The sequence below is a fragment of the Natrinema sp. CBA1119 genome, from assembly GCF_002572525.1.
Lineage (GTDB): Archaea > Halobacteriota > Halobacteria > Halobacteriales > Natrialbaceae > Natrinema.
Genome location: NZ_PDBS01000001.1, coordinates 2,257,649 through 2,367,962, shown reverse-complemented (window position 1 = coordinate 2,367,962; position 110,314 = coordinate 2,257,649). Strand labels below are relative to the sequence as shown.

Here is a 110,314-nt window from a genome sequence, read left to right as displayed (position 1 = left end):
GATCGCCTCGAACGCGCGCGGATCGGGCTTCCCGGCTTCGAGTTCGCCCGTCACGAGCGCGGCGTCGAAGGCGTCCTCCCAGCCCAGCGTCTCGAGTTTGTCCCGCTGGGCGCGGACGGGGCCGTTGGTGAGCAGGCCGACGCGGTACTCGCCGCGCAGGTCCGCGAGCATGGCTTCGACCCCGGGGAGCGCCTCGAGGTCGTCGGCGATCGTCTCGCGGTAGGCCGTCGCGACCGCGGCCGGGTCGGCGTCGCTCTCGCTGTCCGCGAGCAGGTCGGCGAAGATGGGCTCGCGCGTCTCGGTGGTGAGGTTCCGGCGGTGGGCCGCGAGATACGCGTCACGAGTGAGTGACGGCGCACCGGTTGCGGTCGTGGCATCCTCGAGAATCGTCGCTCGGTCCCGCTGGGGAACGGCGAGCGTGTAATCGAGATCGAAGACGACCGCCTGTGGCATAGGAGTGACAGGGGGCTCGAGCGGGTTGAAGCTATCCCTTCGGAGACGGCACCCCGCTCTCACTCCTGGACCGGCTCGGCAGCGCCGGAACGTCGCCGCTCGAGCGCCGAGACCACGACGGGTTCGATCCGGCTCGAGTACTGCATGAGCGACGTGCCGAGGATGCTCATGACGAGGACGTAGCCGACGGTGAAGGCGTAGATCGTCTGTGCCGTCTCAGCGGCGAGGCCGCTGCCGGCCCCCGAGAGCGCGAGGCTCGCGATGATCAGGGAGAACTCGCCGCGGGTGGCCATCCCGAAGCCCACTCGGAGCGAGCGACGGTCGTCGAGACCGTAGATCCGACCGCCTAGATAGCCGCTGACGAGTTTCGTCGGCGTCGTCACGACGACGGCGGCGACGATCATCCCCAGAATCGAGAGCGTGAACAGTCCCGGATCGGTGACGAGGCCGATCCAGAAGAAGAAGATCGCCGCGAAGGCGTCCCGGAGCGGCTCAAGCAGTCGCTCGAGGTCGTGGACGTGGTCAGTCGACGAGAAAGTCATGCCGACGAAGAACGCGGCAACGGCCTCGCTAACGCCCAGCGCCAGCGCGATGCCGGCGACGAGGATCGTGACGCCGAGCGCTCGGACGACGATGAACTCGTTGGTATCGGCGTCCAGAAAGCGCTGGAAGAAGCCGGTTCCGAAGGTGACGAGTGCGAGCAGGGCAAGGATGACGCCGATCGCGATGCCGATCTGGCCGGCGGCCGCTCCGACATCGCCGCCACCCAAGACCAGCGCGGACGCGATCGTCAGGTAGACGGCGATGAACAGGTCCTCGTAGACGAGCGTCCCGAGCAGCGGTTCGGCCTCGTCGTTCGCGATCCAGCCCAGATCGATCAGCGACTTCGTGATGATCGCGCTGGAGGAGATGTAGACGATCCCGGCGGTGAGAAAGGCCGCGAGGAAACTCCCGAAGACGAGGTAGCCGAAGACCAGTCCGATCCCGAAGTTGATCACGAGATCGACGCTCCCCGCCTTGCCGATCCGGTCCCTGCTCGCGAGCAGCCGGTCCACATTGAACTCGAGGCCCAGAAAGAACAACAGGAGGACGATCCCGATCTCGGCCCCGATGACGATGAAATCCGTCTCGCCGAGGGCGAGTCCGCCCAGCGTTGCCAGAAGGTCCATCCCACCGACCGTCACCTCGGGAACGGTGACAGTGACGCCGCCGACGCCGACATCGGTCCCGGCGAGCGCGGGGAGTTCACCCAGCACGTTCGATCCCAGCACCATCCCGATGATGATATAGAACGGGATCACCGACTGATCGATCCGACTCGAGAGAATGCCGGCGAACGCGACCGCGGTAAAGAGGATGCCGACATCGACGAGCGCCGTTTCAGTCGCCACTACCGATCACCCCCTGCGGCGGTGCTCGTCCCGTTCACTCCTCGAACCCTGCTCCGAGCAGTTTCTCGAACTGGGCGCAGTCCTCGCGGTCGCCGATGACGACCAGGGTGTCGCCGACCTCGAGGATCGTCTCCGGCGTCGGCGGCGAGATCAACGTCTCACCGCGCTGGATGGCGACGATCGAGACGCCCGTCCGCTCGCGGATGTTCGCCTCGGCGAGACTCTGGCCGGCGACTTCGGCTTCCTCGGCGACACCGTACCACTCGAGGTAGGTGTCATCGGAAAGCATCGTCTCCACCTGTTCGGCTTGCACCGGCTGGAAGTACGCCCCTTCCAGGATCGTCCCGATCTTCCGAGCGAGCCGATCGGACGCCTCGAACACCTTCTCGCTGTCTGCATCCGTGTCCGGTTTCAGGTACACTTCTCGTTTCCCCGTGTTGTGCGTCACGATGACGAGTCGCTCCCCGTTCTCGAGTTCGACCTCGAACTTCTTCCCGACACCGGGGAGGTCGCTTTCGTAGACAGTCATACCGGTACGTTCGAAGCCGACAATTAAATAGCGTGTCCTCGCGGAGATGAGCGATCGGTGCTCCCCAGCAGAGATCTCCTCGGAGCCGACGACGAACTACTCCGCGAGCACCAGATGAAACTACTCCGCGAGCCCTTCGATGAGGAACTCCGCGGAGGCGAGGTTCGTCGCGAGCGCCGTGTCGCGAACGTCACAGATCCGCAACAGCGCCGAGATATCGGGCTCGTGGGGCTGGGCTCGCAGCGGATCCCGGAGGAAGACGATCCCGTCGAGTTTCCCCGCCGCGACCTCCGCACCGATCATCAGGTCCCCGCCGAGCGGTCCTGACTCCGTGCGTTCGACCTCGAGGTCGGTCTCGTCTATGAGCCGCTGCCCCGTGGTTCCGGTCGCGATCAGTTCGTAGGTCCGCAGTTGTTTCTCGTGGGTCCGCGCGAATTCGATGAGGGCCGGCTTCTTCTCGTCGTGGGCGATCAGCGCGACGCGAGTCATAGCCGCCCCGTCTACCCCGCGGCAAATAAGCGCTCGCTCGCGGGGACGATTCTATCGCTCCAACGAGCGGACTCGAGACGGCTATCGACTTTTGACGCTGGCGACCGACCACCGACTATGGACGACCCGACCGAACCCGGCGATCGATCGGCGAGACACGTCTGGTCGGCCGGTCGGTACCCCGCGATGGCACCGAACATGCTGCCCGCCATCGCGCGACTGGTCAACACTGCGGGGATCGATCCGGGCAACCGCGTCCTCGACGTCGGCTGCGGGACCGGCAACGCAGCGCTGACGGCCCGTCGAGCGGGTGCGAACGTCGTCGGCCTCGATCTCGCTCACGGAATGCTCGAGTTGGCCCGTGACAACGCCTCGCTCGCTGCCGAAGCCGATATCGGCTGGCTCACTGGCGACGCCGAGGCGCTTCCCGTCCCGGACAACGCGTTCGACGTGGTCCTCTCGAACTTCGGTCACGTCTTCGCGCCGGATTCGACCCGCGCCGGCGCGGAACTCCGACGCGTGACGAAACCCGGCGGTCGAGTCTGTTTCACCGCGTGGTCGCCCAACGGCGTCGTCGGGGACCTCACGGAAGTCTTGACCGACCACGTCGACGAACCGCCGAGCGATCCGTGGTCGCACCTGCAGTGGGGCGAGCCTGATTTCGTCCGCGACCAGTTTGCCGACGTCACCGACTGCTCGTTCCAGCGCCGACTGCTCGAGTTCCGATATGCCACGCCACACCACTTCTGGCGGGAGTTCGCCGAGGAGTCCGGCCCGCTTTCGCCCGTCCTCCGGCGCATGAACGACGACGACGCGCGGGCCGCGCTCCGCCGGGACGCGGTCGCCGCGCTCGAGGACTGGTTCGGAGACAACGCGATCCGCGTCGAGTACCTTCAGGTACGAGCCGTGATCGAGTAACACCGTCAGCGCGATCGCTCGCCGTCGGCGAGCGCCGAGACTCGCATAAAGTTCCTCGAGATGACGGTCACGCATCGAGTACCGTTTCACTTTCCGAAACGGGCGTTTTTGGCGCTCACTCCTGTGGCAGTGACCATGGGCGTGTTCGACAGTTGGGACGGCAAGCGCGTCGCCTGGGTCATGCTCGGAGCAGTCCTCGCGGCGCTGATCGGCCTCGCTCTCTTCAGGTACATCGGTCCGTTCCTCTTCGCGATCTTCCTGTACTACGCGACGCGGCCGCTCTACCGACAACTCGATCGAGTCATCGGCCATCCGAACGTGACCACGACGGCCACGATCCTGTTCGTTATCCTGCCGATGATCGCCGTCGTCGTCTACGCGGCCGTCGTCGGGCTCAGGGAACTCGATCAGCTCCTCGCCGCGAGCGACCTCGAGGCCTACCGGTCGACCCTCGAGCCGTACCTGCAGCCGATTCGTCGGGGAAACGTCGGCGAGCTTCGAGACGCGGTCGGGAGCGGAGGCGGTGGCTCGTTCGCGGGCGCGCTTCGACAGGGTGTGCCGGGAGCCGTCGGTCGGCTGCTGTCGGTCGCCGGCGAGGTGTTCTCGGTCCTCGCCCGGTTCTTTCTCATGCTCACGATTCTCTTCTACCTCCTGCGGGACGACGAGAAACTGCGTCGGTGGTTCTACGAGAGTATCGACCACGACGACGACATCGTCTCGTACACCCAGGCGGTCGACGACGACCTCGAGACGGTCTTCCTCAGCAATCTAGCGGTTATCCTGGTGGCAGCCACCGCCGCCGCCGTCACGTACTACGGGCTCAATTTCGTCGCCTCGGGCGGGACCGTCGTCGGGACGCCGGTGTTGCTCTCCCTGCTCATCGGGATCGGGACGCTGATCCCGGCCGTCGGGATGAAAATCGTCTACGTCCCCTACGGGTTGGTTCTCCTCGGCGTCGCGCTGACGACCCCGAAGCCGCTCTGGCATCCGATCGCGTTCTTCGCGCTCACGTTCGTCGTCGTCGACACCATCCCCGACTTCTTCGCGCGGTCGTTCCTCTCCGCGCGCAGCGGCGTCCACATGGGTCTCGTCCTCCTCGGCTACTTCCTCGGCACGCTCGCGTTCGGCTGGTGGGGGCTGTTCCTCGGTCCGATCGTCGTCGTCCTCGCGGTCCACTTCGGGGAGACAGTCTTCCCCGGACTCGCGAGCGATTTCCTCCGGGAGTGACGCTGCCGATGACACAGCGAGGGCTCCGATACGACCGCTGGTTCAACGATCCGGAGTGCAAGACATCATTAAAGACGGTTCGCGGCGAGAGGGACAATACATGAGTGACCAGGTCGTTCTCACCGCGGAAACCGCCCCGGACGCCGTCGACGAGACCCCGCCGAGTGCCAAACTCGTGCTGACGGTCCTCGCACACGAGGGAAGCCTCACCCAGTCTCGACTCGCCGAGGAGACGATGCTCCCCGCTCGAACGGTCCGCTACGCGTTACAGCAACTCGAGGAACACAACCTCGTCGACTCGCAGATATCGTTCGCGGACGCCAGACAGCACGTGTATTCTCTCAATGACGATCTGTTCCCGAAGGCGGACGCCCGAGACTAGCGTTCGTGACGTCCCGAGGGCAGCCTCGACGAGCGCCCCGTTCGTTCCCGGATTTATTGACATTGACTCGCGATCGAGGCCGGCCTCCCGGAACGCCAGCCGGAGGAGTAACGCGGCTCGATTCCGTTCTTACGGCCGCTCAAGCGACCGAACTATCCTCATCAGACGCTGCCACGAGGTGTTCGCTCCCCCAGTCTCGCATCTCCACGATGACCGGCTCGAGCGATGCGCCGAGTTCGGTCAACGAGTACTCGACGCGGACGGGCTTTTCGCTGACGATCTCGCGGTTCACGAGCCGCTTCTCCTCGAGGTCGTCCAGCGCGTCCGAGAGGACCTTGCTCGAGATGCCGTCGACCTCCTCTTCGAGCGCGTTGAACCCGAGCGGTCCGTTCTCGAGCAGTCGGTGGATGATGACGGTGTGCCACTTTTTCCCGATCAGCGTCGCCGTGGAGGTGATCGGACACCAGTCCTCGCCCGAACACCAGATTTCGACTCCCCGTGTCGACTCGTCCATAGTCGGCAGTGAGGGCCCGCCGCACCATATAGTTACATCTTGTAACCTACTTACATTCAGTTACCCCTGAGTGAACAGTCGAATGGCGCTCTCGCTACCGAACCGCGGTCACCGGTAGGCGCTTACCATCTCGTAACCGAGTAACGTTATCGTTAGCTGACGTTTATGAATGAGGGAGCGTTACCGGGTTACTATGAGTAACTCCAAAGGAACGACTCCCGAGTCGAGTACGGACGATGACCGGTACGCCGTCGCCGTCGTCGGTGGCGGCCCGGCGGGGCTGACGACCGCACTGTACGCCGCGCGTCTCGGCCACGAGACCGCCGTCTTCGACCGTGGCGGCGGCCGCGCCGCGATGATGCAGGACACGCACAACGTCATCGGGACCCCCGAATCGGTGTCGGGGGCCGACTTCCTCTCCACGGCCGTCGACCAGCTCCGGTCGTACGGCGCCGACTACCGACGAGAGTTCGTGACGGGGATCGAACGAGTCGACGACTCGTTCGCGCTCGAGACGACCGACGGCTCGGCCGTCGCGGAGCGAGTCGTCCTCGCGACTGGCTTTACCGACGAGCGACCCGAGCCACCGCTGCCCCGAACCGGGCGCGGGCTCCACTACTGTCTCCACTGTGACGCGTACATGTTCGTCGGCGAGTCGGTTTACGTGATGGGGCACAGCGAGAGCGCGGCTCACGTCGCGATGATCATGCTCAACTTCACCGACGATGTCGATCTGCTGCTCCGCGGTGACGAGCCGACCTGGGGCGACGAGACGGCGACGCTGCTCGAGGGACACCCCGTCGATATCGTCCACGAGGACGTTACCGGTGTCCGAAACGGCGACGACGGCTGGCTCGAGGCACTGGAATTCGCCGACGGAACGGTACGGGAGTACAGAGGTGGCTTCGCGATGTACGGCAGCGAGTACAACAACGGCCTCGCAGCGTCGCTCGGTGCGGATCTGAACGACGACGGCACGGTCGCGGTCGACGACCACGGCCGAACCTCTGTCGACGGCCTCTCTGCCGTCGGCGACCTGACACCCGGCCACAACCAGATCCCCGTCGCGATGGGACAGGGGGCGAAGGCGGGGCTCGCGATTCACAAGGGGCTCCGCACGTTCCCGAAGTCCCTCGCCGAACTCGAGGCGGAGGGCCCCGTCTCGACGAGCGACGCGCCGACGATGGCCGCCGGTCCGGGAACGGAGACGAGCGAGCAGGCCTCGACCGTGGACGATTGACGAAGTCGCGTCGGCGATGCGGTTCGCGTCTCGAATCCGACATCGGCTGCGTTCGACCGGTAGACATCATTGGACAGTCGGTCGGGAGAAACGTTGTCCTCGGAGATGTCTCGGAAACTATAGTAGTCACTGAAAGTCAATGCGTACCTGATCGCACGACCGCGTCGCGATCAGTGTATAAATCGTTTCAGTGACTACGATACCTGTGAGCGGTAGTCACCTCAAGATCGCCAACAGCGCCCGCTATTCGGGCACGTTCGGGGCGCGAGACGACCGAGCCACTGCCGATTGGGATTCGGCTCGGCGACCCGGTCGGAACTCCCACGAATTGATTCGCATCCACCGCACGGTCCCGGCAGACCGCCGGACGTGACCGACCGCACAGACGGAAGCGTTTTTCTCTCGCGCTCACACGCCCTACACATGACAGCGCTCAGCGCACATCACGTCGGGATCACCGTCGCCAACCTCGAGGAGACGCTCGCGTTCTACCGCGACGTGCTCGATCTGCCAGTCGCCGACCGATTCAGCGTCGGCGGCGAGGCGTTCTCCGACGCCGTCGGCGTCGAGGATGCGAGCGCGGAGTTCGCACATCTCGAGGCGGACGGAGCCCGAATCGAACTCGTCGAGTACGAGCCAGAAGCGAGGGGGTCCCCGACGGCGGGGCTCAATCAACCGGGCGCGTCCCACGTCGGTCTCTCGGTCGACGACCTCGAGTCCTTCGCCGAAGCGCTCCCCGAGGACGTGCCGACGCTCAGCGAGCCCCGAACGACCGAGAGCGGTACCACGATCATGTTTCTGCGAGATCCCGAGGGGAACCTGATCGAAGTGCTCGAGGCGTAACGAAAACGAAGCGCGAATCCGAGCGATCGAGAGCGGAGTCCGGGGCCGTCAGCGGCCGTTGCAGGCCAGCGTCGAGCTGACCTGTTCGACCTCCACGTCACAGCCCGAGCAGACGCGTTTCTCGGTCGCGATATAGACGTCGCCACACCGCGAGCAGTGGAAGAGATTGCCGAATCTGCTCGAGACGCTGTCCTCTCCCCCGTGATCGCTCTCGTCGGCCGCGATCTCCGTCTCGTTCGTCAGCGTCGATCGGACCCGTTCGCGAAGTCGCTGCGAGAACGACGTCGCGTTCTGTCGTATTCCCATACAGTGGTCAACTGCTATAGGAAGCAAGTAGCTGATGTCTAAAGTATTTGGAACGGTTCGGTGTGGCGTGGCACGCCGCGGACCGGTCGGCGTCGGCGTATCGGCACCGCGAACGATCCGCTACCGGTCGTTGACCAGCGGATAGCAACCTTTTCGACTGTCGCGTGACCACTCTCGATATGAACTTCTTCGACCGCTTGCACGACCGCATCCGAACGGTCGACAGCGTCGTCTCCGTCGGCCTCGATCCCGACCAATCGCGCATTCCCGACCACCTGCACGAACACGACCTCCCCAGGTGGGCGTTCAACCGGCGCATCATCGACGCGACCCACGAGCACGCCGCGGTCTTCAAGCCGAACGCGGCCTTCTACGAGGACCCCGACGGCTGGCGCGCCCTCGAGGAGACCGTCGCCTACGCCCACGGGAAGGGCGTTCCCGTCCTGCTCGACGCCAAGCGCGCCGATATCGGGAACACGACGCGGCAGTACGCACGGCTGCTCGAGACCGTCGACGCGATCACCGTCAACCCCTACATGGGCCGCGATTCGTTGCAGCCGTTCCTGGCGAACGAGGAGGCCGGCGTCTTCGTTCTCTGTCGGACCTCGAACCCGGGCGGCGCGGATCTACAGGACCTCGAACTCGAGACCGGCGAGTCCGTCTACGAGCGAGTGGCCGCGCTGGCGGATCTCTGGAACGAGAACGACAACGTCGGGCTCGTCGTCGGCGCGACCCAGCCCGAGGAACTCGAGGACCTCCGCGAGCAGGTGCCGGATCTCCCCTTCCTCGTCCCCGGAATCGGGGCACAGGGCGGCGACGCCGAAGCGGCGATCGAGTACGGGCTGACCGACGGCGTCGGACTGGTCAACTCCTCGCGCGGAATCATTTTCGCCGGCGAGGATCGTGGTGAAGAGTTCGCTACTGCCAGCGGGCAAGCCGCGAAGCGACTCAAAAAGCGGCTCAATCAGTACCGAGAATAACGCGCTGTTAGCTGCTTCGCGCTCGAGAATCAGTTCGTCAGCGTCGGTCAGGTCATCTCGTCCATCTCGTCGAGGAACGCTTGGAAGTCGTCGGCCCCGGCCTGGTCCGCGATACTTCGGAGCGTTCCGACCGCGAGTTCGTCGTGCAGCGGAACGGTGACGTATCGTGTTTCACCCGTCTCGGGATGGACGTATTTCAGCTTGACGTGGCTCCCCGTCTGATCGACGCGGCGGAACCCCCAGTTCCCGAGAGCGCGAACGATCTCGCGTCCGGAATACGTCCCGCGTGTCACTGCGCTGTCGTACTCGTGACCGCCACAAAAAGCCACCCGTTACGTGCGGGCGATCGGTTAGAACCAGGGTGCCGTCGATGGCTCCGTCGGTTCGTCGTCGCTATCCGGTTCCGGTCGCTCGTGAAGCGCGAGCGCTTCGGCGAGATTCTCGAGGGCTTCGGACTTTGTTTCGCCCTGACTGGCGATCCCGCTGGCTTCGTCCGTCGCGACGTACCACTGTCCCTCCTTGGTGACGGTAACGGTATCGTCGGTCGACTCGCCACGGGATTGCACGCCCATATCTATTCACAGGACTAGCTGCGTGAAATGCTTTCCGACAAGACTACCGTTGCCGCGGCGCAATCTATCGATCCTCTCATAGAGGGGGAACCCGTTCTCCGCTATCGGAGCCACTGAAACGAATCACACACTGACCGCAACGCTGTCATGCGATCAGGTATGGATAACTGTCAGTGACTCCTCTCCGCCGTTCGACGACCGGGCTCGACCACCCGACCCGCGATCCGCCCATCGACGACCCGGCCGACAATCTCGACTGTCACCGGCTCCGCCGGCGGCCGCTCCTCGAGTCCGTCCAACCCCTCGACGACGGCGATGTCCATCGGACTCGAGTCGTTCGGGTGGTCGGCGACGAGGGTTCCGTCGTGCTCCTCGAGTCGGAGCCGATACGTCTCGCCGACGCCGAGTGACTCGCCGAGCAGGTCGCGTATCGAAGTCACGAGATTGCTGTCCTCGGTTTCGTCGGTCGGGTCAGAGCTGGTTGATCTCCACGTCGTCGTTCCCGGGGCCCGGCTGTGCCTGCGAGGCGCAGTCGGCACACAACCCCATGCTGTCCTCGTAGTGAACCGCACACACGAGCGTCCCGCAGTTGGAACACCGCTCCTGGGCCGGACGCGATTCACAGATCTGACAGAGACCACTGACGCTCATGACTCGAGGGACGGACTCGAGGGGCTTGAAAGCGGCCCCGGCACGTTCGGCCCGGACGCGCGGCCACGCGACGATATCGGACACTGCAGGGCGTTTTCGCGACGCTCGAGTCCCTTTCGGCGTAGTTTTCTTCGACTCAGGAGTTGTACCATGTCAAACATTGTCAATACACGGGAAGGCTTTTGCCATGTGCCCCGCTACCAGGGGGTATGAGCCGTGACCGGGCTCTCCTCGAGCGAGCCCTGGACCGTGGCGAACAGGACGGTGGCAACGTCGAGTTCAAGGAACGGCTGTCACGAGACGTCCACCTCGAGGGTGGACGACGGGAGAGTCTGGCCGCGCAACTCCGACACCGACTCCTTTCGGGCGACGGCGAGGCGACGTACGTCGTCGGCGTTACCGACGACGGCGGCCTCGCCGGGATCGATCCCGACACCTTCTCCGAGACGATGGACGTCCTCTCCCTGCTGGCCGAGGAGGCCGACGCACACATCGAAGACGTGCAGACCTGGGGGATTAACGAGGGTATCGTCGGCGTCGCTCAGGTTCAGGAGGGTGGCGTCCTCGAGACGGACGACGAACACGTCGTCGTCGGGACGGCGGGCCACGTCGATCACGGAAAGAGTACCCTGGTAGGGTCGCTCGTAACGGGCAAACCCGACGACGGGGACGGTGCGACGCGCGCATTCCTCGACGTGCAGCCCCACGAGGTCGAGCGCGGCCTTTCGGCCGATCTCTCCTACGCCGTCTACGGCTTCGACGACGACGGCCCCGTTCGCGTGCGGAATCCGAACCGAAAGGCCGACCGCGCCGAAGTCGTCCAGGAGGCCGATCGGCTCGTCTCCTTCGTCGACACCGTCGGCCACGAGCCGTGGCTTCGGACGACGATCCGCGGCCTCGTCGGGCAGAAACTCGACTACGGCCTGCTGGTCGTCGACGCCGACGACGGGCCGACCCGGACGACCCGCGAACATCTCGGCGTCCTGCTCGCCACGGACCTCCCGACGATCGTCGCGATCACGAAGACCGACACCGTCGACGAGGAGCGCATCGAGGAAGTCGAACGCGAGGTCGAGCGACTCCTCCGGGAGGTCGACAAATCGCCGCTGCGGGTCGCCCGTCACGGCATCGACGCCGCCGTCGAGGAAGTCAGCGAGCGCGTCGTTCCGATCGTCGAGACCAGCGCGATCACGATGGACGGCCTCGAGACGCTGGACGAACTGTTCGATCGGCTCCCGAAAACGTCCCAGGACACCGGCGAGTTCCGGATGTACGTCGACCGAAGCTACTCGGTCACGGGGGTCGGCGCGGTCGCCTCCGGCACGGTCATGGCCGGCGAGGTCGAGGCCGGCGACGAACTCCTGCTCGGCCCGATGGCCGACGGCCGCTTCCAGGAGGTCGAGGTTCGCTCAATCGAGATGCACTATCACCGGGTCGACAAGGCCCAGGCCGGCCGGATCGTCGGGATCGCACTCAAGGGAATCAAGGAGAGCGCGATCGAACGCGGCATGGTCCTGTTACCGCGAGATGCCGATCCGGACCCCGTCCGGGAGTTCGAGGCCGAAGTCATGGTGCTCAATCACCCCACCCGAATCGGCGAGGGGTACGAACCGGTCGTCCACCTCGAGACGATCGGCGAGGCCGCGGCCTTCTACCCCGAAAACGGCCGACTCCTGCCGGGTGATACGGGCGAGACCACCGTCCGGTTCAAGTTCCGCCCGTACCTCGTCGAGGAGGGCCAGAAGTTCGTCTTCCGCGAGGGCCGCAGCAAGGGCGTGGGGACGGTAACCGATGTCCATCCCGCTGACTGACAGTCACTGCACACCCGGTCACACGATAGGAGCGCGGTTCGAAGCGATTGTTCCGAATTACAGCGCGTCGAGTCCGAGCAGGTCGTCCTGTACCCGCTCTCCGACCCGGATCTCGCTGTCCGCTCGCGGGTACGAACAGCACAGTAACACGTAGCCGTCGTCCGCCTGTTCGGGGGTGAGCGCCGTCCCCTCGCGCCCGTCGAGTTCGCCCTCGAGCAACTCGCCCGCACAGGAGGTACACATCCCGTTTCGACAGGAGTGGGGGAGCTCGAGGCCGGCGCGCTCGGCGGCGTCGAGGACGTACTCGTCCGAGCCGACCGCGACGGTCTCCGTCCCGTCCTCGAGGTGGAACGTGATCTCGTACATCTATATCCGCTGGCGGAGCTTGTACAGTTCCAGCGCTTCCAGACGCGGATCGCCGGTGCCGACCTCGTCGTGCTCGAGGCTGGCACCGCTAATGCTCTCGTTGAACGAGGTGCTGACGCCCTCCTCCTCGAACGTCGAGTCCATGATGTAGGCGACGTTATCGCGCACCGTCTCGAAGCGCTGGCCGAGTTCGTCGGCGGCGTCCTCGATCGCGTCGATCACCTCGTCCTCCGAGGCGGTGAACTCCGCACCGCGGGACAGTTCCCGCAGTTCGGTCTCGGTCGATGCACCGGAATCGGTCGTCGTCTCAGTGTCGTCCGTCATCCTATCGCCCTCCGTCCGCCGCGACGCCGCGTTTTCGCTGGTAGACCTTCTGATACTCCCGGACCTCCTCGTCGATGTCTTTCTCGAGACACTCCTGATGGCGGTCGGCGACGAGGCCGATGATCTTCCGGTGGTCGATGTCGAGGGCCAGCGTCTCGTTGAACTGGCCGTCGATGAGGTGGCCCACCCGCATCAGGAGGTCGTCGAAATCGATCTCGAGGGGGTCGCCGACGGCGTCCGTGAACATGTAGCCGAAGTCCGCGACCGACGCAACGTTCTCGTAGAGGACGTCCTCGATGGCCCGACCGACGCCCTGAAACTCGGGCTCGCCGGCGCGTTCCTTCGCGAGCAGTTCGCCCAGCGCCTCGACGCCGTGGGTCATGTGCCGCCCTTCGTCGGTGCTGATGAACTTGAATCCGTGGTTCAACAGCGGTAACGGGGCGTTCTGCGAGAGTTTGTTGATCGCGTAGAAGCCGCCGCGGGCGAGCAGCCCCTCCACGATCATGTGGTAGACGGTCAGCGCCTTCGCGATGTCGACGGGGTCCTGCGAGTGGGCCGCTCTAGCGGTTAGCTGGCCCTGCCGATCGAATATTTCGCCGAGCCCGGTCGCCTGCACGATCGGAATCCGAGCGCCGCCGCGTTTCGGATTCAGGTCGGCGAACACGTCCTGTTCGCCCATCACCTCGTGCATGTAGACGTCGAGGAACTGCGTGTGCTTGTGTTCGGTCAGCGTAAACATCGTCATATACATCTCCATCTCCTCGTTGTCGTCGAAACACGGCGCACCCATGATGCGCTGGAGGTGGTGACTCGCGTCCTCGCCGACCGCGAACTCCCCGTCGAGAAAGCCCGATACCAGATACCGGATCTGCTTTTGCTCGACGGGCTCGAGCGAGCGCCAGATCTCGCGGTCCTCCTCGAACCCGACCTCCTCGAAGAGCTTCTCGACGTTCCACGTCCCGAGTTCGACCCCTTTCTGGAAGAGGTCGTACCACTTGCTCTCGGTGTCGATCCGTTCCGCTCGGAACCCGTCCGTTGTGGTAACTTGTGACACAAGCATAGATCGCCGGTGTCAACAATGAGCGTACTCGTTCGAATAACCGGCAGTTGAAGTCACGCCGAGAATCCGCGCTCGATCGATCCACTCATACGGTTTGCTGTAACGATTTACCGGCGCGACGGCAGGCCGGATCGCGGTCGCGCCGGAAATGACTGACAGCAGACCGTATCAGAACAGGTATCGCGCGTCGGTCTCGCCGGCGACGTCACCCATCGCCGCCGCGGCGTCGCCGTAGTGGATGACCCGCGTCACGCTTCCCTCGAGGGCCATCTCGTTGGACATCACCGACTCGATGACGTCCGCGCCCTCGAGGAGGTCCGTCCAGGTCTCGTAGGGGGCCTCGAGTTCGAATCCCACGTCCCGCGCCGACGGATCTTCCACGAGTTGTGCCCGTCGACAGACGCCGTCTTCCAGTTCGAGGTGCGCGTGGACCCGCGAGTCGTCGACGACGTACGTCTCCAGTTGCGCGAGCAGCGAGTCGAGGTCGCCCCGGATCTGGTCCTCGAGCGCCGGCCAAGCCACGTCGGGAACGTCGGCGAGCGCGACGCCCGAGAGGGCGCGCCGGAACCGCTCTCGGTCGCCGTCGTCACCATCGCACTCAGCAGACTCGAGTCGCGCTTCGAAGGCCGGCGTCGCCGTCTCCCGCAGCCGGTCGAACTCGTCGTCCCCGAGCGCGTCGATCCGGTCGGAGAGGTCAGCGGTCAGGTCGTCGGGGAGGTCCCCGAGCGCGGTCTCCTCGAGGGGGAGTCGCGTCAGGACGAACCGGAAGTCGCCGTCGAAATCGACGCCCCAGCCGTCGCTCTCGGCCGCGTACGCGTCGTCCTCGTTGAGATTGGCGCGGTAACTCTCCAACCACTCTCTGGACGGAAACCAGTCTGTCATGGGTTCACGGACGGGATTCGGCGGCTTCAGCGTTCGTCCGCGAATCCGAGGCGATATATGTGAGATGGGTTCGCACGGGAACCGATCAACGGACGCGGAAGTCCGCGAGTGATGGAGACCGAAACCCGCCGAACGGGGACAGCCGGCAGTGAGCGGCTCGTCTCGAGTGTCTCCGATCCTCGAGTGACCCCCGATGGCTGATAAACTCCCTCGGATACCCGGAGCAATTACAACAGGCGTTCACACTGAGCACAGTTCTATATCGGGTCCGTCGCGGCCCGGTGGCCACACATGAGCACGCAACGACTCCGACCGATCGAACAGTATTTCCCGACCGCACCGTGGCTCGAGGCGTATCGAGACGCGATCAACGAGAGCGACGAGTACGCGGAGCACTCGGCGGGCTGGGGCGTCGACTTCGACGGCTCGTTCATCTTCCAGATCGAGGACGTCCCTCTCGAGAGCAACGCGATCGCCGACCTGCCCCCGGAGATCGTCGACGCCGTCGAGGACGAACTCTCGGGCCTCTCGGAGGGCGAACTCGAGGCGATTCTCGAGGAAGCGCCCGCCGATGTACGTGACCGCATCGAGTCCCGTACCGGGTCGCTCGAGGAACGCGTCACCGAGGAGGTCCTAGAGACGACGATGGCGGAGATTCCCGACCGCACCTGGCCGGAGCTGCGGGCGGAACTCCCCGACCTCCTCGCCGAACTGACCACGCAACTCGAGGAAAACATCGCCGACGACGGCACCGTGTACTCGTATCTCGACCTCTGCGACGGCGAGTGCCGGGAGGTGGACACGATCACCGACCTCGACGAGCGGGAGTACGGCTTCCGCCTCGTCGGCGACTACGAGCAGTGGACGACGCTCGTCCGCGGCGAGGGCGGCGTCATCGACATGCTGATGTCCGGCGATTTCGAGATCGACGGCGACATGCAGAAGATCCTGCAGTACTCCGACGCGGCGGTCGATCTCGCCGAAATTGCGGCCGACGTGGACTCCCGATTCATCTTCTGAGTCCGCTCGACGGCGGGCGGTCTGCCAGCCACCGGTCGGCGGCGACGCGGTGGCAAACTTGTTCGCGATCGCTCGAGTACGGTGACTCGGTTCCGCTCCGCCCTCGGCCGCCCCCTCTTTCGCTCCGTTCTCGGCCCGCCCCGTTTCGTTCCGCCCTCGAGCGTCCCCTGGCGAGCGATTCAGAGCCAGTCCTGTCGGCGGAAGTGAACGAGCAGCAGCCCGGCGAGGAGGCCCATTCCCAGCATCGTCGCCGGATAGCCGTACGTCCAGTACAGTTCGGGCATGGCCAGGGGCGTCTCGGCGAAGTTCATGCCGTAGACGCCGGCGATGAACGTCAGCGGGATGAAGATCGTCGCGACGACCGTCAGCGTCTTCATCACGTCGTTGGTCGACTGCGAGACGGTGTTGAGGTAGATATCCCGCGATCCGCCGGTGAGGTCGCGGTACGTCTCGATGAGGTCGACGACCTGGACGAGGTGGTCATAGACGTCTCGGAAGTACTTCTCGTTGTGATCGGCGATCTGGGGAACGTCGCCGCGGGAGAGAAACGAGATCGCCTCTCGAGCGGGCCAAGCGACTTTTCGGAACGCGAGGAGGTCCCGCCGGACGTCGTTCAGCGTCGCCAACAGCTGTGGGTCCGGCTCGTCGAGGACGCGCTCTTCGACCGCTTCGATATCGTCTTCGATCTCGTCGAGGAGAACGAAGTAGTCGTCGACGATGGCGTCCATAATCCGGTAGACGAGGAAGTCGGCCCCGCGGTCGGCGAATCGGCGGCCGTTCTTCGCCCACCGGGACGCCGAGGGGTCGACGAGTTCGACGTCGGTCGTCGACATCGTCACCACCCAGTCGGTGCCGATGAAGAACCCGACGGGGTTCGTCTGTACCTCCTTGTGGAACGCGACATCGTCGCGCTGACTGAGCCGGACAGTCTTTAGCAACACGAACGTGTGCGTCTCGTACTCCTCGGTCTTCGGTCGCGTCCCTCCCTCGAGCACGTCTTCGATGGCCAACTGGTGAATGTCGAAGCGCTCTACGATCGCTTCCATCTCGCTCGGAACGGGGTCGGCAGCGTGTATCCACGTCTCTCCCGGCGTCTCGATCGCGGTCGCCAGATCGTCGTACTGCTCCGCGCCGTCGGCCGTGTACACCATCGCGTCGAGACTCATACGCTCTCTCCCGGCTCAGACCGTCCCGCGATCGCGACGAGAGCGACGCCGACGATGATCGCCGTGATCGAAAACGCCCGTCCGGGGTACTCGACGGAGATCCCGACGACGTACCCGATAAATCCGACGGCAAACAAACCGGCTCCCGCGAGTCTGGCCCGATTCATGGACGATCCATTCGAGGCTATCGAGAAGAAAGTACGGTGCCGGAGCGAACTCGGTGCCGCGATCCCGTTTCCCGTCGAGCGGCCGGTGTCCCGTGTGACCGGTATCCCGTCAGTACTCGAGGATCAGTCCATAGACCAACCCGAGCGTCCCGCCGTAGAGGGCCCACGCGACGACGCCGACGAGGCCGCCGACAGTGACGTCGGGAATCGCCATCGGCACCCCCATTGCGACCGTCAACCAGACGGGTATCAGGAACAGGGAGAGGACCACGCCCACGGCGACCCCGTAGCCGTTGCCGAGCGCGAGCGTCGTCGTCGTGAGCGCGGATCGCTCGAGCAGCGGGACGAGGAGTTTCCGGAGGTGCTCGTTGCGACTCGAGAGCAGCATGACCCTCGAGACGAACGCGTCGATCGAACGCGAGACGAAGACGCTGAACGGCAGCGCGAACAGGACGCCGAGCGCGAACATCGCGAGCCAGCCGCCGTTCAGGGTCGGGGCGCCGAAAACCGCACCGACCCGCTTGATCGCGTCGGTATCGTACAACTGGATCACCAGCGCGGCCTGAAAGCCGCCGGCGAGCCCGCCCGCGACGGCGGCTTCGACCTCTCGAGCGTCGACCTCGAGGGACTCGATCGTCTCGACGAGCGAGGCCGGCGCGAGGCAGGACGCAGGCTCGTCGGGGTTGCGATCGGCGTTCGAACCGGCGTCGGATCCGGTGCTGGCGTTGGAATCTGCCATCGTCGATGCCTATCCATCGGTCATCGGTAACGCGCCTCAGCCTTGTTCCGCGTATCCGCGGTGATTTATACCGTCACACGCGGTTGCCGGACATACCATTTGGAACTAGTTTCCCGAACGAGTGACCAAAATCATTTACTACGGGATGTGGGCCGAATCCATATGAGCGAATTATTCGCGCGACGTCTCAGCGGCAAACCGATCGTCGGAATCGACGGCACCGACTACGGGACGCTCGCTACCATCACGATGGATCCCGAATCCGGCTCCCTCCGCGATCTCGTCGTCGACTCCGACAGCGGCCCGTCGTCCGTGCTCACCAGCCTCACTGACGATGACGGTCGACTGCGGATCCCCGTCAGCAACGTCGAAACGGTGAACGATCGGATCGTCGTTCGATCCGACGGCTGACACGGGCTGTTGGAACGATGTCCCGGAGCAATCCTAGGACGGTTCGCGGTTGCTCCGGAAATGACTTCCAACGGTCCGTGTAGGGTCCGCGCGGCTCGCGGCATCGTAGCCGACGGGGCCGAGGAAACCGAGCGAGACCGAGAGAACCGATCGGAACCGAATCGCAAGCGAACAAATGGAATCGAAGTAAGAGCGAGCCGACCGGTCAATAGGCGCTCATCCCGGTCAGCTCCTTGCCGACGATGAGCTTCTGGATCTCGGTGGTGCCGTCCGGGATCGTCATCACACGGGCGTCCCGATAGTAGCGCTCCATGCGGTTCTCGAGGTCCAGCCCCGACGCGCCAAGCACCTGCAGCGCGTCGCTGGTCGCCTCGATCGACTGTTCGCAAGCGTACCCCTTCGCGAGCGAAGAGAGGAGTCGAGCGTCCGGATCCCCGTCGACGAGCGCTTCGGCGGCGCTGCGGGAGAGGCCACGCGAGGCCTCGATCGCCGTCCGAACGTCGTAGAGCTTCTCCTGGACCAGCTGGTGCTGGCCGATCGGTTCGCCGAACGTCTCACGCTCTTGGGCGTACGCCAGCGCGTCCTCGAACGCCGCCTCCATGATCCCGACCGCCATGAACGCCATCCCCGTTCGCATGAACGAGAACATGACGTTGAGCGGTTTGTGCTCGAAGAACAGCTGGCTGACGTTCTCGGGGAACGGGACGATATCGTGGATGTCGTGGCCGTCGGCGATCGCGTCGCCGAAGATGGTCGAGAACCGGTTCTCGACCGGGACTCGGACGTCGTCGAGGATCATGCGACCGTTCGGGACGCCCTTCCAACCGAGCTTGTTCATCTCCTCGGTCTCGAAGTCGGTGTTCGCCCGGTCGACCAGGAACATGTCCTGGGCGTCCTCGGACGCGTCGTGAGCGATGACGAGCGCGACGTCCGCGATCTGGGCGTTGCCGACCCATACCTTCTCGCCGTTGAGCACGAACTCCTCGCCGTCCTTTCGCGCGACGGTGTTCGGGTGGGCCGTGTCGCTGCCGCCCTCGGGTTCTGTCACCGCGAGACAGCCGAGACAGCGGTTCTCCTCGAGTTTCGGGAGCATTGCCTGCCGCGTCTCATCGGCGGCGAAGCGGACGAACAGCGACGGGAACGACATCTGAAGCGCGACGTTCAGGCTCGGCCACACGCGGCTGATCTCCTCGCTCGCAATGACGAACCGCCAGACGTCGCCGAAGTACTGGTCGACGGTGTCGGGGGTGAAGCCGATTCCGAGATCGTGCAACCCGTCGAGATAGCCCAGGAGGTCGTCGCGCGTCATCGGGCCGTTGCGATCCGCCTCGTCGACGATCGGTTCGATCTCGGACTCGAGGTGCGCCCGGAGATCGTCGCGAAACGCCGTCTGGTCCTCGGTCAGCCGCATTCTATGACTCCGCGGGAACCTGTTCGGACAGCGAGTTCATGATCGGCGCGAGGCGCGTGCCCTTCTGCACCGGGCCGTCCATCTCGTACTTCTGCTTCATGAAGCCCTGAATCGGATCGACGCTGCCGACGATGAGGCCGACGAGCGTGTCCGCCGGGCCGGTGATCTCGAGCATCGGATCGTCGAGTTTGCCCGCGCCGCCCCGCATCGTCTGCGCGTCCTCGTCGACCTCGAGGTGGCCCTCCATCGGGCAGTCGTCGGCCTCGAAGGTGACGGTGATGTCCTCGTCGATGCTCTCGCGGACCGCGGGCGAGGTCTCGACGAGGACGTTCATGCCGGCCCAGAGCAGTTCCTGGAACTGATCGGCGGTGTCGGGGTTCTCGGAGACGAACGACGCGATGTCCATCGACTCCATTCGCTGAACCACGCGGCCGAACGTCTCGGGGTATTCCCGGACGAGTTCCTCGGTCTGGCCCTCCATCTCGCCGAGCAGCGCCGGCAGGTCGTCTTCGAGTTCGTCGTTCGACTTCTCGAGCGATGCGTCGATCTCCTGAATGAGTTCGTCGTTCGTCATGGCTATCGGTTCGGGCCCGCCGGATGGACGGGTCCCGCTACCCGTGAATAGGGAGCAACCGACGAACAGTGTGATCCGTGGAATACGCGGAGGTTTATATTCCGAGCCGTGACGGTCGGCGAGTCGGTCCCGGCTCGAGGCGCGACCATCGACGACGCACGGAGTGCCGAGCGCCGTCAGAACCGAGTCGAAAAGACCGCAACGGCGGGCACGCGCTGGCACGTGGAAAACGCATTCTACGTCGATTCGCTCAGTCGCGAGAGACGGTCTCGGACGGCAACGAACCGCAGCGCGTCCCGTCACATCCGTTCGTGGTGAGACGGAGAGCGATCGGAGTCCCCGTAACGGCGGGCTCTGACCGGCGTCTCCCGGCGCGAGCGTGCCATCAATTACACGAGCCAGTGTTTGGCAGTTTGGAAACGTATAATTGCGACGGACACAGCAAATATCTTCGAGACGATACCGGAGTCGTAGGGCAGGCATAACTGCCGAAAAGCGTCGTCGTAGAACCCTCCAAGATTCTATCTGTCAGTTTGAATTTCAACGGCCGGCACAGGAAGGCGATCCGCTGTTCGTACGTGATGCATAAGACGACTATATGCGATTCAGACAAACCGAGAGTCGAACCGAGGACGACTCGAGAAGCGTCGTCGACCGAGTGAGAGGACGATCGGAGGACCGAACCGAAGACGACTCGAGCGGGCTGTTAGACCGGGAGAGAGGACGCTCGAACGTGCCGACTACGGACGAGTCGGGGAGCTGGTTCGATCGAGCCAGAGCGAAGTACGGGCTCGGTGCGCTGCTCGTCGCCGCCGGGGTCGTACTCTTCGTCTTCCCGGAACCGATCACGTCGACCGCGGGCCTCGCACTGATCGCAGTAGGGGCCCTCATCTGGCTCGTCAGCTGACTCCAGTAGCCGAGCGACGTTGGTCGGTGAGGACGCCGGTCCTCGAATACTCGATTTTCTGGGCGTCGTCGAACGGACGGAGCGCGTCCGGAGAGGGGCGACCACACGGATCGATCGCGGATGTCGAGCGCGCTCGAGCGACGGGCGTCCGGGAGAACGGAGAGACCCGCTCGGATTCACACGCGACGAAACGGATCAGTCGGCCGCGTCCGCCGTCGCGCGCTCGCGAAGCGCCTCCTTGTCCGTCTTCTCGATGTCGGTCAGCGGGATCGACTCGACGAACGTCACCCTCGAGGGCATCGCGTGCTGTGGCACGTTCCCCTCGAGGTGGTCGATCACGTCCGCCTCGGTCAGGTCGGCGTTCGGTTCCGGTTCGATGAAGATCCGGACCCGTTCGCTGCCCGGCCGCTCCGGATCGGGGACGCCGACCGTCGCGGGTCGTTTGACCCCCTCGAGCGCGTACAGGACCTCGTCGACTTCCTCGGAGTAGACCTTCAGCCCCGAGACGTTGATCATGTGTTTGACGCGATCGACGACGTAGAACCGCCCCGCCGAATCGACTTTCGCGATGTCGCCGGTGGCGACGTACCCCTCGTCGTCGAAGGGGTCCCTGTCCTCGTCGAGGTACCCCTTCATCCGCTGGGGGCCGTTCACCAGCATCTCGCCCTCGAGCCCGTCGGCCGCGGCCGCCTCGAGCGGGATCTCCTCGCCGGTGTCGACGTCGCGGAGCTTGACGTCCGTGTCCGGGACGGGGATGCCGATGGTCGGCTGATCGAGGCCGTCGTCGTCCGACGAACCGGTCAGGAACCCGTGGACGCCGTGGATGTTGAAGTGCGTGATCGGGGACATCTCGGAGAGCCCGTACCCCTGAGAGACGCCGCCGGACTCGCGCTCGAACTCCGATTTCGTCTCGCTCGCCAGGGGTGCGGAGCCGGAGATACCGAGTACCTCCGCCGACAGCTCCTCGTCGACGAGTTCCATGAACTGGGTCGGAACCCCGAACATGATCAGCGGGTCGTGCGTCTCGACCAGTTCGCTCATCTGGGCCGTGTTCCGCGCGTCGGGAACGACCAGGAGGTCGAGCGCGAGCTCGAGCAGGCTGTTGGTGATCGAGTAGCCGTACGAGTGATACATCGGCAGCGCCATCACCGCCGCCTCGCTGCCGCGCATCATCTCCGCCAGCTGGGACTGCGCGGCGACGCCCTGCAACGCGTTGGCCACGAGGTTGCGGTGGGTCAGCAGACACCCCTTCGGGAGACCGGTCGTGCCGCCGGTGAACAGCAGCGTGTGAACGTCCGTCTCGACGTCGAAGTCGATACTCGGGGGTGCTCGCTCGGCCGCTTCGATAACGTCCGGCAGCCACTCCGCTCCGTCGATCGTCTCGTGGTCGCCCGGTGGATCGGCCGAGTAGTCGTCCAGCGACGTGAGGATGACGTCGTCCAGGTCGAGGTCGTCCGCGAGCGAGCGCACCAGTTCGAGGTGTTCGTCGTGGCCGATCAGGACCTCCGGGTCGCCCTGCTCGAGCCGGTAGGCGAGCGAGTCCTCGGCGTCGAGGAAATCGTTCGGAATGTGGACGCCGCCGGCCCGCGAGATGGCGTTCGAGGCGACGACGAACTGGGCGGACGTCGGCAGGATCGTCGCGACCCTGCTCCCCTTCTCGACGCCGCGCTCGCGCAGCGCCGTCGCCAAGCGTTCGACGTCCGCGAGTAGCTCCGGATAGGTGTACCGCTCGCCGTGCTGGATGATCCCCTGTTCCGGGTGGTCGGCCGCGGCGTTCTCGAGGAATCGGTGGACCGGTTCGTCGGGATACGGCTCGAGCGTCTCGGGAATGCCGAACCGTTCGTAGGCCGTCGACCAGAGTGTCGCGTCTCGGGACATTCGTTCTCGTTACCACTCCAGATTCGCTAAAGGATACCCACTGCCATCCGGGGGTGTTGAAGGTCGACACCGATGGACTCGCGGCTTCCGCGAGTAGGGTCGTCTACTGAAGCAGTGGGCAGACCGCGATCGATACGGCGGGGACGGGCCCGGGGACTATATAAACGACCTGCGATCCGCCGAGCAATGTCCTTCGTCGTCGCCGGTCACTCTCGGCGCATGGACTTCGGACTGGACGACAAGACCGCGCTCGTCACGGGGGCGGGCGGTCGGATCGGCAGCGTTGACTGCGAGGTGCTCGCCGCGGAAGGCACCGACGTAATCGCGCTGGACGTCGACATCGATGCCGCCGAAACGGTCGTCGACGACATCGAAGACGCGGGCGGGACAGCCCGTGCGCTCGAGTGCGACCTGACCGATCGCGACGCGATCGCGGAGACGGTTTCGGCGATCGACGAGGACGTCGGCGGCATCGACGTGTTGATCAACAACGCGGGGCTGGTCGATGCCCGCGACAGGATCGAGGAGTTCGACGACGAAATCTGGGATCGCGACATCGCGGTCAACCTGACGGGGACCTACAACGTCACCCGCGCGGTCTACCCCGGGATGAAAGAGCGGGAGTGGGGGCGCATCATCACCATGTCCTCGGTCGCCGGCTGGCAGGGCGGCTTCGGTCAGGCCTCCTACAGCGCGACGAAGTCCGCGCTGATCGGCTTCGGCAAGACGCTCGCCCTCGAGGGAGCCCAGCACGGCATCACGAGCAACGTCGTCGCCCCGAGCATCGTCGTCGGCGCGCTCGCGGACCTGCCGATCGACCAGTTAGAGGGGGTCGACGAGCACTTCGCCCGGATCGCGAAGGCCACGCCGATGCGCCGGCTGGGACGGGAGGAAGACGTCGCGAACCTGATCGCGTATCTCTGCTCCGAACAGGCCGAATACATCACGGGGCAGGTCGTCGGCGTCACCGGCGGCGTGGACCTCTTTAGTTTCTAACCGATAGCCGCTACAGCGACCGATTTCTGCCGTCGATCGACGCTCGAGGCCGACGGCGACGGATCGCCAGGACGGCGTCACACAGCCACCAACTACTGCCTCGTGAGAAAAACTGTCATCCGCGCGCCGTCGCGCTGTGGCGGTCCCAGCCGCCATCCCCGTCCACTGCGGCGGTCACGCCCGCCGTCTCCGTCGCACCGCGCGGTCGCAGCCGGTCTCCCCCTCGTCTCGCATCCCGATTCGCGCGACCACGGCCGTCACGGAATGATCTGTGCGAGGATTTTCGACTCGATCTTCCGCAGGTGGCCGCCGACCGTCCCACCGGTGCAGTCGAGTTCCTCGCCGATATCCTCGTGCGTGACCGCTCGAGGCACGTTGTAGTACCCCATATCGACGGCGGTCTGGAGGATCTCCTGTTGGCGCTCGGTGAGCTGGGAGAACAGGCGGTCCGTGTTCGGTTCGTACTCACCGGTCTTGAGGAGCTTGAGCCTGATTCCGTCGGGAACGTCCGGGATGGCGTCCTGGAAGCTTCCGACGTCACCGATCATCGTGACGCGCAACCCGCCGCGGCGCGTGAACTCGAGGGGCGTATCGAAGATGAACTCGAATTCCTTGAGCATGCTCAGCAGGCCGACGAGCCTGGCGTGTGCATCGACGTGGATGTAGGCGTGAATCTCGTCGTCGACGCCCGAGAGCTGGTACTTGCGTACCATCGGCGCGTCCGCCAGAATCGACTCGAGGGCGTCCCGGTCACCCGCGAATTGATAGATCGTAACGATCGTCTCGTCGGCGAGGAGGTTGACGTTGTGGAGGAGCTCACGCGAAACCTCGGGATGGTCCGCGATCCGCTTATCGACGGGGTGCAATCCCTCGTCATCAGGGATGATGATGCATTTTGCGTATCTCATCGCACGACCGTCACCACATTGTGAACATACTTCTTGCTACCGTTTGTCAGTGACAACGGAACTCGAGTCCGGTGGCTATCGGTGGATCTGCGCTCCGAGACGGTCGTCTGCCGCCGATACCGCCGCGCAGTTCGAGATCGTCGATAGATCACTGGTAACGACATCGGAGACGCTACTCGGGGAGTTCGGCGGTGAAGTCGCCGTGGACTGCGATTCCGCGCTCGATGATCTCGTACTGGTGGTAGAGCGTCACACCCTGCTCGACGGACGACTCGCTCTTGAGGCCGAGTACAGCCGCGATCCTGAGGAGGGGCGTGACGGCCAGTGAGAGCACCCACTGGCGTCGCGACGACGGAATGATCTGCTCGTAGTGGTCGTCGAACGTCACGTCCGCGAATCCGAGTTCCTCGAGGGCCTCCCGGAACTCGCTGATGTGCGCGAAGTCGGGAACGGCCCATCCGTCGAGGACCGTTCGTAACTTCTCCGCCTCCGGGTCGGTGAGCGCGGTTCGACTTCTGAAGCCGTCGGATATCATGAGGCGGCCGCCCGGCGCGAGGACGCGGCGAATCTCCGCGAGGACCCGTTCCTTGCGCTCCGAGTGACAGACCGTTTCGATGCCTGAGACAGCGTCGAACGTATCGTCAGGGTACGGAATGTCGTGGTAGTCCCCGACGCTGAACTCGGTCGACTCGGAAACCCCGCGCTCGCAGGCGTTCGCCCGGGCTTCGCTAACGTGCAGCGGATCGATATCGATGCCGTGGACGTCGGCCCCGCGTTCGGCCGCAACGTGCGTCGGGAACCCACCGCGTCCCGTTCCGATATCTAACACCGTGTCCGTCTCGTCGACCTCGAGCGTGTCGGCGTAGACGCGGTTGGAGTTCGCCATGGCCTCTCGATGGGTCGTGGATTCGTCGTCGTAAAAGCCGTAGTGGAGGTTGGCGGTACTCCAGAAGACGAGATACTCCCACGCGGTTTCGTTATAGAAGTCGACGATTTCATCGGTCTCGAACCGTTTCGTTTGCATGCTCTGAGGCGGGCCGTTCTCTCCGATAGTCCTTCTCCCGCGTTTCCACGCCGCTTTATATCGTCTCACTCACGGACGGTGTCACTCGATTCTCTCTCGGCCCGTTGAGACGGTAGCGAGGAGTGAACTACTCGGTGGGGTTCTCTCAAATGCATAATGCTTGTGGCCGAATTCCGTATAAATCACCCCGTATACAAGGGGGTAAAATGATTGCAAATCGTGTTGGGTGTGTTCTTGTGTCATCCACAGTGCAACACCGACTCGGCCGATTATCGGACAGTTCGACCCCGATCTCGGCGAATCGACGCGAAACCGCGGGAATAGTGATCGATAAACGGGTGTAATATGTACAATAAAAAGCGACTATTGGGCGGAACCGGCGCATCGTTCTTGGTCGTCGCGCTCGTGGGAATGATCGTCCTCTCGTCGGGGACGGCCTACGCTGCGCCACTGGCGAGCGGCAGTGGGTTCACCGTCGAGGCCGACGAGATCAGATCCGACGAGTTCCTCCTCTACCCCAGCGCCGGTGAAAGCGATCAAGGAGAGACTCCAGTTGCAGTCGTCGAACAACGCGGCGTCGAAATCGACGGACTGGTGCTGACGAGAGAGCAGGAAGTACCCATGATGGACGGGACGATGGAGATTTCGTTCACCGCCGACGAGACGGTCACGGCGGACGAGCAGTACATCAAACTGACCGGGCTGGACGCGGAGAACGCTGAGTTCAACGGCCAGATCATCAACGCCCAATCTAGCGAAAACCCCGAACAACAGTTCCAGCAGACGGCCGGAGAGAACGCCGACCCCGAAGACGGCTACCTCACCAACGTTAGCGGAGAAGCGCCCGGAATGGTTCAGGAAGACGTCGAAATCGACATGGTGTACCTCGCCTCGAACGAGATCACCCTCCCCGGTCTCGACGTCGGCGTCGAATACAACTCGAGCGGGTGATCACCGATGGCAACTCAAAGCGGTCAGAACGACCCCGAAACCGATCCCGACCGATCTGAGAGCCGGTGGAAGCGGGGAACCGGGTGGATCGGGAGCCGATGGAACCGGTTCAACGACTGGCGGACGCGGCGCCCGTTCATGGGCGGCGTCCTGCTCTGCCTGGCCGGGATCCTCATCACCTGGGTGCCGATGCAGATACTGCCCGATCTCATCTTTATCGGCGGAGAGATGGCGGGCTTTCTCACCATCGGCGCCCTGATCGGCGTGTTCGTCTTCCTGACGGGCGTGTACGCGCTGTACAGGCCGTCGAAATCCCACGAGATCGGCGTTATCGGCGTCGTTCTATCGATCTTCTCGCTGTTCGGTTCCCTCGGCGGGCTGTTTCTGGGGATGCTTCTGGGCATCCTCGGCGGCAACCTCTGTATCGCGTGGAAACCTCGCGACGACGTTGCCGACGAAACCCTGGCAGAACCGAGCAAGGTCGACCGAGCCGTCGCACGATTGCGAAACCGAGTCGGACGTGTCGTCGAGAAGGCGAGCGCACGGCTCCGCGAGAGCGCCGAAACCAACACCCAACGGAGTGCCGACGAATGACACCGGCACGAGCGACGACACGACCACGAACGCGGACGTCACCAGTGGACCGACCCGATACATGAGCCGATCCCGCACGCTCGGCGTCGTCCTCCTGGTCGTCGTCGGGAGTACCGCGACCGGAATCGGTGCGCTCCCGGCGGCCGCGCAGGAAGACGACAACCTCTCTACGGTCGAACTCGGCGTGATCGAGGGTGCCACCGTCTGCGTCCAGCAACTCTCGTCGGATACCAATCAACTGGTCGTCCGAAACGACGCGTACGAGGGCATCACCATCTATCTCGACGGGAACAGACGGGTCGATCTCGAGCAGACGCAATCTGAGGCGACCATCGCGTTGCAGACCGACCGGCAAAACGAGGGAATAAACAACCTCTCCGAGGTCGACGAATGTGTCACCGCCGACCGGAGCGACGTCGTCGTCAACGCTCGATCGATCACCAAGCGGGGACTCTCGACGAGCGGCTATTCGGTCGAAACAGGCTCGAGCGCGGGTATCCCCGAACCTGCGATATTCGACGCGTCCGGCAACGAGAGCGCATCCACTCCTGAGAGCGACGGGGCGAACGACGAAACCGACGGGACGTCCGACGAGGACGAGGCCGACGACTACGAAAACTGGCCGGACGGAGCGGACGGACCCGATGAGTCGTCGGACGACACTGAAAACGAGTCGAACGAGACTGACGGACGGGATGACGACGCCGCGACCGAACCGGTCGACGAACCCGATGACCCCCTCGATGAGACCACCGGGACGGTCGACGACACGGTCGGCCACACCGAAGAGACGGTCAACGACACCGTCAACCACACCGAAGGGACGGTCAACGAAACCGGGGACTACGTCGAGAACACCACCGGAGACGTGACGGAGACGGTCACCAGTGAACCGACCGAGACGGACGAACAGCTCGTCGAATCGACCGAGGAGACAGTCGATCAGACGGCGGAGACCGTCAATGAGACCGGTGACCACGTCGAGGAAACGACCAACGAAACGGGTGATCACCTCGAGGAACCGACCAGCGAAACCGGGGACTACGTCGAGGAAACGACCCAGGAATCGACCGACTTCCTTCGAGAAACAACCGAAGAGACGACGGAGCCGCTGAGCTAGTATGCAGACGCACGCAATCGGAAGCGCCGTTCAGAAACATGGTGAGAGTGAGAGATGAGCGAATACGAGACGGTCGGCGTCGAAGCGAACGACACATCGATCAAGGCGGTCGACACGTGGATCATCGTCGGTGCCGCTACCGTCGGCGTTCTCGTCAACCTCACCGGATTGATGGTCCCGCTGCTCACTCGTCTCGGCGGTGGCGTCGTCGCCGGGTTCATCGCCGCGTACGCCGTCGGTCGGATCGTCTCCGGCATCGGTCACGCGGTGATCGCGAGCGCGATCGTCGGCGGCGTCGCCGGAACGGTGACGGCGACCCTCGGAACGCTTCTCGGACTGTACAACGAACCGCCGCTGCTGGTACTCGCGTCGATCGGCCCGATCAGCCCGATGCTCACGGGACTCGGACTGCCAAGCGTCGTTCTGATCGTGCTCGCCTTCTCGGTGCTGACCGCCATCGACGGGTTCGTCGGCGGACTGGTCGGTAGCGGGCTGCGAGTGCTTCTCCCCTGGTGAGACGGATCGCAACGCGTCCATCGCTACCGCTCGACTCCCGTGTCGAAACCGGACTAGGCGACCCGCCCGACGGTGACAAAAAACGGGACCGTTTCCGCGCGACGATACTCCTTTGTACCCATCTGCTCGACGACGGTTCGTCCCATCTCCCGCCACGAACTGCGGAGGTCGTCGTACTCCGACTCGGTCACCGCCCCCGAGAGGATGGTCTCCCGGTCGTCGGCCAGCCCGTCGCCGGTCGCCTTCCGGCGGGCCGCCATCAGCGCGCCGTCGCTGTACGGCGGTTCGACCGTTCGAACGTGGTCGTACCGGCGAGTCGCGAGCACCTCGAGCCCCGCCGTCTCGAACGCGTCGCGAGCGCCGGCCCCGAGCGCCACGTCCGTGTCCACGCCCTCGAGGTAGGCCCGCCGCGCCCGTCGCTCGAGTCGACCTTCCGCGGCGACGCTCGAGTCGATCTCGACCGCGGCGTTGTCGGGTTCGACGGCCGCGACGAGGTCGGTGGAGACGCGTGCGAACTCCTCGAGCGCGGCCGTCGGATCGGGGAGGTTGATCAGGAGCGCCTGACAGACTACCAGGTCGAAGGTGTCGTCGGGAAACGGAAGCCGAACGGCGTCGCCGGCAACGGTGGGAACGTGCTCGCTCGCGGCCGCGAGCAGGTCGGAGTCTGCGTCGCAGCCGATCACCTCGCCCGGCGACTCCGCCGCGAGGACGCGACTCAACTCGCCGGTCCCACAGCCCACGTCGAGGGTTCGGTCGCGTGAGTCGAGGACGAGCGGCTCGAGCGCGTCGCGGGAATCGGCCCACATCCCCTCGCGGGTCCGACTGAGGTAGGATTCGGAGAACTCGCGCACGGACGGCGTTTCGAGGGTCTCGAGTAAAAACGGGTCGATTTCTCGGATCCGCTAGGGCTGGGATTCGTTACGTTCGCCGCTACCCTTACCCTGGCGGTCTCGGCTACTCGTCGTCGCGAAGCTCTTTGACCCGCTGAATGTTCCACGCGAAGCCGCGGCCGTCCTCCGTCGGCGTCTCGAGCGCGAACGGCAGCTCCCGAAGATCCGGATGGTTCACGATGGCCTTCATTCCGTCCTCCCCGATGTAGCCCTCGCCGATGTGGGCGTGCTCGTCCTTGTGCGTTCCCACGTCGTGTTTCGAGTCGTTGAGGTGGATGTACTCGAGGTGCTCGAGGCCGACTACGTCGTCGAAGCGGCCGACGGTCTCGTCGACAGCCTCGGGCGTCGTCAGGTCGTTGCCCGCGACGAGCGTGTGGGCGGTGTCGATGCAGATGCCGATATCGGTCTCGGTGCGGTCGATGATCCCCGCGAGGTGCTCGAACTCGCCGCCCAGCTTGGTCCCGCTGCCCGCGTCGGACTCGATGAGGATCCGAACGTCGTCGGGCACCTCGAGGTCGTCGATGACGCTCGCGGCGTTGTCCAGTCCGCCCTCGACGCCCGCGCCAGTGTGGGCTCCGAGGTGGACGTTGACGTACGGAATCCCGAGTCGTTCGGCGGCGGCGAGTTCCGCCTGCATGCTCTCCATGGACTTCCGGCGGAGGTCGTCTTTCGGCGTGCAGAGATTGACGAGGTAAGCCGAGTGGATGACCCACGGCCCCTCGAGTCGATCGTCGCTCGCTTCCCGGAAGCCCGCGGCCGCCTCGTCGCTGATCTCGGGCTGTGCCCAGACCTGCGGCGAGGTGGTAAACACCTGCCCACAGTTGCCGCCAAAGGCGGTCTGGCGGTGGACCGCGTTACGGAGATCGTCATAGGGCGGTGTTTCCTCGTCGGACGAGACGCGCGAACCGGAGATCGAAACGTGTGCGCCGACCTTCATCGTCATGGATTCCCGTCAGTACCGGGTCGTGATAGGTATAACGGAGCGCCTCGAGTTCGGACGGCATCTCCATATCGGCCAATAGACGTGTGGTGGCGCCTGCCGCGCTACGGTTCGCCACTGGCGAACCGTCGATCGAATCCGCGCGAGGTCTTCGTGAACGAGTGAACGAAGGCGTAGAAGACGGAGGCGTCTTCCTGTGGATGAGCGCCGTCAGGCGCGAGCGAATCGGCTGGGGAGGGTGTGGAAATACCTAGCTGCCAGTATGAGAACCGGTGATCGATTCCGAACTGCCTGGTTAAATCATACCGGAGTAACGGCTGTCACCTGCTTCTGGCAACTAGGGATACCACGTCCTCCCCAGCCGATTCGCTCACTACGTCTGCTCACGGCGCGAAGCGCCGTTCGCATGGTATGTGGGACCTTCGGTCCCGCACTATTCGCTCATCCCTCGCGCGGTGTTCTCCTGCGATTCACTGATCGTTCATCGCAGGACAGCACGCGCCACCGCAGCAATCGTTCGAGCCCGTCTACGAGACGCCGGTCGATCGCCGACGGTCACTGGTTGTCCACCTCGAGCACCTCCCGATCCCGAACCCACGCATCAGAACCGAACTTCCGGTCGGCGAGGTCCCGAGCAGCCTCGAGTTCGCCGTCGTTCCAAGTCGACTCCTCGGCGTCACACCAGTCCTGCAGTCCCCCGGCGATCGTCGCAACCGCGTCGTCGCGATCAATCCCCACTTCGTCATAAATGCTCGTCACCCGATCGGTGAACGTCGGTTCCTCGAGTTCGGTATCGAAGACACCGACGTGTTTCCGGGGCTCGAGATCGTAGCTGATCGACCCGTGCTGGATGACGACGTCGCGCTGGCGGTACTGGGCGTTGCCGCTGATCTTCCGTGCGTCCGCGCCTGCCTTCGCTGGCGCGACGATATCGTGTGCCGGGTTAATGTCCCGCAGATAGCACGAGGGCTGATAGATCGCTTCCTGTTCGGTCGACGCGAAGGCAGCGTCGACGCCCATCCGGTCGAACGCCTCGAGAATGGGTTCGCAGAACAGTTCGTAACAGTCCATCAGCTTCCCCGGAACCTCGTCGGCGGGAGCCACGATCGTGTACGAAATATCGGCGTCCCGATCGTGATAGATGCCGCCGCCACCGGTCTGGCGACGGGTAACGTCGATCCCCTCCCGTTCGCAGAACTCCCAATCGACCGTGTCGGCATCCTGCCGGTACCCCAGCGAGAGCGTGCTCGGCTCCCACGAGTACGTGCGGACGGTTCGGATGCCGTCCTCGAGGGCCGTTCGTGCGGCGATCTCCTCGAGGGCCATCTGCGTCGCCCCGTCACGGGGTTCGTCCTGGATCAGTCGCCAGTCCCGATCCGCAAGGTCCGTATCGGTCGAACGGTCTGTGGCGTCGCTCATATCCCCCAGTCGCACTCGAGGGGGTTAGAGGTAAGGTTCGGACGGCCCGTGGACCTGACTCCGGAACGGAACCGTGTCCGCAGACGGGTCACCTGCGTGTTCGGTTCCCAGTTCCCAAGAACGGCTCGAGACGTTTATTTTCTGTCGTGAGTTCGGTCAGCGTATCGATGACGATGACCTCGGAACGCGTTGCGGACGGCGTCTACCGGTGCGGGAGCGAGCGAGTGAACTGGTATCTCCTGGAGACGGCCGACGGCATCACGGTCGTCGATACCGGCTTTCCGGCACACTGGGAACAGTTCGACAGTCAACTCGAGACGATGGGCTACGGCGTGGCGGACGTCGACGCCTGCATACTGACGCACGCGCATCCCGATCACGCGGGGTTCGCCGAGCGACTCCACAGGGAAGCCGGGGTCCCGGTGTGGGTCCACGAAGCCGACGCCGCACACGCTCGAGGCGACGGCGAGGTGCCCCTCACCGAGGGGCTCGTTCGCCTCTGGCGGCCGGAACTCGCCCGGTATGCGGTCGAGTTCGTGCGCTCGGGTGGTCTCTCCGTCCCGCCGCTGACGACGTTTCGGACGGTCACGGACGGCGAGACGCTCGACGTGCCGGGCTCGCCGCGAGTCGTTCACACCCCCGGCCACAGCGAGGGGCACGTCGCGTACCACTTCCCGGAGCAGGAGGCCCTCTTGTGCGGCGATGAACTCGTCACGACCGATTTCGTCGCCGGTCGCGGCCACCGGCCGCAACTGCTCGCCGACTGGTTCAACTTGGATCACGACCGCGCGTATGAGTCGCTGTCCCGACTCGAGTCGATCGGCGAGGTCCTCATCCTGCCGGGCCACGGCGAGCCGTGGCATGGTCACACCGAGACGGCCGTCGAACACGCTCGAGAGCGAGAAAAACAGAAGTAACGATTCATCCGCGAACAGCGATACCCGTCAAACCGACGCCCGTTCGTCGAGAGCACGATGAAATCCGACACGGACACGCACAGTGAACGGACTGCCATCCGGAGGAAGGAGGACGGTAGGGGATGGCTGATTTGGTATACCGGTATATGATTTATAGTATGATGGCGTGTCAGTAGTCCAGCCGACGAGAGCGATGGACACGACTCCCTCGCCGACTGTGACGCACTCGGGCGCTCGTCACGCCGTTTTTACGTACCCGGCGGCTACCACCCGTATGGTGCGCAACGTTGCCGGGTTGCTCCCGGAACTCGAGGCGGAGGACTTCTATCTCCTCTCGGGGGTCGAACAGGGGATGCGGTTCTCCGAGTGGGTCCAGCGGGAGAAGCTCCCGAAGTTCTCCGATCTGAGCGAGGAGGAGGTCGAGTATCGGCTCGGGCGCTGTCTCGAGCGCGGACTGGTCGAGAAGAAGACGATCCAGTACGAGGGGTACACCCTCCAGTTCGAGGGCTACGATACTCTGGCCCTGCGAGCGCTCGTCGAACAGGACATCATTTCCGAGTTCGGTTCGCCCCTGGGCGTCGGCAAGGAGAGCGACGTCTACGAGGTCAAGTCGTACAAGCCGCTGGCGCTGAAGTATCACCGCGAGGGATATACGAACTTCCGGAAGGTCCACAAGGAGCGCGATTACACGTCGGAGAACGATCACGTCTCCTGGATGTACACCGCCCGAAAGGCCGCCGAGCGCGAACACGGCATCCTCGAGGAACTCTATCCCGATGTCGCGGTGCCACAGCCGATCGGCCAGAACCGCCACGCCATCGTGATGGAGAAAATGGACGGCGTCGAGCTTTCCCAGACCCGACTCGAGGACGAGCAAGTCCTGGGCGTCCTCGATCTCCTGCTCTCTGAGGTCTCGCGCGCGTACGCGAAGGGGTACGTCCACGCCGACATGAGCGAGTACAACGTCTTCGTCAACGAAGAGGGCGTGACGGTCTTCGACTGGCCCCAGGCAGTTCCGACGGACCACGAGAACGCCGACGAGTTCCTCCGGCGCGATCTGACGAACATCGTCGGTTACTTCCGGCGCAAGTACCCCCAGCACGTCCCCGACGAACTCGAGAGCGACGAACTCGCCGAAGCAATCGACGACGACTCGTTCGAGACGGTCGCCGAATTCGTCTGAGGCCCCTGATTTTCTGCAAGTGGCGGTTCGAGCTGATTCTCCACGATACCGGAGCCGTGCGTCTCGACTCCGTCTACGGGGTGTCGGAGTCAGGGTATCGGACGGATATCTCCGGAAACGACAGTGAGTGGACGATCGCCGCGAAAAGCCCTCTCCTCCCCAATCAGTACACGGCTCGCCCACCTGCGGCTTCGAGCAGCGTTCTCGAAATCGGTCGCGCAGCGTGAATCGACGGAATTCGGCTCTCCATTCGGACCAATGAATTTCATACCGCTATATGAAATTCGGAAACGTGTGATACTCGCCCGTTCGAGCAGCGGGCGTTCGAAACGCTCGAGTGTCGTCTCAGGCCGCCATCCCGGCGGATCCCGGTCGTGGCTCCGGATCAGCGGGATGCTCGAGACCGCGAAGCTGGTCGTACGCGCGGGCGGTAGTCGCGATGGTGTACACTGTGACGACTGCAGCGACGAACTGCGTGAGGACGAACCCGGCGGCACCGCCGAGCAGGAGCGTCGGAATCGCGACGGTCGCGTTGACGGCGAAGCCGAGGATGACGACAGCGATTCACAGGCCGAACAGGCGGAGGTGACTTCCCTGGGTCAGCGTCCAACTGCTTCGGAACGCCCGGACGAAGTTCTGATCCTCGATCGTGACGAACGCGCTCCTGTAGCAGCGGCTGACGAAAGACATGTGAGAAATACGCGCCCAGCCCGTGTATAGTGGCTACTACACAAATCCCGAATATCGGCCCATTAACCGCTGTATCGGTCCAAAACAAGATGTCGAGAGCTGTACTGTCGGATCGGTTTCGGGTAATACCGTAACAACTGCAACTAGTTACACACTGATCGCACAGCTATCGTGCGATCAGGTGTGCACTGACTTGCAGCGGCTACTATAATTAGCGGTACTATCGCTATGAGAGACGCCCGACTACACGTTCGTCCACGGCGGCGGTTTAAGCGACATTCACACGGAAGACAGGACGATCAGACGGAATCGCTTCCGTGTGCATCCGTGTAAGAAGTCCCCTCTCGGTTCCTGGCAGCCGGTCACTTCCAGTGTGTGTCTCGAAACCCGACGAATGGAGACCTTGATCAGGATCAGATCCGTAGCCCGACATATGAGTGGTACTCACAAGCAAAATATCGACAGCATCGGAATCTGGGGCGGTGGCGTCACGAGTGGACTCATCGCCGGTATCGCTATGGGGCTGGTCCTTCACCTGGGCGGGAACCAGATCGAACTACTCGGCGGACTCGCAACGGAGCCCAGTACGGCAATCGGCGTCGGCTGGACGATTCACCTGATGATCAGCGTCGTTTTCGGGCTGCTGTTCGCCGCCGTCGCCTCGAGGTCGTTCGTCCGGCAGCAAATCGGCTCGTTCGTCGATTACGTCATCATGGGGCTCGTCTTCGGTGCGGTCATCGGGCTCTTCGCCGGCGGCGTCGTGTTTCCACTGGCGATGGAACGGGCCGGCGTCGCGGCATTGCCGCTGTCGTTCCTCCCCGTTTCGGGAGCCACAGGAGAACTCGTCAGCGCGCTCGTGTTCGGCCTCGGCCATCTCGTCTACGGGCTGGTCCTTGGAGGCGTCTTCGCGACGATCAACGGGATTACGCCCGGCGGCGTTCGCGAGCGCGTCCCGGTGCGGTAATCCGTCGGCGCGATAGGCGGGCGTTCGCCCGTCTCGCTGGAACCATTCCGGATCGGAGTTCGAAGCCCTTATACTCGAGAGTTGGGTAGGTTCGGTAGACTCGCTGGTTCGCGCGGGCATCAGCGGGCACCTGTACGACGTCACGTCACAGGTCGGGATGTGATCCGCGGGGCGCGCGCCCCGGTCGGGATTGAACCACGCAACGCCCGCGGGTGAATACAATGGCAAAAAGCTTCTATTCCCACATCAAGGACGCATGGAAGGACCCCGACGACGGCAAGCTCGGGGAACTGCAGTGGCAGCGCAAGCAGGAGTGGCGCGATCAGGGCGCGATCGAACGGATCGATCGCCCGACGCGACTCGACAAGGCGCGCGAACTCGGCTACAAGGCGAAACAGGGCATCATCGTGACCCGGGTCTCGGTCCGCAAAGGGACCGCCCGGAAACAGCGACATAAGGCCGGTCGGCGCTCGAAGCGCCAGGGTGTCAACCGCATCGGGCGGCGCAAGAACATCCAGCGCATCGGTGAAGAGCGCGTCTCCCGGAAATATCCCAACCTGCGCGTACTCAACAGTTACTGGGTCGGGGAAGACGGCTCGCAGAAGTGGTTCGAGATGATCCTCGTGGATCCGAACCACCCCGCGATCGAGAACGACGACGATCTCAACTGGATCTGCGACGACGACCACACGAACCGCGCGTTCCGCGGACTCACCAACGCCGGTAAATCGAACCGCGGCCTCAACAACCGCGGTAAAGGCGCAGAGAAGGTCCGCCCGTCCAACAACGGCGGCAAAGGCCGCGCGAAGTAACGCGGACAGTCATCGCAGCCGATTTCACGTCGATTTTTCTGCAATCCGGCTCGAGCCGAGAGCGACTGCGCCGTCACCGATCCGACGACTCCCACCGCAACGCCGAGGGCCGGCCACGCGATGGGCGAGACTGGCACTACGTGACCCATTGTCGTGCCAGCGATATGCCGCGCTCTCAGGTCGCCGCGTTCTCGATCGATCGCGTCCAGGTGCTCGATCAGGAGGGCCGGGTCGACGAGTCCGTTGGGGCACCCATCGAACGGGTGACGGGGATCGAATTCGGACGGCAATCGAATGCGTACTCGCTCCGTCGGAGTATCCGATTCCCAACTCACCGGGTCCAGAGGTGGACTTATTCCATCAGCACGCGTATCATCCCGTATGGCACGACACGTTCTCGTGGCGGTCGACGACTCGAATCAGTCTACTGAAGCGCTCGAGTTCGCCTGTACGGAGTATCCGGAGGCAACGATCACCGCGCTCTACGTCCTCGATCCGGGCGATTTCTACGCGGTCAGCGGCATCGAGGGGACCGCGATGGCAAACTACGACGAGGTACAGGGCCACCACGAGGAGCGAGCCGAAAACATCCTCGAGACGGCGCGCGAACAGGCGGCCGAACACGGCGTCGAACTCGAGACGGAGCACATTCTCGGGAGCGTTTCGCGATCGATCGTGGATTACGCCGCCGAACACGACGTCGACCACATCGTCGTCGGCAGCCACGGCCGGACGGGCGCGAGTCGAATCCTCCTCGGCAGCGTCGCGGAGACGGTCGCCCGCCGGTCGCCGGTGCCGGTGACGATCGTTCGGTGATCGGTCGTCGCCGTCGGAGTCCGTACTGCAAACACTGACAGCGAATACACGGCGTAGCGGGCGCAGCGACTGCTGGTCGAGTAGTGTGACGCGAAACGGGACGATAAGAGATGGTGCCGATTAGACCGAGACGGTCTGGCCTTCCTGTTCGGATTCGGTCGAGCGCATGTCCAGATCGGCCTTCAGGGCCTCGATGGCCTCCTCGGGGTCGGTCTCGGAATCAAAGACCCGATCGAAGCCCATCTGTCGGAAGAACGACCGCGTCTCGTCGAAGTCGTCCTGTCCGACGGCGAGGTTGCCGCCGATGTAGGTCGTGACGTCGATGTCGGATTCGGCGATCCGCTGGTGGAAGCCCTCGCAGTCCTGTTTGGCGTGGCCGTAGAGCGATGAGACGAGTACAGCCTCGGCGTCGTTGGCGGACGCGGCTTCGACGAACTCCTCCTGGGAACTCTGCACGCCCAGGTTGACAACGTCAAATCCGGCTGCCTCCAGCGCCTGTTCCAGGATGGTAATCCCGACGACGTGTGCGTCGGACCCGATCACGCCGAGGATAACTGTCTTCGTCATGTGCGTACCTCCACTAACTGGCGGCACCACTATAAACCTAATGATTAATAATGTGCTAACCGTTCGCACGGTTCCCCTCGGGCGATTACTCGGCAGCTGTTGACGAACGAATCGATCGACGAGCCGTCCGTTCGGTCTCGAGGACGATCGCCGTCCGATCGTCACGTCGGGGATCGAAACTCGAGTCACTCGGGCACCCGGTCGTGCGGATTGTCGTACCGGTTTCCCGGCGCAACTGCGGCCGTCCGACTGCGGCCTCCGACGACTGGGCCAAACACGACGGACAGCAGTCCGTCGTAGACGCTGACGGGCGAGCTTAGACGCTAACGAGCGAGCCGATCGGGGCATCGGTACGTTCGCGGGCGCGCCGAATGCCGTCCTCGCCGGCAGCGATGAGCGCGAAGACGCCGGCGACCTCGGCATCGGCAGTGTGGGCGATGTCCAACAGGAGTTCCTGGGTCTCGCCCGAGCGAATGAGGTCGTCGACGACCAGTACCGATTCGCCCGGATCGATCGCGGAGGCGGGCAGATAGTAGGTGAGTTCGATTCCGGACTGGAGTCGCTGGCGGGCCTCGATGAACTCCTCGACGGCGGTCTCCTTTTGCTTTTTCGCGTAGGCACACCGGACGCCGTAGTAGCTCGCGAGCGCGGCCGCGAGCGTGATCCCGTCGGTCGCGGCCGTGAGGACGACGTCCGGTCGCTCGAAGTCGAAGCCGTTGGCCACGACCGGGGCGGCCAGATCGAGGAAGGGCTGATCGAAGACGGTCGCCGAATTGTCCACGTACCCCTCCTCGTCGACGCGGATTCGTGCGTCGAGCTCCTCGGCTAACGCCGCTCGGCCGAGCTCGTCGACGACCTCGCGCGCGCGATCGGTACCGGGAAGGACGTGCCCGTTGACGTATCGGTTGAGATCGCCCGCAGGCAGCCCCGTCGTCTCGGCGAGTTCGTCGTAGGTCCGCGTCTCCTTCAACATCCGCAACACGTCGACGGCCCGCAACTGGAGGGCTGCCTTCTCGGCTCTGTTCATACGGATATGCACGATTCCGCAACTATGGGTATTACGATCGAATTCCACTCGTGAAATCAGCACGAATGTGGTTCGTACTCGAGCGGGGAGTGTCTCATTCGAGTGATTCCGAACGAGCGACCGAGAGGGCCGAACGAACCGCCGATGCTTCAGAACGAGCGGCTACTGTGGTCCCACACTGGGAGAGAAAAACCGAAAAACGGGGTAGCGGTCGTTACTGCAGGAAGTCCGGTTCGGTCCGTTGTTCCTCGATTTCGTCCTCGAGATGGCTCCGGAACGCCTCGATCTCAACATCGTACTCCTGATCCTCGAAGCGGTCCCGGACCGAGATATTACCGTCGTCTTCCTCGTTGTCGCCGACGATGATCTGATAGGGCACTCGATCGTCGTGGGCGGCGCGGATCTTCCGCTCTAGGGTGCTATCGCGGCCGTCGACCTCGACGCGGAAGTCGTCGAACTCGTTGGCGACGCGGTGGGCGTAACCGAGATTGTCGTCGGAGATGGGCAGCACGCGGACCTGTTCGGGCGCGAGCCAGAGCGGGAACCGACCCTCGTAGTGCTCGATGAGCATCATGAAGAACCGCTCGTAGCTGCCGTAGAGCGCGCGGTGGATCATGACGGGGCGGTGTTCCTCGTTGTCCTCGCCGACGTAGTTCAGGTCGAAGCGCTCGGGCATGTTGAAGTCCAACTGGACCGTCGGGCCGTCCCACGAGCGACCGATCGCGTCCTCGAACGCGAAGTCGATCTTCGGGCCGTAGAACGCACCGTCGCCCTCCTCGACCTCGTACTCGTGGCCGTGAGAGTCGAGGACGCTCTCGAGTTGCTCCTCGGCGCGGTCCCAGATTTCGTCGCTCCCGACCGACTTCTCGGGGCGCGTGGCCAGCGCCATCTCGTACTCGAGGTCGAACGTATCCAGTACGTCCGTGATCATGTCCATGATCTGCTCGACCTCCGACTTGATCTGTTCGGGGCGGACGAAGAGGTGGCCGTCGTCGATGGTAAAGGCCCAGACTCGAGAGAGTCCGGAGAGCTCGCCGCGTTGCTCTTTGCGATACACCTTCCCGTTTTCCGCGTAGCGGATCGGCAGGTCGCGGTAGCTCCAGGAGTGATCCTGGAAGATGGCCGCGTGGCCGGGACAGTTCATCGGCTTCAGGCCGAACTCGTCGTCGCCGACGTCGAAGATGAACATGTCGTCCTGGTAGTTCTCGTAGTGGCCCGAGCGGTGCCAGAGGTCCGTCTTGAAGACGTGGGGCGTTTCGACGTAGTCGTAGCCCGCGTCCTCGTTGAGATCCTCGACGAAGCCCTCGAGTTCCTTGAGCACGGTCTTCCCGGCGGGGTGATAGAGCGGCAGGCCGGGCCCCGTCACGTCCTGGATCGAGAAGAGATCCATCTCGTTGCCGATCCGGCGGTGATCGCGCTTCTCGGCTTCTTGCTTGCGATTGAGGAAGTCTTCGAGGTCGCTCTCGTCCTCGAAGGCGGTGCCGTAGATACGCGTCTGCATCGTGTTCTCCTCGTCGCCGCGCCAGTAGGCGCCCGCGATCTCGAGCAGCTCGACGGCACCGATCTCGCCCGTCGACTCGACGTGCGGGCCGGCACAGAGGTCCTCCCACTCGCCCTGCCTGTAGAACGTGACCATGTCTCCCTCCTCGGCGAACTCAGCGAGGAGTTCGAGTTTGTAGGGCTCGTCGGCCAGTCGCTCCTCGGCCTCCTCGATCGAGACCTCCTCGCGTTCGATCTCGTAATCCTCGGCGATGATCTCCGCCATTTCGTCCTCGAGGTCGGCGAGGTCCTCCTCGTCGATATCGAGGTTGTCGAAGTCGTAGTAGAAGCCCTCGTCCGTCGGCGGGCCGATCGCGAGTTTGACCTTGTCTTCGTCGTACAGTCGTTCGACGGCCTGAGCGAGACAGTGCGAGGCGGAGTGGCGCATGACCCGCAGGTACTCCTCGGACTGGTCCGTGACGATCTCGAGCTCCGCGCCGTCGTAGACCGGCTCCTCCTTGGCGACGAGTTCGCCGTCGAGTTTGCCGGCGACCGTGTCGCTGCCGAGTCCGGGGCCGATCTCGTAGGCGCAGTCCTCGACCGTGGCGTCTTCGGCGACCTCGAGCTCCGATCCGTCGGGTAGTACGACCGCTATCTGCCGCTGTGAATCTGATTCTGACATGACTGTGGATGTGGTGAAAATCCCGGTGGCGTGTCCGCGTCGCATCCCGCACACTGGTCGACCGTGGCCGACGCAATACGCGGTAGGTGGGAATTAGAAACGGGCAAACGCCCCTGTAAAGCGGACACCTACCATCGTGGCTACGGCTACTCTCGAACGGAATAAAAGCGTTGTGATGGGGCTTGGACGGCGATGTGGTTGCCGTCGCTCGAATGGGAGTCGGCGGCGAACTACCGCACTCGACCGCAGACTGTCAGTACGCGATCGAATTCCAACGCAGGCGAAGCGAGCGAACGAGAACGCAACTCCGAGTGTGCGGTCACCGGTCATCGACGGAGAGACGTACTCGGTTCCGTTCCGGTATCGGACGCTCGTTCCGATGCTCGTCTATCAGTTCGAGAAACGGTCTCATGTCCTCGAATCGCTGCCCTCGCGTGACGATGTGATTGTCCCGATCCCACTCGATAAAGCCGTACGAAGCCAGTTTCGGCAGGTGAACGTGGCGCTTCCGGAGCAGCTCCACGTCCGCGTCCGAGTTCTCGCCGGATCCGGAGAGATACGTGCGGAGCAATCCCCCGTCTGCTTCGGCGATCTGTCGAGAAATGCCAGTTAGTTTGGAGATGCGGAGCCGCTCTCGGCTCAGTAACTCGACTAATAGCTCACGCCGGCGAACGTCCGCCAACGCCTCGAACATCTCGTCATCGTCGATCATCAAGTATCCCCTCGATTTCCATGTAGAGCCGTCATCATCTTAAAAAGGTTACATTTTCACGAACCACCCTTGTTTTGATTAACAGAGTAACAGAATCGCGGCGGTCAGTTCCCACTGAACTTGTCAGTCCGGACGTCTGCCGATCCGATTCGTCCGTGGAATCGCCTTCGCGCCCCCTCATCGCCGCGTCGCTCTCGGGATCGGTACTCGTTTTTCGCGTCCCGTCGATAGGCCGGTATGTGCGTCAACGCCGTTCTCTTCGACTTCGACGATACGTTCTATCCCTACTCGCCGTGTAACGAGGCGGGAAAGGATGCCGCTCGAGCGACCGCACGGGACCTCGGCTACGAGTTCGACCGCGAGTCGTTCGAGGCGTTCTACCAGATGGGACGCCGCGCGACGAAGCGCGAGCTGCCCGGGACGGCGGCCTCCCACGAGCGCTTCCTCTACTTCAAACGGGCCCTCGAGCGTCGCGTCGGTCGCCCGAGACCGGCGGACGCGCTCGCGCTCGGTGAGGCCTACTGGGAGGCGTATATCGACGAAATGGCGCTCTATCCCGGGGTCGAGCGAACCCTCGAGACGCTGCGCGAAAACGGGATCGACGTCGCCATCGTCACGAATCTCACGACGCGCGTCCAACTCGAGAAGCTCGCCGCGCTGGGACTCGAGTCCTCCATCGACCTGCTTCTCACCTCCGAAGAGACCGGTCGGGAGAAGCCGGGGTCGGTCATGTTCACGCTGCCCCTGTCGCGACTCGACCGGCGGCCGTCAGAGGCGGTGATGGTGGGCGACGACGTCGAGGCGGATATCGCGGGCGGGAACGCCGTCGGGCTGGAGACGGTGCTGTTCGACGCCGACGGCGACCGCGACGGCGAGTCGCTCGAGGGGAATCACCGCCCGGACCACAGGATAGATTCGTTCGCGGCGCTGACGGAGGTTGTACTGTGATCCTCGAGTCCCAGCGGCGAGCGGTGGTCGAGCACGCGCCGGAGCTCGCCGCGCTGACGCCCGGCCGGACGGGAAATCTGAGCGTCCGCGACGGTGCCAGCGGCGACGCCTTCGCGGTCACGCCCACCGGCGTCCCCTACGACAGTTTCGACGTCGATGACGTCCCGGTCGTCGGCGTCGACGGCGACCGGCGCGGCGGCGAGATGGCCCCGAGCAGCGAGGTCCCGATGCACGCCGCGATCTACCGGCGCGAAGACGTCGGCGCGATCGTCCACACCCACTCGCCGTGGTCGACCGCGATGGCCGTCGCACACGAGCCGCTGCCGCCGATTCACTACATGATCGTCGCGGTCGGCAAGCGCGTCCCGGTCGCCGAGTACGCGCCGTACGGGACCGACGAGTTGGCCGAACGCATCGTCCGCGCGATGGACGAGGCCGACGCGACGGCGACGTTCGTCGAGAACCACGGCCTCGTCGTCACCGCGTCGGACGTCGAGACCGCCCTCGAGAACACCCACCACGTCGAGAGCCTCGCTCGACTCTACCTCGAGACCCGCGCGGCCGGACTCGAGCCCCAGACGCTGTCGGACGAGCAGTTGGAAACGGTGCTCGAGCAGTTCGAATCCTACGGGCAGTGAACAGCCGTTCCGCTCGGTGCCGGGACGCCGGTCGGTCAGTCGCGGTCGGCGAGTAACTCGCTCGCGGTCACCAGCGCTTCCATCTCGACGCCGGCGTCCGCGATGTTCTCGCGGCCGCCCTCCTCGCGATCGACGACGACCAGCGCGCGCTCGACGGTCGCGCCCGCCTCCCGGAGCGCCTCGACGGCCTCGACGACGCTCGTGCCCGTCGTCACGATGTCCTCGACGATGACGACCTTCTCACCGTCCTCGAGTCGCCCCTCGACCAGGTTGCCGGTGCCGTACTCCTTGCGCTGTTTGCGCGCGATGACGTAGGGAACGCCGGCCGCGACGCTCGTCGCGGCGGCGAGGGGCACCCCGCCCAGCGCGACGCCGCCGAGTTTGTCGTCGGCCGACACTCGGTCCGCGAAGGCCTCGGCGACCAGCTCGAGGCAGTCCGGGTCGGTCTCGAAGAGGTACTTGTCGACGTAGTACTCGCTGGTGCCGCCGTGGGAGAGTTCGAACTCGCCGAACTGGACGGCCTCGGCCGCGCGAAGGGCGTCGATGAGGTCCTGATTCGTCATTGCTCGAGAGAGCGCGCCGAACCGAAATAAGCGGTGTGGAACGGGACGCTGGCAACGAATGGGTGGCGGTTCCCGGTTCATGTAGATTTTTGTACCTTCCGGAGTGTGTGATCATTGATGACACCATCCAGTGCAGCCGAGCCGCATCCGGACGTGCAGGCGTTTCTCGAGCTCTACGACTCGCTCGACACCCCGGAGTTCAGCGAGATCACGCCCGAGGAGGCTCGACGGATGTTCGAGGAGATGCGCGTCGTCGAGGAGCCCGACGTCGAACTCGCGTCCGTCGAGGACCACGCCATCGACGGGCCACACGGCGACCTCGCGGTGCGGAGCTACGATCCCGGGACCGAGGGCGAGGACCGGCCGCTGCTCCTGTACTTTCACGGGGGTGGGTGGGTCGTCGGCAGCATCGATACCCACGACGGCGTCTGTCGGAAGCTTGCCGACGACACCGGCTATCCCGTCGTCAGCGTCGACTACGGGCTCGCGCCGGACCACCCCTTCCCCGAGGGGTTACAGGACTGTTACGCCGCCCTCGAGTGGGCGGCTGCGGAAGCCGACGAACTGAACGCCGATCCGGAGAAGATCGTCGTGGGTGGCGACAGCGCCGGTGGCGGCCTCGCGGCGGGACTGTCGCTGCTCGCTCGAGACCGGGGCGGCCCCGAGATCGCGTATCAGCTGTTGCTCTACCCCAGCGTCGGCGACGCGACCGTGACCGAGGCCTACGAGGAGAACAAGGAGGGCTACTTCCTCACGGAAGACGACATGGAGTGGTTCCGCGGGCACCTCTACGAAACCGACATCGACCTCGGAAACGTCTACGCGCTGCCGTTGCGCGCGAACGACCTCTCGGAACTCCCGCCGGCGACGATCATCACCGCCGGCTTCGATCCGCTACGCGACGTCGGTGCGAAGTACGCCGACCGACTCGCAGACGCCGGCGTCCCCGTCGAATACCACAACTACGACGACATGATCCACGGCTTCTTCAGCATGATCTCGGATCCGGTCGATCTGGATCGAGCGCACGAAGCCCACGAGGACGCAGTCGCAGACATGGACGCGGCGCTCGAGTGAGTAGCGATATCGCTCGAGACTGTGTTCAACAGCGGACCCGTTCAGTAGAGGAATGATCGGACCGATACCGGCACACAGCGATCGATCGACGAGTTAGCCGTCAGGGACGAACTGCTCTGCCGCCGTGAGCCGATCGGCGAGGGTCGCCAGAAATCGGGCCGCGTCGGCACCGTCGACGATTCGATGGTCGAAACTCAGATCGACGTTCATCCGGTTCCGGAACTCGATGCCGTCGTCGCCTCGCTGCGGGCGTTCCCGGATCCGATTCACGCCGAGAATCGCGATCTCGGGCGGATTGATGATCGGCGTGAACGAGTCGATACCGAGCACGCCGAGGTTCGTGACGGTAAACGTACCGCCGCGGAGGTCGCTCATCGAATGCTCGCCCGACTGGACGGACTCCGTGACCCGCCGCCGTTCGGCTGCGATCTCGTCGAGGGGTTTCGACCCGATATCGCGGAGCACGGGAGCCACGAGCCCCGCTTCGGTATCGATTGCGACGCCGATGTTGTGCTCCTCGTAGAGCCGATGCGTTTCGTCTTCGAACGTCGCGTTGAACGCGGGGTGTTCCTCGAGGGTCGCCGAGACCGCACAGAGCACGAGATCGATGACCGAAACGTCTCTCTCGAGTTGCGCGTCGGCGGTCTCGGTCGCTCGCAGCAGCGCCTCCGCGTCGACGTCTCGACTCGCGGTCACGTGGACCGCGTTCCGATAGCTCTCCTGCAGGCGGTTCGCGATCGTCCGTCGCGTTCGAGAGAGCGATCGCGCTTCGCGGACGGTACGACCCGATCCGCCGCCGGTCTCGGACGACTGTTCCTCGCTCCGGTCGGACTCCGTATCGGTGGGTGGCATAGATGTGAGAGGGTGTTCCGTCGTGCACGTTCGAGGGGCCGGACGCCGCTACTCTGGGCGAATCCAGGCGAGGACGTCGCCCCGCTCGAACTCGTCGTCTTCCTCGAGGATGATCTCGTCGAGCGTTCCCGTCATCGGTGCGGGGACGTCGACGCTCACCTTTTCGACCTGGTATTCACAGAGGGCGTCGCCTTCCTCGACGCGACTCCCCTCGCTGAGGAACCAATTGACGACGACTCCCTCGTCTTCGTCCGCATCGTCGGGCCAGACGTCGGCCGTATCGACGGCGACGCGCTCGTCGTTCGCGCTCATTCGTTCGATCGAACGGTTCGAATCGCGTTCGTAATGTCGTCCGCGTCGGGAACGACCTCGTCCTCCATCGGCCGCGCGTACGGGATCGGGACGTCGGGAACGGCGACCCGCTCGACGGCCTCGAGGTCGTCGAGGCCGCCTTCGGCCACGCGCGCAATGATCTCACTAGTGACGCCGTAGGACTGGTAGTCCTCGTCGACGACGACCAGATGGCCGGTCTTGGCCACTGATTCACGGACGGTCTCGGTGTCGAGGGGAACGAGCGTTCGGAGGTCGACTACCTCGACGTCGATCCCGTCGTCGTCGAGCGATTCGGCGGCCTCAAGCGCGCGGTGGACGTGCAGTCCGAGCGTGACGACGGTCACGTCAGCACCCTCGCGTTTGACGTCGGCGCTGCCGAAGGGAATCGTGTACTCGTCTTCGGGAACACCGGTCTTCGGGCCGTCCGGTGCGGGGAGCCAGCCGATCCCCATCAGCCGCTTGTGGAACAGGTAGACGACCGGATCGTCGTCGCGGATGGCGTTGTGCATCAGCCCCTTCGCGTCGTAGGCGGTCGACGGCACGACAACTTTCATTCCCGGGAGGTGCGCGAAGGTTCCGTACAGGGTCTGGGAGTGCTGGGCGGCGTCGTTATACGTTCCCCCGACGGCGGCGGTCAGCACCATCGGGACGTTCACGTTCCCGCCGCTCATGTAGGTGTTCTTGGCCAGCTGGTTGTAGATCTGATCCATGCCGACGCCGAAGAAGTCGACGAACATGAGCTCCGCAATCGGCCGCATTCCCGCCTGCGCCGCCCCGACGGCGGCGCCGATGTAGGCCGTCTCGCTGATGGGGACGTCCATGATGCGGTCGCGGCCGAACTCCTCGAGCAGGCCCTCGGTGCTGTCGAAGATCCCGCCGTAGTCCGCGACGTCCTCGCCCATGTAGAAGACCTCGTCGTCGTCGCGCATCTCGTGGGCGATCGCCTCGACCATCGCCCGGCTCATCGTGAGCGATCGATCCGTCTGCCGTCCTCGTCGTTCCGGTTCCTCTTGTGCCATCAGTCGTCACCTCCGGTCTCCGCGGCGGACGGCTCGCTCTCGGTCGCGCCCGACGGCGGGTTCACGAACACGTCCTCGTAGGCCGCGTCCGGCTCGGGTTCGGGCTGGTCTTTCGCCCATTCGATCGCCTCCTCGACGCGCTCGCGGGCACTCGAGCGAAGGTCGTCGATCGTCTCGTCGGACACGTCGTGGGCCCGAAGCTCGCTCGCCAGTCGCTCGATCGAGTCCCGCTGCTCGGCCGCCGCCTTGTCCTCGTCGGAGCGGTAGCCCTCCGCGTCGCCCATGAAGTGACCCATACGTCGGTGGACCTGGACCTCGAGCAGCGTCGGCCCGTTTCCGTCGCGGGCGCGGCCGATAGCCTCCCCGGCGGCCTCGTAGATGGCGACGGCGTCGTCGACGTCGACGCGAGCGCCAGGGAGGTCGAACCCGCCAGCGCGCTGTGCACCGTTCTCGACGTCGGTGACGCGTTCTTTTGGCATGCTGATGGCCCAGTCGTTGTCCTCGATTACGAAGACGACGGGGAGGTTTTGAACGGTCGCCAGGTTCAGCGACTCGAGGAACGCGCCCTGATCGATCGCGCCCTCGCCGAGGAACGCGACGGCGACGCTGTCGGTGTTGCGCTTCTTCGCGGCCAGTCCGGCGCCGACCGCTGGCGGACAGCCCTCGGCGATGATCCCGCTGCACGCGAAGTTGACGTCGGGATCGAAGAGATGCATGTGGCCGCCTTTTCCCTTGCTGAGGCCGGTCTCGCGGCCGAAGATCTCGGCGGTCATCCGCTTCAAGTCGACGCCCTTCGCGATGGCGATGTGGTGGGGTCGGTGGGGAGCCGTGACCGTGTCGTCGTCCCGCAAGTGCCGGCAGACACCCGCACCGGACGCCTCGTGGCCCGCGGCGAGGTGCAACTCGCCGGGAATCGGCCCGGCGGAGATGTCGAACGCGGGCTGTTTCCCCTCGAGGTACTCCTCCTGAAGGCGCTCTTCGTAGTGACGCGCTGTCACCATCTCCTCGAACATCCCCTGTAGTTTGCTAACGGCTACCATGTGACTCTGTAGAGGTATCGTCACGAACCGATATATAGCTATTCACGCCTCGAGTCACCGATAAAAACCGTTTTATGATTTTTCATACACGTGTCTAAATTCACTGTTCCGAAGGGGGTTCGAGAAACACCTCGAGGAAACCCTGGTCAGTACCAAACTCGACAACTACGAGACGAGCGTGAATCGACGGATAGAAACTCAAACGATCGCCGTTCCTCGCTGATCGGATACTGTCGGAACGCGTTCGAGAGAAACGGACGGGATCGCGTGCGTTCTCCGAGCCGTTCGGGGCGACTACCAGGGCTCGTTCTTCAGTCCGAGCTGGTACGCGATCATGTTCGTCGTCACGTGGAGAATCGGCGTGAGCACCACGACGACGAGGATGACCTCGAGCGTGAACCACTCGCTGAACCACTCGAAATCGAGCAGAGCGACCAGCGGGAGGGAGACGACGACGAAATCCAGTTGATCGAGACCCGGAAACATCGCGCCGCGCTGGCGGCCGCTTCGGCGTTTGAGGAACGACGCGAGGATGTCCCCGAGCATCGCGCCGCCGGCGAGGCCGAGCGCCGCGAGCGGCGTGAAGTCGGGAACTGCGAAGCCGAGCGCGTCGCTGACGGCCGGCTTGACGAGGGTGAGCACGGCGGCGAGCGCGAGACCCGCGACGATGCCCATCGCCGTCCCGCGCCAGGTCTTCCCGTCGCCCAGTACGCGCTTGTCGCCCCACGTCCGGCCGCCGTCGATCGGCCGGCCGCCGCCGGCCAGCACCGCGGCGTTGTTGGGGACGTAGGCGGGCAACATCGCCCAGAACGCGATCACGATTGTCTCGAGGATTGCCATATCCGCCGGGACGAACCGACGTGTCTTAACCGGCGGTGGTTTGGCGGAAACGATCCGGTGGGACTCGAGTCGAACGGTCCCAGATGGCACTCGACGCGTACCGATCGCTCACAATCGCATCAAAAACAGAATTGTAAACAGTATCTGTACCTTCTGTACACGAAAAACTTTTAGCACTCCTGATTGATGCTCCTCGTAGAAGCCCTGTTATCATGCCACGAGAGCATATCTTCGACGAGGCCGAGTACGAGCGCCGGGTCGCTCGGACCAAAGAGCGGGTGCGCGAGGAGGACCTCGACGCGATCGTCGTCGCCGATCCGGCGAACATGAACTACCTGACGGGGTACGACGGCTGGTCGTTCTACGTCCACCAGGCAGTGGTGGTCACCCCCGATCGCGACGAACCCGTCTGGATCGGCCGGGATATGGACGGCGGGGGCGCGCGCGCAACGACCCATCTCGGCGAGGAGAGCATCCGCGCGTACAGCGACGAGCACGTCCACTCGCCCCACGACCTCCACCCGATGGACTACGTCGCGGGCGTCCTCGAGGAACTCGAGGTCGCAGACGGCCGAATCGGCCTCGAGATGGACGCCGCCTACTTCACCGCGAAATCCTACACGCGCCTGCAGGAGAACCTGCCCGAAGCGGAGTTCGAGGACGCGACGCTGCTAGTCGGCTGGGTCCGGATCAAAAAGTCCGAGCAGGAACTCGAATACATGCGCGAGGCCGCCCGAATTTCCGAGAACGCGATGCAGGCCGGACTCGACGTCATCGAGGAAGGGGTTCCGGAGTACGAGGCAGCGGCCGCTATCTACGAGCAACTGATCACCGGGACCGAGGAGTACGGCGGCGACTACCCCTCGATCGTCCCGCTGATGCCGTCGGGCGACCACACCGGAACGCCCCACCTGACCTGGACCGACCGCGAGTTCGAGGACGGCGATCCGGTCATCATCGAACTCTCGGGCTGTCGCCACCGGTATCACTCCCCGCTGGCCCGCACCACGTTCGTCGGCGACCCGCCCGACGAACTCCAGGAAACCGCCGACATCGTCGTCGAGGGGATCGAGGCCGCGCTCGACACCGTCGAACCCGGCGTCACCTGCGAGGAAGTCGAGAAAGCGTGGCGCGAGACCATCGCGCAGTACGGCCTCGAGAAGGAAGACCGAATCGGCTACTCGATGGGACTGGGCTACCCGCCGGACTGGGGCGAACACACCGCGAGCATTCGACCGGGCGACGAGACTATCCTCGAGGAGGACATGACGTTTCACATGATCCCCGGGATCTGGACCGACGAGATCGGCATGGAGATAAGCGAGACGTTCCACGTCACGAGTAACGGCGCCGAAACCTTGGCCGACTTCCCGCGACGACTGTTCACGGCCTGACGCCGCCGGCCGCCACGACTGCCCACCACTGCAAACAGATACTCATGAGCACGACACCATCCGCGGACGAGACTGTATCGGACGATGACCTCGACTCGGCATTGATCACCGCCCGCAGGCAACTCGAGCGAGCCGCGACACACGTCGACGTCGATCCCGGCGTCGTCGAGCGGCTGAAACACCCGACGCGGGTCCAGCAGGTCTCGGTACCCCTCGAGCGCGAGGACGGCAACGTCGAGGTCTTCACCGGCTACCGAGCCCAGCACGACGACGTTCGCGGGCCCTACAAGGGCGGTCTGCGCTACCATCCCGAGGTCAGCGCGGAGGAGTGTACCGGGCTCTCGATGTGGATGACCTGGAAGTGCGCAGTGATGGACCTCCCCTTCGGCGGCGGGAAGGGCGGCATCGCCGTCGACCCGAAATCGTTGACCGACGACGAGACGGAACGGCTCACCCGCCGGTTCGCCGAGGAACTGCGCGACGCCGTCGGGCCGACGAAGGACGTTCCCGCGCCGGACATGGGCACCGACGCCCAGACGATGGCCTGGTTCATGGACGCCTACTCGATGCAACAGGGCGAGACGATCCCCGGCGTCGTCACCGGCAAGCCGCCGGTCATCGGCGGCTCCTACGGCCGCGAGGAGGCCCCCGGCCGCTCGACGGCGATCGCCGCACGAGAAGCCATCCAGTACTACGATCGCGAGATTTCGGACACGACAGTCGCCGTCCAGGGCTTCGGCAGCGTCGGTGCCAACGCCGCCCGACTGCTCGAGGAGTGGGGTGCGACGATCGTCGCCGTGAGCGACGTCAACGGCGCGGTCTACGATCCCGGAGGGATCGGCGTCGACGCGATCCCATCGCACGACGAAGAGCCGGAAGCGGTCACCGCGTTCGCGAACGAGCGCGACGACGGTGACAGCGTCCGTCGGCTCTCGAACGCCGAACTGCTCGAGCTAGACGCCGACGTGTTGATCCCGGCGGCCGTCGGCAACGTCATCACCGCGGACAATGCTGACGCGATCGCAGCCGACATCGTCGTCGAGGGCGCGAACGGCCCGACGACGTTCGCCGCCGACACCATCCTCGAGGAGCGAGACGTCCCGGTGATTCCGGACATCCTGGCGAACGCGGGTGGCGTGACGGTGAGCTACTTCGAGTGGCTGCAAGACATCAACCGCCGCCAGTGGACGCTCGAGCGGGTCAACGAGGAACTCGAGGAGCACATGCTCGATGCCTGGGACGACGTCCGCGCCGAGGTCGACGCCGAGGGACTGACGTGGCGCGACGCCGCCTACGTGGTGGCGCTGTCACGGATCGCAGAGGCGAAGGAAACGCGCGGGCTCTGGCCGTAGCGGACGGGTCGGCCGTCACGATCGGAGCGCGACGCAACGCGGCCGCCGTCGATGCCGCTCTCTCAATCGCTCGCGTTCGAACGAATGGAAGCTATCATGTCCCAGCAGTCATACGCTAGAGACATGAGGTCGTGGAAGCGTGTCTTCGCGAGCGGACTGATCGTTATCGGTCCGATACTCGTCACGCTGTACGTCGTCTATCGCGTCTACGCGATCATCGCGGGGGTCGTGCCGGTGTTCGTCTTCGATAGCGAACTGGTAGGCGGCCTGATCGGTCACGAGCCGACGCGAGAGTTTACGGTCTATCTGCTTCGCGCCGTCGTTCCGCTCGTTGTGTTCGTCCTGATAGCAATCGTCGTCGGCTCGTTCACCCGAACGACGGTCGGCGACGTGTTCTCGCGAAGCGTCGACGGCGTCGTGAACCGCGTTCCGGGGCTTCGCGTCCTCTACAACGCGTCGAAGGTCGCCGCTGAGACAACGTTCGGCGAGGAACAGGCGCTGCAGGAATCGGTCAGCGTCGAGAGCTGGGATGGAACCCAGATGCCGGCGTTCAAGACCGGACACACTACGAGTGACGGACGGATCGTCCTCTTCATCCCGACGGCACCGAACATCTCCTCGGGGTTCACGGTCGAGGCCGACCCCGACCGCGTCACCGAAACCGACGAGTCCGTCGAAGAGACGCTCGCACGGGTCTTGAGCGGGGGGTTCGGGGAGTCAAAACATCCGGGAAACGAGCGGCCGCGGGCACCGCTCGACACCGCCGACGAGCGGTCGATGGACGAGGAGTGACCGCAGTCCGATAGACGGATGAAGAATGACTGCGACCCGCTCGGGGGTGAGACGACGCGTTACCGCGAGAGCCCGGCCGCGACGCTCTCGATCGGGTGGGGCGGATCGTCACAGCCCTCGTACCCCGAGAGCTGCGTCCGGCAGGACGCGCCCGGCGCGACGACGGTCTCGCCGTCGCTGTCGTCGACCTGATCGAAGAGGATCCTCCCGATCGACTGACTCAGCGAGTAGTGTTCGGCCTCGTAGCCGAAGGAACCGGCCATCCCGCAGCAGCCCGAATCGAGCGCGTCGACCTCGTAGCCGACCGTCCGCAGGACCGCGGCCGCGTGACCGTCCTTCTTCGTCGCTTTCTGGTGGCAGTGGCCGTGATAGGTCAGCCGTTCGTCGAGTTCGGCGGTCGGGAGTCCGGCCGCCAGATCGAACCGGTCGAGATACTCCATGACACCGTAGGTGTTCGCCGCGACCCGCTCGGCGTCGCGTTCCGAGAGGAGGTCGAGGTAGTCCGACTGGAGCATGACCGCGTCCGAGGGTTCGACCAGGACGATCTCCCAGCCGTCCTCGACTCGCGGAGCCAGCGCCTCGACGTTGGTTCGGGCGCGCTCACGCGAAACGTCGAGGAAGCCCTTCGAGTGGGCCGGCCGGCCGGTCGAGGTGACGCCGTCGGGAATCTCGACGCGAACCCCCGCCGTCTCGAACACCTGGACGGCCGCCTTCCCCGCTCGCGGGTGGTTGTAGTTCGTGTACGTGTCCGGGAAGAGCAGGACTTTCCGGGTGGCTTCCTCGAGCGAAATTCGAGAGCCGCCTCGCTTCTCGAACCAGTCCTCGAAACTCTCGCTCTCGAACGTGGGCAAGTCGCGCTCGCGTGCGATACCGACCGTCTTTTCGGCGATCGTGCCCGCACCGGGAAGCGACGCGGCCCAGTTCGAGAGCGGCGCGAGCGCCGAGCCGACGGCGTTCAGCCGGTCGACATTCGCGAACAGCTTGTCGCGGAGGCTCGAGCCGTTTTCCTGATGGTTCGCGTGTTCGACTTCCGCCTTGAGTTTGGCCATGTCGACCTCGCTCGGACAGTCCCGCGCACAGCCCTTGCAGCCGATACAGAGGTCCATCACTTCGGCCAGGAACTCCGGATCGGTCGACTCGGCGTCGAGTTCGCCGTTCATCGCACCGCGGAGCATGTTCGCCCGACCGCGGGTGCTCAGGCTCTCTTCCTCGGCCGCGCGATACGTCGGGCACATCACGCCGCCGGTCGTCTCCTGGGACCCCCGACAGCCACCGCAGCCGTGACAGAGTTCGACCATCCCCTGCATGCCGTTGTCGTTTGCCCACTCAAGTGCGGGCTCGAAGCCGGCCTCGAACTCGTAGTCCGGCGAGAACCGCAGGTGCTCGGTCATGTCGTGGTCGCCGCAGACGGTGCCGGGATTGAGGAGCCAGTCGGGGTCGAACGCGGTCTTGACGTCGCGGAAGAGCGACCAGACGTCCTCGCCGTAGAGTTTCTGGTTCCACTGGGTTCGGGCGCGGCCGTCGCCGTGTTCGCCCGAGACCGAGCCGCCGTACTCGACGACGAGATCGGTCACGGCGTCGGAAATCGCCTCGAACTGGGTCAGCCCCGCCGGGCTCTTGGTGTCGACCAGCGGCCGCATGTGCATACAGCCCGGTCCCGCGTGGGCGTAGAAACTCGCGAAGGTATCCTGTTCCTCGAGCACGTCCTGAAAGTCGGCCACGTAGTCCGCGAGGTTCTCGGTCGGGACGGCCGTGTCCTCGATAAAGGAGATGTGCTTGGCGTCCGAGGTTCGGGAGAGCAGGATCGGTGCCGCGCTCTTTCGGAGCTTCCAGAGTTCGGCCCGGTCGTCGGGCGCGTAGGCCTCGAGAGCGTCGAACGCGCGGACGGGGTCAGAATCGGGAGTCGACTCAGTTGCAGTCGTGCCGCCGTCGGATTCCGGCGCGCTCGAATTCGGCAATCGATCCGCGAGCATCGCCGTCACTTTCTCGCGAGCGTCGGCCTCGCTCTCGGCGTAGAACTCGACGAGCAGCGCCGTCTCGGTTCCCTCGGGAAGGTTCGCCGCGACGTCGGCGAACTCCTCGGTGTTCCGGGCGAGTTCGAGCAACACGTCGTCGATCGCCTCGATCGCTGCGGGGTCGAAGTTGCGGACGATGGTGTCGACGTCGGCCATCGCCTCGAGCAGGTCCTCGTAGGTCAACAGGACGACGCCCGTCGTCTCGGGGACCGGCTCGAGCGAGACGGTCGCCTCCGTGATCACGCCGAGCGTTCCCTCGCTGCCGGCGAAGACGCGGGCGAGATTGAGGGTCGCGTTGGGGTCGGGTTCGCCGTCGATTGCAACAGTCTCGTCCGTGTTTTCGTCGAACGCCTCGGGCTCGCCGTAGGCCTCCGCGACGAGCCGATCGAGGTTGTAGCCGGAGACGTTCCGCTTGAGTTGCGGGAAGACCTCGCTGATCGCCACGGCTTCCTCGTCGACGACCCGGCGCAATGCTTCGTAGATCCGCTCGAGCAGCCCCCCGTCCGGATCGGCCCGCTCGCGGAGTTCCGCGACCGTCACCTCGCCGAAACGCTCGACGGAGCCGTCGGCGAGGACGACTTCGACCGCCTCGATGTACGCGTCGGTCTTGCCGTATTGCAGCGAATGCGCGCCGGTGGAGTTGTTGCCGATCGCGCCGCCGATCGTGCTCCGATTTCCGGCGGCGGGATCGGGTGCGAACTTCAGATCGTCTGGCTCGAGCGCGCCGTTCAGGTCTGCGAGGACGGTTCCCGCCTGTACGGTCGCCGTCCGTTCGTCGGGCGCGACCTCGCACAGGCCGTCCATGTGCGTCGTCAGATCGAGCACGACGGCTTCGTTGACCGCCTGTCCGGCGAGGCTGGTGCCGCCGCCGCGCGGGAGGACCGGAATCCCGCGCTCGGCGCAGTACGCGGCGACCGCGGCGACGTCGTCGGTCGATCGCGGGAGGACGACGCCGACCGGCGTCACCTCGTAGGCGCTCGCGTCGGTCGCGTAGAGTCGCCGACTGTACTCGTCGAAGCGAACTTCGCCGTCGACGCGCTTGTCGAGCGCCGAGACGAGTTCGGGGCGGTCGATATCGCCGCCGACGTAGTCGTACTCGGCGCGGGGATCCGCTGCGGGATCGTCCGCCCGCGGATCCGACTGCGGCCCGAGAGCGCTCTCGTCCGCGGTCGCGGTCTGATCGCTGTGGTCGGTCGTGGAACGCGAGTTATCAGCTGCCATCTTACGCTCCGCTCGAGTCGGGCTGATAGACGGCGTTTTCGAGGTCGCCGCCGGTCTCGAGCACCGCGACGTTGTGCGCGACGATGTCGGCCAGTCGATCCCAGTGTTTCGGCGTGTGACCGCCCGTGTGGGGCGTGATGAGACAGTTCTCGAGGTCCCAGAGCGGGTGGTCGGCGGGGAGCGGTTCGGGATCGGTGACGTCGAGCGCGGCCCCGCGGATCCCCTCGAACTGCAGCGCCGAGACGAGCGCGTCGGTGTCGACGATCCCGCCGCGAGCGGCGTTGACGACGACCGCATTCGGCGGGAGCGTGGCGAGTTCGTCTTCACCGACGAGCCCGCGGGTCAGGTCGTTGAGCGGACACGCGAGGACGACGTAGTCGCTCCGGGAGAACGCCTCGTGGATATCGTCCTCGTCGAAGCCCAGCACCTCGTCGGTCGGCCCGCCCTTCTCGGGCGTGTAGCGGATTCCGATGGTCTCGACCTCGAATCCCTCGAGGCGCTGGACGATCGCCTGCCCGATCGAGCCGAGGCCAACGATCGTGACGGTGCTGTCGGTGAACTCGTGGGACTGGAAGTGCCGCCACTCGTCGTTTTCCTTCCGTCGCCAGCCCTCGTGGAGCCGGCGCGCGAAGACGAGCATGTTGCCGATCGACTGCTCGGCGATGCCGGGCGCGTGGATGCCGCCCGCGTTGGTGACGGTGACGCCGTGGTCGGCCAGCGCGTCCATCGGCACGTGGTCTGTGCCGGCGAAGGTACACGCGAACAGCTCGAGTCGGTCGGCGCGCTCGAGGAGGTCCTCCTCGATCGTGATGCCCGTCACGACCCGCGCCTGCGGAACGAGTTCGCGTTCCTCTTTCGGCGTTCGCGCGAGCGCGACGGTGTAATCGGGCAACCGTTCGCGCAACGTTTCGGCGTACGATTCCATCGACAGCCCTTCCGTCCCCTCTCGGAGAACGACGATGTCTGGATTCGTGCTCATAGAGAGTTCCGTGTTGGCCTACCATTGTCACGCGCTCTCTTATCCTTTTTGTGTACCCGTCGTAAACACTGATTGTGTATAATTAAGTCCCTGGGGCGCGTCAGTACTCCGCATGACCGAGCCGATACGGGACCGTCTCGTCAGCCTCCGGCGCAGCTTCCACCGCCACCCCGAGCCCGCGTGGCGCGAATTCCTCACCACGGCACGGCTCGTCGAGGAAATCCGAGCCATCGGCGTCGACGAACTGGCCGTCGGACCGGACGCCTACGACCCTGCCGATCGAATGGCCGTCACCGACGACGACCTCGAGCCCTGGATCGAACGCGCCCGCGAGCGCGGCGCGGACGAGGACCTCCTCGAGCGGATGACCGGCGGTAACACGGGTGCAGTCGCGGTCCTCGAGCGCGGCGAGGGACCCACGATCGGTTTGCGGGTCGACATCGACGGGCTGTTCATCGAGGAATCGACCGATTCGGAGCACCACCCTGCGAACGAGGGGTTTCGCTCGAAAATCGACGGGACGATGCACGCCTGTGGCCACGACGCTCACATGACCTGGGGGCTGGCCGTCCTCGAGACGATCGCCGAGAGCGATTTTTCGGGGCGGCTGGTCGTCTTCTTCCAGCCCGCCGAGGAGACCGGCGGTGGCGGCTGTCCGATGGCGAAGAGCGAGTTCGCGGAGGATCTAGACTACCTGCTCGCGATCCACGTTGGGCTCGATCATCCCACGGGCGAGGTCGTGGCGGGGATCGAGAAGCCCCTCGCGATGTGTCACGTCGACGCGACGATAACCGGAACCTCTGCGCACGCGGGGAAGGCACCGAACGAGGGAGCCAACGCCATGCACGCGATGGGAGCCGCCATCGTGAACACCTACGGGATTCCACGGCACAGCGACGGCATGACTCGAGTGAATATCGGCAAGGCCGAGGCGGGGACCGCGAGCAACGTCATCGCCGAGCACGCGTCCATGGAGGCCGAGGCCCGCGGCGAGACGACCGAGCTGATGGAGTACATGGAACGGCGACTCGAGCGCACGATCAAGTCGGCGGCCAAGATGCACGGCTGCCGGGCCGAGGTCGACGTGGTCAGCAAGTCGCCGCGGGCCGACAGCGATCCCGAACTGCAGGCCCTGGTCAGCGAGGTCGCCAGCGGCGTCGAGGGAGTCGACCGCGTCCTCCCGGCCGCCGACTTCGGCGCGAGCGAGGACGCGACCTTCCTGATGGAGCGCGTCCAGGACGAGGGCGGGCTGGCGACCTACGTGATCGTCGGCACCGATCACCCCACCAGCCACCACACGCCGACCTTCGACGTGGACGAGGCGAGTTTGCAACACGGCGTCGACGTGCTCGTCGGCACGATCCGGGACCTCGAGCGCCGGCATCCGGTTCCGCGTGTCGATGACGGGGCGACCGTGGAGCACGGGGAAAGCGGGCCGCTCGGGGAGAGCGGTGCGCTCGGCGAGATCGGTGCGCTCGGCGAGATAGGAACGCGCGCGGAGGACGACGGATGAGCAGGGACCGCGACTCCGACGAGGCGCTCGTCACCCGCGAGGACGTCGAGAACGCTCGAGAGCGGATCGCGGACGTCGTTCACCGAACCCCGCTCGACACCTCGCGGACGTTCGCCGAGCTGAGCGGTGCCGATTCGATCGGGCTCAAGCTCGAGAACGTCCAGCGGACCGGCTCGTTCAAGATTCGCGGCGCGTACAACACGATGGCCCAGTTGTCTCCCGAGGAGCGCGAGGTGGGCGTCATCGCCTCGAGCGCGGGTAATCACGCGCAGGGCGTGGCGCTGGCCGGGGGTCTGCTCGACATCGACACGACGATCGTCGTCCCCGAGGTGACGCCGGCCGCGAAGATCGAGGCCACCCGCGGCTACGGGGCCGAAGTCGTCGTCGAGGGCGACATCTACGAGCGCTCCTACGAGTACGCCCTCGAGCGGGCCGCGGAGACCCGGGAAACGTTCGTCCATCCCTTCGACGACGCGGACGTCGTTGCGGGGCAGGGAACGATCGGCCTCGAACTGCTCGAGCAGTATCCCGAGATCGACACCGTGTTGGTCGCGATCGGTGGCGGTGGGCTCATTTCGGGCATCGGAACGGTCCTGAAGGCCGCTGAGCGCGATGTTCGCGTGATCGGCGTCCAGCCCGAGGGAGCCGCCCACGCGAAGCCGTCGCTCGAGGCCGGCGAAATCCGCCAGCTCCCGGACGTCGACACCGTCGCGGAGGGGATCGCGGATACTCGCATGCTCGAGACGACGTTCGAAATCGCCCGCGAGGTCGTCGACGACGTGGTCAGCGTGAGCGATCGGGAGATCGCCGCAGCGGTCACTCTGCTGGCCGAGCGCGCGAAGACGGTCGCCGAGAGCGCCGGCGCCGCACCGCTGGCCGCCGCGCTTTCCGACGATCTGGACCTCGAGGGCGAGCACGTCGGGGTCGTCATCTCGGGCGGGAACGTGAACCTCTCCGAGCACGCCGAACTGACCAGAACCGGGCTGCACGAACTCGAGCGCTACACCGAAGCGAGACTCGCGCTCGCGGGCTGGCCGACGAGCGTCGGCGCGGTAGTCGAGACGGTAACAGCCGAGGGTGCCGAGCTGGACGTACTCGAGCGCGCTCGGCGGACGTCTGTCGACGAGCCGAATCGGACGCCCGTAACGATCGGACTCGAGGGGAGCGGTTCGGCGCATCTCGAGGGCGTGCTCGAAGCGCTGTCGGCGCTCGAGGGCGTGTCGGTCGTGGAACACACGCTCGATTGACGACTGACGGGGCCGGATTCTCGGTCGCCTTACGGACGAGCGGGACGGCGTATTAGCGAAAGTTTCTAGATTGCTGTCAGGTGAGTGTGAGTGTGAATCGACTCCTCGTGTATCACGTGTCCCAGATAGTCGTCGGTGGCGGCCTCCTCCTGTTCGCAGTTTCGTCGGTTATGGGTAACGGGCTCTACGACGCGTTCGACGGCATCTTCGTGGCACTGATGGGGATTAGCGGGATCGGGATCGTTCTCGTGAACTGCTATCAACTGCTCCGCTCCGATGCCGACCCACCCGAGCTGACTCCCGCGGTATTCCGGCTCTCGGTGGCCGGAGCGGGACTCATGGTGCTCGCGGCGCTACTGTGGATCGTGCTCTGAGAACGGGCGAGAAACGGACGTCGTGTATCAGACTGGTCAGAATCGATGAGAAAACGCGCTCGAGCCACCCGGAGAAACGAACGTCGATCGGAAAATTAGCGGACGTGATTACGCCGCTTTCGCGTTCGGGCTAACGGCCTCGATCGCCTCGCAGAAGATGCCGATCCCGAGTTCGATCTCGCGCTCGCTCGAGTCCAGCGGCGGGAGCAGTCGGATAGTCTTCTTTCCACAGCCGAGTGTGAGCAGGCCGCGCTCGAGGGCGGCTTCGACGACGGCGGAGCGCCGGTCGGGGGTGTCGAACTCGACGGCGAGCATCAGGCCCTTGCCGCGGATGTCCACGACGGAGTCGGGCGCGTCGTCGCGGAGGAGTTCTTTGGCCTGTTCGCCGCGTCGGGTGGCGTTGTCGAGCAGGTCGTGTTCCTGGATCGCCTCGAGCGTGAACGCGCCCATCATCGACCCGAGCATGTCGCCGCCGCCGAAGGTCGATCCGAGGCGATTCTTCTCGCTGGGGAAGACCTCCGAGCGAGAGATGGTCGCGCCGACGCGCAGGGCCTTCGCGCTGGCGATGACGTCGGGTTCGATCGCGTAATGGTCGGAGGCCCAGATCTCGCCGGTGCGACCGACGCCGGCCTGGATCTCGTCGACGACCAGCGGGATGTCGTAGGTGTCGGTGACGTCGGCGACCTCCCGCATGAACGCCTCGCTGGGGAATCGGTAACCGCCGACGCCCTGAATCGGCTCGAGGGTCAGGAAGGCGATCTCGTCGGGATCGACGTAGCCGCCTTCGGGCGCGAGCATATCGCGAAGCTGTGAGCCGCCGCCGGCGAAGAAGCCACAGTCACAGCTCTCGGCGTCACAGCCCCGATCGTCGCAGAACGGCACCGTCTCGATCCCGCTGATTTCGGGGTAGTGGCGCGTGTAGACCTCCTTGGATTTCGTCAGCGAGAGGGTGCCGAGCGTGCGACCGTGAAAGCTCCCCGAAAACGCGACGCCGTACTTCGACGGCGCGCGGTAGTCGTTCGTGATCTTCATCGCGTTCTCCATGGCCTCCGCGCCGGAGTTCGAGAGGAAGACGGTGTCCATCCCGTACTGACTCGAAACCTCCGTGAGCTTCTGCATGAGGTGACTCGAGCCGGGGACGTCGGCCTCCTCGGGGCTGGGGCCGGAGCCGAAGTACATGTCCTGGCCGGCGATCTTCATCGGTTCGACCAGGTCGAACTCGCGGACCTTGTCGAGGATCTTCTCGTTGTTGTAGCCGAGCGGTGCCGCGCCGATGTGACAGGTGAAATCGAGGAGAACGTTGCCGTCGACGTCGGTGACGAAGGGGCCGTCAGCCTCGCGGGTCACGTCCCAGACGAAGTCGTGGGAGTACTCGCTGGGGGCTGAGTACTCCTGATGGAAGTCGACCCACTGCTGGGCGTTCGGCCCCGGAAGCGCGTCCGCGTCGGGTTCCGCCGTGTCCCTATCCATACACAGTTTATGTGTACCCCATACATTAAAACTTGTTATAGATTTCTGAAGACGATGGTGGTTCCCAGTCATAACCCTTTGTTAGACATATAATTAAATATAGAATTTAATACACTACTATAGATATTTATAATCTCTATGTGTTAGAAATACCAATATGGCAGTCGGGATCCCTACATAGCGCGATCACTTACAAATCGCATTGGTATGTTTAGAAGGATCTTAGGGATTCGGACCAACTGGGCCAGTGTAATAAACGTGACTATCGAGATTAAATGTTTTCGTACTAGTAGTTACTTCTCGATTTCCGGTATCAGTGAATGCTTCAAACGTAACAGTACCTTCTTCATGAAGAGGTAGCTGAAATCGCATATTGTAATACCCGTATCCCACCGAATCGAAATGTGAGGGAATCAAACCATCATTGAATGCCACCTCATTGTTCGCTTCGTCTATAGAAGAGTCGATGCTTGATGCCCGCGCGAGGGTGTAAAGAAATGCAGTTGGGCCAAGCGCTGGATAAAGCAATGTTCCGCCGCCAATGGCTACGTCTCCGAGCGCGTAGAATGCCTCTTCATCGTTTCCATTCGGAGATTCAGTTCCGTCAGGATCAATTACTCCACTCTCGAGATTCGAGGAACCAGCAGGCTGAGGATCAGGAATAACAGAATCGCTGACTTCCCACCGAAAGCCGAATGAGTTCACATACTCATTTCCATTATCTGTTCCATACGCTTCATTCAGTCCAGCAAGATCAAAAAAGTATGTTACACATTCATTGCAATTATTATCTGTCCACCCCCTAGACCCGACAGACAAAGAAGTTTCTCCCTTGACACGTGTGGTATCTCGACGGTAAGCATAATTTATCTCTTCGCTTGCATCATCACAATCCTCATACGCCTCACCACTGATATCAAGATCAGGACAAGTATGAGTCGCACTTACTGATCCACTGAGTCCGAGAATCGCTGTTCCGGATAGGGTTGCTGTGCCGATTGAGTGTAGCAATCCTCGTCGATTGACTTGACTACCTCTTTCGCTCCTTTGGACAGTATTGTTGTCCATAAATTATTTCTATTTTCTATCTTTATATATCTATGGTTCCCATCAATACCCGATATAATAATGATCCTGTGTTTTCTCAGAGACTCTATTACTATATCTGATTGTGGCATTGAATTCTACTTCAGATTGTACCGCGACTACGATCCAGTACTCAAGTTCCAGATGTTGTATCAGCAAAAATAGCCAGGGAATCGCTCGATAACAAGAAAAACATAGTGGCGCTCAGTCGTCGTCCGTTTCGACGGTACCGGCGGGGCCGGACGGCGAGTCGGCGTCGGATTTTCGGCTCGAGCCGATGAGGACGGTTTCGTCCTGCAGGAGGACGCGACCGTAGCTCGAGCCGAAGTCCTTGATCAGCGAGAGCATCGCGAGGAAGCAGACGAACGCGAACGGCGTCCCGGTGATGATCGCCGCCTGCTGGAGCGTGTTCGCGCTGCCGGTGCCGCCGAGGATCATCAGGATCGCCGCGGTCATGCCGAGGACGACGCCCCAGAAGACCCGGTTGATGGTCGACGGACGTGCCTTGCCGCCGGTCGTCATCATCGAGACGGCCAGCGTCGAAGAGTCCGCGGAGGTGACGAAGAACGTCGTCACGAGGATCAGGAACATGTACATCAGAGCGGTTCCGACCGGTATCGTGATCGAACTCCCCCCGAGGGCCAGCGTGAACTGCAACGCCTCGAAGAGGATGAAGCCGGAGACCTCCGCACCTGCCTCGCCGGAGATGACCGCGCCGAAGTCGGCGACGCCGTTGTGCTGGGCCCAAACGGCGGTGCCGCCGACAAACGTGAACCACGGGATGGTGGCTCCAGATGTTGCAACGATCCCCGTAAACGCAACTTCGCGAACGGTGCGACCCTTGGAGATGCGGGCGATGAACAGGCCCGCGAACGGCGACCACGAGAGCGCCCACGCCCAGTAGAAGACGGTCCAGGCGTTCATCCACTCCGCCGCCGCCGGATCACCTGCACCCATCGGACCGGCACCGGTAAAGAGGCTCATTGAGATGAAGTCCGACATCATCCCACCAAACGCCTGCGTGCCGAGTAGAATCAAGAATAGGGTCGGGCCGGCGATGAACGTGCCGAACATGAGGATGACGAAGAGGATCATATTGAAGTTCGACAGCCGGCGGATCCCCTTGTCGACCCCCAACACCATCGAGGTCGTAAACAGCAGCGTCATGAATGTCACCACGAGGAGAATGCCGATGTTCCCCATACTGATCCCCCACTGGTAGTCCAGCCCCGTGACGAACTGGCTGCCGATGAAGCCCAGCGAGGTCGCCACGCCGCCGATGGTCGCGAAGACGGCGAGGATGTCGACGACCTTCGCGAACGGCCCGTCTAAGTTCTCAGCGCCGATGATCGGAGTGAGTGCCGAGGAAACTCGCAGCGGGACATTCTCGTAGTTGTACGCGAAGTAGCCGATCGCGATTCCCATGATCGTGAACACCGCGAGTTGGGGCAGTGCCCAGTGGAACAGCGTCTGCTGGACGGCGAGGGTCATCGCTTCGGTCGAGCCGCCCTCGACGCCACCGAACAGTGGCGATGGGCTGTCATAGTAGAACAGCGCCTCGGTCGGGCCCCAGAACACGACACCGGCGGCAAAGCCCGCGGAGTACAGCATCGCAAAGAACGACAGGAAGCTGTACTCCGGATCCTCGTCTCCCATTTTGATCTTGCCCCACGGGCCGACAATCAGGAACAACAAGAAGATGACAATTAGGAAGACGATCAACAGCAGCGCCCAGTTGAACGCACCGAGCATCTGATCGTTCAGCGTCGAGATGCCGCTCTCGACCGTGCTCGGACTGATGAAGAACGCCGCGATCACGCCGACGGTCAACAGTGCCCCGAACGCGAAGACGACCAGGTCGATCTCCTCGAGGAACTCGTCGACCATCCCCTGATCGGCGTCGCTCATCGTCCCACCCCCGGTATCGGACGGCAGCGGAACGATCTCTCGTGCTTCCACCTACCATTCGCCATGCTGCATGATGGCATACCGCCACCATTAACGGCGTATACAATAAGTGTTTCTCACTCGGCTAGAATATCTACAGATTGCGTTTATTATGTATTTCCGAAAATTTGTATAGAATGTCTCCTCACCCTGTATCGATCATCGTTAAATACACCATATAGTCAGACAACCGATATCCACTACGGAGGACAATAGAGGATTAGTCAATCGAAATGCCAATCAGTAACTGAGAACTAACGTGTCTGACGGTGTGGGGAACGACGGTGGAACCGACGATTCGGTCGACCGAAAACGAAATCCGAAGACGGCTCCGTCAGTTCGTCAGTTCCTCGAGCGTCTGCTCGCGAGTCTCGGTGCTCTCGGCCACGCGCTCGGCAAACTCGTCGACACGATCCTTGATTTCCTCGCGGGTGTCCGCCGGTGAGAAGCTATCCGACATCGTCAGCAGGCGCACGAACGCCCGCAGTTCCTCGTCGGTGAGCTGGGCGAACTCCTCGTTCTCGAGTTTGTCGACGACCTCGTCGACGTCGATCTGGCCGACCGGTTCGACGTTGAACTCGACGTTGACCATCCGGTAGTTCGAGCCGGCGAGGCGCTGTTCGGCCTTACCGACGCCCTCCGAGAGCATGTCCTTGAACGGGGTGTGGTAGCCGATCGTCCCGAGGTGGAGAAAGGCGAGCATATCGGTGATCCCCTGGGTGTAGGCGTCGCGGTCCTCGGCGTCGGGATCGAAGACCGTCTCCCGATCGCGTTCCTCCATGTACTCGAAGAGGATGCTGAAGTCGAGCATCGCGTTTCGTACCCGGCGTCGGATCCGGTTTCGCTTCTGTTTCTTCGAGTGGTCGGTGTAGTCCGTCTTTCGACCGAGCAAGAAATCGCGGTCGGAGGGCGTGAGAATGCCGCGCGGGCGATCCGAGTCCGCCGCCGTCCGCAACGACTCCGGAACGTCGTCTTGGCTCATAGGGGATACACGGAGAGCCCGCGAATTAACGTTTCCCATTCAGCGAACGTGATTCTCGACGGACAGAAGCGTCCGTTCGACTGTCAGTCAGTATTGCGGTTTTCGACGAGAGTTGCGGCGAACCGTCCGCCCGGTGAGCGTCATCAGACACGGTTACAGGGGCTCCAGTCCCGATCGAGGGGCGTCCGCTACGGCCGCCGGCGGGAGAGTTCGGTCGCCGTCTCGGTGAGCAGCGTCACCCCGATCTCGAGGCTCTCCTCGTCGATGTCGAAGGTCGGCGTGTGGTGGCTCGTCGGGTGGTCGGTACCGACGAGGACGTATGACGCGAGCCCGCCCCCGTCCTGGACGCGCTGCATCAGGTAGGTCACGTCCTCGCTCACGCCGAATTCCTCGCTCGGAATCACCCGATCGACGCCCTCGACCTCCCAGGCGACGTTCCCCACGAGGTCGCGGAGCGCGGGATGGCTGTCGACGCGGGGCGACTCGCTGATCACCCGCGGCGTGACGTCGCAGTCGTGCATCTCGGCGGCGGCGTAGCAGACGCGCTCGAGTTCCGTGCGCGTATACTCCATCAACGCGGTGGTCCCGCCGCGGACCTCGGCTTCGATGGTGACCTCCTCGGCGATGACGTTGCTCGCGGTCCCGCCCTCGATTCGGCCGACGTTCACTCGGGTCAGCCCGTCGCTGTGCCGGGGGATCCCGTAGGCGTTCTGAATCGCGGTCGCCGCCGCCTGCATGGCGTTGGCCCCCTCGTTCGGGGCCTTCCCTGCGTGGGCGCTCGCCCCCTCGAACGTCGCGGTCAGATGTGCCATCGCCAGCGGCTTCTCGATGCCGGCGACGACCTCGCCCGTCGGATGGTCGAGGCCGATGTGAAGGGCGAGGAGGTAGTCGATGTCGTCGAGATAGCCGCTCTCGGCCATCGCCTTCCCGCCGCCGGAGATCTCCTCGGCGGGCTGGAAGAACACCGTCAGCGTCCCGTCGAACTCGCTCTCTTTGACCGCCTCGAGCGTCCCCAGCGCCATCGCGAGGTGGGCGTCGTGGCCGCAGGCGTGCATGTAGCCGTCGTGTTCGGACCGGAATCCCTCGGCGGCCGGCCGGTGCTCGCTCTCGTCGGATTCCCGCATCGAAATCGCGTCGAGATCGACGCGCAACCCGATGCAGGGGCCCTCCCCCTGCTCGAGGGTCGCGATAACGCCAGTGTGACCGTCGGCCGTGCGCTCGAGAACGTCCGACCGAACGCCCGCCTCGCGGGCGCGCTCGATCCACGGCTCGAGTTCCGCCGCCGGCGGCACGGCCATGCGCTCGTCCGTCGCCAGCGCGTCGCGGCCGACGGCGATCTCGTCGACGCCGATCCGCTCGAGTTCCTCGACGACCCGACCGGTGGTCCGAAACTCGCGCCAGCCCGGTTCGGGATGACGGTGGAACTCCCGCCGTAATTCGCGCAATCTGTTTCGCGCTTCGTAGGACATTCTTGCCGGTTCTACGCGCGGGAGATACTTAATCGTAGTCGATAATCGTATACCGATTACGCACGATCGATGTAGACAGTCAAGGGTCGAGACAGATTCGAGCGGTTCACGCGAACAACCGACGCGAAGACCGCGATGGTCCCAGCCCAGAGACGGTCGAGGGGAACGGCGGTCAGAGAGGCGTACGGAAGACAAGACCGGCCGCTGCGTGGAGCGCGCTCTTGGGCTACGTCGTGATTCGCGTCGCCGAACGAATCGTTCGCGGGTCCGCTCGAGACGGGATCGCTCCTGAGCCGAACTCGCGGGTTTGCAGACCCGTTACCACTCGCTTACTTCGAGCCAGCCGCACGTTCGATCGATCGACGCACCGTTTTGCGGACGCACATTCGCGTTTGGTGCCCGCCAAATCCATCACGGGATTTAATTTACAACCCCTCGATGGATGGACCATCGATGCCGCCCCTCCCAACGTGGATCGACGATCGGATCGACTCCGCGCTCGACAAGAAACTCACGCAGCGACACGTCGTCGAGGTCATGCTCGAGTCCGAGCGGCCGTTCTTTTCGATCCAGCAGCTCCGGGCTCGAGTCAAACCGACGGTCAGTAAAGAGACGGTCCGAAACCGGCTCGACGAACTCCGCGAGATCGACGTCGTCGCCGCGGAAACGTATCCGGACACCATTACGCTGTACTACGTCAACCATCCCGAATCGCAGTGGCCGCTCTCGCCGGACGGGAAACGGGCGCTCGCTCACGATTCGCCACTCGAAACGCTGTCGGCGCGTGACTTTCTCCGACTCCGGAACCCGGCCGGGATCAGGACGCTGGTCCTGGCGGGCTTCCAGCTCAGCCTGGTGCTGTTCTGTGTCGGCGTCGGGATGATCGTGCTGTCGATAGAGGCCCCCGTCGACGCGAGTCACGGGCTGTGGGCGGCCGCCGGCAATCTCTTCATCGTCTGTCTGGTCCTCCTCTTCGCCGAACGCGCCGTTCGCAACCGTCGCGACGACGGCGCCAACGGATCGATTCCGACGCCTAAACGGACCAGTCCGAAGTAACGCGACGCAACTGACTATCACCCAACCGATATCCCAGCACACGTACCCATGTCGACTGACTCGACCCCGAACGAATCGCCGTCTCCCGAATCGACTTCGACCGAACCCGGCCCGTCGATCCTCACGGAGCGGACGCTCCTAGGGATATTCGTCCACTTCATCGCGATCCTCCCGTTTCTCGGGTTCGTCACCGCCGGGATCATCTACGCGGTATCGGAACACGAATTCACGCGGGCCAACGCGCGGAACGCGCTCAACTGGCAGCTGCTGGTCAGCGGATCGTTCCTCGCGGTGTTCGTCCTCGTGTTCGGACTGGGAACGCTGTTCGAGTACGTCGCGCTTCCGGGGGTGATCGAAACGGTCGTCTTCGTCCCCGTCTTCGCGCTGGCCTTCGTCTCGATCCTCCTCGGATTCCTCAATTTCTTCGTCTGGATCGTCGCGACGGCGAAAGCCATCTTCGGCGACGCGTGGCGCTACCCGTTCGCGCCCGAATTCGTGTGATCGAACCGGCGGTTCCCGGACGTCGGACCGCCTACCCGAGGAACGCCGTGGCGTCCAGCTCCACGCGAACGTCTCCGGGGAGTCGCGAGACCTCCACGCAGACTCGAGCCGGCGGCTCCTCGCCGAATCGAGCACCGTAGGCCTCGTTGACCCGCTCGTAGTCCGCGAGATCGGTCAGGTAGACGGTGACTTTGACGACGTCCGCAAGGCCGTCGCCGCCGGCTTCGTCGACGACGGCGGCGATGTTGTCGAGCACCCGGTCGGTCTGGGCCTCGATATCTTCGTCGACGACCTCGCCCGTGTCGGGGTCGACGGGCCCGTAGCCGGAGACGTACAGCGTATCGCCGGCGCGAATCCCCTGCGAGTAGGGGTTGTCGTTGCTCGGTGCGTCGTCGGTCTCGATGGAATCGATGTCGGACATAGAATCGATGTCGGACGTGGTGTGGTCAGTCTCGTCGCGCTTTCGCACCGCTCGAGTCTCAGGCGGTCTGCGTCGCTTCGGCGGTCATGTCGTCGATCGCCTCGACGACGACGTCGAGCGCCGTCTCGGCCAGGTCGTGCGTGAGCACCAGCGGCGGCAGGAACCGGAGGACGTTGCCGTGGCGACCGGCCGTCCAGATCAGGACGCCGCGCTCGAAGCAGTACTGCTGAATGGCGTCGACGAGGTCGCCGTCCGGATTACCGTCGCTATCGACGAACTCCGCGCCGATGAACAGCCCCTTGCCGCGGATGTCGGCGAGGTGCTCGTTGTCGTTGGCAGCCTCGCGGAGCCGGCCCCGAATGTACTCGCCGAGATCGCGAGCGTGCGCGAGGAGGTCGTGCTCCTGAATGTACTCGATGGCGCGGGTCCCGGCCCGCATCCCGACGACGTGGCCGCGGTAGGTGCCGGCGTGGTCGCCCGGCCCCCACGTGTCCAGATCCTCGTGGTAGATGGTCGCCGAGAGCGGGAAGCCCACGCCGCCCAGCGCTTTCGCGGAGGTCATCACGTCGGGGGTCACGCCCTCCCAGTCGCTGGCCCACCACTGCCCGGTGCGGCCCAGCCCGCTCTGAATTTCGTCGAAGACGAGGACGACGTCGTTGTCGTCGGCGATGTCGCGCAACCCCTGCAGGAAGCCCGCCGGCGGCGTGACGATGCCGCCCTCGCCCTGGATCGGTTCGACGATCATGCCGGCCGGATTGGCCAGCCCGCCGTAGGGGTCCTCGACGATGGCCCGGACCTCCTCGAGCGCGTGATCGACCGCTTCCTCGGGCGTCTTCCCCTGTCGGAACGGGTGCGGATAGGGGGCGTGGACGACGTCGGCGAGCAGCGGCGTGTAGTCGCTCTTGAACTTCTTGTTCGAGGTGACGCTCATCGCGCCGGTCGTCGCGCCGTGGTAGCCACCGCGGAACGCGATGAGGCCGTCGCCGCCGGTGTTGTACTTGGCGAGTTTGATCGACGCTTCGATGGCGTCGCTGCCGGTCGGGCCGCCGAAGACGACCTTGTTCTGGCCCTGCAAACCAGCAGGAACGATTTCGTCGAGTTTCTCGATCAGCTCGAGCCGGGCTTCCGTCGGGAAGTCGACCGTGTGGACGAACTTGTCGGCCTGCTCGTGGACCGCCTCGAGGACGTAGGGGTTCGAGTGGCCGACGTTGAGCACGCCGATGCCCGCGAAGAGATCGATGTAGGTGTTGCCGTCGGCGTCGCGGACCGTCGCGCCCTTCCCCTCCTCGAAGGCGATCGGAATGTCGTCCGGATAGGCGACCGCGCTACTGTCGATCTCGCGCTGTTTCTCGAGCAGCGCCCTGGTGTTGGGGCCGGGGACGGAGTCGACGTCCGGTGCGTCATCGAAGTGAAGTTCGTCTATCGGCGGACCTGCCGTCATACGTAACGGCAGGTGAAACAGTTATAAATAACTTGTCCACAGTATCCATGAAGAACGTACACAGATACTGACCACGAAACTCGTTTCGAAACCCGATACGGGTGACACCGGTGACGAAAGTCGTAGACGAGATCTCGAAAGCGAGGAGGGATCGTTTCGAAGCAGCGGTGACGAGGCATATCCCGCTGACCGAAGCGATAAACAGGTAAAACGCTTTGTACAGGCCAAGGAGTTACCGCTGCGGTCGCGTTGCAAGGAGTGCACCCGTGAGCGACCATCGGGAGCGAGCGGCCTTTTTAGCGTAGATTTTTGCAAGCGGTTCGAGTGAGCGAAGCGAACGAGGACCCGCAGCAAAAAGGTACTTGCACTGTCTGTAGTGAACGGTCGTTCAAATCGTCGCTTTCGCATACAGACCGACGATCGGATACGTTCGAAGACGCCGAATCGAGATCGAATGGTCACCGGCAAACTGAGCCGAGCCAACGCCTACGGAGGTCAACAGCTATTTGCCCCCCACGACCGAAATCACATATAAATCGGTCTCTGTACGCGATACCCGCGTCACCGCCCCTCCCGGGGACAGATCTCCAATGGAAGACACCTCGAAATATCTTATCCACGCAGACGTGACGGCTGACGGGATCGTCGAGCGAAGCGACGTCGTCGGCGCGATCTTCGGCCAGACCGAAGGACTGCTCGGCGACGAGCTCGACCTCCGCGACCTCCGCCAGTCGAGCAAAGTCGGTCGTATCGACGTCGAAATCACGAGCACCGCTGGTCAGTCTCACGGACAGGTGACGATCGCGACCAGTCTGGACAAGGTCGAAACCGCCACCCTCGCCGCCGCCCTCGAGACCATCACCCGGGTCGGTCCCTGCCGGGCCGACCTCGAGGTACGGGAGATCGAGGACGTGCGCGCGGCGAAGCGAAAGGAAGTCGTCGACCGCGCGAAGGAACTGCTCCGGACGGGGTTCGACGATACGATCATGTCCTCCGACGAGATCCTCGCGGAGGTGCGCCAGCAGGTTCGCGTCGAAGACATCACCGAGTACGAGGGACTCCCCGCCGGCCCCCGAGTGACGGACAGCGACGCGATCATCGTCGTCGAGGGCCGGGCCGACGTCCTCTCCCTGCTCAAGTACGGCATCAAAAACGCCATCGCGGTCGAGGGGACGAGCGTCCCCGACGCCGTGGCCGAACTCACTCGTCACCGCACCGTCACGGCCTTCCTCGACGGCGACCGCGGTGGGGACCTCATCCTCGAGGAGCTCGCTCAGGTCGGCGACCTCGACTACGTCGCCTTCGCGCCCACCGAGAGCTCCGTCGAGGACCTGAACCACCACGAACTGTTCGCCGCGCTCCGGAACAAGGTGCCCTACGAGACCGTCTCGGAGCTGAACGAACCCCGGGACGCGATCGCCGCGACCGACGGGAGTACGACGCCGGCACCGCCGCCGTCCGACGTGTCGACCGCGTCACCGACGACCACGGAGCCCGACGACGAGGGCGATCTCGAGTCGAGCGAGCGAGCTCCCGACTCGAGCGCCGCCCTCGAGACGTCGTCGGCGGTCGAGCCGGAACGAGCGGCGACGAGTCGGGCGCAGTCGGGCGCGTCCGCCGAGGAGGCGGAGACGGATTCGGAACGGGCGCGCCAGGACGAGGCCGCGACCGACGCCGAGTCCGATACCGATCGCGCCCCCGAGACGGTCTACGGGCACGCGACCGCGGTCATTCGGGCGGGTACCGACAGCGTCCGCTTTCTCGACGCCGAGGCCGACCCGATCGACGACGCCGACGCGAGCGAGGCCTACGAGACACTCGAGGCCCTCGAGACCGCGCCGACGACGGTCGTCCTCGACGGGATCCTCGACCAGCGGCTTCTCGATCTGGCGGCCGACCGCGGCGTCAACCGAATCATCGCGCGCTCGCTCGGCCAGTTCACCAAGCGGCCGACCAACGTTCGGATCCACGCGGTCGACGACGTCGCCGAGCAGCGGCCGGACGCGGAGTGACTGGCGATTTTTCGCAACTGAATCCGGCCGTCGAACGGAGAATGGGTAGCCAGTCCGGTACGGTGCCCCACGAGCCGTGTCCACGGACCGAACGGTCACGGTGTGACTGTCGGCATCGTTGGACGCTTCGAATCCGAGATCGGTTCTGACCCTCAAGAAACGGCGATCGAGAGCACCAGCAGGGCGCTGACGAGCGCGCCGGAGAGCGTCGCCAGGAAGTTCACGCCCTGATTCCCCAGAATCGTTCCCTCGAGCGTCGCCCCGAGCAGGCTATCGACGGTCATGCCGGCGATACCCGCGGCGACGATTATCGCCGCGCCGACGAGTTCGATGTCGGGGAAGAGCCCGTACGCGATCGCGGCGACGACCGCTGCGCCGACCACGCCGGCGAGTTCTCCCTGCCAGGTGACGCCGCCGTCCGTGCCGGGATCGACCGGCTCGAGGGTGGTGATCAGCCGCGGCCGGTCGAAGACGCTGCCGATCTCGCTCGAGAGGGTGTCGCTCATCGCGGTCGCGATCGAGCCCGCGAAGGCGAAGAGGAACAGTTCGGGCTCTCGAGGGAGGAAGCCGGCGTCGCTGGCCGCGTAGCCGAGCACCGCGACGAGCGCGACGGCGGCGTTGCCGAGGACGTTCCCGCTCCCCCGAGCCCCATTGTTGTCCTCGGCGACGCCGAGTTCCGTCTTCCGCTCGTATCGGAACTTCGTCGAGAGGCCGCCGATGGCGAAAAAGGAGATGAGGACGGTGAACCAGCCGTAGCCGCCGAGAACGATCGTTAGCAGCCCCAACAAGATCCCGGTGAGCATCCCCGCGATGGACGCCGTCTCAAGGGCGTAGGATGCGTAGCCGAAGGCGACCGTAACGGCGAGTGCGATGACGATTTCGCCCGTCCCGATAGTCGGCTCGAGTTCCGCGAGCAACCAGAGCAGGAGGCCGACCGAGAGGACGATGATCGGGTCGTCGGATGGGAGGAGTACGTCGCGAAGGAGCGCGGCGAAGAACGCACCGCTGGCGGCCAAGAAGACGACCAGCGGCAGTGCTGATGCGACGGCGTCACCGGTGAGCGAGTGAGTGAGCGCCTGTCCGGCGACAGCGGCTGCGAGTGCCGCGAGACAGAAGCCGCCCACGCGAACGACATCGGTGTCCGTTCGTAGCCTGACGAGTTGCGCGCCGAGGTTGCCGTAGCCGACCAGCAGTATCGTCCCGATGAAGACGGCGATCGGCATCGACGCCGCGGTCGCCATGAGACCGAGCGCGACCGCCGCGAGAACGAACGTGATGAGACCGTAGAGTCGTGAATCCTCGTAATCACCCGGATACGCCAGCAGGTCGAAGAGCGGGCCGTCGGTGATCACGTAGGCCCCCAGGAGGACGACACCGGCGACCGCGGCCGCCACCCGCGGTTCGACGAGCGGAACGGCCAGCGAGAGCGTACAGAGAGCCGCGAACACGCCGGCTCGCCGAACGGGTGCTGTCACGATATCGGTCCATTTCTGTGGCGATTACTTCAAGGTTCGTGAACGCTGCTCGAGTCGGTTTTCACCGCGTTTAACGGCTCATTCGGGCTGTACGTATCGTCGCTGGGCGCCCGTTAGAAACCCGAAACTCGTATCACAGTCGCCGGGAAACTCACGCGTGTGGGATTGTACGAACGGTACCTCGCCCTCCGGATCGCCCGTCACGACGGCGACCCCCCAGACCACGTCGCGCTCGTGATCACCGAACGCGATCTGTTAGAGCGAGGCGCCTACGAGACGCTCACGGACTTCTTCGAGTGGGCTGTCGAGTACGCCTCGCAGGTGACCGTCTACGTGAGCGTCCTCGACGCGGCGGCGGTGCCGGCCTTACAGCGCGAACTCGAGACGATCGACGCGCCGCGGCCGGTCGCCGTTCGCGGCCCGGAGGACAGGGCGCGTGCGGACGCCCCGATCCGGATCGGGATCGGCCTCGGCGGGAAACACGAGTTCACCAGCGCGGTGCGGACCCTCGCGGAGCGGGTCGAGTCGGGCGAACTCGATCCCGACGAGATCGACGACGAACACGTCGAAGGCCACCTCGTGTTCCCGTCGGAGCCGGATCTGGTTATCAAGACCGGCGCGGAGCGACTCTCCGATTTCATGATCTGGCAGTCGGTCTACTCGGAACTGTACTTCACCGACGTCAACTGGCGGGACTTCCGCAAGCGAGACTTTCTCCGGGCGGTCCGTGAGTACTGCAACCGGTCGCGACGGTACGGCCGTTAGTCGGCAGAGTCACGCCGCTGTGAGGTGTTCGTTCCCGTCGACTCGATCGTACCGGCGAGTTCCGCGACCCGATCGTCCGCGGCGACGACGGGACGTTCCAGATGGACCGTGTCCGTCTCGCGGTCGTACTCGAGGATGTCGCGCGCCTCGAGTTTCGGTAGGACGACGTGGCTGAGCGAGACGCGAACGGCGCGTTCGTCGGCGTCGTCCCGACCGGCGACGGCGTCGGTCAGCCTGTCGACCGGGAGCGGTGGTTCACACGTCGAGAGCACGTGGAGGGTGAGACGCGTCCTGGGGTTCGCAAGGAGCGCGTACGCCTCGTCGAGCGGGACGTTCGTAAGCCGAACGAACCGCTCGACATCGACGACGGGCGCACTGTTTGGAGCCGGCATCGCAAATTGTGTTGTTATACTGATGGATAAATGTCTTGCGGTGAGGGTAGCTAGCATCCCACAGGGATCGGTGCCGCCCGATCGCCGGGCAGCTCTGCGACCGATGGATACGCGGGGAGGCAGTGGTGGACGGCGGCGGGCAGTAGCCGACGGCAGGACGATAGTGGCCGTACAGCGGGGTCAGTCCGCAACCTGACTGCTCGAGTCCCCGCTCTCGAGTTCCCCGGCGTCGGGCCGTTCGCCCGATGGGAGCGAGTCGCGAAACCGGTCGACGATCGAACGAGCTTCGGCGAGTTCCGGCTCGCTGACCGCGCCGAGCAGGGCCAGTGCACGGCGAGCGCGGGTTCGTCGCCAGGATTCCTCACGATGTTCGTAGGTTCGAATCCCGCGGAGGAAGTCCGTCTTGGAGAACTCCGGCCAGAAGGGCGTACAAAAGAAGACGGCCGCCTCGTTCCCGTTGGCGTGCCACGGGAGGAAGTTCGACGTCCGCTCGTCGCCGCCCGGTCTGATGATGAGGTCGACGTCTCGAACCGGTTGATCGTACAGTCGGCGCTCGATGTCTTCGACGTCAATCTCGTCGGGCTCGAGGTCGCCCGTTTCGACGCCCGCCGCGACCCCGCGGGCAGCCTCGAGCAGTCTCGAGCGACCGCCGTAGGCGAGCGCGATGTTGAGGACGAACCGATCGTAGCCAGACGTGCGCCGTTCGGCGTACTCGACGGCGTTTTGAACCCGCTCGGGAAGCATCTCCGTTTCGCCGATGGCGCGGATGCAGACGTCGTTCTCGTGGACGCGGTCGGCGTCCGCGAACTCGTGGAGTTTCTCACAGAGGAGGTCAAACAGCGCCTCGTTTTCCTCCGCCGGCCGCTCGAAGTTCTCCGTCGAGAACGTGTACAGCGTCAGCTCTTCGACGCCGATGTCCTGACACCACTCGAGGACGCGTTCGGTCGTTTCGGCACCGGCCCGGTGGCCCTCGTGGGCGTCGCCGCCCCGGCGGCGGGCGTACCGCCGGTTCCCGTCCTGAATCACTGCGACGTGCGTCGGCGCGCCGGAAATCTCCCTGGAGAGCAACTGCTCGTAGGCCGAATCGACACGTTGGCGGAGCCACCGCTTCATTACCCGGGTAAAAGTCACCGAGACCTATGATTCTTGCGTGTCACCCTCCCACAGCGAGACGGAGCGACACCCTCACACTCCTGGGCGTGAGGACAGGGGCGCTCTCTCCGGGATGAGTCACCCGCGCCGTCGGAATCGTGACGGCTATCAGGCCGGCCCCGTACGATTCCAATAATGACGAACACCAACTCCGACGCGCTCGACGAGGACCTCTACCAGCGGACCAGGGCGCTGCTCGAACCCGGCGACATCGCCCTCAACGGGGCGATCGTCCACACCGACTACGACGGCAGCGAGGACGTGCAGATGATGCAGGCGACGATCGACGTCGGCGACATCATCGCCGAACAGTCGGGGTACGACCCGCAGGACTGCTACGTCTACTCGGGCAACGACGACACCGACTTCTCCTCGAACCAACACCAGGGCCTGACACTCGAGGACGAGGAATTCGTTTGGGAGTGCCAGCAACTGCTGCGCGAGGGGAGTTTCGACATCGTCATCTACTACGAGGCGAGCGCGGACCACGAGGCGATCCTCGAGGGGATTCGAGAGCTCGGTTTCGACGTGACAGGTGTCGAAAGCAACTAAACCGAACTGGTAACGTCTTCGGGAACGAGCGTGAATTCCAGCGTTCGAAAGTCACTATCGAAGGCGAAGACGTGGTCTACGTTCCGCTCGTCGGCGAGAACGCTAGTCGCGTGATCGACGAACGAAATCTGTTGGTCATCGTATTCGGTGAACTGCACAGCGGCCGCCTCGAAGGCGGATCGACTGACTGGAACGACGTTGACGCTCTCCGCGTCTCGTATCGCCGTGATTGCGCGAACAGCGTCGGTGTGACCGATTTTGTAGAGAAGGAGTGTCGCGAGCTCCGAGAGGACTGCTTGCGACGTGTATATCGGCCGATACAGAAGGTCGCCCGACCGAATCCTCCCAAATACTCGTTTGGCAGTCTCGTGGTGTGTATCGTCCGCATCAGCTCGCGCGTAGAACGCTCCAGTGTCGACGAACAGCGGTACCGCCCCCTTCTCACTCATGAGTCGCCGTACAATACCTCATCGACAGTCTCGGAAACGTCGCTCTCCCCCGATTCCCCCGGTTCTAACTCCCAGAACGAATCGTCCGGATTGATCTCTCCGATCGGTTCCGAGTCCTCCACGAGCCACCAGATGACGCGTCCAGCAGTCTTTCGGCTGGCGACCCGACCCTGCGACTCGAGGGTACGAAGCTTCCGGCGCGCCGTCTCACGGGAGCACTCGAGCGCCTCAGCGACGTCCCCGGATGTGACGACAGGTCCGTCGACCGATTCGAAGACGCCGAGAACGGCATCCACTGTGACGGTTTCGGTGTACTGCCCGGAGTCTCCTCGGTTCTCTCCGCTCATACTGGGTATACAAAGCAGACGGACGTAAACCCTGTGGTGTACACAATATGGCAACACCACACGGATCAGAACAGGGGGAACGGGTTCGATTTCTTCGTCTCCACTTCAGAGACACAGGTTCCGAGACCGGCTGCTATCAAACCAAACGGACAGTCCGGCACCGGACACAGCATGCGATCGAGTCACCGTTCCAGTTCGCTTATACACCGCCAGTCCCGAGACCCTCGTATGACCACGGACGTCGACCTTACGGAGCGCGAGCGGGCGATCGTCAACGCCTTCCAGGGCGGGTTTCCCGTCGTGGAACGGCCGTTCGAGCCCGCCGCGGCCGCCATGCGCGAGCGCGGGGTCGACATCGACGCAGCGGAGTTACTCGAGACGATTCAGGACGTAGACGAGCGCGGCGTCCTCTCGCGGTTCGGTGCGCTCGTCAACGCCCAGGAGATTGGCGGCGCGGCGACGCTGGTCGCCATGCACGCCCCCGAGGACCGGTTCGACGAGATCGTCGAGCGGGTTAACGACCACCGCGAGGTGGCTCACAACTACGAGCGCGAGCATCCACACCTGAACGTCTGGTTCGTCGTCAGTGTCGCCGATGAAGGCCGCGTCGAGGAAGTGCTCGGCGAAATCGAAGCGGAGACGGGCCAGGAGACGTACAACCTCCCCAAACAACAGGAGTTCCGCGTCGAGGCCAAGTTCTACGTCGACGGACCGTTCGACGGCGATGGAGACACCGACGCAGCCGGTATCGACTGTTCTGATCTCGGCCCGGATATCACGCCGACCGACGAATCCACGCTCACCCCGGCCGAACGCGACCTCGTCCTCGAGATACAGGACGGCGTGCCGCTCACCGAGACGCCGTACGCGGACGTGGCCGATGCGATCGATCAGGATCTCGAGTGGGTGCTTGAGACGATCAAACGGTTCGAACGGGAGGGGAAGATCCGGCGAATCGGCGTCGTGCCGAATCACTACGCGCTTGGCTACACCGAAAACGGAATGACGGTCTGGAACGTGCCGGACGAGGTCGTCCCCGAGGTCGGCCCCGAAGTCGCCGCGTTGCCCTTCGTCACCCACTGCTATCAGCGCCCGCGCCACGAGGGCGTCTGGCCGTACAACTTCTTTGCGATGACTCACGGCCGCAGCGAGTCCGAAAGCCAACGGCGCATCGAGCAGGTCCGCGAGACCATGGCCGAGTACTGGGACGTGACCGACGACGACTGGGACTCCCTGTTTTCGACGCAAATATTGAAGAAAACCGGCATCCGGATGGCGGAGCGTGCCGATGCCAACACCAGAGAGCGGTAACGGCGAACAGACGGACCCCTTCAGACACGATGATTCCACTCTTACACGATTTCACGAACGCGACGGTGCTCGTCTTTGGCGGCGGCCCCGTCGGTGCCCGGAAGGCCCGGCGGTTCGCCCGCGAAGCGCGGGTACTCGTCGTCAGTCCCGACTTCGCCGACCGGGACTTCGGCGGAGCCGAGCTGATCCGCGCCGCGCCCGGCCCCGACGATATCGCGGGGTGGCTCGAGCGCGCCGCGCCCGCCCTGATCGTCGCGGCGACGGACGACGAGGGGATCAACGAGGCCGTCACCGAGGCGGCCCGCCAGCGAGGCATCCTCATCAATCGGGCGGATCGGTCGGGCGAACGCGATCCCGGTAGCGTCGTTGTTCCCGCGACAGTCCGCGAGGAGCCGGTAACCGTCGCGGTCGCGACCGGTGGCACGGCACCCGCGCTGAGCAAGTACCTTCGGCAGGAACTTGAGGAGACCCTCGACGGGGCCGGCGAAATGGCCCGAGTCTGTGCGGGATTGCGCGAGGAACTCAAAGCGCGCGACGTGCCGGCCAACCGACGCCGACGGGTCGTCACCGACGTCGTCAATTCTCCGGATCTTTGGACAGCTTTACGTACGGGTACTTCCAACTGTCCGCAAGTGATCGAGGACGTGCTCGGCGAACAACCGTCTACTGGGAGTGATCAGCCGTGATTTCGACCGGGGTCGTTACGGCAGCGCGGGTGACACACGACAGCGGTAGCGTCGACCAACTCGCCGCCGCCAGCCCCGAGAATCAGGAGGCCGCCGTGACGGAGCTGCTGACCGTGCCCGACATCGAAGAGGCGTACGTCCTTTCGACGTGTAACAGAGTAGAGGCGTACGTCGTCGGGTCGGACCACACTGTCGGCCGGGCCGCACTCGCGGAGTTTTTCGCCGCGATCGACAACGAGGCCGTCGTCACCACCGACCACGACGAGAGCCTGCGGCACCTGCTGCGAGTCGCCGCCGGCCTCGAGTCGGTGATCCTCGGCGAGGACCAGATCATCGGCCAGGTCCGGACCGCCTACGAGGACGCCCGCGACGCCGGCGGCATCGGCTCGATGCTCGAGGCCGCCGTCACGAAGGCCATCCACGTCGGCGAGCGCGCCCGCACCGAGACGGCGATCAACGAGGGCGTCGTCTCGCTGGGCTCGGCCGCGACGCGACGGGCCGCCCGGGAGATTCCGCTCGAGGGAGCGACCGCGCTGGTCGTCGGAGCCGGCGAGATGGGACAACTCGCCGCTCGCAGTCTCGCGACCGCCAGCGTCGACGAACTCATCGTCGTCAACCGGACCGTCGCCCACGCCGCCCACCTCGTCGACGATATCGCGGATGAGACCGATGCCACCGCCGCGCCGCTGGAGGCGCTCGATACCGTCGCGACCCGCGCCGACGTCGTCGTCACGGCAACCGGCAGCGAGGAGCCGATACTCGAGCCCCAACATTTCGAGGGGCAGGCAAGTGAACAGGTAATCGTCGATCTCGGGCAGCCTCGCGATGTCGCACCGGCGACCGCCACGCTGCCCGCGGTGCGGATCTTCGATCTGGACGACCTCGAGTCGATCACCGCGGAGACCCGTGACCAGCGAGCCGACGCGGCTCGCGAGGTCGAATCGATGATCGACCGGGAGTTCGACCTGCTCACGGAGCAGTACAAGCGCGCCCGCGCCGACGAGGCCATCGCCGCGATGTACGAGTCCGCCGAGCGGATCAAGGAACGAGAGGTCGAGACGGCCCTCTCGCACCTCGAGGGTGACGAGGGGTCCGACGAGCACCGCGAAGTCGTCGAGGCGATGGCCGACTCGCTGGTCAATCAGTTGCTCGCACCGCCGACCAAGAGCCTGCGGGAGGCGGCGGCGGAAGACGACTGGAGCACCATCCATACCGCGCTCCAACTGTTCGATCCGGAGTTCGGCGCGAACGACGGGCCGATCGCGCCGCCATCGATGGCTGCCGCCGTCACCGGCGACGCGACGACCGGTGACACGACGACCGGTGACGCGAGTCTCGGCGCGACCGACGACGACTGACGACGCGGCGGAGTTCCATCGAAGTCTCTCGAGTGCGTTTTCCGGTTCAAAGTAGCCACCGTCAAACTATAGCAGCCACTGAAACGATTCACACACTGATCGGACAGCTGTCAGTCGATCAGGCGTGCAATGACTTTCAGTGGCTACTATAGCGACGGTCACTCGACAGCGTCCGCGAAACCCCTACCCGGATCGTCTCCCGTCGGGAGACGCGACCCCGTTACCGGTTCGGCGCGCCGTACTCGACGTGGACCGTCGGGACGCTCGCGGAGTCGGGCACTTCGTTGCCGTTCCAGTCGACGAGTCGGACGTTCGCCATCTCGCCGGAGAAGCGAAACCGCTGGACGCCGACATCGATTGCCCCCTCCGCGACGCTCCCCGAGAGGACGGTTCCCTCGGCCATCGGATCGTCCGCCAGCATCTCGAGGTCACCATCGACGGCGATCTCGTAGTTCGAGGGGACTCCTCGACCGACGATCGTGACGAGGTTCGGCAATTGTGTGTCGTTCGCAGCGTTGGTAGTCCGGTTTTGTACCGGCGTGTCGCGTGCCATGCACCGATAACCAGAGCATCCCGGCATAAGCTTTCCTGTCGATTAAATGGTAAGAATACATGAATGCGACTCCGTAACTCGCCGACGATTCGTCAGTGGCTGCGCGGCCACCGTTTACGGAGAGCGGTGGTGTGGTCACCGTACGCAGGATGCTCGCGCTCTATCAGGCGGAGGACTGTCCACACAGCGTGGACGTCCGCGAGAAGCTGACGGCTCTCGGCGGTTCGTACGTGACTCACAACCCCCGCCGACCCGGCGGCAACCGCGAGGTGCTCAACGAGTGGCGTCACGGGGCGATGATCGGTCTGGGCGGCGAGGACCCGATTCCGTTCCTCGTCGACACCGACCGCGAGGAATCGCGCTACGAGAGCGACGAGATCGTCGACTACCTCGAGAAACACTACGGGTGAGCCACGGCGAGACGCCGGCCGCTCGGTTCTCAGTCGCTCGAGGGAACGAGGTCGCGAACGAATATCTCGCCGGCGACGTCGGGAATTGTCGGGCGGACAACCGATTCGCTCGAGTCGATCGCGTGTCCCGTCTCGACGTGATGCTCGATCGCCGCCCGCGAGCGGTCGCGCTGTGACGGTTCGCTGGCGGCGTTTAGATGCCAGTCGCAGTCGAGGCAGTACTTCATCGTAACTCCGTCTCCGACTGGACCGTTGAATTCTTTGTGGTCTTACCGACATCCCCACTGTCGGTCCCGAGCGAGATCCGGCCGTCGCTCTCGACGTGCGTGAAATCTGCCTCGATTCGCCGCCTGCAGGAGAGAGAGGATATCGTGATCCGTGCTCTCAATTTTCACACGTTCTCTCAGACGCCCACTGGAACGGGTGCTCGCCGTGAAACGTCAGTCGGTCGCCGATCGATGCGGTCCATCGAACCCCAGTTCGTCGAACGAGCGGACGCGGTGATCGCCGAGCACGCACCGGCCCCGCCGCTCGTGGCCGACGCGTTCGACGTGAATCGCGTCGAGTCCGGCGTTCCACGCCGCACCGATGTCGCAAGCACCGTCGCCGGCGAGCACACCCCGGTGGCCGTTGTGAGCAACACCGAGATCGGTCATGACGCGCTCGACAGGGTCCGGGTCGGGCTTCCAGCCCGTCTCCTCGGTACAGCACAGACGCGCGTCGAACCAGTCGCGGATCCCGACGTGTTCCAACACCGGCTCGGTGAGGAACTCCTGACAGTGTGTGACGAGCCCGACCGGTGCCTCGAGGTCGGCGACGAACGCGGCGTCCTCGTGGAGGTAGGTCTGTTCGGCCCGCACCAGCGGGTCCTCCTCGTCGTGGAAGACCTCCCAGAACGCCTGCGGGTCGACCCCCCACTCCTCGAGCTGGCGATCCCGGGAGCCAGTCAGGCCGCTCCAGAGGATGTCGGCCTCCCGGTCGGTGAACTCCCGCCCCAGCCGGTCGCCGACCCGGTCGAACACCTCGCGGGTGTAAGACCACTCGACGTCGACGAGGGTCCCATCGAGGTCCAGCAGCCAGAAGTCGTACTCGGATTGCTCGAGGGCCATTCGGACACAGATATACGGGGTTCTCCAGTAAATGCCTGTCGACCGTCGCGGAACGGCCACTGATGGAGAACACGGCCGATCGCGGCGGAAATCGGAGACGCGATCACTCCGCTGTCGGCCGGACCCGGTCGGCGTACTCGGCGACGATCGGCTCGTCGGCGGGCCGAAACTCGTCGGTCCACACGGCGTCTGGATCGATCGCTCCCTCGAGCAGTGCCGTCTCCGAGAGCGTCTCCCCGAGTCGCCGCCAGCGGGCCGGATCCTGCACACCCCAGCCGTGATCCTGAGCATACGGCGTGAACTGCAGTCGGTTCGCGGCGGTTTCGAACTTGCGCCGTTCGATCTCTCGATTGCGCTCGAGCGTGGCGTTCCGGTCGACGAGCACGTCGATCGCGCGCTCGGGGTCGCGAGTCGCGGCAGCCCAGCCGCGCGCGGTCGCCCGCAGGAACGACCGAATCGTCTCCGGGTTCTCGTCCGCGAACTCGTGGCCGGTGACGAGCGTCATCCCGTAGATATCAAGATAGTCGCCGATCGGGAGTTCGTCGGCCGTCCGATCGTGTTTCCGGCCGATCTCGATCCCGTTCGTGACGACGCCGACCGCCGCGTCGACCGTCCCGTCGACCACCTTGTGCTGGACGCGGTGGTGCGTGTGCGGGTCGACCTCGAGGAGTTCGACCTCGTCGCGGATGCCCGCGTTCGCGAGCAGCTGAGCGGTGAGGATCCGCGTCTTCGTGGCGGAGGGCGCAACCGTTCGGCCCGCGAGCTGTTCGGGTTCGGTGAGTTCCTCGCCAAAGACGTCCCGCAGGGTGTAGACGGCCGCTGGCGTCTTCTGGGTCACCGCCGCGACCGCGAGCGGCTCGAGTCCTTCGCTTTGTTTCGCCAACACGGCGCTCGCGCCGGCGAGCGCGATATCGCTCTCGCCGCGAGCGGCGCGTTCGACCGCGAAGGGCGAGCCGTGTCCCTCGACGAACTCGACCTCGAGGCCCTCCGCCTCGTAGAACCCCGCTTCGCGGGCGAGGAAGTACGGCGACTGGAAGCCGTTGGGTTCCCAGTTGAGTTGGAACGAGATGGGCTCGCTGTCCGTCGCAGTCATGCATCCACCTCGAGTTCCGGCCGGAACAGTCCGTCCGGGAGTTCGTCGACGCCGAGCGCGTCCGCGCCGGCGACCGCGCGCAGGTCGTCGAACAGCCGCTCCATCCCCTCGACCGTCGACTCGTCCCAGTCGGGAACGACCATCTCCCGCCACCGATCGCGGACGGCTCGGATGACCGTGGGGTCGTCCTCGTACATGAGTTGTGCGCCGATCTCGTCCCAGAGTTCGTCGTCGCGTTGCAGTCGCTCGACGGCGTCCTGAAACGCGCTCTGAAACCCGCGGACAGCATCGGGATGGTTGGCCAGATATCCCTCACTCGTCAGGAACGTCGAGACCGGAATCGGGCGATCGCCGTCGGTGTCAGTGTCGATGTCGGTGTCGGTACCGCCGTCCGCGAGGCGGTCTACCAGCCGCGACATCGGCAGCACCTCGCGGTAGGGTCCGGTCTCGACGATCTCCGGGATAATCTGCCAGAACTGAAGGATTGCGTCGACCTCGCTCTCCTCGAGCAGCCGGGTGAGTTCGACCTTCGAACCGGCTTCGACCGGCGTCGTCGTCTCGTCCGGATCGAAGCCGTGGAACTCCCGACAGGCCGCCCGGACGAGGATCCAGTTCTTGTCGAGGCGTCTGACGACGCCGATCCGGTGGCCCGAGAGATCCGCGAGCCCGTCGATCGGCGAGTCGTCGGGGACGACCAGCCCGCCGACGGTCTGGCCGTAGGGGTGGAAGGCGACGATCGGCGCGCCGTCGGCGCGCTCGCGGGCCGTCGAGATGTAGTCGATGTCGATCAGGTCGGCGTCGCCGTCCTGGAGTTTCGCCTCGACGGTCTCGCGGCCCGCCTCGAGTTCGTCGGAGACGAGTTGCAGGTCGAGGTGAAAGCCGTGGTCGTGGTCGTAGCCGAACCGTTTGATCGTATAGAGCATGTACCGCGGGCTACCGTTGTGTTCGAACCGCGCCCGCAGAACGGGACGGTCGTCGGGGTCGCTCTGGAACTCGTCGATCGCGGCCTGTTGGGAACTGATGTCGATATCGGTCATGGTGGAGTCTGGATGGAGGTGGCGCTTGGGGCGTCTCGATGCGCGATCACAGCGGCGCGACGATGTCGTCGATCGTCGCGTCCTCGCCGATCAATCCGCGGGCCTGCATCCACTCGAGGTGGTCGTCGAGTTCCCCGCGGTCGGCGGGCTCGGGGACCTCGTACTCGGGCACGTCGATCTCTTCGCGGACGGCGTCGACGTCGATCTCGTCGAACAGGTCTGGCGCGACCGCCGCGTCGGCCTCGAGCAACTCGAGATACGTCCCGCGGAAGGCGTCGGGATCGGCGTTGATGTCGTCGACCGCGCGGCCGTAGGCCCGCAGGAACGCCTCGAGCAGGTCACGATCGATTTCGGCGCTGCCGACGATACCCATGTGGTTGTCGTACTCGAGGAGCCGTCGGAAACCGAGGTGGTCGGCGAGGGTACTGTGGGGGTCGATGAGCGTCACGGCGTCGACGCGCCCCTCGCGAAGGGCCTGCAGCCTGTCGGTCGGCATTCCGCAGCCGACGAGGTCGATCTCGTCGGGCGGGACGTGTTCCTCGAGAGCCTTTCGCGCGGTATACTCCTGCCCGGTTCGCAAGTTGACACCGACGGGGACCTCCGCGAGGTCGGCCGGGGTCTCGAGGTCGGAGTCCGGTCGCGTGAAGACGGTGTACGGAAGGTTCGCGAAGGTGCCGTTTGCGACGATGCGGCCGTCGCCCATCTCCCACGTCCGGCGGATGCTCTCCCACTTGCAGATCGGGTAGAGATCTACGTCGTAATCGTCCGTCAGCGTTTCCTCCGCGGGGATATACTTGACTTCGACGTCGCGTCTATCCCGTTCGACCAGTTCGACCGCGAGACCCTCATCGCGGAAGTAGCCCGCTTCGGCCGCCACCCGCTGGGGCAGCATGAACGAGAACGGGAGGTGAAACAGCCTGATGGATTGGTGTGTCAACATGTGTCAACCGACACCGCTGAGGTGCTTAAAGCGTTTTCACGATACGTTTATCAGTGATGGCGTGGGGAGTGTTGCCTGCTCACATGGAGAAACGATCGACGGACCGGGCGGCGTTCGAGGAGGTCGCTGACGGCGTCCACCTCGCGGCGCTCCCCGCCGGAGACCGAGCGGGCATGGTCTACTGGCGGATCGAAGCCGGAGCGACGCTACCGGTCCACGCGCACGACAACGAACAGATCGGGTTCGTCCTCGAGGGGGAACTCACCGCAATCGTCGAGGGCGAGGAGTACCCGCTCACGGCCGGCGACGCGTATCGATTCGCGAGCAACGAACGCCACGGCGCGGAAAATCGGGATCGCGAGGATGCGCTCGGCCTCGGGGTCCTCGCGCCGCCGCGGGAGGAACCGGAGTGGCGGCAGACGCCGTCGCCCTCGCGGGTCGATCGTTCCTGAGGGGCGTCCGCTCGTTGCAAACTCGCTCGAGGCCGAACGGTGCGGACCGCTGCAGTCGATACTCGCTCGAGGCCGGTCGACGCTGCTGCCACGGCTAGCCTCATGTCCCCTCCCGTGGTACTTCACGACATGGACGCTGTCGATCACATCAACGTCGACGTCGACGCGCTCGAGCCCTGTTACGAGTTCTACCGCGATGTCCTCGATCTCGAACTGGTCAGACCACCCGACGATTTCCAGGGTGCACACGCGATGTTTCGGGCCGGCGAGACGGTCGTGACGCTGGCCGAAACCGGCCGCGCCGAGAACTGGGATGAGCGTGGGCTCGATCACCCGCTCGACAAGGCCCACCTCGCGTTCGCAACCGATCGCGGGCCCTACGAGTCGCTGATGGCCGACCTCGAGGGACAGTTCCCGAAGCAAGGACCCTACGACTGGGGGGAGTTCGAGGGCTTTTACTTCCTCGACCCGGACGGCAACCTCCTCGAGGTCGTCACGTACGATTCACCCGAGGACGAACGAACGCGCCCGTTGCTGACGCACGACGATGTCGAGTAACGAGTGGCTGTACCCCTCGAGTGACTGCGGATTTCGAGTCTCGCGCGCCGGACGGAACGCGGTCAACTCGCGGCGCGGTCACGACGCATCCGTCACTCGAACGCTCGAACCCAGATACTTCGACAACACCTCGGAGACATCATCGGCGTTGAACGCCTCGAGATCCGCCTCGATCTCCGATTGCAGCGCCTCGAGATAGTCCTCGTCGGCCTGCAGTTCGCGGAAGTCGACCGATTCGACGGTCCGCTCGGGAACGCCGAGCCACTCCGCGGCGAGCCGGCGGGCGTAGTCCTCGTCGGATACCTCGCCGCGCCACAGCGTATTCCGGAAAAACAGCCAGCCCTCGGTACCCGGCTCCGGGGCCCCGCGAAAGAGCGTGACCGTCGTCTCGGCGCTGCTCGGCTCGAGGGAGACGTTCTCCTGGGCGGGCTCGAGTCGGACACGCACGCGGAAGACGTAGCGGGCGTCCATCGTGTGGGTATTGCGATTTCAGTCGCCGCGTTCGGACTCGATCAGTTCGGCCATCTCGATGTCATCGTCGGTGATGCCGCCTTCCTCGTGGGATGTCAACCGGATCTCGACGCCGGCGTAGCGAATGATGATCTCGGGGTGGTGAAACTGCGCTTCGGCGATCTCGCCGACCATCTGTGCGAAGTTGACGCCGCGAAGATAGTCGTCGAACTCGTACACACGAACGATCTCGTCGCCCTCGCGGTTCCAGTCGTCGGGGAGTTGCGTCTCGATCTCCTCGTCGGAAAGCAGGTTAGTCATGTGGTAGCGAACGCAAGCCACCCAAATAATGATTGTGCCGCGTTCCCATTCGGCCGCCGCCTCGCGATCACAATCCGTCGCGGCCGATCGACTGGCGATCACTCGAGCTGTGACTCCTCTCCCGCGGGCTGGAGTTCGGCGTCGACCAGCGTCTCGTAGGCCCGCCGGAACCGCTCGGAGAGCGCCTGATGGGAGATTCCGAGCTCCTCGGCCAACTCCTCCATCGACACCCCGCGGGGAATCTCGAAGTAGCCGTACTCGAGTGCGGCCTCGAGGGCTTCCTGCTGTTCGGGCGTCAGCCGCGTCTCGCGGCGGTCGGCGTCGGTCACGTCGGTCACGCGCCGGAGGTCGGCGTTGATTCCACGGCCGACCAGCCGCTCGTAGGCCTCGGTGAGCAGGTCGCGGTCGCGGTACCGGACCGTCACCTGCCACCAGCCGTCGGTCGCCCGCGCCTCGAGCAGCGAGCCGCCGTCGAGAAGCAGGTCGTTCCAGAGGATCTCGGTCCCCGTTTCCTCCGCGAAGGTCACGTCGTACAGCAGTCTCGAGTCCGTCTCGACGAGGAGTTCCGCTGCCTCGACCGAGGGGTCGGCCGCGAACGCGTCGTCGACCGTCTCGCGATCGACGCCGGCGACCCACAGCGACGGGCGCGTCTTCGATACCGAGGACTCGAGTTCGAACGTGGCCGCCGGCGCGCGCTCGAAGGCGGTTGCCAACGCCGTTTCCGCCGCCGGCAGTCGAAGGTCGGCTATCGTCGACATCGGGCTTCGTACACCACCGCCGCGTAAAAACCGCTGTTGTGGCGCAACTGACTGTCTAATTCGATGATATCGATCCGAGGAAGACGTGACTCGAGGCGAGACCGCTCAGCCCCATCGACCTACACGATACTCCGGACTGGGGAACCGGCGTGCGGTGGCGCGCGCTGCGTCGGTAGTGTTAACTTAGATATGATTCCACCAGACGGCGTGGACCTGAAGCCAGGTGTCTGCGGTAGCTGGATCGACGTGGCTGAAACAGTTTGAGAACGAAGAGGCTCGTCGTTCTACCTCACGAAAGATACGTTCGACCTGATTTCTATAGCCCTGATTTATCGAGTCAGTACTGTCTGTCGGATAGACATCATACCCACTACTCTCGAGTCCCGGAACTGGCCGGCCACACCGTCAAGGCTCGCGGTCACCGAACGCGAGTATGCCAACACGCCTCGACGCCGAGACCGACTTCGAGGAACTAACTGCCCGCATTCGGACCCAGTCACAGCAAGCGCCCGGCTCGGGCACCGAACGGGTGACGATCCGCTCGCTCGAGGCCGTGAGCTCCGACTCGCTGGCGACCGTACTCGAGGCCGCCGAGAGCGAACACCTCGAGCCGGGGAGCCTCGTCTTCGTCCTCTCGCGGGCCAACGCCGAACGCCTCATCGAACGGGAGTTCGACATCGACGACGTCGCGGAACTCGAGGAAGTGCTCGGGCGGCGGGTCCGCGTCGAGGACGAGATGCCCGACGACACGATTCTGCTGTTGCATCCCGACGCCGTCGACGGCGAGGAACTGGTCGAGCCCGAGGCGATCGCTTGCGGGGTCGTCGGCACCGACGACACGGACGACTGATACGGTTTACTGTACCGATGTACCGGCGCGACCGCGATCTGGCCTGCGGTCGCGCCGGAAATGACGTACAGCAGACCGTATGAGTCGACGGTCCGGGCGACCCACTGATCGACCCCGGCAACCACAGGAACCCGTCCACTGCCGCCCCGAGGACTATCCGCGACTCGAGTGTGGCCCCAGTATGCGCTATCTGGAGATCACGGTGCCGGAGGGGAAGCGACGGGCCGTGCTCGACATCCTCGAGGACGAGGGATTCGACTACGTCGTCAGCGACGAGACCAGCGGCCGGGGGTATGCAGCGGTCGTGCGGTTTCCGATCCCGACGCAGGCGGTCGAACCGCTGCTCGATCGGCTGCAGCGGGCCGGCGTCAGTGACGAGGCCAGCGTCGTCGTGATCAACGCCGAGACGGTCGTCTCCGAGGGGTTCGAGACGCTCCGGGAGCGGTACAGTCGCGGCGGCCAGACGGGCTCACGCACCTCGAGACAGGTGTTGCGCACGAAGGCGGACGAACTCACGCCCCCGTTTGCGATCTACACCGTCATGCTGTTGATCAGCGCGGTCGTCGCCACCGCCGGGTTGCTGGCCGATTCGCCGGCGGTCGTGATCGGGGCGATGGTCATCGCGCCGCTGCTCGGCCCCGCACTGGCCGCCAACGTCGGCATCGTGACCGGTGATGACCGGCTCAAATCGACCGGCTTCAGCTATCAGGTCGTCGGCGTGACGATGGTCGTCGTCGCTTCCATCGCCCTCGCGGTGCTGGCCCGCCTGGCCGGCCTCGAGCCCGCGGGTGTCGACATCGTCGCCGCGACCGAACTCGAGGAGCGGGTCGCTCCCAACCTGTTCTCGCTCGCGGTCGCGCTAGGAGCGGGGATTGCCGGCATTTTGAGCCTCACGCGGGGGTTTTCGGAGGCCATCGTCGGCGTCATGATCGCCGCGGCGCTCATTCCGCCATCGGCCGCGGTCGGCATCACGGTCGCCTGGGGGATGTCGGGCGCGGCGATCGGTGCCGCCGTCCTCGTGATCGTCAACCTCCTGTCGATCAATCTCGCTGCGCTGGGGACGCTGTGGGTCGCGGGCTACCGCCCGCAGGGGCTGTTCGAGGTGTCGCCGACTCGGACGCCGACCTACACGTACGCGGCCGTCTTCGGCGTCGGCCTGCTGGTGCTGACCGCGCCGCTAGCCGGCGTCACCCTGCTGGATTTCCATACGACCGAACTCCAGTCGGCCGCCGAAGACGAGGTCGAGGCGGTCCTCGAGGAGCCCCGATACGCCGCCCTCGAGAGCGACGACGTCGCGGTCGAACTCGACGGCAACTACCCGATCCAGTCGGTCGAGCGGGTCGTCGTTACGGTCTCCGGCCGGGAATCCGGTCCGGAACCGGGGCTGGCAGACCGGCTCTACGAGGAGATCAGACCTCACAGCGACGACTCGCTGATCGTCGAGGTCCAGTACGTCGTTGCCCAGGAGCGCGGTGGAAACGCCGGCGGACGGGAAACGGTCCAGTCTGCGAGCCGACCGCCGGAACAAGACTTATAGTGTAGTTGGCCCAACTATTTCGCATGGGTTACACGCAGTCTCGAGGGCGGTACGTTCCGGCATCGACGTGGTCCTCGCTGAGTTGGTCGACCATGCGGCTGGTGACGACCGTCACGGTGCTCGCGCTCACGGCGTCGATGGCGCTGGCATCGATGGGGATCCCCGAAGACGTCATGCTCGTCGCGCTCGGGACCGTCGCCGTGCTCGCCGTCGGCCTCGCGCTCGTTCGGCTCTTCGTCTACCTCGAGCGAAACGGGGTTCCGCTGTTCGAATCCGACATCGCCGCGACCGCGTAGCGCGACCGACTGACGATCCGTTTTCGAGCCGGTACCGATCGACTGGTCGACGAGGAGCTGTGGGACCGCTACGGCGTCGACCGTTGCCGGGTCGGCGACGGCCGTCTCGAGGCCCGACCGCTGGAGCCCAAACGAGACGTAAATCGTCGTGCACGATTCGATCTGCCCGTCCTGGCCATCCACCGTCTGTGACTCGATCTCGGTCCAGTGATCCCCTCGGGGGTCTCATCCGCGTCCTCGAGCGCGGTCTGGGCTGCGTCCTCCCACGACTCGCTCCTCCGCTCAGCCGGCGTCCGACGACGGCCGGTACCGCCGGCTCACCGCCTTCCAGCGGCCGCTGTGGAACAGCCAATAGTTGATCCCGCCGGGCACGCTCGTCTCGAGGAAGAGCGCCAGATAGAGCCCGCCGACGCCGAGCGGCGTGACTAGTCCGAGCGCGGCCGCCGGGAGCGCGAAGGCGTACCGGCCGAGCAGGGAGGCGACGAACGGCCAGCGGGTGTCGCCGGCACCGAGCAAGGCCCCGGCAGCGGCGCCGTCGATGCCGTAGCCAACCGAACTAACCGCGCCGACGGCGACGAAGACCGCGGCCTGCGTGACCGCCGGGGGATCGCTCACGAACAGCCCCGCGATCGGCCGAGCGAAGATCACGACCAGCGCCCCGATAACGACGTAGAGCACCGTCGAGAGCCGGATGATCGCCGCGCCGTAGGCTCCCGCCTCCCCTTCCTCGTCCGCGCCAAGGTGTTGGCCGACCAGCGAGCTCGCGGCCAGCGACAGCCCCCAGTTGACGCTGTTGATCAGCGCTCGCACCCGTCGGCCGACCTCGAGCGCCGTCACGACGACGGGGCCGAAGGAGGCGGCGATCCACAGCAGCGGGAAGACGACGAGCCCCTGTGCGAGCCGGCGGCCGATCTCCGGCAGCGAGACCTCGATCAATTGCCGCAGCAGCGTCGGCTCGAGCCATGGGCCCGACGGCGTGATCGGGACGGGGCTGGGTTCCATGCCGAGCCGGCCGTACGACCGGCCGAGCATCCCCCACGCCAGGACGACCGTCACGAACCCGCTGGCGAGGGTCGTCCCGACGGCCGCGCCGGCAGCGCCGAGACCGAACCCGAAGATCAGCAGTCCGCTGAGGACGACGTTGAGCACTGCACCGCCGGCGCGGGCGACCATCTCGGTGAACGTGTCGCCGACGCCGGTGTAGGTGCGGCTGGCGATCAGGTTGAGCACTTCGAAGACCACGGCCGGCGCGACGTAGACGAGGTAGATCCGCCCGTGAACGAGCGCATCCGATCCGGATCCGAGCAGACGGATCAGGGGGCCGGGAATGGCGACGAAGAGGATCGCAATCGGGACCGACAGTGCGACGGCGAGGACGACGCTCTGGTTGACGGCCACCGACGCGCGATCGGTCGCCTCGCCGCCGTAGTTCTGCGAGACGAGCGTGACTGTCCCGCCCGCGACCCCGAGCCCCAGCAGCGTAACGATCTGCCAGTAACCTAGCGCGAAGGCCAGTCCCGCGGTGCCGGCCGTCCCGACGGCGGCCCCGACCATCGCGAGGTCGGCCGTCTGCTTGGACATGATCGCGAAGCCGGTGACGATCCGCGGCCAGGCCAGTTCCATCGTCGGGCGAAACCGCTCCCCGTCGATGATTCCGGCCCGCTCGAGGATCGCGGCCACGAACGCGAGCGCGGCTGACCGCCACTGCCGCCCCGTCATCTATCCCTCGTTTCGGGACCGCCGCCTTCGGTCTGTCGACTCCGGTACTCGAGGGGGGTTATCGCTCCGCGGGTCCCGACCGATCTCGAGCGGATCTAGCCGCGGAGCCGCGAGAGCATGGCTTTCAGGTGGGTCGGCGAGACCAGCGACGTCGGTCGGTCCATGTGGACGCCGATCTCGCCCGAGAGCGCTCCGAGGCCGAGCCGTTGGACGGGCTCGGGCAGCGAGTAGGCCCGCCGAATCCAGCGCCCGAGTTCCTGTTCGCGCTCGAGGTCGTCGCGCCAGGCGCGTTCGTAGGTCGCGAGCGTGGTCGGCCGATCGGGATCGATCTCGCGGGCGGCGTGGTCGGCGCTGGTCATGCTATAGAGAATGCCGCCCCCGGTGAAGGGCTTGGTCTGGGCGGCCGCGTCGCCGATGAGGAAGGCCCGGCGGGTCGTCACCCGGTCGGGCGACCCGACCGGGATCGCCCCCGAACAGCGGTGAGAGACGTCGATCTCGTAGCCGTCGATGAGCTCCTCGAAGTGCTTGGTCACCTGCACGCCCGGCGGGGCCGCGAGGCCGTACTCGACGCCGGCGTCGCCGCGGGGGATCCGCCACGCGAAGAAGGTCGGCGGCGTGAGGTGGACGTCGACGAAGTCCTCGTGGTCGTCTTCCTCGGAGAAGGCGAGCACGCCGTGGAGGAACTCCTCGGGCGTGGGAAGTGCGAGTTCGTCCCGCACTCTCGAGCGCGGCCCGTCGCAGCCGGCGACCATCTTCGCCTCGAATTCGACGGTTCCGTCGGGTCCGCTGGCGACGATTTCGACTCGATCCCGGTGTTCGGTGACTGCAGTGACGGTGTGTTCCTCGCGGACGTCCGCACCCGCCTCCCGAGCCAGGTCGGCGAGATGGCGGTCGAGGCCGACGCGGTCGATGACGTTCGACGCGACCTCGTCCTTGTAGAACGGGTAGGCGTCGCTGCCGGGCCCGCCGACGTGGAACCGCGCGCCGTAGATTTCGTTCTGGAACAGTTCCTCTCGAGCGCCGTCGCCGGTGAACTCCCAGATGTCGGTACTGACGTGACCCGAACAGGCGAGTGGCTCGCCGATCTCTCCTTTCTCGAGGGCGAGCACGTCGTAGCCTTCTTCGGCGGCCCGGCGGGCGAAGCGCGCGCCCGGCGGCCCGACGCCGACGACGACGAAATCGTACATGCTCGTCACGTTCACGGCGGAGAGTAAATAGTTACTCGAGACGCGTCGATCGGGATCCCAGTGCCGACGAGGTGTCGATAGCGGCCGCTCGGAGGGGTGGCCGTTAGCCACCCCATTTCCGGCGATTCGCTCACCCCGCGCGTGATTCGGCCGATATCACTTGATACGCTGCGATACCCACGAGGACGACCGACAGCCCCAACGCGGCGTACTGGACGTACCATGCCATCGTATCCAAGAGGAGCAGCCCGACGACGGTGAGCGACATCCCCACGGTGAAAAGAGCGACCCACGACGCGGATTCCGTCTCCATGTCCAAAACCGCACTACTAGGTTCATAATGATTCTTATTTTGTATATGTCTCGCAACAGTAGTGGCCGCGGCCACCGGAACTGGCCGGTCTAGAATCCAGCGGATCGGAGTCACTGTTAACTGGGTTCCCCGAATCGTGGCGACTGTGAGAGACTTGGTAACAGCCGACGAGACCACGCTGATCGACCTGAGCATCGGCCTCGAGGACGGCGTCGCGAGCGAGCCCACGCCGCCGAGCATCGACGCGTTCGACCACGAAGCGGGCGCGGAGCGCCTCGCCGAGACGCTGCAGGCACAGGGGTACGACGTCGAGGCCGACGACTTCCCCGACGGGATGGGACTGGCGTGGGAGGACCTCGAGGTGATTCCCCACGCTGGGACCCATCTCGACGCGCCCTGGCATTACGGCCCCGAGGTCGACGGCGAACCGGCGAAGACGATCGAGGAGATCCCCCTCGAGTGGTGTCGCGGGAACGCGGTCGTGCTCGATTTCCGGTGGATGGACGCCGGCGCGGAGATTTCGGTGAGAGATCTCGAGGACGCCCTCGACGAACTGGACCACGACCTCTCGCCGGGCGAGATCGTCCTGCTCGAGACCGGAGCCGACGAGCTGTGGGGCCGGCCCGAGTACCTGACCGAGTTCCCCGGAATGAGCGCCGAGGGGACGAAGTACCTCGTCGAGCAGGGCGTGAAGGTGATCGGCACGGACGCCTACGGCTTCGACAAACCGTTCGCGGCGATGGGCGAGCGCTACGTCGAATCGGGCGACGAGGACGAACTGTGGCCAGCTCACTTCGCCGGTCGCGAGGTCGAGTACTGCCAGATCGAGAAGATGGCCAACCTCGACGTGCTACCCCGCAGGACCGACGTGCCGATCGTCGCGTTCCCCATCACAATCGAGGGCGGAAGCGCGGGCTGGGTGCGACCGGTCGCCCTTATCGGGGACGAGACGGGAGGTGAGACCGCATGAAACTCGCGACCTTCGAAGTCAATACGCCGGTCGGTCCGGTCGAACGCATCGGTGCCGTCGACGAGTCGAGCGAATCCGACGATACGCCCGCCGGTGACGCGACGCTCGTGGACCTCACCGCCGCCTACGGCGCTGCCCTCGAGACCGAAGGTGAACCCGCACCTGCGGACCTCGCCCGCGCACACGTTCCCCCGGAGATGATCGCCTTTCTCGAGCGCGGCGATCAAGCTATCGCGGACGCCAGGGAAGCGCTCGAGTACGCGGCCGAGACCGACGCGGAGCGCGGTCCCGGCGGTGCGAAGATCCGGTACGAGCCCGGCGAGTACGACCTGCTCGCACCGCTTCCCCGACCGAACTCGCTGCGCGACTGCATGGCGATCGAAGAGCACGTCCAGAACAGCATGGACGGCGAGATCGCCGACGTCTGGTACGAACTCCCGGTCTACTACAAGGGCAACGCCGACAGCGTCGTCGCGCCGGGCGAGACGATCGAGTGGCCAGACTACTCGTCGATCATGGACTACGAACTCGAGATCGCAGCGGTCATCGGGAAGCGGGGCCGGGACATCCCGGCCGAGGAGGCCGAAGCACACATCGCCGGCTACACCGTCTTCAACGATTTCAGCGCCCGCGACATCCAGGGGCGGGAGATGGAGGGGCGATTGGGCCCCGCGAAGGGGAAGGACTTCGCGAACGGGCTCGGCCCCTATTTCGTCCCGCGCGAGGACATCGACGTGCTCGAGGCCCCGATGACCGCCCGAATCGACGGCGAGGTCTGGTCGGAGGGCACCGTCGACGAGATGTACCACTCCTTCGCGGAGATCGTCGAACACGTCTCCCAGTCCGAGACGCTCCACCCCGGCGACGTCATCGGCAGCGGCACTGTCGGCGAGGGCTGTGGGCTGGAACTGGGGAACTGGCTCGAGGACGGCAATACGGTGGCGCTCGAGATCGAGGGGATCGGCACGCTCGAGCACACTGTCGTGGAGTGACGTGCGCGGTCTCGACGGCGTCCGATTCGCCGACGCGCGATCGCTGGGGCGGCCGCGGTTCCGCCGACGGACTGGTATAAAGAGCCCGGGATACGCCAGTCAATAGCTATTACGGGTGATGACATTGCGGTAGATACGACAGTCAGTACCAATGATCGACCGCAGCACCTTCGTGGCCGCGTTCCTCGTCCTCGTGGTCATTGCGAGCCCGCCGGCCGTGGCCTACTCCGGGGCATCGGGCCCGAGTTCGTCGTCGAACGAAGCCGCACAACTGGACGGAGACCCCCTCGAGTCTCTGGCGTGTCTCCCGTCGCCGACGCTCGAGAATATCTCGATGAACGCCTACAAGCAGGAGGCGACGAATCTCCGAACGAAATCGGGGGACGTCTCCGCCACCAGCACCGGCCCGTCCGACGGGCAAGCGACGTTCGGAATCGAATCCGGATTGATCGCCGCGAGCACGATCTGTTTTAGCGGGTCGGATCACGAGAAGGAGAGTATCGAACTCCAACTCAACGATGTCGAGTTCCAGGACACCACACTTACCGGCCCGTGGACTGACGTCGAGTTCGAGCAGGGCGAGGCCGACTCGATGACCGTCGTTCTCTCGCCGGAGGCGGTACTGGAGCTCCTGAAACAGCTCCCCGATTCGATCAACGCGATCAAGACCATCAAAAGTCTGTTCGGACTCGAAGACTACGGGATCGACGAAACGGACCCCGCGGCAAACGAAACCGACGACACTGCTGACAATACGACGGATCCGGACGACGACACCGGAGGCAACACGACGGATCCGGACGACGACACCGGAGGCAACACGACGGATTCGAACGGCGATACAGAGGATAACACGATGAATCCGGACGATGATACTGGGGACAATACAACGGATCCGGACGACGATACCGAGGATAACACCACGGGTTCGGACGGTGATACCGGGGACAACACCACAGATCCGGACGACGACACCGGGGACAATACGACGGATCCGGTCGACGATACCACGAATGAGACGACGGATGCGGTCAACGATACTGTGGATAATACCACGGATTCGGTCGACGACACTGTGGACAATACGACGGATGCGGTCGACGATACCACGAACAATACGACGGACGCGGTTGACGACATGACGAATACCACGACCGATGCAGTCGACGGGACTGTAGACACCACGACGGATGCGGTCGACGATACCACGAACGATACGACGGATGCAATCGACGAGACCGTGGATGACACGGCGCTCGACGAACCCGTAGATAACACGACGGACGCGGTCGACGAAACCGTAGACGGGACTACCGACGCGGTCGACGATACTGTGAACGGGACCACGGACGTTGCCGACGAAACCGTAGACGGAACCACCGATGTAGTCGACGAGACCGCGGACGGGACGACGGGCATAATCGGTGGTATCACAGACGGAACGACAGATGCCATCTCCGCCACGACCGATTCCGCGATCGGCTAGCTCCCGACGGGGGCTGCGACCGATCGTTCCGATAGTCGATCGGAACCCCTAGCCGAAACACGGTGCAGTCGATACCGTTCGGACATCGCTCAGCGCCTCCAACTCCCGATCGGTTCACGATTCGTTCCAGCCGGACCGGTTCGAACAGTGATCACGGCCATGCACCAGTTCCGCCGGCGGTACTCGTTCTATCGTAGCCACTGAAAGTCAAGACACACCTGATCGCGCGACTGCTATGCGATCAGTGTGTGAATCGTTTCAGTCGGTACTACAGAGAGGAATGGAACATATCTGATCCGGTTTATAGGGCCTCGGATACGCACGCAAATTTATAACTATACGTTCGATGGAATACGGGACACTCGTGCCAATCGATCGCAAACGGTTTCTCGTCAGCTTTCTCGTCACGAACGTCGTGCTGGTCTGTGTCTTGACCGGCATGATAACGGCCGGTGTCGGCGCCGCAGTTCCGGCCGCCGGCGTCGGAACGTTCGCGATTACGTTCGACGAACTCCACGGAGAGGGGTTCGAACAACGGTCGACGATGGGGAGCACCGAAACGTGCGGACAGTACTCCGTCAACGTCGCCCAGATCGACGAGGGAACGATCGAAGGACTCCACCTCTTCAAAGACGTCGAGATGCCCGTCACCGGTGAGACTGTCAGGGTGTCGATACGATCCGATGACGTCGAGTTCCAGGGTCTCAGCCAGAAGTTCACTCACCTCGAGGGAGATCTCTCGTTCGGCGAGGACCAGGTCACCGAATACGACACCGAAGGCTCCCAGGACCAGATGCGAATCTCGGCATCGAGTATCACGATCGAGGACGGGACGATCCATACCGATCGCCAGTTCATCACCAAGCTCTCGCTCGACGACCTCGAGGTCGATACGGTACGGAACCCCGACGACGGGGGACTCGAAACTCGAGAAAACGACTGTCTGGCGGGGAACAGCTCCGACGGGTAACGGATCCGGAGCGACACTCCGTTTGCGTCGGTGGCATCGAACCTGACCCGCCACATCGTCGGCGTGAGACTGACGTTACGCGGCTGATACCGTCTGTTGCAACGATTTACGAGTCAGTATCTGATTCGAGCAGGTCCCAGAAGCGCTCGGTGTCGCCCTCGAAGCGCTCGAGCAGGTCGCGCATGTCGGTGCGGTGGTCGTCGGTGACTTGCACGTGGACCATTCCCTCGTCGGGCTGGCCGTAAACGACGCTCGCGCCCTCGGGCGCGGCGACGATGGCCGGCAGCGCGACCAGATCCTCCTCGCCGTCGACCAGTATCGTGGTCGGGTCGTCGGTCGAGAGCGCGCGCCGGAGCGCGCGAACGACCGGCACGGAGAGTTCGGCGGGCGGGTTCCGCACCTCGATGCTCGCGCCCTCGGTGACCGCCTCGCGGATCTCCTCGTCGACCTTGCTGCGCTTGGTCCGGCCATCCACGAGCGCGACATCGGGCCGGTGGCCCGCCTCGAGGAGGTGGTAAGTGACGACGTCGCCGACGGCGATCAGGGGTCCGTCGACAGTCTCGAGGAGTCGGTCGGCGTCCGTTTCGATCGGTCCCATCGGCTCCTTGAGCTCGTGGCGGAGGTCGTCAGGTAAAACCAGTAGCTGGTCGTCGGCGGCGGACGCGTCGTCGTTGTCGTCGCGGGTCACGCCAATCAGCGAACCTTCAGGGCGTACGCGCCCGATTCGGTGATCTGCATCTCCGTCGCAATCTCGCTTTCCTCGGGGTGGGCGATGATGACATAGCCCGCCCAGTCCTCGGTCAGCGACGAGGAGTTGCAGGCGTCACAGGTTTCGTTGTCCGGTTCGTTGACCCGGTGACACTCGCGACAGACGAGACGGTCGGATGCCATGGTTATTCACCTGCGGTCGCTTCGCGTTTCTCGCGTTCTTCCTCGAGCCAGCCGTGTTTGCCCAGCCCCGGCTGTTTCGCGGTGAGGCCGATCTTCGAGTCGCGCGGGTTGCGCTCGTCGATGCTCTTGGTGACGATGCGAGCCCGGACGGCGTCGTCGACGCCGAGCGAGCGGGCGGACTCGTTCGAGGCGAGCCGCTGGTTCTCGCCGTCGAAGGCGAGATACTCGTCACTGATCTGGGAGACGTGCAGCAGGCCGTCGACGGGACCGATGCCGACGAAGGCACCGAACTCGACGACTTCGACGACGGTGCCGTCGACGACTTCCTGCATCTGCGGATCGAACGTCACCGCGTCGAACTCGGCCTCGTAGTAGACGCCCGGCCGATTCGGCAACACCGTCCCCTCTCCGATATCGTGGACGTTGGTGACGGAGACGATGCTCCCCACCTCCTCGTCCATGCGCCCCTCGAGTTTGTCCTGGAGCAGTCGTTTGACTCGATTCGGCGAAACGTCGCCGAGTTCTTCCGGCGGTACTTCTACCGTGTCCTTCAGCCTGACCCGTTTGTACATCTATGGTTGAGTGATCGCTAACTTGTTTCTCCCGCGTAATGCAATTACCGGTCTGCTCGCCTCGAGCACCCGGTCGCGCAGCGGGCGGTCGTTCGTCACGACGTAGTCGACGGTCCCCTCGCGAGCGAGTTCGACCAGAGCGTCGTCCGCGTACGACGCCTCCGTGTCGACGACGAGACAGCGCTCGGTCGCCAGATCGTGGCCGACGGTCGCGGCCGTCCCCTCCTGGCCGCCCTTCTCGGACAGCCGCCGAAGCTCCTCGAGGACGGCCTGTGGAATCGTCGGCTCGAATGAATCGAGCAATCGTTCGAGTTCCTCGAACAGCCGCACGTCGAGTTCGACCGGCATCATGAGCGCGCTCGTGTCGAGGGCGACCCGCATCCGCGTGCTCATCGCCTCAGTCCGTGAGCGTTCCCAGGCCGATCAGCCGCCAGCGCGCGCCGATGCGGCGGTTGATCGCGATTTTCGTCCCTGGATCGGCGGCGACGGGCCGCTTGAGTTTGACCTCACACTCGCCGCTGCGGGCACTGGTGACCGAGCCGACGGTCGTCGCCGTGCCGACGGTCATCATCAGCGGCTCGCCCGTACTGATCTCGTCGACCGTCTCGCCCTGCTCCGCGCCGACGACCCGCTCGAGCAGGTCGACGTCCATCGTGAACTCGTTCCACGTCGGCGGGAGCGTTCCCGGCGGTCCGGCCATCCGGCCCGCCAGCGCGTCGCCTTTCGTCAGCGAGGGGTCGAGCTTGGTTCCGACGCCGAGCAGGCCGCCCGGCGTGACGGTGTCGACGGTCTCGCCGCCGGCCTGCAACGAGCGGATGCTCGTCTGAATCGGGACGTACTCGCTCTGGCCGCCCTCCTCGACCTCGCGGCCGGGTCGGATCTCGATATCGTCACCGACCTCGAGTTCACCCCGAACTAGACTACCGCCGAGAACGCCGCCGGCGAGGTCTTTCGCCGTCGTCCCGGGTTTGTTGATGTCGAAACTGCGGGCGACGTGCATCCGAGCATCGGTGTCGGGATCCCGCTCGGGGGTCGGGATCTCCTCTTCGATCGCCTGAATCAGCAGGTCGAGATTGACCTCCTGTCCCGCGGAGACGGGGACGATCGGAGCGTCCTCCGCGACCGTCCCCTCGACGAACTCTTTGATCTGTTCGTAGTTGTTGCGGGCGGTCTCGGCGTCGACGAGGTCGACCTTGTTCTGGGCGATGACGATGTTGTCGATGCCGATGATGTCGAGCGCCATCAGGTGCTCTTCGGTCTGGGGCTGGGGGACTGGTTCGTTGGCGCTGACGACCAGCACCGCGCCATCCATCAGCGACGCGCCCGAGAGCATCGTCGCCATCAGAGTCTCGTGACCCGGGGCGTCGACGAACGAGACGGTCCGAAGCGGCTCGCTTTCCGAGCCGTCCGGACACTCCTCCTCTACGGTGTAACATTCGGGTTCGTCCGCTCCCTCGCAGTAGCGGAAGGTCGCGTCGGCGTAGCCGAGTCTGATGGAGATACCGCGTTTCATCTCCTCGGAGTGCTGGTCCGTCCACGAACCGCTCAACGCTTGCACCAGCGTCGTCTTGCCGTGATCTACGTGACCGACGAGCCCGATGTTCACCTCCGGTTGTCGATTTCCTACCATAAGACGATGAGTAATCTTGGGTAGTGATTCCGCTGTGCGACTGATAAAGGTTGCGAGCTATCCCTTCCCCGGGCCGACACTGCATGCGGATCGTCGGCACGGAACGGGGCCGGGTCGGCCGGCAGTCGAAAGCGAGAGGGGTTCAGCCGGCGGTCGGGATCCGGAACGGCCCCGCTATTCCCGCGCCGACTCGGGACCGCCGCCCGCCGGGCGGCCCGTCGGCTCCGCCGACGGCGCGTAGCGCACCCAGACCACGAGCGCGCTCGGCAGGACGACCACGCTGACCGCGAACGCGGTGACGAGCGCGAGCACGACCAGCGTCCCGAAGCTCTCGAGTTGCGGGTGGGGATGCAAGAGCAACGTCGCGAACGCGCCCGCCGACGTGAGCGTACTGCCGAGCAACGCTCCGCCGGTCCCGACGACGGCCGCCTCGAGCGCCGCGAACGGTGCCGTCCCCCGCTCGAGTTCCTGCGCGAAGCGGTCGCTGACGTGGATGCTGTAGTCGATCCCCAGCCCGATCACCAGGCTCATCAAGAGCGCGGTCAGCAGGGTCAGGGGTACGTCGAGTACGAACATGCCGCCGACGACCAGCGCCGTCACCAGCGCGATCTGGAGGCCGGTCACCGCCCCGAGGGTCGCACTTCCGTGCAGACGGCGATAGGTGGCCACGAGGGTGACGAAGACCGCACCGAGCGCCAGCAACAGGACCCGGAGAATCCCGTCGGTGATCACCGCGAGCTGGGACTCGGTGACGATCGTCTCGCTGACGGCGGTGACGGTGAGATCGAGATCGGCTTCGCGGGCGTTCGCGTCGCCGGCCGCGCCGTCGCCCGATTCGATCGTCGCCGCCATCGCCTCGATGTCGTCGACACGGCCGTCGTCGAAGCCGGTCCGCTCGGGCGGACCGAGGACCCGAAGCGACCGGTATTCCCCGTCGTCAGTCCGCTCGATCACCGAACTCGCAGCCTCGGGCGCGGTCGCGTAGAGGGCGTCGTAAACCGACTCGAGGTCCCGATCGGGCACCCCGTCGCCGTCGGTGTCGGCCGACTCGAGCGTCGCGGCGAACGAGTCGTTCTCGGCCGCGGCCGTTTCCATGACCGACAGCGGCGAGCGCACGTCCGCGTCGGTCCGGGCCGATTCCTCGGGGATCGCCCCGGTCTCCTCGCCCCGCTCGAGGCCGGCCCGGACGCGCTCGAGGCTCCCGTCGGCGGTCACGTCGCCCTCGATCAGCAGCTGGAACCGATCGCCGTCGCCGGCCGCACGCGGCCGGTAGGCCTCCCGGACGTGGCGCTGGTGGCGGTCGTAGTCGGCGACCTCCCACGCGAGCGGGCCGGGGAGGGACTGTTTCCACTCCGCGGCGGGGTCGTCCTGCGTCTGGACGCCCTCCTCCTCGAGGCCGGTCCAGGCGACTGCACCGCCGGCGCCGGCGAGCAGGGCGACGACAAGGACCAGCGGTGCGGCCCGCCGCGCGAGGGCAACGCTGCCCCGGAGCAGTCCGCCGAGGTACGCCCCGTCGCCGAGCGGGCGCTTGTGCCGGTCGATCCCGACGCGCTCGAGCGAGCCGTCGACGCCGATCTTCAGCGCGGGGACGAGCGTGACGAAGATCACGAACGCCGAGACGACACCGAGCGTGATCCCGACCGCGAGATCGCGGATGAGCCCGACGGGGTTGACGACGTTCGAGAGAAAGCCGATCGCGGCAGTCAGCGTCACGAGGCCGAGCGCGAGCGCCACGGATCGAACGGCCCGCCGCATCGACGGCCGGATGCCCGCCGGTGCCCGGTCGTCGTCAGGGCCCGCGGAACGCTGCTCGCGATACCGCATGAAGACGTGGAACCCGAAGTCGATGCTGAGTCCGGCGATCAGGATCGGGCCGATGAACATCGTCATGCCGGCGGAGACGCCGAGCCACCCCAAGATCCCGAACATCCAGACGATGGCGGTCACGACGCCGATCATCCCCACCAAGACGTCGACCGGGTCGCGGTAGGTGAACGCCAGGACGCCGAGGATCAGCGCCAGTGTCAGCGGCACGAGCAACTCCATCGTGTTCTCGTTCAGCTGTCGGTTCGACTCGTCGAACGCGTGCTGGCCGAGCGTGAAGTACTCGAGGGCGACGCCGTTCCCGCCGCCGGCGCTCGCGACTGTTCCGTCGCGCTCGGCCGCGGCGTCGTAGAGGACACGTTGGGCGTCGCTCGGCGGTGCCCCGTCGTCGCCGGCCGCGAACCGGAACAGCATTCGGTGGCCCTCCGCGGTCGCCGCGCCCGAGTCGGCCCCGTCGGCGACCAACCGGCGGGCCTCGGGGTCCTCGGCGAGCGTCCGTTCGACCAGCGACGCGACCTCGCCCTCGCTCGCCGACTCGAGAGCGCGGATCTGGGCCTCGAGGTCGGCGTCGGGGTCCTCGGCCGCGCGGATCGCTACGAGGTTCGCGACGCTGACGACGGAGCCATTGGGGGAGCCGACGCTGCCGGTCCCGTCACCGCCGCTGTCGCCGTCGGTCAGCGCGGCTGCGAGCGTCTCGTTCGTCGTCACCGATCGCTGGTAGCGCAGGGCATCGAGCAGCGCCGCCCTCGAGAGGGCGTTGCCGTCCGCGGCCCTGACGTAGACCGCGCTCGAGGCGGTCTCCGTTCCGTTCGCCGGTCCGCCGTAGCGCTCCTCGATCGCCGCCGCCGTCTCCGATCGATCCGTCTCGGGGAAGTCGTCCTGTCCCGCCTGACCCTCCGTGTCCAGTTCGGTCACCCCGACGCCCATCGCCGCGGTCAGTATCAACAGTACCACCAGCACGAGACGGCTGTGGGTCGTGACGAAATCGATGCAGTCGTCCAGTGTCAGACTCGTCATGGGTTCTCACCTCGAGTCGACGTGGAGTCGAATTCCATCTCGGTCACTACCCAGCGGATCCGACTACGTAAGTATTATCGAAGAAATTACATGTAACAGATCCGTTTCAAAACGCTCGTTGAGCGGCTCGTGGGGGGTCGGCGGGAAGCCGGTCCGTCTCGGATCGCTCACCGGCGTCTCCGCTCAACGGCCGTTTTGTTGGGAGGCTTTCACTATCGGTCGTCGCCGACCGAGTTCCGTCGCACGCGCTCGGTCCGCTCGACCGACAGGTCGGCCCCGAGTCCGAGTCGGAGAACGTCGCCTGCGAGCCCGAACATCACCTCGTAGGCGGCGGGCTCGGTGGCGGTCTTCGCGCTGGACCACCCGCCATCGTGGACGCGTCCCAGGAGTTCCCACGGGGCCGTCGAGAGGACATCGACGCCGCGCTCCCAGCAGAACGCGATCGCCTCGGGGTGGTACGCCGAGCGGAGCGTCAGCGGGGCCGAGTACGACCGCAGACAGTCCGCACAGCGGTCGATCGCGACGAACGGGTCGGCCTCGGGCTCGCCGAGTTCGCGCACCTCGAGCGAGAGTCGCCCGCCGCAGGACGGACAGACACCGCCGCGGACCTGGCGGTAGTGGGCGCCCATCCGGTGGACGAGCGCCTCGACGGCGGCCGACGCGGACCGCTCCCGGACCTGCGCCGGCGGGACCTCGTAGCCGGCGACATTTCGCTCGCAGTCCAGACAGCCGATCGTCAGGAACTGGCTGTCGAGGGTGGCCTCGAGCGACGACGCGCCACAGAGGAGACACGATCCCGGGACCGCGGTTCGGTCGAACCCGGTCACCTCGCCGTAGTTCTCCGAGAGGAGCAGCCGGACGATCCGCTCGCCCGCGTGGGTCAGCGAGTAGCCGTCGTCGGTCTTGCGCAGGAACAGCCCCTCGAGTTCGCCGAGGTGATAGGAGAGTTTGGCGGTGTTATCGATCGCGACCCGGTCGTAGATCGCCGAGAAGGAGAGTTCGGCCGGGCCGGCGGTGTGGCCCCGCTCGCTCTGGGCGACGGCGATCTTCCGGAGCACCGCGATACGGGTCTCGTCGGAGAGGAGTCCGAAGACCGCGGCCGCCGACCGGTCCTCGCTCATGGGTGGGTCCACACCCGCCAGCGAATAGTGTCTTTCCCCGACGCTCGAGCCACCGAACCCGACGACTTTTCTCGCCCGCTGCCCTCCCCACTACCGTGTCAGAGTTCGCGTTCGAACTCGAGTTGTGCGCCCACCTCGAGTCCCACCGGGAGGGGATCGTCGCCCGCCAGCTCGGCGGCAGCGTCGCCGATCCCGGCGGGCGGATCCTCGACGTGCTCTGCGTCGAGCCCGGTCCCAAATTCGAGGATCGCGTCGCGATCACGAGCGAGTCGATCCCCGACGCCGCCATCGAGTCGGCCGTCGGCACCGGCCGAGCGCGCTACTGGAAAGACGCCTTCGACTGCCACCCCGAGCGCGCCCGGAGCGCCCTCGAGCGCGCGCTCGAGATCGGCTTCTTCGAACGCGATCACGCCGCCAGCGCGGCCAGCAGTCGCGACCACGTTCGACAGGTCGCCCGCTATCCCGACTGGTACGGTCGCATCGTCGGCATCGAGAACAAGCCAGACCTCGGCCGGCCGGGCGACCTCGAGGCGCAACTGCGAACGGACGTAAGCCTCGCGCTGGTCGACGCGGTCGTGCTCGCGACCGAGAGTTACGTGACGCGCGCGCATCTAAACCGTCTCCCCGAGCAAGTCGGCGTCTGGCGGGTTCACCGTGACGAGTCAGACGGCGGACGCCCACTCGAGGTCGAGGTGATTCGCGAACCCGCGTCGCTGCCCGTCGCCGAGCCGGGGATCGAACCGCTCGAGTCCCATCCCGGTCGTACCGAGATCGAGGTCGTTTCCCCCGCGGCGAAAGCTCGGGCGCGCCGGCGGATCGCCGAACGCGCCTATGGGAAGGGATGGCGAACGTACGACTTTCCGGCCTGTTCGGCCTGTCTCCCCGACGACGCTGGCGGCGCGACGCTGCCGTACTGCGAGTGGAAAGAGCGGGTCGTCGACGCCGCGGCGGAGTGCGGACCGGCGTGTTCGGGTTACGACGCGGCCGCGGAACCCGAAATAGCTCTCGCGGACGAGCGCGACCGTCGAAGCGCGTGGATGGCCGACCCGGGCGGAAAACGACGGCAACAGTCGGGACTCGATCAGTTCGACTGACGGCGTTCGATCGTGTCCGCTCGACCCCTAGAGGACGTACTCCTCGCCGTCGATCGCCAGCGGTTCCTCGAACGCCTCCTCGGCGGGGTAGAAGTGCGCGAGGTGGACCAGTCGCGTCCGGTCGGCGTTCAGCTGCTCGGCCATCGCGAGCGCCCCCTCTCGAGTCATGTGTTTCGTGCCGAACGTCCGAGGGGTGCCCTCGCTGTCCTCGTGGCGACCGCCGAGGGGGTGGTGCTCACAGAGGCTCGCGGGGACGATCCCGTCGGCGAGCAGGAGGTCAGCGTCGGCCAGTACCGCGCGGGACTCCTCGGGAATATCGTAGCTCGTATCGCCCGTGATCGACAGCTTTGCGCCCGTCCATGGATCTTCGATAGCGAGTCCGTAGCAGACCAGCGGCGGGTGTTCGACGGGGACCAGCGTCACGTCGAGGCCACAGATGCGGACCGTCTCGAGGGGCGTCGTCGGAACGACGGTGACAGGATCGAGATAGTGGTAGTCGTCCCGGACCGTTTCGGCGACGCTTTTGCCCGTCTGGGGATCGGTCTCGTCGGCCGCGTAGACCTCGAGCGAGTCCACGACGCGAAAGACGTTGCCCAGCCCGTCGAGGTGGTCGAAGTGAATGTGCGTGATGACGGCCGCGTCGGGAAGCGGGACGTCGTCGCGGAGGAACTGGTAGCGAAAGTCGGGGCTGAAGTCGATCAGCAGCGACTCTCCCGTACGCTCGTTTTCGACGTGAACCGAGAACCGCGTGCGCTCGACGCCGCGCTCACGGGCGGCCGTACAGGTATCGCAGTCACAGCCGACGGTCGGCGTTCCGGTCGTGTCGCCGGTTCCAAGCAGGGTCACTCGCATGGTTACGCAGCCCTCCCGTCGGCGCTCACCGTCCCGTCAACTCTCACCGTCTCATCAGTACTCACCGACCGGATCGATACGCTCTCGAGGCACTCCGAGAGCCCCAGTCTACACATGCGCGGTCCCTTCTTCGAGCGCCGTCCGGACGAACGGGTGCTCCCGTTTCGCTTCGAACCGATCCGCCGGCAGTACGTGCACCGAGAAAACGACGCCGCGTTCGAGTCCGACTGTCTCGGCGAGCGCGCGGAGTTCCCGCTCGACCGTTTCGTCGTCCTCCTCGAGGACCAGCAGGATCTCGGTCTCGGTGTGGACGCCGCGGTCGTCGCCACGGGCGGCAGCCCCGAACGCGACGAGGTGACGGATCGACTCGCCGTGGGCCGCCTCTGCCCGACTGGCGAACGCCGTCGCGGCATCCCCCGCTGTCGCTCCATCGCTCATGCAGTGTGCTAGACGGCCGTCGCATAAAGGGTATACTGTTCATCGACTGGGCGCTGTTCAGAGTAGAGTGTGAAGGTGTGAGGCGGTGGAATTCGTTGTGCTATCCCAGAATTCGACCGCCTCAACGGATCTAGCATCGGGATCGAGCTAGATTTTGTGGAGCGCGAGCTCATGGATCTCAGTATCCAGCTCCAGTTGTGCAACGTATCACTTCGCGCTCGACGAGATCGTGACCCATCTCGACGATCAGCGCTACTGGCTGTACGCTGCTGTCGGTCCCGAAACGAACAAATATCTCCACGGCAGGCTGTTTCCGACGCGGAACGAGAGTGTTACCTCGATTTTTCTCTCTGAACTAACCGAGAAACACGACGTCGACGACGCCGTGTTTCTCGTCGATTCTGGACCGTGGCTGAAAATTGCACGCAACCGACACGGCCTCCGGTCGAAAAGATATTAACTAATCAAGACTGGTCGTACCTCTCGATCAGTCAGAAGTCGTGCGCTGGTTTCCGAGCCTCGATAGTGGCAGAGACGAGGTAGTCACCGAGGTCGCGATCGGCGTCCCAATCACTGATGAACTCGGTGCTCTCATCCTTGGGCGCTATCTCGATTGCTTCGAAGCCAGCACTGTCGAGCATCGCTTCAAGATCCTCAACGGTTGACGCACCGGCGACGCAGCCAGTTAGCGAGTTCGGGTCCATCTTGACGTCGTCGGGGAACGGCGCGGTTTGGACCACGTCCGAGATGGCGACGCGCCCACCGGGCTTGAGAACACGGTAGGCATCGTCGAACACGAGTTGTTTTTTCGGGGCGAGGTTGACGACGCAGTTCGAGATAACAACGTCGACGGTCGCATCGGCAACGGGGAGGTGGCTGATCTCGCCGAGGCGAAACTCGACGTTGTCGGCGTCGTTCTTCGCGACGTTCTCCCTCGCTTTCGAGACCATTTCTGGTGTCATGTCGACACCGATGACGGCCCCATCCTGTCCGATCTCCTGTGCAGCGAGGAAGCAGTCGAAGCCCGCACCTGAGCCAAGGTCGAGCACTGTCTCGCCGGGCGCCATCTCGGCGAACGCCTTCGGGTTTCCGCACCCGAGGCCGAGGTCTGCACCGTCGGCGACCGACGCGATATCGTCCGTATCGTAACCGAGGCGTTCGCTCCCGGTCACGTCTGCGTTGCCGTTACAGCACCCACCGTCATCGGTGACATCGATACCGACGTCACCACAGCAGTCCTGACCGTCCGAAGCGATTGTCCCGTAGCGTTCGCGCACCATCTCGAGAGTCTCTTCGGGGTCACGATCACCGGCCACCGTATCAGTATCGTTACTCATGGGCACCTCGCAGGTCGTCGAGCGTTTCGAGGAGAGCCGCGGTCGTCTCA

General features: G+C 64.7%; 121 protein-coding genes and 2 pseudogenes (2 of these 123 cut by a window edge). 49 read left to right on the top strand and 74 right to left on the bottom strand.

Annotation, left to right across the window (positions count from 1 at the left end):
• The 4 genes from CP556_RS11660 to CP556_RS11645 form a co-directional block, all read right to left on the bottom strand.
• Positions 1-453 carry the 5' portion of an HAD family hydrolase gene (locus CP556_RS11660; protein ID WP_098725775.1) on the bottom strand. 207 nt of this gene lie to the left of the window's left edge, so only the first 453 of its 660 coding nucleotides appear in the window; it begins with the start codon at positions 451-453; the stop codon falls past the left edge of the window.
• A gap of 59 nt (positions 454-512) precedes the next feature.
• Positions 513-1,844: a cation:proton antiporter gene (locus tag CP556_RS11655; RefSeq protein ID WP_098725774.1), complete on the bottom strand. Its 1,332-nt coding sequence runs from the start codon at positions 1,842-1,844 to the stop codon at positions 513-515.
• 34 nt (positions 1,845-1,878) lie between these two features.
• Positions 1,879-2,373, bottom strand: a complete 495-nt coding sequence (locus CP556_RS11650) for a cation:proton antiporter regulatory subunit (RefSeq protein ID WP_098725773.1) — start codon at positions 2,371-2,373, stop codon at positions 1,879-1,881.
• A 120-nt stretch (positions 2,374-2,493) separates the two neighbouring features.
• Complete coding sequence (locus tag CP556_RS11645; protein ID WP_098725772.1) at positions 2,494-2,862, bottom strand: methylglyoxal synthase; 369 nt, start codon at positions 2,860-2,862, stop codon at positions 2,494-2,496.
• A 117-nt stretch (positions 2,863-2,979) separates the two neighbouring features.
• On the opposite strand from CP556_RS11645, the gene CP556_RS11640 reads away from it, so the two are divergent.
• From CP556_RS11640 to CP556_RS11630, 3 genes are all read left to right on the top strand, one after another.
• Positions 2,980-3,780, top strand: a complete 801-nt coding sequence (locus tag CP556_RS11640) for a class I SAM-dependent methyltransferase (protein WP_098725771.1) — start codon at positions 2,980-2,982, stop codon at positions 3,778-3,780.
• Positions 3,781-3,915: 135 nt separating this feature from the next.
• Entirely contained in the window at positions 3,916-5,007 is a 1,092-nt protein-coding gene (locus CP556_RS11635; RefSeq protein ID WP_098725770.1) for an AI-2E family transporter, read from the top strand.
• Positions 5,008-5,107: 100 nt separating this feature from the next.
• The gene (locus CP556_RS11630; protein WP_098725769.1) at positions 5,108-5,389 is read left to right on the top strand and encodes a MarR family transcriptional regulator; all 282 of its coding nucleotides are present in this window, start codon (positions 5,108-5,110) and stop codon (positions 5,387-5,389) included.
• A 139-nt stretch (positions 5,390-5,528) separates the two neighbouring features.
• Here CP556_RS11630 and CP556_RS11625 read toward each other — a convergent pair whose 3' ends face one another.
• Positions 5,529-5,903, bottom strand: coding sequence for a winged helix-turn-helix transcriptional regulator (locus CP556_RS11625; protein ID WP_098725768.1), 375 nt, complete (start codon positions 5,901-5,903; stop codon positions 5,529-5,531).
• 193 nt (positions 5,904-6,096) lie between these two features.
• Between CP556_RS11625 and CP556_RS11620 the strand changes: the two genes are divergently transcribed.
• Positions 6,097-7,143, top strand: coding sequence for an NAD(P)/FAD-dependent oxidoreductase (locus tag CP556_RS11620; protein ID WP_098725767.1), 1,047 nt, complete (start codon positions 6,097-6,099; stop codon positions 7,141-7,143).
• A gap of 423 nt (positions 7,144-7,566) precedes the next feature.
• Positions 7,567-7,986 (top strand): VOC family protein, encoded by a 420-nt coding sequence (locus CP556_RS11615; RefSeq protein ID WP_098725766.1) that lies wholly within the window; start codon positions 7,567-7,569, stop codon positions 7,984-7,986.
• Positions 7,987-8,034: 48 nt separating this feature from the next.
• Here the strand turns inward: CP556_RS11615 and CP556_RS11610 are convergent, their stop codons facing one another.
• A complete protein-coding gene (locus CP556_RS11610) occupies positions 8,035-8,292 on the bottom strand; it encodes a hypothetical protein (protein ID WP_098725765.1) in 258 nt (85 codons plus the stop codon).
• Positions 8,293-8,471: 179 nt separating this feature from the next.
• On the opposite strand from CP556_RS11610, the gene pyrF reads away from it, so the two are divergent.
• On the top strand, positions 8,472-9,272 hold the full coding sequence (gene pyrF, locus CP556_RS11605; protein WP_098725764.1) for an orotidine-5'-phosphate decarboxylase: 801 nt from the start codon (positions 8,472-8,474) through the stop codon (positions 9,270-9,272).
• A 47-nt stretch (positions 9,273-9,319) separates the two neighbouring features.
• Here the strand turns inward: pyrF and CP556_RS11600 are convergent, their stop codons facing one another.
• From CP556_RS11600 to CP556_RS11585, 4 genes are all read right to left on the bottom strand, one after another.
• Positions 9,320-9,565: a type II toxin-antitoxin system HicA family toxin gene (locus CP556_RS11600; protein WP_098727382.1), complete on the bottom strand. Its 246-nt coding sequence runs from the start codon at positions 9,563-9,565 to the stop codon at positions 9,320-9,322.
• A gap of 57 nt (positions 9,566-9,622) precedes the next feature.
• The gene (locus CP556_RS11595; RefSeq protein WP_098725763.1) at positions 9,623-9,844 is read right to left on the bottom strand and encodes a type II toxin-antitoxin system HicB family antitoxin; all 222 of its coding nucleotides are present in this window, start codon (positions 9,842-9,844) and stop codon (positions 9,623-9,625) included.
• Positions 9,845-10,014: 170 nt separating this feature from the next.
• Complete coding sequence (locus CP556_RS11590) at positions 10,015-10,284, bottom strand: hypothetical protein (protein ID WP_098725762.1); 270 nt, start codon at positions 10,282-10,284, stop codon at positions 10,015-10,017.
• 31 nt (positions 10,285-10,315) lie between these two features.
• On the bottom strand, positions 10,316-10,495 hold the full coding sequence (locus CP556_RS11585) for a hypothetical protein (RefSeq protein ID WP_098727381.1): 180 nt from the start codon (positions 10,493-10,495) through the stop codon (positions 10,316-10,318).
• Between the two features lie 209 nt (positions 10,496-10,704).
• On the opposite strand from CP556_RS11585, the gene CP556_RS11580 reads away from it, so the two are divergent.
• On the top strand, positions 10,705-12,306 hold the full coding sequence (locus tag CP556_RS11580; protein WP_098725761.1) for a GTPBP1 family GTP-binding protein: 1,602 nt from the start codon (positions 10,705-10,707) through the stop codon (positions 12,304-12,306).
• A 57-nt stretch (positions 12,307-12,363) separates the two neighbouring features.
• Here the strand turns inward: CP556_RS11580 and CP556_RS11575 are convergent, their stop codons facing one another.
• The 4 genes from CP556_RS11575 to CP556_RS11560 form a co-directional block, all read right to left on the bottom strand.
• Positions 12,364-12,672 (bottom strand): 2Fe-2S iron-sulfur cluster-binding protein, encoded by a 309-nt coding sequence (locus CP556_RS11575; protein ID WP_098725760.1) that lies wholly within the window; start codon positions 12,670-12,672, stop codon positions 12,364-12,366.
• Positions 12,673-12,996: a hypothetical protein gene (locus CP556_RS11570; protein WP_098725759.1), complete on the bottom strand. Its 324-nt coding sequence runs from the start codon at positions 12,994-12,996 to the stop codon at positions 12,673-12,675. It abuts the gene before it with no gap.
• Position 12,997: 1 nt separating this feature from the next.
• Positions 12,998-14,056 carry a ribonucleotide-diphosphate reductase subunit beta gene (locus tag CP556_RS11565; protein ID WP_255291448.1) on the bottom strand — a complete coding sequence of 353 codons (1,059 nt, stop codon included), beginning with the start codon at positions 14,054-14,056 and terminating at the stop codon, positions 12,998-13,000.
• Positions 14,057-14,224: 168 nt separating this feature from the next.
• The gene (locus CP556_RS11560; RefSeq protein ID WP_098725757.1) at positions 14,225-14,938 is read right to left on the bottom strand and encodes a sterol carrier protein; all 714 of its coding nucleotides are present in this window, start codon (positions 14,936-14,938) and stop codon (positions 14,225-14,227) included.
• A 291-nt stretch (positions 14,939-15,229) separates the two neighbouring features.
• On the opposite strand from CP556_RS11560, the gene CP556_RS11555 reads away from it, so the two are divergent.
• Positions 15,230-15,958, top strand: coding sequence for an SCP2 sterol-binding domain-containing protein (locus CP556_RS11555; protein ID WP_098725756.1), 729 nt, complete (start codon positions 15,230-15,232; stop codon positions 15,956-15,958).
• Positions 15,959-16,137: 179 nt separating this feature from the next.
• Here the strand turns inward: CP556_RS11555 and corA are convergent, their stop codons facing one another.
• From corA to CP556_RS11545, 3 genes are all read right to left on the bottom strand, one after another.
• Entirely contained in the window at positions 16,138-17,124 is a 987-nt protein-coding gene (corA, locus tag CP556_RS11550; protein WP_176548173.1) for a magnesium/cobalt transporter CorA, read from the bottom strand.
• Positions 17,121-17,291, bottom strand: a complete 171-nt coding sequence (locus CP556_RS25950) for a hypothetical protein (protein WP_176548172.1) — start codon at positions 17,289-17,291, stop codon at positions 17,121-17,123. Before CP556_RS25950 ends, corA begins: the two co-directional genes overlap by 4 nt.
• Before the next feature lie 109 nt (positions 17,292-17,400).
• On the bottom strand, positions 17,401-18,030 hold the full coding sequence (locus CP556_RS11545) for a hypothetical protein (RefSeq protein ID WP_098725755.1): 630 nt from the start codon (positions 18,028-18,030) through the stop codon (positions 17,401-17,403).
• A gap of 162 nt (positions 18,031-18,192) precedes the next feature.
• On the opposite strand from CP556_RS11545, the gene CP556_RS11540 reads away from it, so the two are divergent.
• Positions 18,193-18,441 carry a PRC-barrel domain-containing protein gene (locus CP556_RS11540; protein ID WP_098725754.1) on the top strand — a complete coding sequence of 83 codons (249 nt, stop codon included), beginning with the start codon at positions 18,193-18,195 and terminating at the stop codon, positions 18,439-18,441.
• Between the two features lie 205 nt (positions 18,442-18,646).
• Here CP556_RS11540 and CP556_RS11535 read toward each other — a convergent pair whose 3' ends face one another.
• Positions 18,647-19,852 (bottom strand): acyl-CoA dehydrogenase family protein, encoded by a 1,206-nt coding sequence (locus tag CP556_RS11535; protein ID WP_098725753.1) that lies wholly within the window; start codon positions 19,850-19,852, stop codon positions 18,647-18,649.
• Position 19,853: 1 nt separating this feature from the next.
• A complete protein-coding gene (locus CP556_RS11530) occupies positions 19,854-20,426 on the bottom strand; it encodes an SCP2 sterol-binding domain-containing protein (RefSeq protein ID WP_098725752.1) in 573 nt (190 codons plus the stop codon).
• Positions 20,427-21,024: 598 nt separating this feature from the next.
• Here CP556_RS11530 and CP556_RS11520 point away from each other — a divergent pair.
• A complete protein-coding gene (locus CP556_RS11520; protein WP_098725750.1) occupies positions 21,025-21,333 on the top strand; it encodes a hypothetical protein in 309 nt (102 codons plus the stop codon).
• Positions 21,334-21,528: 195 nt separating this feature from the next.
• Here CP556_RS11520 and CP556_RS11515 read toward each other — a convergent pair whose 3' ends face one another.
• A complete protein-coding gene (locus CP556_RS11515; RefSeq protein ID WP_098725749.1) occupies positions 21,529-23,211 on the bottom strand; it encodes an AMP-binding protein in 1,683 nt (560 codons plus the stop codon).
• Between the two features lie 219 nt (positions 23,212-23,430).
• Between CP556_RS11515 and CP556_RS11510 the strand changes: the two genes are divergently transcribed.
• Positions 23,431-24,207 carry an SDR family NAD(P)-dependent oxidoreductase gene (locus tag CP556_RS11510; RefSeq protein WP_098727379.1) on the top strand — a complete coding sequence of 259 codons (777 nt, stop codon included), beginning with the start codon at positions 23,431-23,433 and terminating at the stop codon, positions 24,205-24,207.
• Between the two features lie 257 nt (positions 24,208-24,464).
• Here CP556_RS11510 and CP556_RS11505 read toward each other — a convergent pair whose 3' ends face one another.
• Complete coding sequence (locus CP556_RS11505) at positions 24,465-25,115, bottom strand: helix-turn-helix domain-containing protein (RefSeq protein ID WP_098725748.1); 651 nt, start codon at positions 25,113-25,115, stop codon at positions 24,465-24,467.
• Positions 25,116-25,287: 172 nt separating this feature from the next.
• A complete protein-coding gene (locus tag CP556_RS11500; protein ID WP_098725747.1) occupies positions 25,288-26,139 on the bottom strand; it encodes an SAM-dependent methyltransferase in 852 nt (283 codons plus the stop codon).
• A gap of 345 nt (positions 26,140-26,484) precedes the next feature.
• Between CP556_RS11500 and CP556_RS11495 the strand changes: the two genes are divergently transcribed.
• From CP556_RS11495 to CP556_RS11480, 4 genes are all read left to right on the top strand, one after another.
• A complete protein-coding gene (locus CP556_RS11495; protein WP_098725746.1) occupies positions 26,485-27,090 on the top strand; it encodes a DUF6230 family protein in 606 nt (201 codons plus the stop codon).
• Between the two features lie 6 nt (positions 27,091-27,096).
• On the top strand, positions 27,097-27,684 hold the full coding sequence (locus CP556_RS11490) for a DUF6114 domain-containing protein (RefSeq protein ID WP_255291447.1): 588 nt from the start codon (positions 27,097-27,099) through the stop codon (positions 27,682-27,684).
• A 61-nt stretch (positions 27,685-27,745) separates the two neighbouring features.
• Positions 27,746-28,804 (top strand): hypothetical protein, encoded by a 1,059-nt coding sequence (locus tag CP556_RS11485; protein ID WP_098727377.1) that lies wholly within the window; start codon positions 27,746-27,748, stop codon positions 28,802-28,804.
• A gap of 54 nt (positions 28,805-28,858) precedes the next feature.
• Positions 28,859-29,320 carry a hypothetical protein gene (locus CP556_RS11480; RefSeq protein ID WP_098725745.1) on the top strand — a complete coding sequence of 154 codons (462 nt, stop codon included), beginning with the start codon at positions 28,859-28,861 and terminating at the stop codon, positions 29,318-29,320.
• Between the two features lie 53 nt (positions 29,321-29,373).
• Here the strand turns inward: CP556_RS11480 and CP556_RS11475 are convergent, their stop codons facing one another.
• The 3 genes from CP556_RS11475 to CP556_RS11465 form a co-directional block, all read right to left on the bottom strand.
• Entirely contained in the window at positions 29,374-30,171 is a 798-nt protein-coding gene (locus tag CP556_RS11475) for a class I SAM-dependent methyltransferase (protein WP_098725744.1), read from the bottom strand.
• Positions 30,172-30,274: 103 nt separating this feature from the next.
• Positions 30,275-31,147 carry a deoxyribonuclease IV gene (locus CP556_RS11470; RefSeq protein ID WP_098727376.1) on the bottom strand — a complete coding sequence of 291 codons (873 nt, stop codon included), beginning with the start codon at positions 31,145-31,147 and terminating at the stop codon, positions 30,275-30,277.
• A 558-nt stretch (positions 31,148-31,705) separates the two neighbouring features.
• Positions 31,706-32,569, bottom strand: coding sequence for a lipoate--protein ligase family protein (locus CP556_RS11465; protein ID WP_098725743.1), 864 nt, complete (start codon positions 32,567-32,569; stop codon positions 31,706-31,708).
• A 167-nt stretch (positions 32,570-32,736) separates the two neighbouring features.
• On the opposite strand from CP556_RS11465, the gene CP556_RS11460 reads away from it, so the two are divergent.
• Positions 32,737-33,486 (top strand): MBL fold metallo-hydrolase, encoded by a 750-nt coding sequence (locus CP556_RS11460; protein WP_098725742.1) that lies wholly within the window; start codon positions 32,737-32,739, stop codon positions 33,484-33,486.
• Between the two features lie 274 nt (positions 33,487-33,760).
• Positions 33,761-34,669: a serine/threonine-protein kinase RIO2 gene (locus CP556_RS11455; protein ID WP_098725741.1), complete on the top strand. Its 909-nt coding sequence runs from the start codon at positions 33,761-33,763 to the stop codon at positions 34,667-34,669.
• A 564-nt stretch (positions 34,670-35,233) separates the two neighbouring features.
• Here CP556_RS11455 and CP556_RS26630 read toward each other — a convergent pair.
• Positions 35,234-35,359: a hypothetical protein gene (locus CP556_RS26630; protein ID WP_255291446.1), complete on the bottom strand. Its 126-nt coding sequence runs from the start codon at positions 35,357-35,359 to the stop codon at positions 35,234-35,236.
• Positions 35,360-35,792: 433 nt separating this feature from the next.
• Between CP556_RS26630 and CP556_RS11445 the strand changes: the two genes are divergently transcribed.
• The 3 genes from CP556_RS11445 to CP556_RS11435 all read left to right on the top strand — a co-directional run bounded on the left by CP556_RS11445 (position 35,793) and on the right by CP556_RS11435 (position 37,951).
• On the top strand, positions 35,793-36,323 hold the full coding sequence (locus CP556_RS11445) for a hypothetical protein (RefSeq protein ID WP_098725739.1): 531 nt from the start codon (positions 35,793-35,795) through the stop codon (positions 36,321-36,323).
• Positions 36,324-36,544: 221 nt separating this feature from the next.
• Positions 36,545-37,135, top strand: coding sequence for a 50S ribosomal protein L15e (locus CP556_RS11440; RefSeq protein ID WP_098725738.1), 591 nt, complete (start codon positions 36,545-36,547; stop codon positions 37,133-37,135).
• A gap of 381 nt (positions 37,136-37,516) precedes the next feature.
• The gene (locus tag CP556_RS11435) at positions 37,517-37,951 is read left to right on the top strand and encodes a universal stress protein (RefSeq protein WP_098725737.1); all 435 of its coding nucleotides are present in this window, start codon (positions 37,517-37,519) and stop codon (positions 37,949-37,951) included.
• A 120-nt stretch (positions 37,952-38,071) separates the two neighbouring features.
• Here the strand turns inward: CP556_RS11435 and glmS are convergent, their stop codons facing one another.
• The 4 genes from glmS to CP556_RS11410 form a co-directional block, all read right to left on the bottom strand.
• The gene (gene glmS, locus CP556_RS11430; RefSeq protein ID WP_098725736.1) at positions 38,072-38,518 is read right to left on the bottom strand and encodes a methylaspartate mutase subunit S; all 447 of its coding nucleotides are present in this window, start codon (positions 38,516-38,518) and stop codon (positions 38,072-38,074) included.
• Positions 38,519-38,834: 316 nt separating this feature from the next.
• Entirely contained in the window at positions 38,835-39,545 is a 711-nt protein-coding gene (locus CP556_RS11420; RefSeq protein WP_098725734.1) for a phosphoribosyltransferase family protein, read from the bottom strand.
• A 214-nt stretch (positions 39,546-39,759) separates the two neighbouring features.
• The gene (gene thrS, locus CP556_RS11415; protein ID WP_098725733.1) at positions 39,760-41,706 is read right to left on the bottom strand and encodes a threonine--tRNA ligase; all 1,947 of its coding nucleotides are present in this window, start codon (positions 41,704-41,706) and stop codon (positions 39,760-39,762) included.
• A 319-nt stretch (positions 41,707-42,025) separates the two neighbouring features.
• Positions 42,026-42,418, bottom strand: a complete 393-nt coding sequence (locus tag CP556_RS11410) for a DUF7344 domain-containing protein (RefSeq protein ID WP_098725732.1) — start codon at positions 42,416-42,418, stop codon at positions 42,026-42,028.
• Between the two features lie 237 nt (positions 42,419-42,655).
• Here CP556_RS11410 and CP556_RS11405 point away from each other — a divergent pair, with 237 nt between their 5' ends.
• Positions 42,656-43,366, top strand: coding sequence for a ribulose-1,5-bisphosphate 5-phosphatase (locus CP556_RS11405; protein WP_098725731.1), 711 nt, complete (start codon positions 42,656-42,658; stop codon positions 43,364-43,366).
• Complete coding sequence (locus CP556_RS11400; protein WP_098725730.1) at positions 43,363-44,004, top strand: ribulose-1-phosphate aldolase; 642 nt, start codon at positions 43,363-43,365, stop codon at positions 44,002-44,004. Before CP556_RS11405 ends, CP556_RS11400 begins: the two co-directional genes overlap by 4 nt.
• A gap of 35 nt (positions 44,005-44,039) precedes the next feature.
• Here CP556_RS11400 and pyrE read toward each other — a convergent pair whose 3' ends face one another.
• Positions 44,040-44,567 (bottom strand): orotate phosphoribosyltransferase, encoded by a 528-nt coding sequence (gene pyrE, locus CP556_RS11395; RefSeq protein ID WP_098725729.1) that lies wholly within the window; start codon positions 44,565-44,567, stop codon positions 44,040-44,042.
• Positions 44,568-44,684: 117 nt separating this feature from the next.
• On the opposite strand from pyrE, the gene CP556_RS11390 reads away from it, so the two are divergent.
• Positions 44,685-45,644 carry an alpha/beta hydrolase gene (locus CP556_RS11390; protein WP_176548171.1) on the top strand — a complete coding sequence of 320 codons (960 nt, stop codon included), beginning with the start codon at positions 44,685-44,687 and terminating at the stop codon, positions 45,642-45,644.
• Between the two features lie 93 nt (positions 45,645-45,737).
• On the opposite strand, the gene CP556_RS11385 is transcribed toward CP556_RS11390, so the two are convergent.
• The 5 genes from CP556_RS11385 to CP556_RS11365 all read right to left on the bottom strand — a co-directional run bounded on the left by CP556_RS11385 (position 45,738) and on the right by CP556_RS11365 (position 49,728).
• Positions 45,738-46,496: a 2-oxo acid dehydrogenase subunit E2 gene (locus CP556_RS11385; protein WP_098725727.1), complete on the bottom strand. Its 759-nt coding sequence runs from the start codon at positions 46,494-46,496 to the stop codon at positions 45,738-45,740.
• Positions 46,497-46,544: 48 nt separating this feature from the next.
• The gene (locus tag CP556_RS11380; RefSeq protein WP_098725726.1) at positions 46,545-46,808 is read right to left on the bottom strand and encodes a lipoyl domain-containing protein; all 264 of its coding nucleotides are present in this window, start codon (positions 46,806-46,808) and stop codon (positions 46,545-46,547) included.
• Positions 46,805-47,848, bottom strand: a complete 1,044-nt coding sequence (locus CP556_RS11375; RefSeq protein WP_098725725.1) for an alpha-ketoacid dehydrogenase subunit beta — start codon at positions 47,846-47,848, stop codon at positions 46,805-46,807. The genes CP556_RS11380 and CP556_RS11375 overlap by 4 nt, the downstream gene beginning before the upstream one ends.
• Complete coding sequence (locus CP556_RS11370; protein WP_098725724.1) at positions 47,848-48,861, bottom strand: thiamine pyrophosphate-dependent dehydrogenase E1 component subunit alpha; 1,014 nt, start codon at positions 48,859-48,861, stop codon at positions 47,848-47,850. Before CP556_RS11370 ends, CP556_RS11375 begins: the two co-directional genes overlap by 1 nt.
• Before the next feature lie 321 nt (positions 48,862-49,182).
• Positions 49,183-49,728: a CDP-2,3-bis-(O-geranylgeranyl)-sn-glycerol synthase gene (locus tag CP556_RS11365; RefSeq protein ID WP_098725723.1), complete on the bottom strand. Its 546-nt coding sequence runs from the start codon at positions 49,726-49,728 to the stop codon at positions 49,183-49,185.
• Between the two features lie 212 nt (positions 49,729-49,940).
• On the opposite strand from CP556_RS11365, the gene CP556_RS11360 reads away from it, so the two are divergent.
• From CP556_RS11360 to CP556_RS11350, 3 genes are all read left to right on the top strand, one after another.
• Positions 49,941-51,122 carry a M24 family metallopeptidase gene (locus tag CP556_RS11360; protein WP_098725722.1) on the top strand — a complete coding sequence of 394 codons (1,182 nt, stop codon included), beginning with the start codon at positions 49,941-49,943 and terminating at the stop codon, positions 51,120-51,122.
• Positions 51,123-51,166: 44 nt separating this feature from the next.
• Positions 51,167-52,474 (top strand): glutamate dehydrogenase GdhB, encoded by a 1,308-nt coding sequence (gene gdhB, locus CP556_RS11355; protein ID WP_098725721.1) that lies wholly within the window; start codon positions 51,167-51,169, stop codon positions 52,472-52,474.
• A 123-nt stretch (positions 52,475-52,597) separates the two neighbouring features.
• Positions 52,598-53,266 (top strand): DUF502 domain-containing protein, encoded by a 669-nt coding sequence (locus CP556_RS11350; RefSeq protein ID WP_098727375.1) that lies wholly within the window; start codon positions 52,598-52,600, stop codon positions 53,264-53,266.
• 59 nt (positions 53,267-53,325) lie between these two features.
• Here the strand turns inward: CP556_RS11350 and CP556_RS11345 are convergent, their stop codons facing one another.
• The gene (locus CP556_RS11345) at positions 53,326-56,502 is read right to left on the bottom strand and encodes an FAD-binding and (Fe-S)-binding domain-containing protein (RefSeq protein WP_098725720.1); all 3,177 of its coding nucleotides are present in this window, start codon (positions 56,500-56,502) and stop codon (positions 53,326-53,328) included.
• 1 nt (position 56,503) lies between these two features.
• Positions 56,504-57,481 (bottom strand): D-2-hydroxyacid dehydrogenase, encoded by a 978-nt coding sequence (locus CP556_RS11340; RefSeq protein WP_098725719.1) that lies wholly within the window; start codon positions 57,479-57,481, stop codon positions 56,504-56,506.
• A 112-nt stretch (positions 57,482-57,593) separates the two neighbouring features.
• Here CP556_RS11340 and CP556_RS11335 point away from each other — a divergent pair, with 112 nt between their 5' ends.
• The 3 genes from CP556_RS11335 (at position 57,594) to CP556_RS11325 (ending at position 60,615) form a co-directional block, all read left to right on the top strand.
• Entirely contained in the window at positions 57,594-58,994 is a 1,401-nt protein-coding gene (locus CP556_RS11335; protein ID WP_098725718.1) for an amidohydrolase, read from the top strand.
• Positions 58,991-60,241 (top strand): threonine ammonia-lyase, encoded by a 1,251-nt coding sequence (gene ilvA, locus CP556_RS11330; protein ID WP_098725717.1) that lies wholly within the window; start codon positions 58,991-58,993, stop codon positions 60,239-60,241. Before CP556_RS11335 ends, ilvA begins: the two co-directional genes overlap by 4 nt.
• 92 nt (positions 60,242-60,333) lie before the next feature.
• Entirely contained in the window at positions 60,334-60,615 is a 282-nt protein-coding gene (locus CP556_RS11325; protein WP_141551668.1) for a hypothetical protein, read from the top strand.
• 108 nt (positions 60,616-60,723) lie between these two features.
• On the opposite strand, the gene CP556_RS11320 is transcribed toward CP556_RS11325, so the two are convergent.
• The 5 genes from CP556_RS11320 to CP556_RS11305 form a co-directional block, all read right to left on the bottom strand.
• Positions 60,724-62,085 carry an aminotransferase class III-fold pyridoxal phosphate-dependent enzyme gene (locus CP556_RS11320; protein WP_098725715.1) on the bottom strand — a complete coding sequence of 454 codons (1,362 nt, stop codon included), beginning with the start codon at positions 62,083-62,085 and terminating at the stop codon, positions 60,724-60,726.
• A gap of 222 nt (positions 62,086-62,307) precedes the next feature.
• A complete protein-coding gene (locus CP556_RS25290; RefSeq protein WP_141551667.1) occupies positions 62,308-63,153 on the bottom strand; it encodes a hypothetical protein in 846 nt (281 codons plus the stop codon).
• A 222-nt stretch (positions 63,154-63,375) separates the two neighbouring features.
• Positions 63,376-65,079, bottom strand: a complete 1,704-nt coding sequence (locus tag CP556_RS11315; RefSeq protein WP_176548256.1) for a BCCT family transporter — start codon at positions 65,077-65,079, stop codon at positions 63,376-63,378.
• A gap of 373 nt (positions 65,080-65,452) precedes the next feature.
• Positions 65,453-66,100: a DUF8102 family protein gene (locus CP556_RS11310; RefSeq protein ID WP_098725714.1), complete on the bottom strand. Its 648-nt coding sequence runs from the start codon at positions 66,098-66,100 to the stop codon at positions 65,453-65,455.
• A gap of 188 nt (positions 66,101-66,288) precedes the next feature.
• Complete coding sequence (locus tag CP556_RS11305) at positions 66,289-67,569, bottom strand: amidohydrolase (RefSeq protein ID WP_098725713.1); 1,281 nt, start codon at positions 67,567-67,569, stop codon at positions 66,289-66,291.
• A gap of 453 nt (positions 67,570-68,022) precedes the next feature.
• On the opposite strand from CP556_RS11305, the gene CP556_RS11300 reads away from it, so the two are divergent.
• Together CP556_RS11300 and CP556_RS11295 are read left to right on the top strand one after the other, a co-directional pair.
• Entirely contained in the window at positions 68,023-68,625 is a 603-nt protein-coding gene (locus CP556_RS11300; protein ID WP_098725712.1) for a helix-turn-helix domain-containing protein, read from the top strand.
• 48 nt (positions 68,626-68,673) lie between these two features.
• Positions 68,674-69,126, top strand: coding sequence for a DUF4870 domain-containing protein (locus CP556_RS11295; protein ID WP_098725711.1), 453 nt, complete (start codon positions 68,674-68,676; stop codon positions 69,124-69,126).
• Between the two features lie 31 nt (positions 69,127-69,157).
• Here the strand turns inward: CP556_RS11295 and CP556_RS11290 are convergent, their stop codons facing one another.
• Positions 69,158-69,547, bottom strand: a complete 390-nt coding sequence (locus CP556_RS11290) for a Rid family detoxifying hydrolase (RefSeq protein WP_098727373.1) — start codon at positions 69,545-69,547, stop codon at positions 69,158-69,160.
• A gap of 58 nt (positions 69,548-69,605) precedes the next feature.
• On the bottom strand, positions 69,606-70,988 hold the full coding sequence (locus CP556_RS11285) for an aspartate aminotransferase family protein (RefSeq protein WP_098725710.1): 1,383 nt from the start codon (positions 70,986-70,988) through the stop codon (positions 69,606-69,608).
• Between the two features lie 590 nt (positions 70,989-71,578).
• On the opposite strand from CP556_RS11285, the gene dnaG reads away from it, so the two are divergent.
• Positions 71,579-73,000, top strand: coding sequence for a DNA primase DnaG (gene dnaG / locus CP556_RS11280; RefSeq protein ID WP_098725709.1), 1,422 nt, complete (start codon positions 71,579-71,581; stop codon positions 72,998-73,000).
• A 152-nt stretch (positions 73,001-73,152) separates the two neighbouring features.
• Here the strand turns inward: dnaG and CP556_RS11275 are convergent, their stop codons facing one another.
• Positions 73,153-74,475: a DUF92 domain-containing protein gene (locus CP556_RS11275; protein WP_098725708.1), complete on the bottom strand. Its 1,323-nt coding sequence runs from the start codon at positions 74,473-74,475 to the stop codon at positions 73,153-73,155.
• A 159-nt stretch (positions 74,476-74,634) separates the two neighbouring features.
• On the opposite strand from CP556_RS11275, the gene CP556_RS11270 reads away from it, so the two are divergent.
• Complete coding sequence (locus CP556_RS11270) at positions 74,635-75,240, top strand: undecaprenyl diphosphate synthase family protein (protein ID WP_098725707.1); 606 nt, start codon at positions 74,635-74,637, stop codon at positions 75,238-75,240.
• Here CP556_RS11270 and CP556_RS11265 read toward each other — a convergent pair.
• Both CP556_RS11265 and uppS read right to left on the bottom strand, forming a co-directional pair.
• Entirely contained in the window at positions 75,237-75,632 is a 396-nt protein-coding gene (locus CP556_RS11265) for a DUF7344 domain-containing protein (protein WP_098725706.1), read from the bottom strand. The genes CP556_RS11270 and CP556_RS11265 overlap by 4 nt on opposite strands.
• Positions 75,633-75,812: 180 nt before the next feature.
• Positions 75,813-76,745, bottom strand: coding sequence for a polyprenyl diphosphate synthase (uppS, locus tag CP556_RS11260; RefSeq protein WP_098725705.1), 933 nt, complete (start codon positions 76,743-76,745; stop codon positions 75,813-75,815).
• Between the two features lie 174 nt (positions 76,746-76,919).
• On the opposite strand from uppS, the gene CP556_RS11255 reads away from it, so the two are divergent.
• Positions 76,920-77,336 carry a DUF5778 family protein gene (locus CP556_RS11255; RefSeq protein ID WP_098725704.1) on the top strand — a complete coding sequence of 139 codons (417 nt, stop codon included), beginning with the start codon at positions 76,920-76,922 and terminating at the stop codon, positions 77,334-77,336.
• Here the strand turns inward: CP556_RS11255 and CP556_RS11250 are convergent.
• Positions 77,333-77,785: a type II toxin-antitoxin system VapC family toxin gene (locus CP556_RS11250; protein WP_098725703.1), complete on the bottom strand. Its 453-nt coding sequence runs from the start codon at positions 77,783-77,785 to the stop codon at positions 77,333-77,335. The genes CP556_RS11255 and CP556_RS11250 overlap by 4 nt on opposite strands.
• The gene (locus tag CP556_RS11245; RefSeq protein WP_098725702.1) at positions 77,782-78,132 is read right to left on the bottom strand and encodes a helix-turn-helix domain-containing protein; all 351 of its coding nucleotides are present in this window, start codon (positions 78,130-78,132) and stop codon (positions 77,782-77,784) included. The genes CP556_RS11250 and CP556_RS11245 overlap by 4 nt, the downstream gene beginning before the upstream one ends.
• Positions 78,133-78,360: 228 nt before the next feature.
• Between CP556_RS11245 and ahbB the strand changes: the two genes are divergently transcribed.
• Genes ahbB through hemA form a run of 3 tightly spaced genes read left to right on the top strand, consistent with a single transcriptional unit; the run spans position 78,361 to position 81,487 of the window.
• Positions 78,361-79,443 (top strand): siroheme decarboxylase subunit beta, encoded by a 1,083-nt coding sequence (ahbB, locus tag CP556_RS11240; protein WP_098725701.1) that lies wholly within the window; start codon positions 78,361-78,363, stop codon positions 79,441-79,443.
• 29 nt (positions 79,444-79,472) lie between these two features.
• A complete protein-coding gene (locus CP556_RS11235; RefSeq protein ID WP_098725700.1) occupies positions 79,473-80,129 on the top strand; it encodes a precorrin-2 dehydrogenase/sirohydrochlorin ferrochelatase family protein in 657 nt (218 codons plus the stop codon).
• A complete protein-coding gene (gene hemA, locus CP556_RS11230) occupies positions 80,129-81,487 on the top strand; it encodes a glutamyl-tRNA reductase (RefSeq protein ID WP_098727372.1) in 1,359 nt (452 codons plus the stop codon). Before CP556_RS11235 ends, hemA begins: the two co-directional genes overlap by 1 nt.
• 220 nt (positions 81,488-81,707) lie before the next feature.
• Here the strand turns inward: hemA and CP556_RS11225 are convergent, their stop codons facing one another.
• Positions 81,708-82,040, bottom strand: a complete 333-nt coding sequence (locus CP556_RS11225) for a hypothetical protein (protein WP_098725699.1) — start codon at positions 82,038-82,040, stop codon at positions 81,708-81,710.
• Between the two features lie 149 nt (positions 82,041-82,189).
• Between CP556_RS11225 and CP556_RS11220 the strand changes: the two genes are divergently transcribed.
• Positions 82,190-82,450 carry a glutathione S-transferase N-terminal domain-containing protein gene (locus CP556_RS11220; protein ID WP_098725698.1) on the top strand — a complete coding sequence of 87 codons (261 nt, stop codon included), beginning with the start codon at positions 82,190-82,192 and terminating at the stop codon, positions 82,448-82,450.
• A gap of 29 nt (positions 82,451-82,479) precedes the next feature.
• On the opposite strand, the gene CP556_RS11215 is transcribed toward CP556_RS11220, so the two are convergent.
• From CP556_RS11215 to CP556_RS11195, 5 genes are all read right to left on the bottom strand, one after another.
• Positions 82,480-82,677, bottom strand: coding sequence for a hypothetical protein (locus CP556_RS11215; protein ID WP_098725697.1), 198 nt, complete (start codon positions 82,675-82,677; stop codon positions 82,480-82,482).
• 213 nt (positions 82,678-82,890) lie between these two features.
• On the bottom strand, positions 82,891-83,559 hold the full coding sequence (locus tag CP556_RS11210; RefSeq protein ID WP_098725696.1) for an HAD family hydrolase: 669 nt from the start codon (positions 83,557-83,559) through the stop codon (positions 82,891-82,893).
• Positions 83,560-83,662: 103 nt separating this feature from the next.
• Entirely contained in the window at positions 83,663-84,652 is a 990-nt protein-coding gene (locus tag CP556_RS11205; RefSeq protein ID WP_098725695.1) for an ABC transporter substrate-binding protein, read from the bottom strand.
• Positions 84,649-85,689, bottom strand: coding sequence for an ABC transporter substrate-binding protein (locus tag CP556_RS11200; protein ID WP_098725694.1), 1,041 nt, complete (start codon positions 85,687-85,689; stop codon positions 84,649-84,651). The genes CP556_RS11205 and CP556_RS11200 overlap by 4 nt, the downstream gene beginning before the upstream one ends.
• A 46-nt stretch (positions 85,690-85,735) precedes the next feature.
• Positions 85,736-86,629, bottom strand: a complete 894-nt coding sequence (locus CP556_RS11195) for an ABC transporter substrate-binding protein (RefSeq protein WP_098725693.1) — start codon at positions 86,627-86,629, stop codon at positions 85,736-85,738.
• Positions 86,630-86,712: 83 nt separating this feature from the next.
• Between CP556_RS11195 and CP556_RS11190 the strand changes: the two genes are divergently transcribed.
• Both CP556_RS11190 and CP556_RS11185 read left to right on the top strand, forming a co-directional pair.
• Complete coding sequence (locus tag CP556_RS11190; RefSeq protein WP_098725692.1) at positions 86,713-87,081, top strand: cupin domain-containing protein; 369 nt, start codon at positions 86,713-86,715, stop codon at positions 87,079-87,081.
• A 129-nt stretch (positions 87,082-87,210) separates the two neighbouring features.
• Positions 87,211-87,639, top strand: a complete 429-nt coding sequence (locus tag CP556_RS11185; RefSeq protein ID WP_098725691.1) for a VOC family protein — start codon at positions 87,211-87,213, stop codon at positions 87,637-87,639.
• Positions 87,640-87,717: 78 nt separating this feature from the next.
• On the opposite strand, the gene lwrS is transcribed toward CP556_RS11185, so the two are convergent.
• The 4 genes and pseudogenes from lwrS to CP556_RS11165 all read right to left on the bottom strand — a co-directional run.
• Positions 87,718-88,110, bottom strand: coding sequence for an LWR-salt protein (gene lwrS / locus CP556_RS11180; protein WP_098725690.1), 393 nt, complete (start codon positions 88,108-88,110; stop codon positions 87,718-87,720).
• A gap of 18 nt (positions 88,111-88,128) precedes the next feature.
• Positions 88,129-88,410 (bottom strand): 4a-hydroxytetrahydrobiopterin dehydratase, encoded by a 282-nt coding sequence (locus CP556_RS11175; RefSeq protein ID WP_098727371.1) that lies wholly within the window; start codon positions 88,408-88,410, stop codon positions 88,129-88,131.
• A gap of 98 nt (positions 88,411-88,508) precedes the next feature.
• Positions 88,509-89,168 carry a helix-turn-helix domain-containing protein gene (locus CP556_RS11170; RefSeq protein WP_098725689.1) on the bottom strand — a complete coding sequence of 220 codons (660 nt, stop codon included), beginning with the start codon at positions 89,166-89,168 and terminating at the stop codon, positions 88,509-88,511.
• A gap of 183 nt (positions 89,169-89,351) precedes the next feature.
• Positions 89,352-89,492, bottom strand: a pseudogene (locus CP556_RS11165) (IS6 family transposase); the annotation flags it as partial.
• A gap of 109 nt (positions 89,493-89,601) precedes the next feature.
• Between CP556_RS11165 and CP556_RS11160 the strand changes: the two are divergent.
• The 3 genes from CP556_RS11160 to CP556_RS11150 all read left to right on the top strand — a co-directional run bounded on the left by CP556_RS11160 (position 89,602) and on the right by CP556_RS11150 (position 91,851).
• The gene (locus tag CP556_RS11160) at positions 89,602-90,018 is read left to right on the top strand and encodes a hypothetical protein (RefSeq protein ID WP_098725688.1); all 417 of its coding nucleotides are present in this window, start codon (positions 89,602-89,604) and stop codon (positions 90,016-90,018) included.
• Positions 90,019-90,199: 181 nt separating this feature from the next.
• Complete coding sequence (locus tag CP556_RS11155) at positions 90,200-91,555, top strand: TIGR00341 family protein (RefSeq protein WP_098725687.1); 1,356 nt, start codon at positions 90,200-90,202, stop codon at positions 91,553-91,555.
• A gap of 23 nt (positions 91,556-91,578) precedes the next feature.
• Complete coding sequence (locus CP556_RS11150) at positions 91,579-91,851, top strand: hypothetical protein (protein WP_098725686.1); 273 nt, start codon at positions 91,579-91,581, stop codon at positions 91,849-91,851.
• 282 nt (positions 91,852-92,133) lie between these two features.
• On the opposite strand, the gene CP556_RS11140 is transcribed toward CP556_RS11150, so the two are convergent.
• The 3 genes from CP556_RS11140 to CP556_RS11130 all read right to left on the bottom strand — a co-directional run bounded on the left by CP556_RS11140 (position 92,134) and on the right by CP556_RS11130 (position 95,070).
• Entirely contained in the window at positions 92,134-93,570 is a 1,437-nt protein-coding gene (locus tag CP556_RS11140) for an MATE family efflux transporter (protein ID WP_098725685.1), read from the bottom strand.
• Positions 93,571-93,665: 95 nt separating this feature from the next.
• Complete coding sequence (locus tag CP556_RS11135) at positions 93,666-94,757, bottom strand: geranylgeranyl reductase family protein (protein ID WP_098727370.1); 1,092 nt, start codon at positions 94,755-94,757, stop codon at positions 93,666-93,668.
• A gap of 130 nt (positions 94,758-94,887) precedes the next feature.
• On the bottom strand, positions 94,888-95,070 hold the full coding sequence (locus CP556_RS11130; RefSeq protein ID WP_141551666.1) for a hypothetical protein: 183 nt from the start codon (positions 95,068-95,070) through the stop codon (positions 94,888-94,890).
• Between the two features lie 145 nt (positions 95,071-95,215).
• Here CP556_RS11130 and CP556_RS11125 point away from each other — a divergent pair, with 145 nt between their 5' ends.
• The 4 genes from CP556_RS11125 (at position 95,216) to CP556_RS11110 (ending at position 99,488) form a co-directional block, all read left to right on the top strand.
• Complete coding sequence (locus CP556_RS11125) at positions 95,216-96,040, top strand: cyclase family protein (RefSeq protein ID WP_098727369.1); 825 nt, start codon at positions 95,216-95,218, stop codon at positions 96,038-96,040.
• Entirely contained in the window at positions 96,037-97,032 is a 996-nt protein-coding gene (locus CP556_RS11120) for a fumarylacetoacetate hydrolase family protein (RefSeq protein WP_098725683.1), read from the top strand. Before CP556_RS11125 ends, CP556_RS11120 begins: the two co-directional genes overlap by 4 nt.
• A gap of 151 nt (positions 97,033-97,183) precedes the next feature.
• Complete coding sequence (locus CP556_RS11115; protein WP_098725682.1) at positions 97,184-98,518, top strand: hypothetical protein; 1,335 nt, start codon at positions 97,184-97,186, stop codon at positions 98,516-98,518.
• A 346-nt stretch (positions 98,519-98,864) separates the two neighbouring features.
• Positions 98,865-99,488, top strand: coding sequence for a DUF6230 family protein (locus tag CP556_RS11110; protein WP_098725681.1), 624 nt, complete (start codon positions 98,865-98,867; stop codon positions 99,486-99,488).
• A gap of 106 nt (positions 99,489-99,594) precedes the next feature.
• On the opposite strand, the gene CP556_RS11105 is transcribed toward CP556_RS11110, so the two are convergent.
• From CP556_RS11105 to CP556_RS11075, 7 genes are all read right to left on the bottom strand, one after another.
• The gene (locus tag CP556_RS11105) at positions 99,595-100,176 is read right to left on the bottom strand and encodes a GTP-dependent dephospho-CoA kinase family protein (RefSeq protein WP_255291445.1); all 582 of its coding nucleotides are present in this window, start codon (positions 100,174-100,176) and stop codon (positions 99,595-99,597) included.
• Positions 100,177-100,181: 5 nt separating this feature from the next.
• A complete protein-coding gene (gene spt4, locus CP556_RS11100) occupies positions 100,182-100,379 on the bottom strand; it encodes a transcription elongation factor subunit Spt4 (protein ID WP_098725680.1) in 198 nt (65 codons plus the stop codon).
• 2 nt (positions 100,380-100,381) lie between these two features.
• The gene (locus CP556_RS11095) at positions 100,382-100,951 is read right to left on the bottom strand and encodes a DNA-directed RNA polymerase (RefSeq protein ID WP_098725679.1); all 570 of its coding nucleotides are present in this window, start codon (positions 100,949-100,951) and stop codon (positions 100,382-100,384) included.
• Positions 100,952-101,344, bottom strand: coding sequence for a type II toxin-antitoxin system VapC family toxin (locus CP556_RS11090; RefSeq protein WP_098725678.1), 393 nt, complete (start codon positions 101,342-101,344; stop codon positions 100,952-100,954).
• Between the two features lie 4 nt (positions 101,345-101,348).
• Positions 101,349-102,581 (bottom strand): translation initiation factor IF-2 subunit gamma, encoded by a 1,233-nt coding sequence (locus CP556_RS11085; protein WP_098725677.1) that lies wholly within the window; start codon positions 102,579-102,581, stop codon positions 101,349-101,351.
• A gap of 174 nt (positions 102,582-102,755) precedes the next feature.
• Positions 102,756-105,422 (bottom strand): efflux RND transporter permease subunit, encoded by a 2,667-nt coding sequence (locus CP556_RS11080; RefSeq protein WP_098725676.1) that lies wholly within the window; start codon positions 105,420-105,422, stop codon positions 102,756-102,758.
• A gap of 212 nt (positions 105,423-105,634) precedes the next feature.
• A complete protein-coding gene (locus tag CP556_RS11075) occupies positions 105,635-106,543 on the bottom strand; it encodes a DUF7351 domain-containing protein (protein ID WP_098725675.1) in 909 nt (302 codons plus the stop codon).
• Positions 106,544-106,638: 95 nt separating this feature from the next.
• On the opposite strand from CP556_RS11075, the gene CP556_RS11070 reads away from it, so the two are divergent.
• Complete coding sequence (locus CP556_RS11070) at positions 106,639-107,637, top strand: DUF5787 family protein (RefSeq protein WP_098725674.1); 999 nt, start codon at positions 106,639-106,641, stop codon at positions 107,635-107,637.
• 27 nt (positions 107,638-107,664) lie between these two features.
• Here the strand turns inward: CP556_RS11070 and CP556_RS11065 are convergent, their stop codons facing one another.
• Both CP556_RS11065 and CP556_RS11060 read right to left on the bottom strand, forming a co-directional pair.
• The gene (locus tag CP556_RS11065) at positions 107,665-108,489 is read right to left on the bottom strand and encodes an MBL fold metallo-hydrolase (protein WP_098725673.1); all 825 of its coding nucleotides are present in this window, start codon (positions 108,487-108,489) and stop codon (positions 107,665-107,667) included.
• Positions 108,490-108,597: 108 nt separating this feature from the next.
• The gene (locus CP556_RS11060) at positions 108,598-108,927 is read right to left on the bottom strand and encodes a hypothetical protein (protein WP_098725672.1); all 330 of its coding nucleotides are present in this window, start codon (positions 108,925-108,927) and stop codon (positions 108,598-108,600) included.
• Between the two features lie 156 nt (positions 108,928-109,083).
• Between CP556_RS11060 and CP556_RS26625 the strand changes: the two are divergent.
• Positions 109,084-109,372 (top strand): annotated as a pseudogene (locus CP556_RS26625) (transposase domain-containing protein); the annotation flags it as partial.
• A gap of 46 nt (positions 109,373-109,418) precedes the next feature.
• Here the strand turns inward: CP556_RS26625 and CP556_RS11050 are convergent.
• Positions 109,419-110,264, bottom strand: a complete 846-nt coding sequence (locus CP556_RS11050; RefSeq protein ID WP_098725670.1) for an arsenite methyltransferase — start codon at positions 110,262-110,264, stop codon at positions 109,419-109,421.
• Positions 110,257-110,314: the end of an ArsR/SmtB family transcription factor gene (locus CP556_RS11045; RefSeq protein ID WP_098725669.1), read on the bottom strand. The gene runs 302 nt beyond the window's last position; only the last 58 of its 360 coding nucleotides appear in the window; its start codon lies beyond the right edge, outside the window; its stop codon occupies positions 110,257-110,259. Before CP556_RS11045 ends, CP556_RS11050 begins: the two co-directional genes overlap by 8 nt.

Coding starts and splice junctions, on each gene's coding strand:
- CP556_RS11135 (WP_098727370.1), bottom strand. CDS start 94,757: ATGTACGATTTCGTCGTCGTCGGCGTCGGGCCGCCGGGCGCGCGCTTC.
- CP556_RS11225 (WP_098725699.1), bottom strand. CDS start 82,040: ATGGCACGCGACACGCCGGTACAAAACCGGACTACCAACGCTGCGAAC.
- CP556_RS11200 (WP_098725694.1), bottom strand. CDS start 85,689: ATGACCGATATCGACATCAGTTCCCAACAGGCCGCGATCGACGAGTTC.
- glmS (WP_098725736.1), bottom strand. CDS start 38,518: ATGACGAAGACAGTTATCCTCGGCGTGATCGGGTCCGACGCACACGTC.
- CP556_RS25950 (WP_176548172.1), bottom strand. CDS start 17,291: ATGAATCGGGCCAGACTCGCGGGAGCCGGTTTGTTTGCCGTCGGATTT.
- CP556_RS11650 (WP_098725773.1), bottom strand. CDS start 2,373: ATGACTGTCTACGAAAGCGACCTCCCCGGTGTCGGGAAGAAGTTCGAG.
- CP556_RS11060 (WP_098725672.1), bottom strand. CDS start 108,927: ATGAGCGATGGAGCGACAGCGGGGGATGCCGCGACGGCGTTCGCCAGT.
- CP556_RS11195 (WP_098725693.1), bottom strand. CDS start 86,629: ATGTTGACACACCAATCCATCAGGCTGTTTCACCTCCCGTTCTCGTTC.
- corA (WP_176548173.1), bottom strand. CDS start 17,124: ATGAGTCTCGACGCGATGGTGTACACGGCCGACGGCGCGGAGCAGTAC.
- CP556_RS11635 (WP_098725770.1), top strand. CDS start 3,916: ATGGGCGTGTTCGACAGTTGGGACGGCAAGCGCGTCGCCTGGGTCATG.
- CP556_RS11515 (WP_098725749.1), bottom strand. CDS start 23,211: ATGTCCCGAGACGCGACACTCTGGTCGACGGCCTACGAACGGTTCGGC.
- CP556_RS11310 (WP_098725714.1), bottom strand. CDS start 66,100: ATGAGCCAAGACGACGTTCCGGAGTCGTTGCGGACGGCGGCGGACTCG.
- CP556_RS11320 (WP_098725715.1), bottom strand. CDS start 62,085: ATGGATAGGGACACGGCGGAACCCGACGCGGACGCGCTTCCGGGGCCG.
- CP556_RS11625 (WP_098725768.1), bottom strand. CDS start 5,903: ATGGACGAGTCGACACGGGGAGTCGAAATCTGGTGTTCGGGCGAGGAC.
- CP556_RS11290 (WP_098727373.1), bottom strand. CDS start 69,547: ATGTCCGACATCGATTCCATCGAGACCGACGACGCACCGAGCAACGAC.
- CP556_RS11115 (WP_098725682.1), top strand. CDS start 97,184: ATGATCGACCGCAGCACCTTCGTGGCCGCGTTCCTCGTCCTCGTGGTC.
- CP556_RS26630 (WP_255291446.1), bottom strand. CDS start 35,359: ATGTCTTTCGTCAGCCGCTGCTACAGGAGCGCGTTCGTCACGATCGAG.
- CP556_RS11445 (WP_098725739.1), top strand. CDS start 35,793: ATGAGTGGTACTCACAAGCAAAATATCGACAGCATCGGAATCTGGGGC.
- CP556_RS11530 (WP_098725752.1), bottom strand. CDS start 20,426: ATGACGAACGACGAACTCATTCAGGAGATCGACGCATCGCTCGAGAAG.
- CP556_RS11175 (WP_098727371.1), bottom strand. CDS start 88,410: ATGACTAACCTGCTTTCCGACGAGGAGATCGAGACGCAACTCCCCGAC.
- CP556_RS11520 (WP_098725750.1), top strand. CDS start 21,025: ATGCGATTCAGACAAACCGAGAGTCGAACCGAGGACGACTCGAGAAGC.
- CP556_RS11440 (WP_098725738.1), top strand. CDS start 36,545: ATGGCAAAAAGCTTCTATTCCCACATCAAGGACGCATGGAAGGACCCC.
- CP556_RS11265 (WP_098725706.1), bottom strand. CDS start 75,632: ATGCCGGCTCCAAACAGTGCGCCCGTCGTCGATGTCGAGCGGTTCGTT.
- CP556_RS11185 (WP_098725691.1), top strand. CDS start 87,211: ATGGACGCTGTCGATCACATCAACGTCGACGTCGACGCGCTCGAGCCC.
- CP556_RS11405 (WP_098725731.1), top strand. CDS start 42,656: ATGTGCGTCAACGCCGTTCTCTTCGACTTCGACGATACGTTCTATCCC.
- pyrF (WP_098725764.1), top strand. CDS start 8,472: ATGAACTTCTTCGACCGCTTGCACGACCGCATCCGAACGGTCGACAGC.
- CP556_RS11645 (WP_098725772.1), bottom strand. CDS start 2,862: ATGACTCGCGTCGCGCTGATCGCCCACGACGAGAAGAAGCCGGCCCTC.
- CP556_RS11235 (WP_098725700.1), top strand. CDS start 79,473: ATGATTCCACTCTTACACGATTTCACGAACGCGACGGTGCTCGTCTTT.
- CP556_RS11130 (WP_141551666.1), bottom strand. CDS start 95,070: ATGGAGACGGAATCCGCGTCGTGGGTCGCTCTTTTCACCGTGGGGATG.
- CP556_RS11380 (WP_098725726.1), bottom strand. CDS start 46,808: ATGAGCGCGAACGACGAGCGCGTCGCCGTCGATACGGCCGACGTCTGG.
- CP556_RS11340 (WP_098725719.1), bottom strand. CDS start 57,481: ATGAGCACGAATCCAGACATCGTCGTTCTCCGAGAGGGGACGGAAGGG.
- CP556_RS11250 (WP_098725703.1), bottom strand. CDS start 77,785: ATGAGTGAGAAGGGGGCGGTACCGCTGTTCGTCGACACTGGAGCGTTC.
- CP556_RS11470 (WP_098727376.1), bottom strand. CDS start 31,147: ATGAAGGTCGGCGCACACGTTTCGATCTCCGGTTCGCGCGTCTCGTCC.
- CP556_RS11535 (WP_098725753.1), bottom strand. CDS start 19,852: ATGCGGCTGACCGAGGACCAGACGGCGTTTCGCGACGATCTCCGGGCG.
- CP556_RS11170 (WP_098725689.1), bottom strand. CDS start 89,168: ATGTCGACGATAGCCGACCTTCGACTGCCGGCGGCGGAAACGGCGTTG.
- CP556_RS11080 (WP_098725676.1), bottom strand. CDS start 105,422: ATGACGAGTCTGACACTGGACGACTGCATCGATTTCGTCACGACCCAC.
- CP556_RS11370 (WP_098725724.1), bottom strand. CDS start 48,861: ATGTTCGAGGAGATGGTGACAGCGCGTCACTACGAAGAGCGCCTTCAG.
- CP556_RS11255 (WP_098725704.1), top strand. CDS start 76,920: ATGACGAACACCAACTCCGACGCGCTCGACGAGGACCTCTACCAGCGG.
- lwrS (WP_098725690.1), bottom strand. CDS start 88,110: ATGGACGCCCGCTACGTCTTCCGCGTGCGTGTCCGACTCGAGCCCGCC.
- CP556_RS11140 (WP_098725685.1), bottom strand. CDS start 93,570: ATGACGGGGCGGCAGTGGCGGTCAGCCGCGCTCGCGTTCGTGGCCGCG.
- CP556_RS11160 (WP_098725688.1), top strand. CDS start 89,602: ATGCCAACACGCCTCGACGCCGAGACCGACTTCGAGGAACTAACTGCC.
- CP556_RS11295 (WP_098725711.1), top strand. CDS start 68,674: ATGTCGACTGACTCGACCCCGAACGAATCGCCGTCTCCCGAATCGACT.
- CP556_RS11365 (WP_098725723.1), bottom strand. CDS start 49,728: ATGGCAATCCTCGAGACAATCGTGATCGCGTTCTGGGCGATGTTGCCC.
- CP556_RS11565 (WP_255291448.1), bottom strand. CDS start 14,056: ATGCTTGTGTCACAAGTTACCACAACGGACGGGTTCCGAGCGGAACGG.
- CP556_RS11580 (WP_098725761.1), top strand. CDS start 10,705: ATGAGCCGTGACCGGGCTCTCCTCGAGCGAGCCCTGGACCGTGGCGAA.
- CP556_RS11150 (WP_098725686.1), top strand. CDS start 91,579: ATGGGTTACACGCAGTCTCGAGGGCGGTACGTTCCGGCATCGACGTGG.
- spt4 (WP_098725680.1), bottom strand. CDS start 100,379: ATGGCATCCGACCGTCTCGTCTGTCGCGAGTGTCACCGGGTCAACGAA.
- CP556_RS11570 (WP_098725759.1), bottom strand. CDS start 12,996: ATGACGGACGACACTGAGACGACGACCGATTCCGGTGCATCGACCGAG.
- CP556_RS11575 (WP_098725760.1), bottom strand. CDS start 12,672: ATGTACGAGATCACGTTCCACCTCGAGGACGGGACGGAGACCGTCGCG.
- ahbB (WP_098725701.1), top strand. CDS start 78,361: ATGACCACGGACGTCGACCTTACGGAGCGCGAGCGGGCGATCGTCAAC.
- CP556_RS11435 (WP_098725737.1), top strand. CDS start 37,517: ATGGCACGACACGTTCTCGTGGCGGTCGACGACTCGAATCAGTCTACT.
- CP556_RS11335 (WP_098725718.1), top strand. CDS start 57,594: ATGACCGAGCCGATACGGGACCGTCTCGTCAGCCTCCGGCGCAGCTTC.
- CP556_RS11085 (WP_098725677.1), bottom strand. CDS start 102,581: ATGGTAGGAAATCGACAACCGGAGGTGAACATCGGGCTCGTCGGTCAC.
- CP556_RS11285 (WP_098725710.1), bottom strand. CDS start 70,988: ATGACGGCAGGTCCGCCGATAGACGAACTTCACTTCGATGACGCACCG.
- CP556_RS11205 (WP_098725695.1), bottom strand. CDS start 84,652: ATGACTGCGACGGACAGCGAGCCCATCTCGTTCCAACTCAACTGGGAA.
- CP556_RS11485 (WP_098727377.1), top strand. CDS start 27,746: ATGAGCCGATCCCGCACGCTCGGCGTCGTCCTCCTGGTCGTCGTCGGG.
- CP556_RS11455 (WP_098725741.1), top strand. CDS start 33,761: ATGGTGCGCAACGTTGCCGGGTTGCTCCCGGAACTCGAGGCGGAGGAC.
- CP556_RS11490 (WP_255291447.1), top strand. CDS start 27,097: ATGGCAACTCAAAGCGGTCAGAACGACCCCGAAACCGATCCCGACCGA.
- CP556_RS11300 (WP_098725712.1), top strand. CDS start 68,023: ATGCCGCCCCTCCCAACGTGGATCGACGATCGGATCGACTCCGCGCTC.
- CP556_RS11090 (WP_098725678.1), bottom strand. CDS start 101,344: ATGAGCACGCGGATGCGGGTCGCCCTCGACACGAGCGCGCTCATGATG.
- CP556_RS11360 (WP_098725722.1), top strand. CDS start 49,941: ATGCCACGAGAGCATATCTTCGACGAGGCCGAGTACGAGCGCCGGGTC.
- CP556_RS11345 (WP_098725720.1), bottom strand. CDS start 56,502: ATGGCAGCTGATAACTCGCGTTCCACGACCGACCACAGCGATCAGACC.
- CP556_RS11500 (WP_098725747.1), bottom strand. CDS start 26,139: ATGCAAACGAAACGGTTCGAGACCGATGAAATCGTCGACTTCTATAAC.
- CP556_RS11065 (WP_098725673.1), bottom strand. CDS start 108,489: ATGCGAGTGACCCTGCTTGGAACCGGCGACACGACCGGAACGCCGACC.
- CP556_RS11390 (WP_176548171.1), top strand. CDS start 44,685: ATGACACCATCCAGTGCAGCCGAGCCGCATCCGGACGTGCAGGCGTTT.
- CP556_RS11245 (WP_098725702.1), bottom strand. CDS start 78,132: ATGAGCGGAGAGAACCGAGGAGACTCCGGGCAGTACACCGAAACCGTC.
- CP556_RS11610 (WP_098725765.1), bottom strand. CDS start 8,292: ATGGGAATACGACAGAACGCGACGTCGTTCTCGCAGCGACTTCGCGAA.
- gdhB (WP_098725721.1), top strand. CDS start 51,167: ATGAGCACGACACCATCCGCGGACGAGACTGTATCGGACGATGACCTC.
- CP556_RS11555 (WP_098725756.1), top strand. CDS start 15,230: ATGAGCACGCAACGACTCCGACCGATCGAACAGTATTTCCCGACCGCA.
- ilvA (WP_098725717.1), top strand. CDS start 58,991: ATGAGCAGGGACCGCGACTCCGACGAGGCGCTCGTCACCCGCGAGGAC.
- CP556_RS11190 (WP_098725692.1), top strand. CDS start 86,713: ATGGAGAAACGATCGACGGACCGGGCGGCGTTCGAGGAGGTCGCTGAC.
- CP556_RS11545 (WP_098725755.1), bottom strand. CDS start 18,030: ATGGCAGATTCCAACGCCAGCACCGGATCCGACGCCGGTTCGAACGCC.
- CP556_RS11595 (WP_098725763.1), bottom strand. CDS start 9,844: ATGGGCGTGCAATCCCGTGGCGAGTCGACCGACGATACCGTTACCGTC.
- CP556_RS11215 (WP_098725697.1), bottom strand. CDS start 82,677: ATGAAGTACTGCCTCGACTGCGACTGGCATCTAAACGCCGCCAGCGAA.
- CP556_RS11510 (WP_098727379.1), top strand. CDS start 23,431: ATGGACTTCGGACTGGACGACAAGACCGCGCTCGTCACGGGGGCGGGC.
- CP556_RS11615 (WP_098725766.1), top strand. CDS start 7,567: ATGACAGCGCTCAGCGCACATCACGTCGGGATCACCGTCGCCAACCTC.
- CP556_RS11630 (WP_098725769.1), top strand. CDS start 5,108: ATGAGTGACCAGGTCGTTCTCACCGCGGAAACCGCCCCGGACGCCGTC.
- CP556_RS11305 (WP_098725713.1), bottom strand. CDS start 67,569: ATGTCCTACGAAGCGCGAAACAGATTGCGCGAATTACGGCGGGAGTTC.
- CP556_RS11560 (WP_098725757.1), bottom strand. CDS start 14,938: ATGACAGACTGGTTTCCGTCCAGAGAGTGGTTGGAGAGTTACCGCGCC.
- CP556_RS11480 (WP_098725745.1), top strand. CDS start 28,859: ATGAGCGAATACGAGACGGTCGGCGTCGAAGCGAACGACACATCGATC.
- CP556_RS11460 (WP_098725742.1), top strand. CDS start 32,737: ATGACGATGACCTCGGAACGCGTTGCGGACGGCGTCTACCGGTGCGGG.
- CP556_RS11050 (WP_098725670.1), bottom strand. CDS start 110,264: ATGAGTAACGATACTGATACGGTGGCCGGTGATCGTGACCCCGAAGAG.
- CP556_RS11465 (WP_098725743.1), bottom strand. CDS start 32,569: ATGAGCGACGCCACAGACCGTTCGACCGATACGGACCTTGCGGATCGG.
- dnaG (WP_098725709.1), top strand. CDS start 71,579: ATGGAAGACACCTCGAAATATCTTATCCACGCAGACGTGACGGCTGAC.
- CP556_RS11155 (WP_098725687.1), top strand. CDS start 90,200: ATGCGCTATCTGGAGATCACGGTGCCGGAGGGGAAGCGACGGGCCGTG.
- CP556_RS11315 (WP_176548256.1), bottom strand. CDS start 65,079: ATGAGCGACGCCGATCAGGGGATGGTCGACGAGTTCCTCGAGGAGATC.
- CP556_RS11210 (WP_098725696.1), bottom strand. CDS start 83,559: ATGGCCCTCGAGCAATCCGAGTACGACTTCTGGCTGCTGGACCTCGAT.
- CP556_RS11075 (WP_098725675.1), bottom strand. CDS start 106,543: ATGAGCGAGGACCGGTCGGCGGCCGCGGTCTTCGGACTCCTCTCCGAC.
- CP556_RS11540 (WP_098725754.1), top strand. CDS start 18,193: ATGAGCGAATTATTCGCGCGACGTCTCAGCGGCAAACCGATCGTCGGA.
- CP556_RS11410 (WP_098725732.1), bottom strand. CDS start 42,418: ATGATCGACGATGACGAGATGTTCGAGGCGTTGGCGGACGTTCGCCGG.
- CP556_RS11420 (WP_098725734.1), bottom strand. CDS start 39,545: ATGAACAGAGCCGAGAAGGCAGCCCTCCAGTTGCGGGCCGTCGACGTG.
- pyrE (WP_098725729.1), bottom strand. CDS start 44,567: ATGACGAATCAGGACCTCATCGACGCCCTTCGCGCGGCCGAGGCCGTC.
- thrS (WP_098725733.1), bottom strand. CDS start 41,706: ATGTCAGAATCAGATTCACAGCGGCAGATAGCGGTCGTACTACCCGAC.
- CP556_RS11620 (WP_098725767.1), top strand. CDS start 6,097: ATGAGTAACTCCAAAGGAACGACTCCCGAGTCGAGTACGGACGATGAC.
- CP556_RS11505 (WP_098725748.1), bottom strand. CDS start 25,115: ATGAGATACGCAAAATGCATCATCATCCCTGATGACGAGGGATTGCAC.
- CP556_RS11585 (WP_098727381.1), bottom strand. CDS start 10,495: ATGAGCGTCAGTGGTCTCTGTCAGATCTGTGAATCGCGTCCGGCCCAG.
- uppS (WP_098725705.1), bottom strand. CDS start 76,745: ATGAAGCGGTGGCTCCGCCAACGTGTCGATTCGGCCTACGAGCAGTTG.
- CP556_RS11375 (WP_098725725.1), bottom strand. CDS start 47,848: ATGGCACAAGAGGAACCGGAACGACGAGGACGGCAGACGGATCGATCG.
- CP556_RS11385 (WP_098725727.1), bottom strand. CDS start 46,496: ATGCCACCCACCGATACGGAGTCCGACCGGAGCGAGGAACAGTCGTCC.
- CP556_RS11110 (WP_098725681.1), top strand. CDS start 98,865: ATGGAATACGGGACACTCGTGCCAATCGATCGCAAACGGTTTCTCGTC.
- CP556_RS11220 (WP_098725698.1), top strand. CDS start 82,190: ATGCTCGCGCTCTATCAGGCGGAGGACTGTCCACACAGCGTGGACGTC.
- CP556_RS11095 (WP_098725679.1), bottom strand. CDS start 100,951: ATGTACAAACGGGTCAGGCTGAAGGACACGGTAGAAGTACCGCCGGAA.
- CP556_RS11120 (WP_098725683.1), top strand. CDS start 96,037: ATGAAACTCGCGACCTTCGAAGTCAATACGCCGGTCGGTCCGGTCGAA.
- CP556_RS11495 (WP_098725746.1), top strand. CDS start 26,485: ATGTACAATAAAAAGCGACTATTGGGCGGAACCGGCGCATCGTTCTTG.
- CP556_RS11640 (WP_098725771.1), top strand. CDS start 2,980: ATGGACGACCCGACCGAACCCGGCGATCGATCGGCGAGACACGTCTGG.
- CP556_RS11350 (WP_098727375.1), top strand. CDS start 52,598: ATGAGGTCGTGGAAGCGTGTCTTCGCGAGCGGACTGATCGTTATCGGT.
- CP556_RS25290 (WP_141551667.1), bottom strand. CDS start 63,153: ATGGACAACAATACTGTCCAAAGGAGCGAAAGAGGTAGTCAAGTCAAT.